Below are 95,538 nucleotides of genomic sequence, written 5' to 3' on the forward strand. Positions count from 1 at the left end.
GAAAGAGGCAGTTCCATAGAGAATTCAGACTTTGAAAAAGTCCGAATTCTCTGGGACTGCCTCTTCTTTTCATGGCAGGGGTTAAAAATCGGTATTAACCGATAATCCCTTTTTTTGATTCGGTATTTGTAAAAAAAGAAGAAGGACTGTATAATGAGAATATAATTTACGAATGGGGGAAGTTATGAAACCACAAAGCATAACAGAGAGGCCAGGCACTGGGAAGATGGAACTGATTCGTAAATGGATGGGAAAATAACAGATTGAAAGAGTAGAAAGAGGGAGCAACAATGAGATTATGCATTGCATTACCTCCATGCAAAGTCTTGTAAGATCACATTGCATGGAGCGGAGTCAGGGTTTACTATGCCGGAGACTTTGACCCGGAGGGGCTTTTAATTGCACAAAAACTGAAACAGTATTACCGGGGAGATTTTATTTTCTGGCATATGACACGTCAGGATTATGAGAAGGCGATGTCGAAAGAAACGATCTCCGAAAGGAGAATAAAAATGTTGGAGAAAATTACGGAACCACGGCTGCTTCCGGCAGTGGAACGAATGAGAGAAGAAAAAAAGGCAGGCTATCAGGAAAAACTGATTGGTTTGTACACAGATTAAAGGCAATAAGGCGCCGGTGCAGAGTTTTGCTCTGTTCCGGCGTCTTATTGTCATGCGGAGTAAATGCCCTGTACGGTGATCTGCCGGAAAAACCGGGAGAGCCCAAGGGTTACGGTTTCTTCCACGCGCTGCGGGATCCTGCGGATCAGAATCTCCCCGAATTCGTGAGGGAAACTTAAGAAATGCTCACGTTTTAGGACGGCTGTTTCTTCCGAATCGACAAACCTTGCCGATATATCCAGACGGGAGCCGCCTCATGTGTGGCACATCATTGGGGTAATCAGGATATTTTTATGATTGGATTTTTTCATATGCTCAATTAACCGTTCGTCAAGATGAAATTTCATGGTGGAATCCTCCTTTGCTTTTTCTGGCATTATTATCTCAGATTTAAATGGAGAGTTCCGTGATGAAGTCACAGAAAGGGCAGAAAGGCCCTCCGGACTTTGCAATGCTGATCCGGAAGGCCTCACATGAAATTAAGAAGATTCTCGCAATTCTTTGATCAGTAGTTTGCGCAGTTCCCGGCGTTTGATTTTCGGGCCGATGAAAATACTCTTTGGCTGTTCGGTTTCGTCAAATCCGGTGATGGTGTAACGGTCGTCCACCACATCAAAGCGGAAGAGACAGCCGCCGGCATCAATGAATCTCTTGGCCCGGCAGATCGTCCCGTAAGTACCGTGGATCAGCTGTTCCAGAAACCAGATCAGATGATTGGGACCGGGGAGTGAAATATCTGTAAGGCCGAGGGAGAGCAGGTTTGGAGTGTCCATCTGTTCGGGTGTGATAGAGTTCCCGCTCAGGTCCGTATGTAACAAGGTCTCCCACCAGGACAGCTCCATATGGCTGTAATGCTCTGCCTGGATTCGGGCGTCAGGATTGACATCCCTGATTTTGGAAACCAGGTCATCCATCTCTTCCGGTGTATCAAAGTTGCGTTTGGAAATGACGATGGTCCCGGCTGCCTTTAACTGATCTTCAAAGATATCCCGGTAGTCCCGCATATAGTGGTCAAAGCAGTTGGCATCCACAATGGTAACGGGACTTAAAAGGGAAATCCGTTCATACTCGATCTGCTGGATATTATGAATGACATTGGACAGTACGCCCACACCGGTCGGCTCTACAATGAGATATTCCGGATCGAGGGTGTTGGCGATGGTCAGGATGGAGGAGGCAAAGTCCGATTTCATGGAACAGCAGATACAGCCTTCTGTCAGTTCCCAGATGTTGATATCCTTCTCCTTATCTAAAAGTGTCTTGTCGATACCCACCTCTCCGTATTCATTTTCCATGACGACAAAATCTCGCTTTGTCTTCTGGGCCATTTCTTTAATAAACGTAGTTTTTCCGGCGCCGAGAAAGCCGGAAACGACAAGTATCTTCATAATATCCTCCGATTTTCTGGTTAGTCTTCGATTTTAACGACTGGTTTGATCAGATCCTTTGGCTTGTCTCTCATAAGGAAGAGTGCCTCTTCCAGATGTTCCCATCCGTCAAATACATGGGATACGAGCGGGTGTACATCCAGTTTGCCTGCGGAAACAAGTGCACCGAGTTTTTCCATGCGGAGACGTCCGCCTGGCATGAGACCGCCGTTGATCTGTTTGTGTCCCATGCCGACACCCCATTCAGCGCGCGGGATATTGACATAGGTGCCGCTTCCAAGATAGTTGACATTACCGATCTTTCCGCCTGGTTTTAATGCTTTGACAGCGGATTCAAACGTTTCACAGCCGCCTCCTGCGACAATGACCTTGTCCACGCCTTTTCCGCCTGTCATGGCGAGAACCTGGTCTTCGATGCTTCCGTCTTTGTAACTGATAAAATCAACAGCGCCGTATCCTCTGGCCGCCTCTACGCAGACAGGTCTTGTGCCGACTGCAATAATGCGGGATGCACCGCGCATATTGGCGCCGGCAACGGACATCAGTCCTACCGGGCCGATTCCGATAACGAGAACCGTGTCACCGAACTGAACGTCGGCAAGTTCGACACCGTGGAATCCGGTCGGAACCATGTCGGAGAGCATACATGCGTCTACCGGATCGATATTGGACGGCAGAAGCGCAAGGTTTCCATCTGCGTCATTGACATGGAAGAATTCAGAGAAGACGCCGTCTTTGAAGTTGGAGAATTTCCATCCTGCCAGCATTCCGCCGGAGTGCATGGAATATCCTGCCTGTGCTTCGAGAGAGTTCCAGTCCGGAGTGATGGCCGGAACCAGAACACGGTCACCTGGTTTGAAATCTTTGACAAGAGAGCCGACTTCTACAACTTCAGCACAGCATTCGTGGCCAAGAATCATGTTGTGGCGTTCTCCGATGGCACCTTCCCACAGCGTATGAACATCAGATGTGCAGATTGCGACAGCAAGTGGTTTACAGATCGCATCAAGCGGCCCGCATTCAGGGCGGTCTTTCTCAATCCAGCCGGATTCACCGATTTTCAGCATTGCATAGCCTTTCATTTTACACTACCTCCTTTTAGTTGAAAATTGATAAGTTAGATCTATCATATCGTGGATGGGACGGAAAAAGTGAAAAAATTTCTTTTCAAATTGTAAAAGTTCTATTAATAACGTGAAAAATATGACAAGTTCTGACGAAAAAGGGAAATAAGAAGAAAGTGTTCTTCGATATCGTTTTCTAAGACAAGAGAAAATAAACTTTCATAAATAAAGTGAAAGAAAATTTACTTACATTTAACTAAAGAATGAAAGAAAACTTTACTTCGGATTGTTATGATTTCTAATGTAAAAAGCGTGAAAGTTTTCAGGAGGAAAAGAGAATGGTTACGAAACAACAGACAGCGACACAGTCGCAGAAACTTATGATTTTTGTTCTTACGATGTCACTTTACGGTCTGGCTACGTTATTTACAGAATTGATTCCGAAATTTCAGGTGGGAATTGTGGAATTTTCCGTAGAATATTTTCTGTTTATTCCGCTGGTTCTTGCGATTCTGTTTGATCCGATGTCAGCTGCACTCGGAGCGGCTACCGGAGAACTGGTATTCAGTGAGATCATGCTGGGACAGTTTGGCGGGCTTGGAGAGCTGGAAAAGTTTATTACAGTCACAATCGGTGTCTATATTGCGGGAAGACTTGTGAGAAATCCGAAAAACCGGACAATGGTAGGAATTGCATCGATGACGGGTGTGATTTTACAGCAGCTTTTGGGAACGATTGTGGATATATTAAAGGTTCAGTTTGCGGTAACGGATTTTGAGGCGGTACCGGGACTCCCGGAAAGTGTATTTGCGACAGAAGGTTTTGCATGCTTAAATGATATCCTGTTTTCAGGAATCCTGTTCTGCCTGCTTCCGACGATATTCCTTGTGCCAAGACTTTATGGGAAAATCGAGCCGCTTCTTGGCATGCAGCCGAGGACAGAGGAAACAGCTCTGGGAGCAATCAATGCAAAAGTAGTGATCGGCGCGCTGGTGGCATTTGCGGCGGCGATCGGAGCGGAAATGCTGGCAGAGAGCGGCACTTCGATCATTGACTGGGAAGCAAGCTGGGCAGAGAGCGGTACCGCAGTGGCGGCAGGCATGGTTGTGGCAGCGGCACTTGCGGTTGTGATGCTTCTTGTGATGAAGAAAAAGGCGGAAGCGACAGATAACAAACTGGAAAATGCATAAGTATAAAAGGAAGCAGAAAAGACAGATATGAACAGTATTGAAATCAAACACTTGACATTTGCTTATCCGGGAGCGGAGAAAAATACATTAAATGATGTAAACCTGGAAATTGAAAAGGGAGATTTTGCAGCGATTGTCGGTAACAATGGCTGCGGGAAATCGACATTATGCAAGACAATGAACGGGCTGATTCCACACTTTATCACCGGAACGTATTCCGGAAGTGTGGAGGCAGACGGGGTAAAGGTTCAGGATTCAGACATCGGAACTCTGGCAAGAAAAGTGGGATATGTCTATCAGGATTTCGAAAATCAGATCGTCCGGCCGACTGTGCTGGACGATGCTTCCTATGCCTGCATGAATTATGCCATGCCGGATTATAAAGAGCGGGGAATGAAAGCACTGGCGCAGTGCGGGCTGGAAGGTAGAGAAAATGAGTATATCTGGCAGCTTTCCGGAGGGCAGACCCATCTGCTTGCACTGGCGGGCGTAGTATCTCTGGAACCGGAAGTACTGATTCTGGACGAACCGATTGCACAGCTGGATCCTCATCATGCGGATCTGATTTATCAGATCTTAAAAAATCTGAATGAGAAGTATGGAAAAACAATTATTGTGATTGAACATCATACCGAGTATATTGCGGAGTACTGTAAACATGTGATTCTGATGAAAGATGGGCATATGGAATGGAAGAAGCCGACAAAAGAAGCGTTATGCCGGGTAGAAGAACTCCAGTCCTGCAACATTTTTCCGCCTCAGGTGACACTGGCAGCCTACGAGATGGTCAAAAAACAGGTCATTCCAAAGCCGGACATGCTGCCGTCCAGCATGGAAGATGGAATCCGGCTTCTGGGAGGTCTTGTATGCCAAAGAAGAGGTGATCGTGAAGGTGCTGTTATATCCGAAACTGAGACGATGGTGCAGTTTCGGGACGTTTCTGTCTCCTACCGGGCAGTGAAAGGCAAGGCAGCTCAAGTGTTTGGCGGACTGAATCTGGAAATTCACAGAGGGGAGAAGATCGCCCTGATTGGTTCCAACGGTGCCGGAAAGTCTACAATGATGAAAATGATGACCGGTCTTATAAAGCCGGCAAAAGGTGAGGTCCTCTTAAAGGGGAAATCCATCAAGGATACGAAGCCGGAACAGCTTTCCAGGTATGTATCTTTGGTGTACCAGAATCCGGAAGATATGTTTATCAAAGACTCCATTGAGTCAGATGTGGCGTTCGCCATGAAAGTCCGGAATGAATCGGACTGGGAAGAGAGGACGAAAGCACTTCTCGAGCGGTTCCGGCTCACGGAATTCAAGGACCGGGACGGACGGCTTTTATCCGGCGGACAGATGAGAAGGGCATCACTTGCCATCGGAATTGCCCTCAATCCTGAGATTCTGCTTCTGGATGAGCCGACGGCCAATCTGGATATTGCGACGAGAAAAGAGATTATGCGCACACTGAATGATATAAAAGAAATCACAGAGACAGTGATGATAGCGACGCACGATATGCAGCTTGTATGCGAGTGGGCGGAACGGATCATTGTTCTGTGTCAGGGAGAAGTCATTGCGGACGGAACGAGAGATGAGATTTTCGGGGATATGGAAGTCGTAAAAAAATCCGGAATCCGACCACCGGAGATTTTTACCCTTGGACAGGAGATTCAGTCGGACGCATTCTGTTACACAGTGGATGAATTTGTACAGGGATTTGGAGGAAACTAAGATGAGTGGAATGATGAAAAAGATGTCCGAGAACATTCTGGATAAGTTTTCCATGGATTTTCTGCGGAATCAGGTTCTGAAAAATGCGTATGGAAATGATGATACATTGATTGCAAAGACGGATCCGAGAGTGCTGCTCGTCTGGTATCTGTTTTTTGCTGTTGTACCATGGTTTATGAATGATCTGGTATTTCTGCTTGGATGCTTTCTCCTGGTGGCAGTGACCACGATCATGGCACGCGTGGCAGGACTGGTGCTGGTTTTATTCGGTCTCGGAGTGTTTTCGCAGACAGGATATCTGTTTGTTGTCTCGCTTCTTTTTGGAGGCAATACGGAGACAATTGTGCCGCTGCTTGTACTGACATTAAAGGTGGCAACAGTCTCACTGGCCTCGATTACCGTATTTTCCGGTCTGGATCCGGACCGTCTGTCGAATGGGCTGATGTGGTATGGATGCCCGGAAAAGCTGTCCTTTTCCATTTCTTATGCATACCGGATGCTGCCGATGCTGATGGAGGAGTTTCAGAATGTGCTACTTTCTTACCGGTTGAGGGGAAACGCACCGGACAGCAAAGGCGTGATGGGAAAGATCCGTTATCTGATTTACCAGGTGAAGGTCATTATCCATTCCTTTTATCCGCTTATGCTTAATACGGCAAAACGGTCCAGAACTACAGTGGAAGCCCTGGAGATCAAAGGGTACCGCTATGCGGCGGTGAACAAAGAAATAAAGAAGATGAAATTATCTTCCTTAAAGGTGACGTACAATGACATGCTGTTCGCAGCGGTTTCGTTTTTGTGGATCGCGGTCGTTGTACTGGTTATGGTAATGATATAGGAGGCGCACATGTATCTTGATTTTCACACCCACGGAAAACTGGCAAAAAAACTGCCGTTTTCTACGGTATACACTGACTGGCTGTTTGGAGAGGCAAAGGACGCAGGACTGAATGCACTTTGCCTGACTGAACATTTTAACACCTTACAGTTTGATGAACTTTACGGCTATCTGATGAAAACATGCCGGAGGGACGGGGATACGCTCGTTACGGAAGGCGGGCTCCGGATTTTTGCCGGAATGGAGACAGATATTGCAGAAGGTGGTCATATTTTATCAATCGGGACGCCGGAGAATATTCTGGAACTGAACCGGAGACTGGAACCGAATAAGGAGAAAGGATCCTTTCTCACATTCGAAAAACTGATGAATTTGTTTGAGAAATATCCTATAATAGTAGGAGCAGGGCATCCGTTCCGGGAGGGAGGACATATTCCGGAACTTCCGATGGAACAGCTTGGCCGTTTCCATTTTCTGGATCTTAACGGGAAGGATGTTGCGCAGGACCGGAAAGGTACCGAGGAAAAGACATACCGGCTCGGGAACAAGCTAGGGATCCCGGTGGTAAGCGGAAGCGACACCCATCAGGCAGTTCAGTACGGATGCATTCGGACAAAATTTGAAAAAGAAATCATTACAGTAAGCGATCTTTATGCAGAGATGAAAAAAGGAGCGTATGAGATTCTCATATCTGACAATGCTTCTTTCAAGGTCCGGACAGCAGGAATTTTGAAGAAAGCACTGAAAGAAATCGATGCCCTTGGCGGAAATTATGTGAACGTGCTGGTGGAAAAGCAGGCGTAATGTTTTCGGACAGAGCACATCGAGCGGTTAGGAGAGACAGGGAAATGGAAATGATATTTGAAAAAGCTGTTGAGATTGTAAAGAAAAACGGGGCGGAGCTCACCGGAAGAGACGGGGCAGACACCATCCGGGAAAAAGGACGGACCGACTATGTAACAGAAGTGGACATCCGGGTACAACGGCAGATTTTTGCGGAGTTAAAAGAACTGGATCCAACAGCTCAGCTTCTTGGAGAAGAGAAAGAGAATGAGGGAATCGACCGGAAGGGGAGCATCTGGATTCTGGATCCGGTGGACGGGACAACGAACCTGATCCATGATTTTCAGCACAGCACCATTTCTCTTGCTTATGCCAAAGGAGGAAAAATTCTGTTTGGAGTCGTCTATGATCCATTTCATGAAGAATGCTTTACTGCGGAACTCGGGAAAGGCGCATTTTTGAATGGAAAGCCGATTCAGGTAAGCAAAAAAGAACAGCTTGGCGACTGCCTGACTGCCATAGGCACCTCACCAGGATGCCGGGAACACGCGGACGAAAATTTTGCCAGAATGAGGCGCATCTATGATCAGTGCCAGGATATACGAAGAATCGGGAGCGCGGCACTGGAACTTTCCTATGTGGCATGCGGGCGTCTGGATGGATTTTATGAAGAGAACCTGAAAATCTGGGACTACGCGGCCGGAAGCCTTCTGGTCACAGAAGCAGGTGGAACGACAGTCATAGAGGGACCGGATACCATGGCATGCACACCAAAAATCCGGGAAGAATTTCAGAAACTACTTAAGATTACGGAGGAAGAAAGATGGAATGGCTGATGCCGGATGAGGACAGCAAGTATACAAAATCAGATTTAAAAATTATGGACTTTATCGAGAACTATACGGATGAATTCCTTTTTATGAGTATCGGACAGCTTGCAAAACGGCTGGACATGTCCGAAGCGACCATCTCCAGATTTGCAAGACATATCGGCTATACCGATTTTAAAGAAATGAAAAACCATGTGGCTGCCCGCAAAGTAGGAAAAGGACCGGCCAGAAAAATCGCAGGCACCCTGATGAAAATTCAGGGATTTGACATCCGCAAATGGTTTACCTACCAGCAGGAATGCCTTGAACGGACTCAGAATCAGATTGATATCGGTGAAATGGATAAAGCACTCACTGCAATCCAGAAAGCCAGACGAATCTATATCCACGCCAAAAACGCATCTGCATCTGCCGGACAACTGCTGTTTTTCCGGCTTCGCAGACTTGGATTTGATGTGACCATGGTGCCATCCGGCGGTTCCGAAGTGATCGAAGGAATCGCACACGCAGGCGAAGGCGACCTCGTTATCATCTTCAGTTACTCCAAAGTATCCACAGAAGGAAGGATCATCCTGGACTACGCACAGACCGCAGGCTACCAGACACTTGCCTTCACAAGCAGACTCTACGCACCAAGCGACCAGCGGGCAGACATCAACATTTACGTATACCGGGGAGAAAAAGAAGAATACCACTCCATGACCACCGCCGTTGCCATGATCGACGCCATGGTACTAGCCCTCTCCGAACGCATGGCATCCCAGTCCGCCGAACGCCTCGGCAAAGTACAAAATCTCAAGAAACTCTATCGGAAAGATAGGGATTAACACCATTGGGGACGTGTTCCGATGCATCGGAACACGTCCCCGTTTCACACTGATCTGGAAAATCTGCCTACAGAACCGGAAATAAGAAAGAAAATCATAGACAGAATGTAGATTGTATGGTTTTTTCTCCTGTGATAAGATAAAGGAGACGAGCATGCAGGGACAAGGAGAAAAGAGATGATAAAAGTAATAGCAGCGGATATGGACGGAACGCTTTTAAATTCCGGACATACGATTTCAGAGCAGACTTATCAGACAATACAGGATGTTCAACAGGGTGGAATCCGTTTTATGATCGCAACAGGACGGGATTATCCATCGGCATCCGATACATTAAAAAATTTTCCGCTGGACTGTGACTGGGTGACGGGAAGTGGCGCGGAGATCCGAAACCGGGATGGAGAGCTTCTTCAGACGATACCTATGGATACGAAGTGCTTTGAACAGATCGTTTCCTGTGTGGAGAAGTTTCCGGCGTATATCCGTTTCTGCACGACGGGAAAGGATATTGTCCTGACAGAGGAAGAAGATCTGGAGCAGAGGCTTTTGGAAGAATCCAGGTTGTTTTTCCCGGGAAATACGGATGAAGAAATCCTTGAATCGGATCAGTTTCAGCAGCTGCTGAGGCGTATGTGCCGAATCGGGAGCCTGGAGGAGCTCTGGGAGATGAAGATTCCGATTTATAAAGTGTTTATCAACGCAAAGACCGGGGAAATCATTCAGGAGATCTGGAAAGAGATGGAAAAGATTCCGGGAATCGCGGTTGCATCTTCCTTTTTTAACAATCTGGAGCTGACGGATAAGAAGGCACAAAAAGGGCATGCGATCTCAAGATATATGGAAAAGCTGGGGTACCGGAAAGAAGAAGTGATGGTACTTGGAGACAGTCTGAATGATCTGTCCATGTTTCAGGCCGGATTCGGCGCGGCAGTAGCGATGGGAAATGCCCATGAAAAGATACTGGAAGCGGCAGGTTACATTACAAAAACCAATGATGAGGACGGTGCGGCCTTTGCAATGCGCCTTGCATTGGAAAACCGGCTGGATGAGATAAAAAAGTAAATAGAAAAGAACAGAAACTGACGGGAAGACCTGTCAGTTTTTTGTTTTCTTCCATACTCTGGCTGTGGTATCATAGATAGCATAGGGAGGGAAATTTGATGATGCATGAGAAGGATTACACAAAAGAAAACGCAAAAACAATCGACCAGTGGGTAGAGGAAGGCTGGATCTGGGGCATACCGATTTCCCACAAGGTATATGAAAAGGCCGTAAACGGAGAATGGGAGATGGTGCTGACACCGACAAAGCCGGTTCCAAAATCCTGGTTTCCGGAGTTGAAAGGTAAGAAGATTCTGGGGCTTGCTTCCGGAGGAGGGCAGCAGATGCCGATTTTTGCGGCGCTTGGCGGGATCTGTACCGTGCTGGACTATTCGGACCGGCAGCTTGCAAGTGAAGAGATGGTGGTAAAAAGGGAAGGGTACGACATTGAGATTGTCAAAGCGGATATGACTAAGACCTTTCCGTTTGCGGATGAGACCTTTGACCTGATTTTCCATCCGGTTTCCAACTGCTATGTGGAAGAAGTCCTGCCGGTATGGAAAGAATGTTACCGTGTGTTGAAAAAGGGCGGGATTCTTCTTGCCGGCGTGGATAACGGAATCAATTATATCTTTGATGAGACCGAGACACGTCTGGTTCATGGACTTCCGTACAATCCGTTGAAAGACAGGAACCTGTATGAGGAAGCGATGAAAAGCGGTGACGGGATTCAGTTTTCTCATACGGTGGAGGAGCAGATCGGCGGGCTTCTAAAGGCTGGATTTTGTCTTACCCATCTTTATGAAGACACGAATGGAGAAGGGAATCTTCATGAGCATGGAATCCCGACATTTTTGGCAGTGCGTGCAGAGAAAGAGACGTAAAAGCAATAGACAGGAGTGAAAGGCATGGCAGAAATTTTATTGCTGGAAGATGAGGAAAGTGTCAATCGTGGGATTGAGTTCACATTAAAAAAAGAAGGGTATGAGGTGGATAGTGCCAGAACGATCAAAGAGGCCTGGGAGATGTTCTTGAAAGACGAGCCGGGTCTGATGATCTGTGATGTGAATCTGCCGGATGGCAACAGTCTGGATCTGATCCGGCGGATCAGAAAAGACAGCATGACGCATGTGATCTGCCTGACCGCGATGGATACGGAGATGGATCAGGTGATGGGATACGAGGCAGGGGCGGATGATTACGTCACAAAACCGCTCAGCCTGTCGGTGCTTGTCCTGAAAGTGAACGCCTTTTTTAAACGGCATCAGAAAGCGCCGGCAGATGAAATCGAATCCGGGGAACTCGTCTTTTCCATGTCCAGGATGTGCGCAAAAAAGGGGGACGGGGAAGTCTCGTTTACAAAAAATGAGTGGAAGATGCTGAAACTTTTTCTGGAACATCCAAGACAGATCCTGTCAAAGGGACAGATTCTGGATCAGCTCTTTGATGTGGATGGTGAATTCGTAGATGAAAATACAGTGGCAGTCAATATCAGAAGGCTTCGTGAAAAGATTGAGCCGGATATTTCACATCCTCAGTATATCCGGAATGTCCGGGGGCTGGGATACATCTGGGACCAGGACTGCCAGAAAAGGCAGGGGAACAGGTCATGAAAAAAGAGACAAGGCGGTGTATTACAGAACTGGTTCTCGGATTTCTTGTGACGGCCGCCGTGACAGCAATGATTTTGTTCTGGCAGTATGAGACATATCAGGAAAATCTGGCTTCCAGGGCAAGACTGCTTTTGGCGGAAAATCCAGCGGAAGAGGTGTTTCAGATTCTGAAAGAGGACGGGGATCTGAATACAGAAGAAGTGCAGGATATTCTCGGAGACTACGGATATGAGCATGTCAGGGACAGTCTGGAAGGGCAACGTTTTCTGAGAAACTGCGGATGGACGGCAGGCGGTGCAGTGGCTCTTTATCTTGGCTATGCGGCTGTTGTTTTCTATGAAAAACACAGACATAAAAAGGAAATGGAAGAACAGAGCAAAAAGGCGGCAGACGGGATTGCGAGAATCCGGGAGGGTGATTACCGGCAGGATCTTATGGACTGGTATGAAGAGGAAGAAAGTGAAGACCGGATTCTGGATGAGCTGGATTCTCTCGGAAACTACGTGGAAATGATGGAAGCACAGGCACAGCAGGAGAAGCAGGAGACGAAGACGCTGGTCACCGATATTTCCCATCAGCTGAAGACACCGGTGGCGGCGCTCAATTCCTGCTTTGAAGTGCTGAAAAATGAGGACCTGACAAAGGACGAACGCCGGGAGTTTGAGGGCAGACTGGAAGAACAGATGCAAAGCCTGGGACAGCTGGTGGAAGCGCTTGTAAATATTTCCCGGATGGAGACCGGAATGATTGAGTTGAAGCTTACAGAGGGCAGAATCTTTGATGTGATTCTGGAAGCGGTCAACCGTGTATGGGTAAAGGCTCAGAAAAAGGAGATTGAAATCGAGATGGAGGCGGAAGACAAGCTGGAAGATCTTATTCTTCCGCTCGACTCCAAATGGCTGTGTGAGGCGCTGATTAATCTGCTGGATAACGCGGTAAAATACAGTCCGCCGGGGACAACCGTGACGATCCACGCAGCCAGAATGGCATCCTTTTTAAGAATAGAGATCCAGGATCAGGGAATCGGAATTGCCAGAGAAAACTATCACAAAGTCTTTCAGAGATTTTACCGGGGGGATGAAAAGGAAGTTCAAAAGGAGGAAGGTTCCGGTGTGGGGCTTTACCTTGCCCGGAAGATCATTGAAGGCCATCACGGCACCATTTCTCTGGATGGAAAGAAGATGAAAAAAGAGAAAGGATCCGTGTTTGTAGTGCAGATTCCATATCGGTAGAAGAGAAGTCTTACAAAACTGTAAGGCTTTTTTTCTGTTTCTGCAAGGGAAATGAAAGACAGGCGCGGTAAGATAGATGACAGAACAGGAAAATGACAGCAGAAAGGAATCAGATGATATGGATAAAATTTTAAGAACAGAAAATTTATGTAAATATTATGGAAGCGGCGAAAACGAAGTAAGAGCGGTGCAGAATGCCAACATTGACATCCAGAAAGGAGAATTTGTCGCGATTGTCGGAAAATCCGGTTCCGGAAAAAGCACGCTGCTTCATATGCTGGGCGGGCTTGACACCCCGACAAGCGGGAAAGTACTTATCCGTGGGAAAGACATTTTCTCGTACAAAGAAGACGCTCTTGCAGTCTTTCGGAGAAGAAAAATAGGTTTTATTTTCCAGTCGTTTAACCTGGTTTCCTCCATTAATGTGTGGGAAAATATTGTGCTCCCGATCGGACTGGACGGACGCAAAGCGGATGAAGCATTTGTCATGGATATTGTAAAGACGCTGGGACTGGAAAAGAAGCTTCACAATCTTCCAAATACACTTTCCGGAGGTCAGCAGCAAAGAGTTGCCATCGCAAGGGCGCTTGCTTCCCGCCCGGATATCCTTTTTGCCGATGAGCCGACGGGAAATCTGGATTCCCGGACAAGTGACGAGGTCATAGCACTTCTGAAAATGTCCGTGGAAAAATACGGACAGACACTGGTTATGATTACACACGACGAAGACATTGCCCAGATCGCGGACCGGATTCTCGTGATTGAGGACGGAAAGGTGGAAGAGTTAAGATGAAAATGATCACAAAACTTGCACTGAGTAACAATAAAAAGAATAAGACAAGAAGCATTCTTATTATGCTTTCCATCTTCCTTACCACGGTACTGCTTTCAGCAATCGCCACGTTCGGGTACGGCCAGATCAAATTTCAGAGTGCAAACGCAGAAGAATTTTATGGTTCCTATTACGGCTCCTACGCCGGAGTAACCGAAGATCAGATCGGCGAGATGGAAAAGCGGAGCGAATTTGACCGGATCGGAAGAGCGGCAACTATTGGAACTATTGAAAACGCGAGAAGCATTTCCATGGTCTGGATGGATAATGAGACCAGGGATCTGGCTAATCTTGACAGGCAGCTTCAGGAAGGGGCCTTCCCGGAACAGGAAAATGAAATTGCGGGGCAGAAGGCCATGTTTGAGCGGATCGGCTATCCGGATGTGAAAGTGGGAGACAAGGTGAACATCCGGTTCCGGAGAAATACTCACGAGACCTATCAGGAAAAAGAGTTTCTTGTAAGCGGCATCATGAGCCAGACGGTGAAAGAGCAGGAAAATCAGTCTTATACGGCCTACGTCTCCAAAGCCTGCTATGAATCCCTCTATGCACCGGAAGAACGGGCATATACGATTTATTTCAGCCTGTCCGATTCCGTGGATGTAAATTCCTCCACTCTGGAGATGACCATCAAAGACCTGGCGGAGGAATGTGGGATCAATCCGGAATATGCCTTTGACAATATGTATTATTCTATGTGGGTTCTGGATCCGGGTATGGAAATGATTGTCGGCTGCATCGTTGTGGCACTGATTGTAGTATTCTTTGCAGTCATGGTCATTTACAACATTTTTCAGGTAGGACTGATTCAGAAGATTCAGGAATACGGAAAAATCAAGGCGCTTGGCGCAACGAAAAAACAGATGAAAAAACTGGTATTCCGGGAAGGAATGCTGCTTACCATAATCAGTATTCCGGCAGGACTGATTGTCGGAACCACCGTTTCCATTGGCTTTATGAACAGCTGGCTCTCTCAGAGCACAACCTTAGGAAACCAGGATGTGGTACAGGTTAATATGGTATCGATTCCATTACTTCTCCTCTGTGCGGCAGCATCAGCCATTGCGGTATGGGCGGCATTGAAACGTCCGATGAAAGTGATTTCCAGGATTTCGCCGGTGGAGGCAATCCGTTTCCAGGGCAGTCAGAAGAAAAACAAAGGACTTCGCAGGGGCAGAAAACAGATGGGCGTGCGCCAGTTGACCCAGGCTAATATGTCCATGAACCGGAAGCGGACCATCACCACAATTATTTCCATGGGACTTTCCTGTGTCCTCTTTGTAGTGGCAGCCAACTTTACCGGAAATGTCAGCACCAGATATGACGCAAGAAAACAGGTACCGTACGGACAGTTCCAGATCGACCTTACCTACAGCAAGGCTGATACGGCCTATCCGGAAAACAATCTGGACGCCATCTTAAAAGCCAACCCTCTGGATGAGGAACTGGTGGAACAGATCAGGAAAATCGATGCCGTTACAGATATCAAGATCCGCTACATGATGTACGCTTATGATCAGAACGGCAATCTTCAGTCCATCGGCGTTCTGAACAAAGAACAGTTCGATGACGAAGAATACCAGGGGTCATTAAAAGGAGAAGTTGACTACGAAACCGCAGCGAAAAACGGAGACATCCTTTACGGCTGGTCTTATTTCATCGAAGAGAGCGGTTATGATCTCGGCGATACCGTCACCATGACTATGGGAGACGCAGGCGGCGAAGCCAGGTTCCAGGGAACAATGACAGGAGCCTTCGGTAGCAGCAATTACGACTGGATTATCACAGATGAAGCCTATGATCAGCTGGGACTTTCCGGAAAAAGCATCGGTACCATCTGGGTAGACTGCCGCCCGCAGGACTGCACAGACGTACAAAACCAGCTGGAAGACCTGCTCACGGATAAACAGCATTACGAATTCAGCACCTATCAGGGCGCACTGGAGACATCCGAAAGTAGCCTCGGCATGTTCGAGACACTTGCCTACGGCTTCCTCCTCCTCGTCGGACTGATCGCATTCATGAATATGGCAAATACCATAATCATCAGCATCATCACACGAAAACGAGAACTCGGCGTCATGCAGGCACTCGGCATGACAAACAGCCAGATGAACAGCATGCTCAGAAACGAAGGAGTCCTCTTCACCGCCGGAAGTATCCTCGTATCCCTCCTCGTCGGCATGCCGGCAGGATACGCACTTTTCTGCTACGGAAGAGAACATGGATACTTCGGTCTGGATGTGTACCACATCCCGGTCATCGAGATCGCTGCCATGATTATCATCCTCACGGCACTACAGATCTCACTCTCCTTCATCCTGAGCCGAAACATCAAAAAAGAATCCATCGTCGAACGGATTCGCTATCAAGAATAACCTACTGAGATGGTAGGAAATAACACCATTGGGGACGGGTTCCTGTGCATCGGTACACGTCCCCAAGTTTTTATGTTGACGGAAGTGGTGTGTGGAAGATATAGTATGTTTATAGGAGCAACCTGTAATATAGGATATGTATCAAGGAAGGTGAGGAGTGATGGACAGTGGAGAGAAATGAGATTCCGGGGCAGGGGGCCTGCAGGATTGAGAGTGGATTCTGGAACCGGTATATCGGGGTGATACGGAATGGTGTAATTCCGTATCAGTGGGATATTTTGAATGATCGGAGAGAGGATGCCGAGCCCAGTCATGCGATCGACAATTTCCGGATTGCGGCAGGTGAGATGGAGGGGGCGTTTTACGGGCAGGTGTTTCAGGACAGTGATGTGTATAAGTGGCTGGAGGCTGTCGGAAATATTTTAATGCTGGAGCGTGATCCTCATCTGGAGGAGCAGGCGGATTCTCTGATTGATCTGATTGTAAAAGCGCAGGAGCCGGACGGGTATCTGGATACCTATTTTACGATTCGGGAGCCGGACAAAAAGTGGAGTGATCTGCTGGAGTGCCATGAGCTTTATTGTGCGGGGCATATGATCGAGGGAGCGATTGCTTATTATCAGGCAACGGGAAAAGAAAAGATCTACCGGGCGGCCTGTCGTCTTGCGGACTATCTGACGCAAATCTTTGGACAGGAAGAGGGAAAGATGCACGGTTACCCGGGGCATCAGGAGATTGAACTTGCATTGCTGAAGCTGTACGAGGTTTCGGGAGAAGAGCAGTATCTGCGGCTTGCTTCATATTTTCTGGAGACCAGAGGGACGAACCGCTTTTTTGAGGAGGAGTTTGAAAAGCGCGGAAGGACCACTTTCTGGAACGGGGCAAAAATTCCGGAACCCAATGAGAGGTACAATCACTATCCTTATAGCTATTACAATCAGTTTCATGCACCGGTCCGGCAGCAGGAGACGGCGGTTGGCCATGCGGTGCGAGCCATGTATATGTACACGGCGATGGCTGATCTTGCGGCAAAGACGAAGGACCAGGAACTTTACCGGGTCTGCAGAAGGCTGTGGGATGATGTGACTACAAAGCAGATGTATCTGACCGGCGGAATCGGTGCGACTTCGTCCGGAGAAGCGTTTACGCAAGACTACGATCTGCCGAATGATACGAATTATTCCGAGACCTGCGCGTCCATCGGACTGATTTTTTTTGCTCATAGAATGCTGCAGTGCGAAACGGATTCGGTATACGGGGATGTAATGGAGCAGGCTCTGTATAATACTGTGCTTGGCGGAATGAACTATGAAGGGAACCGGTTTTTCTATGTGAATCCGCTGGAAGCGGTTCCGGAGGTAAGCAAGGCAAATCCGGAGCGGCATCATGTCGGGACTCTCCGCAGGAAATGGTTCGCATGTGCCTGTTGTCCGCCGAATCTCGCAAGGCTGATCGGAAGTCTTTGGAAATATATTTATACGGTCGGGGAAAGCCGGGTCAATGTCCAGCTGTATATTGCAGGGACTGCGCATCTGAATACAGGGGGACAGACGCTTTCGGTCATCCAGAAAACAGAGTATCCGAACGATGGCAAGATCAGCTTTACGATTCAGGGTGATGGAGAAAGAGATATTGAATTTGCGCTTCGGATTCCCGGCTGGGCAGAAAACTGGCGCTTTACGATCAATGGAGAAGCGGTGGTGCCGGATCAGGTTGAAAAGGGATATGCTGTGTTTTGCAGGAGTTGGAAACAGGAGACCACGATTCAGGCAGATTTTGAGATGAAAGCACAGTTTGTCGGGGCAAATCCGAAGATCCATTATGATCTTGGCAGGGCGGCCATGACAAGAGGACCACTGGTGTACTGCCTGGAGGAAGCGGACAACGGGCCGCGTCTGGATGAACTGGTGCTGAATACGGAAGCGGGAATCCGGGAGACGGCCCGTCCGGAGTGGAATGGATATGTGGAGCTGGATGCAGATGCTGTCCGGATCAAACTGCCGGAGGGGCAGGACCTTTACATGCCGTATCGTCCGGTGAAGGAAAAAGTCAAAGTCCGGGCTGTCCCGTATTATTTGTGGAACAACCGGGGTGAAGGAGAAATGCAGGTCTGGATGAAAGCAGATTGACAGATAAAGAAAGAGGAGGAATGGGTATGAATCCGTATATTGGACATGATTCGCAGATCTGGAGTGTGGAAGAACACCGCCTTGTAGGCGGAAAAGGAGATGGAATGCGTCTGCTGGAAATCAGCAGCGGGACAGGGGTGCATCTGACGGTGTCGCTGGACCGTGCGGCGGATATTTCCAGACTTCGGTTCCGCGGAATCAATATGGGGTACTTTTCCCCGTGCGGGTATGTGGGACCGGCATATTATGACAGGAGAGAGAATCATTTTCTCAAATCCTTTACAGCAGGATTTTTGACCACATGCGGTCTGGAATCGGCAGGCGTGCCGTGTGAAGACGGCGGGGAACAGGTGCCGATGCACGGTTCGATCGCCAATGTCCCTGCGGAATATTACCGGTGGGAGGAGGAAGACGGCGAGATCGTTGTTCATGCGCAGATGCGGGACGAGGTGATTTTTGGCAGGAAACTGAAGCTGATAAGAGAGATCCGGGTCAGCCTTACGGAAGCTTCGTTTACGATCTGTGACAGGATTGTCAATGAAGGAGACCGGACGGAGCCGATTGAGCTTTTGTACCATATGAATATGGGCTATCCACTCCTGGATGAAGACAGTATTGTGGAAGTATCCTCGGAACAGGTGCGCCCGCGCAATGCCCATGCGGCAGAAGACCTGGAAAACTGGATGCATATGGAGAAACCGCAGGCAGGCTATGAGGAACGCTGTTATTACCATGAATGTAAAAAAGAGGGTCGTGCGTCCATCTGCCAGCCGAAACTTGGAATCGGCCTGGAAATCCGGTTTGATCCGAAGAAACTGGACTGCTTTACCGAGTGGAAAATGATGGGCGTCCGGGATTATGTGCTTGGCCTGGAATGTGGCAACTGTTATCCGGACGGCAGAGATGTCATGAGGAGGGACGGCCGCCTGAAATTTGTGGAACCGGGAGAGACCCTTATCTATCATGTGAAAGTGCGTTTGTTCGAGAAATAGAGAAACCGGGCAGAAAGGATTGTATCCTCCAGACAGAAGTTTTATAATAGACATTACGTGAAAAGGGGGATATACAAATGAGAGGAAAAGAGAAGGTGGACAGATCCGGATATTTATTCAGCAGCCGGGATCTGACGGCTTTGCTGATTCCGCTGGTAATTGAGCAGCTTTTATCCGTACTGGTCGGGATGGCGGACAGCATTATGGTAGCGAATGTAGGAGAAGCGGCGGTTTCCGGGGTGTCGCTGGTGGATAATATCATGGTGCTTCTGATCAACGTGTTTTCTGCTCTTGCAACCGGAGGTGCCGTGGTTGCAGGGCAGTATCTTGGACGAAAAGATAAAGAAAAAGCCAGACAGGCTGCTACACAGCTTATCTGGTTTATTACGATCTGTGCAGTTGTGATTACCGTACTGATTTATCTGTGCAAAAGCTGGATTCTTCATGGAGTGTTTGGAAAGATCGAAGAGGATGTCATGCGGCATGCAGACATTTATCTGATGATTGTGGCGGCATCTGTTCCGTTCATTGCATTATATAACGGCGGTGCGGCTATTTTCCGTACAATGGGGAATTCGGAAGTTTCCATGCGGGTGTCTGTTATTATGAATATTATCAATGTGACAGGTAACGCATGTTTGATTTATGGACTGCACAGGGGAACTGAAGGGGTGGCTGTTCCAACGCTCATATCCAGAATGGTGGCGGCGATACTGATCATTTCTCTGCTGCTTCGTCCGGGTCAGACAATATCCATGGAGAGAAATCTACATTACCGTCCGGACTGGCAGATGATCAGGAACATTTTGAAGGTCGGAATTCCGAATGGACTGGAAAACAGTATGTTTCAGCTTGGAAAGATCATTGTATTGAGCCTTGTTTCTACATTTGGTACATATGCAATTGCGGCCAATGCGGTTTCCAATACTATTGCTTCTTTTCAGGTTCTTCCGGGAATGGCCATCGCACTGGGAGTGACGACGGTTATTGCCAGATGTGTGGGTGCCGGAGATTATGAGCAGGTTAAATACTACACAAAGAAACTTATGATCATTACATATTTGAGCATGATTGTAACCAATACGATTATTCTGTTTGTACTGCCGTGGATTTTAAAAGCGTATCATTTGTCGAAGCTTACGGCATCCACAACGACACAGATTGTCGGATTCTATGCAATATGCAGTGTACTGATCTGGCCGCTGGCATTTACAACACCGGCTGTATTCCGGGCAGCAGGAGATGCAAGGATGTGTATGGTTATTTCTGTGGTTTCCATGTGGATTTTCCGGATTATTTTCAGCTATATTCTGGGACAGTATTTTGGAATGGGTGTATTTGGCGTCTGGGTTGCCATGATTATCGACTGGGTTGCCCGCTCTGTCTGTTTTCTGCTCCGCTTTAAAAGCGGAAAATGGAAGCATGAAGCAATTGTCTCCTGAAAAAGAAGAAAATCAGGAACCGGGAGCTGCCTGCTGCTTCCGGTATTCTCTTGGCGACATGTGAAAGCGCTCCTTAAAGGCACGGTTGAATGTGCGCAGACTGGTGAAACCGGCATTCATGGCAAGTTCAGTAACCGGAAGCGAGGTGTTCTTCAACAGCCCAAGTGCACAGTTCAGACGAAGGTCATTTAAATACTGGTTAAAGTTTGTATGAAAAACGGAGGAAAAGACACGGGAAAGCGCAAACTGGCTGTAACCAAGATCTTTGGCCATCCGGGACAAAGAGAGCTCTTCTGTAAAATGTCCTGCCATGTAGGAGACGGCATCAAATACAATGTCCTGCCCTGTCAAATCCTTTTTGGGCTGTAGAGAGAAAAGCGAAAGTGTCCGGGAAAGGATGATCTGGGTGTAGGACTGACAAAGCACTGAAGTCCAGGCAGGGGTTCCAAGATTCAGAAGAGACTGCAGGGCATACGTAATGTCCGGATGGACGTCTGCCGCAGACAGGACAGGATATTCAGGAACAAAGTTTTGAAGATGATCTGAGAATGGACCCGAAAGCGAAGGGGCGGCAAGCAGATAAACTGCCTGACAGAACGCGCTGTCAAAGACCTGATAGTGGTGGATCTGCTCAGGAAATACAATTCCGAAATCGCCGGTATTCATATGGAAAAGCTCTGTACCGATGCCAAGTTCCAGCGTACCACTGGTAACAAAAATGCATTCCAGTGACCGGTGAAGGTGGGGAGGAACATGGACAGAAGTCTTTTTCTCAATTTCCATACTGGATTCTTTCAGTTCATAAAAAAAGTGCATATACATATCCCTCCTGCAAAATCTGGCCGGTTTCTCCATATATTTGACAAGAATTATAGCGAAAATTAAGCTACAATGCAATCAAAATTAAAAGGAGGTGCCGGAAATGCTTAGAAAATGGAGTGCATTTTTAAGAGAGTCTTTCGAGACATGCATGGAGCAGATCTACACAAGAGATCTTTTCTAACAGATGGCGGGAAGGACAATGAAAGACAAAAGAAAAAGGCGGTTGCCGTGATCCGGTCAGGAATCAGACCGGTTACGGCAGCCGCCTTTCATCATGTTTCAGTTTTTCTTACAGGGAGCTGTTATGCTCTCTCTTCGCTCCATTTCAGGAAGTTTCCTGTATTTGCATCAATTTCGAATTCATACTCGGTCTGCTGGTAGATGATATCTCCTTCGTAGATATATTTTCCATCATCATGTTCCAGCTCCATGCGCAGATCCTGCTCGGTTGCGCCCGGAACCCGTTCCAAAGCTGCGGCTTTTGCGTCCGCTTCACTGATCTGAACATTCGGAGTCTGGGTAGTTCCGGTATTGCTCTGGGTATTGTTCTGAGTATTATTCTGGGTGTTATCCTGGGTGCTGTTCTGGGTGTCATCCTGTGACTGAGCCGTGTCTGTATTGCCGGCAGTGTCTGTGCCGCTTTGAATCTGACTGCGTCCGTTTCCTGTAGTTTCCGTATCGTAACTCAGGATGTCGCCGTTTTCTGCGTTGATTTCATAATCATATTCGGTATCACCGGAACTGAACTTGATTTCATAAGTGGTTCTTCCGTCGTCCCGTTCCTTAGAAGACTGGAATCTGGAAATATCAGATTCAGCTACGCCTGCATTTTCCAGAGCGATCTCTTTTGCCTTTGCTTCTCCGATATCATTTCCTCCTCCGCATCCGGCCGCCAGACCGAGAAGTGTAAGGGTAACTGCTGCTGTAACAATCATTCTTTTTTTCATAATAAATCTCCTTTCTATAATGTCCCTCTGGTTTTTCGGGGTGTTTCTTTTGTTGTTAATGAAAGTATAGTACCCAAAGATTAAAGGAACATTAAAGAAAATGAGAAATTTAATTTTTTTCTTCCGGAAGCAGGAAGGTAAGGGCAGTACCTTTGCCAAGGGTACTTTCGGCGGTGATCGTACCGCCATGTGCCTCGACAATCCATTTCACCATGGAAAGTCCAAGTCCGGAATGACCGGATGCGCTCCGGGAGGTGTCTGCCCGGTAAAACCGTTCCCAGATGTGGGGCAGATCTTCTTTGGAAATGCCGATGCCGTCATCTTCTACGGAGCCGGCGATAAATCCGTTCTGCCGGAAACAGGAGACGAAAATGTGTCCGCCTTCTCTTCCATAATAAATAGCATTGGAAATCAGATTGACAAGCATCCGGATATAAAAGGTTTCGTCTGCGGAAGCATACAGTTCCGGCTCAATCTGTGTGCTGATTGTAATCTGTTTTTCTTCAGCCAGAATTGACTGTTCTTCGCAGACCATCTCGGTGAGTTCGCTGAGATTGAGTGATTCCATCTGAAGCTGCTGTCTTCCCTGATCTGCCCTTGAGAGCAGCAGAAGCTGGGAAATAATCTGAGCCATATTCCGCGCCTTTTTTTCGATCAGTTCAATCTGCTGACGGTGTTCACCGTTCAGGGTTTCGTCGGCAAGTGCCGCGTCACACTGGGCCAGAATCACGGTAATCGGAGTACGAAGCTCATGGGAAACATCAGAAGTAAACTGCTGTTCCCTCCGGAAGGCATGTTCAATCCGGTCAAGCAGCTGGTCAAATGTATCGGCAAGCTGATAAATTTCATCGGTTCCATTTCCAAGCTCGACGCGTCGGGAAAGATCCTGGTTTGTCTGAATTTCCTGTACCGTATCCGTGATCCTGCGGACAGGGCGGAGCGTCCTTCGCGTAAAGAGATATCCGATCACTGCAGTCAACACAACCAGAAGCGGAAGCACAATCATGGCGAAACGGAGCGTGATCCGGAAACTGGATTCCGCCTCTGTGACAGAGGAAATTCCGCGGATATAGACGAGTCCATAGCCGGAAATCCGGTGGGCAAGGTCAAACACGTACCACTGACGGCCGGAATCGGAAAGTGTCTGGAGCTGTCCGTCGGAAAAATCCGGCTTCAGATCAAATCCGTAGGGAATCCGTCCATACAGAAGCTCTCCGGTCTCCGTATAAAGGGACAAATACACACCGCCGTCCAGATCATAGAAATCCGAATCCAGATCAAAAGAACCGTCTTCCCATTCGACATCCTCCATGCTTTCCTGCACCTGCTTTTTCAGTGTATTCTGCGTAGAAGCAAGAATCTCCTGATTGCTCAGGGAGAACAAAATCGCAAGAGCCGCGCAGGTCAGAAGTGTCATGAAAAAGGAATACAGTAATGTTACTTTTAATTTTAAAGATAATCGTTTCATGATACCACCTTCAGGACGTATCCGGCGCCCCGTACTGTATGAATCAGTTTCGGCTCGTACCCGTCATCGATTTTGCGGCGGAGATAGCGGATATAGACATCGATAACATTGGAACCGCCGGTATAGTCATAATTCCAGATATGCTGTTCCAGCTTGTCGCGGGACAGCACGATTCCTTCATTCTGCATCATGTAGCGGAGCAGGGAGAACTCTTTCCCGGAGAGACGGATTTCCGTATCCCCGCGGAATACCTGATGGGTATCCAGAAGGATCTTCAGATCTGCAGTCTGAAGACAGCTGGATGGAGTCTCGGCAGGTTTGCGTAGCAGTACCCGGATTCGTGCAAGCAGCTCCTCAAAGGCAAATGGTTTGACAAGATAATCGTTCGCTCCGGCGTCAAGACCTGCCACGCGGTCTTCGATGCTGTCTTTTGCAGTCAGAAGAAGAACCGGAACGGTACAGCCTCGCTGACGGATTTTCTTTAAGACACTTAAGCCGTCGAGTACCGGCATCATAATATCCAGGACCAGGGCATCATATTCGGCGCCGGCCATATATTCCAGCACTTCCCGGCCGTTTTTACAGGAATCCACGCTGTAGTGTTCGGCCTTCAGACGTGAAGTAAGAATCTGATTCAGATCCTTTTCGTCTTCTGCAATTAATATACGCACATGCATCACCCTCCTTTGATACTTTCCAGTATAAATCAGATCCGAAAAGAAAGAAACAAAAACTTGACACCGGATGATAATCGAAGTATGATGGTATAGGAAATCGGTAGGTGAGGTTACCACAGGGATCTGGGACACCTAAGATTGCTGCCGCTAAATTGTGGAGACACAATGCGCTGGTCAACAGGTTATGTCGGCGATAAGGCATAACCTAACGCAGTTTTTATGCCCTGTGATACTAAAGCTTGTACGTAAGAAAGGACAGGATCAGGTATCTCCGGTTTTTGCCGGAGATTTTTTTGTTTCACAGGAAATTTCTTCCCTGTAAAACAAAATGTTCCACGGAATGAACAGTAACGTCCGATAAAAGAAAGGCAGGTGAGGTGCAATGGATGCTGGAGGCAGTTATGACTCGTATTGTTACATGGAAAAATTCATAAAAGAAAGTAGGGATTGCTATGAACAGACAGATTTTAACAGACCTCTTGAAGAAAAAAGAGTTCAAGGCAGTCAGAAGTATTCTGGAGGTCATGAATACCGTAGACATTGCAGCTCTTCTTGCCGAGCTGGAAGATAAGGAAATGATTCTGGCGTTCCGCCTGATTGAAAAAGCAAAAGCGGCGGAAGTATTTGCGGAGATGAGCAGCTCCATGCAGACTTATCTGGTGGAAATGTTTACGGAAAAAGAGCTGAAAGACTTGATTGACGAGCTTTACATGGACGACACGGTCGATCTGCTGGAGGAGCTGCCGGCCAATCTGGTGACGCGGATCCTGGAGCAGGTCGATAAAGAAAGACGTGCGCAGATCAATACGATTCTGAATTATCCGGAGGACAGTGCGGGCAGCATCATGACGACGGAGTATGTGGATCTGCGCCGGACGACGACGGTCAAAGAGGCCATGGACCATATCAAAAAGACCGGGATTCACAAGGAAACGATTTATACCTGTTATGTGCTGGAAAACAGAAGGCTTGTCGGGATTGTTTCAGCCAAGGATCTGATGACAATGGACGATGACATGACGATGGAAGAACTGATGGAGACAGAGATTATTTCCGTCACAACCCACACCGACCAGGAGGAAGCAGTGCATCTGCTTTCCAAATACGACCTTCTGGCACTTCCGGTTCTGGACCAGCAGGGGTATATGGTTGGAATCGTGACGGTTGATGACGCAATGGATGTCCTCGTCGATGAGACGACAGAAGATATGGAAATCATGAATGCATTAAGCCCGAGTGAACAGCCATATTTTGAAACAGGCGTGATCAAACACGCAAGAAACCGGATCGGATGGCTTCTGGTGCTGATGCTTTCCGCGACGCTGACACAGACGATCATCGCGCACTATCAGGAAGCATTTACTGCCGTTCCGCTTCTCGTTTCCTTCATCCCGATGCTGACGGACACCGGCGGAAACTGCGGCTCCCAGAGCTCGACGCTGATTATCCGCGGTATTGCCCTTGACGAGATTCATTTTAAAGATATTTTCAAGGTGATTTTCAAAGAGTTCCGGGTGGCCATTCTTGTGGGAGCGGCTCTTGCGGTAGTCAACGGAATTTATATGGTGATCCGTTACCATGATCCGATGCTGGCACTTCTTGTATCGATCTCACTTGTTGCGACAATTCTGATCGCGAAGCTGATCGGATGTGTGCTTCCGCTTGTCGCAAAGAAGCTGCGCCTGGATCCGGCCATCATGGCGGCGCCGCTGATCACAACGATCGTGGACGTCTGCTCTATCATGGTATACTTTCAGGTGGCAACACACCTGTTACATCTTGTTTAGAAAAAAGCATAAAGAATAAAAAAACAGGAAGAGTTCCGGCCTGGAAACTCTTCCTGTTTTTTACTCTTTATTCAGTTTCTTTTTCCGGTATTTCACACACTCGGTCAAAAGATATTCGATCTGCCCGTTCATGGAACGGAAATCATCTTCTGCCCATTGGGCGATTTCGTTATAAAGGCTCTGGGAGAGCCTTAAAGGGACCTGTTTTTTGGCTTTTCCCTTTTCAGTCGTATTTTTCTCCAAAATGTGTCCCACCTTTTCCTGATTTTAATAGATGGTACCGCTGTTTACGATCGGCTGCGCGTCCTTGTTGCCGCACAGTACGACAAGAAGATTGCTGACCATGGCGGCTTTGCGTTCTTCGTCAAGCTCTACAATATCATTTTCATTCAGCTTATCCAGAGCCATCTGCACCATGCCGACTGCACCTTCCACGATCTTCTGGCGTGCGTCAATGATGGCTGCGGCCTGCTGCCTCTGAAGCATGGCGGACGCGATCTCCGGTGCGTAAGCCAGATGGGTGATACGCACGTCAATGATCTGGATACCGGCATCTTTTACCTTTTCCTGAAGCTCCAGCTGCATGATATCCGCAATCTCCTGGCTGCTGCCGCGCAGAGACTTTTCGTCACCCTTTTCGCTTGTGTCGTAAGGATACATGCGGGCCGTATTCCGGATGATGGCATCGCACTGGATGGAGAGGTAGTTTTTATAATTCTCCACGTTGATGACAGCCTGCGTCGGATTTACAACCTTCCAGATGACAATGGCGCCGATCTCCACCGGATTTCCCAGTTCGTCATTGACTTTCTGCTTTGCATTGTCGAGAGTCATTGTCTTAAGAGAAATCTTTTTCGCGGCAGGCGTTACGGAAGTACGTCCGCCGGCTGAAACGGTAAAACCGGCTTTGTTTCCTGTCGGGTTGATTGCCGAGCAGAAAGGGTTTACCCAGTAGTAGCCGGACTTTTTGATCGTGCCGTAGTATTTACCAAAGAGTGCAAATACAAGGGCTTCGTTCGGATTGAGAATCTTCAGTCCGCAGTACAAAATGATGGCAACAACGAAAAGGATGATGCCAAGCGTCACGAGAACACCGCAAAGTCCGCCGGATACCCGGTCCATGCTGTAAAAAACGGGTCCTGCGATAAAAAGAGCGGTACCTGCTATCAGTACTACGGTACTGACAAACAACATGAGAAAACCGTTCAATGCGTGAATAATCCGTTCCTCCTGGATCAGGGATTCTTTTGCCTCCATAACTCTTCCTCCTTCATTCAAACATGAGTTAAAGTGATATTATTTTGATATCATAATAGATCTTAAAACAGGTCTTGTCAAGGGAAATCCGAATTGAAAATGAGAAAAAACAGAAGTATAATAAAGATAGAAATCTTTGATCAGAAAATCCGCTGGTGTAAAGGAAAAGAGGTGTTCGTATGAGAGCAGTAAGAAGGGAAAAAGTGGAGGCTATGAGTCCGGTCTGCATTTATACGGCAGGCGACAGAATCGAGGCCGAGATGCTTTTGGAGGCACTTCAGAGAAACGGCATTCAGGGATTCCGCGAGGCCAGAGGGGCCGGAGGAGTTATGGATGTGTATACGGGGAATTCGATCTTCGGAGAGAAGATCTATGTAGATGGACGGGATACGGAGCAGGCAGGAGTAATTATCGAATCGATTCTTGCGGAATCTGAGATAGATGTGGAGCCGGAAGATGAAATTTCAGATCAGGAGGTCAAAAATCCTAGATGGCTTCAGGTCAGTGTAGGGATTCTTCTGATTCTTTTGACTGCGGGAATTCTTGTAAGCATCATTCTGTAGACATCAAAGGGAAGGCGGTATCGTTTCCGGCCGGATTTTGTCGAGCGTTCGGAAGGGATACCGCTTTTTTAATGCGGCGCTTTGTGATAAACTGTACAGTAGAAATAGATAACTGACGACAAATACGCCTGAGAACAGGAGGAAAAACATGAGATTTAATACACAAAAATACAGACAGCTGGAATTGTTTATTAAGACAGAACCTGGGAAGACAGGCAGACTTCATATGATTTCCGGAAGCGCGCGCAAGATGTTCCGGATTGACCAGTACAGAAAGTGGATGCGGATCGCTGTCAACCAGGGAACAACCTATGAGATGACGCCCGAGGACTGCGAGATTTCCTACGCGTATTTAAGCGGATGTGAAAATATCATGGAGCGGGGAATCTGCCTGATCCAGGACGGCAGATTTTACGGTAAAAGCCAGTGGGCAGGATGGTACGATACGCCGGTGCGAAATCAGTTTCATCTCTCACCACTGAAGGGATGGATGAATGATCCGAACGGCTTTTGCTTTTATCACGGATACTATCATCTGTTTTACCAGTTTCATCCATTCTCGGAAGAGTGGGACAATATGTACTGGGGACATGCAGTCAGCCAGGATCTGATTCACTGGGTACACCTCCCGGTGTGCATGGAGCCGCAGCAGGAGATTCTGAATCATCCGGAACTTGTGGGAGGAGCGTTTTCGGGGACTGCGCTGATTGATGATGAGCAGAAAATGAGGCTGTTCTTTACAAGACATATCGGAAAGCGGAAAGAACCGCAGAATATGAGGGAATACCAGGTCATGACGGAAAGCTGGGACGGAATTTCGTGGGAACGGGAGAGCCGGATTATCGATGGACCGGAAGATGAGGAAATCCAGGATTTCCGGGATCCGAAAGTATTTTTTGAAGATGGCGAATACAAGATGATCATCGGCACACGGACAAAGGAACACCCGGCGGTTGCGCTTTATAAGTCCTACAATCTTGTGCAGTGGACGTACTGTCAGGAGATCTTCGAGGAAAAGCAGGAGGAAGGATGTTTTCCTCTGGAATGCCCGGATCTTTACAAACTGGACAATCAGTGGGTGCTGACAGCCGGATACTGCGGCAATGTGGACGAGCACGGAAGGAAAAACGGGACCTATTACCATATCGGAGAATGGTATCAGGATCAGTTCCATGCGGAGACGAAGGGACTATATGATTTCGGCGCGGATTTTTATGCCGTGCAGACACTTGAAACCGAGATCGGGAGAGTTGCCATCGGCTGGATCAGCGATGTTGCAAAGGAACATGTCAAATCAGTAAATGGAGCCTGCGGAAGCATGAGTATTCCGAGGGTGCTCCATGTCAAGGATGGAAGGCTGTACCAGAATCCGGTTCAGGGAATTTATCAGCTGATCCGTTACCCGGTCTATGAAGGATGTGACGAGAATGTGGAACTTTCCGGAATCGAAGGGAACACCTACTATGTCAGACTGGAACTGGAACATTCGGCGGATTTCCGCATGACGCTTTATAAATGGAAGGACCGCAAGCTCTATCTGGAGCAGAAAGACGGACAGTGCCGTTTCCGGACTGTCGGGGAAGGAGCGAAAAATATTCTCTATCCTGCGGACATTGATCAGGTGACAGTGGTGGAAGTTTTTGTGGACCGGAATGTCTGCGAGGTATTTTTAAATGAAGGGCAGGCGGCAGGAGCGAAGAAGTTTTATCAGCAGTCCGAGATGGGGAACTTTGAGTTCCACGTACAGGAAAAGGGTGCGGTGAAATCCCTGCTTGTAGAAAAGATGGAAGGAATATGGTAAGAGAAGATGAGAATAAAAGCAGTACTCTTTGATATGGACGGTGTTCTGATTGATACGGAAAAATACCTGACCCGGTTCTGGAGACAGGCGGCAGAAGAAGCCGGGCTTTTGCTGACAGAAGAGGATTCTTATCAGTTCCGCAGTTTTGCCAGCAGGTACGCTGCCCCATGGTTCGCAAAGACGTATGGTGAGCAGTACGATTATTGGGCTATCCGGGAGCGGAGAAAAGAGCTGATGAGCGAGCATCTGAGAGCAAATGGAATCGAGAAGAAGGGCGGTGTGGACGAAGTGCTCTGCGGGCTTCGGGAAGCCGGATATCAGACTGCCGTTGTGACGGCAACGGACGAAGAGCGGACGAGAAGCTATTTAAGTGAAATTGGAATTCTGGATCTGTTTGACGACATCGTCTGTGCTACTATGGTAGAGCGCGGCAAGCCGTTTCCGGATGTGTATGAATATGCATGCAGGAAGATCGGAAGAAAACCGGAAGAATGTGCGGCGGTGGAGGATTCGCCAAACGGCGTTCGTGCGGCATCCGGCGCCGGCTGCTGTGTCATTATGGTGCCGGATCTGACACAGCCGGATGAGGAGCTTTTTTCGCTCATTGACCGGAAGGCAGACACACTTTGTGACATTCCGCAGATTATCCTGGAATGGAACAAAGAGGAAGAGTAAAGTCAGAAACTGGAGGAATACAGATGGGAACATTTCGGATTATCAAAGGAGATATTACAAAATGCAGAGCGGATGCCATCGTCAATGCGGCGAATCCATCGCTGCTTGGAGGAGGCGGAGTGGACGGCGCCATCCACCGGGCAGCGGGACCGGACCTTCTGGAAGAGTGCCGTACTCTCAATGGATGCAGGCCCGGTGAAGCGAAGATCACAAAAGGCTACCGCCTTCCGGCGGACTATGTCATTCACACACCGGGGCCGGTATACCGTGGCGGAAACTGTGGAGAGGAACAGATTCTGGCCTCCTGTTACCGGAACAGTTTAAAGCTTGCAGCCTGCTATGAACGGAATACTGTAGCCTTCCCGTCCATCAGTACCGGAATCTACGGATACCCGGTTTCCCTTGCGGCAAAGACGGCTGTCAGGGAGATTCTTACATTTCTTCATACCCAGAGCACGGTCCGGGAAGTGGTGATGGTATGCTTTGATGAAGAAACAAAGAAGGCCTACGAAGAGGCATATCAGGAAATCGGACAGGCCGAATTTGTGATCCGGAAAGCCAAAGAAACGGATCTTGCGGATATTCAGAAACTGATGGAAACAACCGTTGCTCATATGGAGAATCCGGACTGGTTTTACGAAGACGGGAAAGAATTTCTGGAAGTGTGTGTAAAGGAAGAAGAGAACGCCGGATTTGCAGTCATTGCAAGGACTAAGCAGGAGGGAATTCCTGCAGGATGTTTTCTTGTGGAGATCCCGGGGGATGTCCCGTACAACCTTGGCAATGATCTGGGATTTTCAAAAGAACAGCTGCTTTTGTCGGCGCATATGGATACGGCAGCTGTGGATCCTCTTTACCGCGGGCATCATCTGCAGGACAGGATGATGGAAGTCTGCGAAGAGGAAATGAAGAAACGGGGCATGCGTTATCTGCTGGCGACCGTTCATCCGGACAACCCGTACAGCCTTTCCAATGTGCAGAAGCGGGGTTACGGAATCCGGGCGACGAAAGAAAAATACGGCAGATCGCTTCGCCATATTCTTTGTAAGGAAATATAAGCCATGGGACAGACAGCTCCCATGGCTTTATTTTCATGAGAGGAAATCCTCTTTCACACTCCTTTTTGCGATAGAGATAAATTTTTTCAAGGGTGGGTTATCCACTCCTTTTTTATAGAAAATTCCGTAGGATAAAGGATCCGTGCCGGCGAGAGGAATGTAGCACAGCTGTTCATCCGGGAATCGGGACTGCGGAAGGATGCAGTATCCATATCCGGTACGGACCAGTGTCAGAGCTGCCTGATAATTATCACAGAAGTAAACCGATTCGGGCGGCAGATAACCGGTGATGCGGTTCTGATATTCCAAGGCGCCGGCAGGAAGCGCATAGGAGTTGCAGAAAACAAGGCGTTCTGAAAGAAGATCCTGTTCGTAAACTTCCTTTTTTCCGGCATAGGCATGACCGCGCGGAAATACGCAGCAAAGCGGGATATGGAGCAGTTCATCGTAAACGACGTTTCCTTTTAAAGGGATGTCGCTTTGGAATCCGATCAGAAGATCAAGCTCTCCCTGATAAAACAGATTCAGAAGCGAGCGGTGTGAGATGATTCTCAGAAACGGATGAAACGCAGGCATCTCCTTTAAGCAGGAATCGAGAATGCCGTTTAGAAAATCAAGGTGGGCCTCGCTTCCACACCCGATGGAGACCACCTGCATGGCAGCAGCGGTGTGGTGCTGAATTTTGGCGGTAGCGTATTTCAGTCGTTCTATGATCTGCTTTGCATCGTCAAGAAAGCTGATTCCGGCAGGGGTGAGGCGGACAGTCCTTGTGGTCCGGTGCAGCAGTTTGGTATCCAGTTCCTCTTCCAGAGCATGAATCTGGCGGGAGACTGCGGACTGGGTAATATTGAGAGATTCAGCGGCTCTTGCAAAGTTCAGGTTTTCCGCCACCTGGACAAATGTTTTCAGCTGTTGTGTATTCATGGTTCCGTTCCTTTCTATTATTGCGTTTGTAGCATTAATGATACCATTTTTTCATTTTTCATTCAAGGAAATTTGTGATTTAATAAATAGGAGACAGTTCGGAAGCTGACAAAAAGCATCCGGTACTGGAAAAATTAAAAATAAGGTAAAAGAGTAAATGGACAGGAGGTTTTTACAGTGAGAAAAGTATTACAACAGCTGGGAAAGTATAAACGGGATACCTTTCTGTGTATTGGACTGACCGCTCTCGAAGTAATTATGGAAATACTCATGCCCTTTGTTACGGCCATTATTATTGACAGAGGACTGGAGCAGTCGAATCTTTCCGTCGTATATCGTTATGGTGCCCTGATGATTGTCATGGCATTTCTGAGCCTGATCTTTGGAGCGATGGCAGGAAAAAATGCTGCAAGCGCCGCATCCGGTCTGTCCGCAAATCTGCGGGAGGCAATCTATGCCAATATTCAGACCTTTTCCTTTTCCAATATTGACAAATTCAGTGTGCCTGGACTTGTTACACGTATGACAACGGATATTACCAACGTGCAGAATGCCTACATGATGGTGATCCGCGTGGCAGTCCGGGCACCGTTAAACCTGATTTTCAGTTTTACCATGTGTATGATTATTAACCGGAGACTCAGCGGCATGTTCCTGATTGCGGTTGTGTTCCTTGTGGTTGTAATTGGATCGATCATGGTCATCACTCTGAAAATTTTCCGTCAGGTTTTCCGCCGGTATGATGATTTGAACGCGAGTGTACAGGAGAATGTCACTGCAATCCGTGTGGTAAAAGCATTTGTACGTGAAGACTATGAAAATAAAAAATTTGCAAAAGCATCCAGGATTCTCTACGATCTATCCGTTAAGGCAGAAGGACTTCTGGCATTCAATAACCCGGCCATGATGGTTGCGGTTTACTTCTGCATTATTTCCGTCTCCTGGTTCGGCGCGCAGTTTATTGTGGAAGGATCACTGACAACAGGAGATCTGACCAGCCTGTTCAGTTATATCATGTCGCTTCTGATGAGCCTGATGATGCTGTCCATGGTAGTGGTTATGATCAGTATGTCCATGGCAAGTATCCGCCGTATCAGTGAAGTGCTCGATGAAAAGCCGGACCTGACAGATCCGGAGAATCCGGTGATGAAAGTTGAGGACGGCCGGATTGATTTTAACCATGTGAACTTTTCCTATAAACATGGAAGCGGTAAAAATGCTCTTTCTGATATTGATCTTCACATTAAAAGCGGTGAGACAGTTGGTGTAATCGGAGGAACCGGTTCCGGGAAAAGCAGCCTTGTCAATCTGATCTGCCGGCTCTATGACGTGGATGAAGGCTCTGTCTGTGTAGGCGGCGTGGATGTCCGAAAATATGATACCGAAGTGCTTCGGAATCAGGTTTCCGTTGTGCTTCAGAAAAATACCCTGTTCTCGGGAACGATTCTGGATAACCTAAGATGGGGAAATCCGGATGCCACAGAGGAAGAGTGTATTGAGGCATGCAAAGCAGCGTGCGCGGATGAATTTATTGACCGGATGCCGGGAGGATATGAAACCCGGATCGAGCGGGGAGGAGCCAACGTTTCCGGAGGACAGAAGCAGCGTCTGTGTATTGCGCGTGCACTTTTGAAAAAACCGAAAGTACTGATCCTTGATGATTCTACCAGCGCGGTAGATACGGCGACCGATGCAAACATCCGGGCAGCCTTTGCAAAGAAGATTCCGGGAACAACAAAGATTATTATTGCACAGCGTGTTTCCAGTGTGGAGTCCGCAGACAGGATTCTTGTTCTGGATGAAGGAAAGATCGATGCGTTCGATACACATGAAAACCTGCTGAAACACAATGCAATTTATCAGGAAATTTACAACTCGCAGCTGGAAGGCAGCGGCGACTTTGACCAGCCGGCATAATCAGAAAGGAGGAAACAGTGTTATGAGCGAAAAGATCAATGAAAAACCATCAGGATCCAGAGTAAATACAGCCGTCAGGCTGATCAACAGGGTCATTCGATATATGCTTCATTATTACAAAATTCCGTTTTTGATTGTAGTTATCTGCATTTTGATTACTGCCATCGCAACTGTTGTAGGGGCGACATTCCCCCAGACGTTGATTGATGATCACATTACACCAATGCTCGAAAGCGGCTCCAGGGATTTCAGCAGTCTGGCTTCAGACCTGATTCGTCTGGTATGCATAATGGCAACGGGAGTTATCACGGCATTTACCTATAACAGGATCATGGTCAATGTCAGCCAGGGAACGATGCGGCATTTAAGAGATGATCTGTTCCGCAGGATGGAGTCTCTGCCGATCAAATATTTCGACACCCATGCACATGGCGATATCATGTCGGTCTATACCAATGACGTGGATACATTGAGACAGCTTTTAAGCCAGAGTATTCCGCAGATTATCAACTCCGTGATATCCATGATTGCAACATTGATTACAATGATTATTTTAAATCCGGCGCTTACCGTTATTTCCATCTTGACAGCATGTATCATGCTGCTTGTAACAGCCAACTTTTCCAAACTGTCCGGAAAATATTATGTCCGCCAGCAGATCGATCTTGGTGCAGTGGATGGATTCATCGAAGAAATGCTGGACGGGCAGAAGGTTGTGAAGGTGTTCTGCCATGAACAGGAAGCGATGGCGGATTTTCACAAAGTCAATGAACGGCTTCGTGACAGTACAAACAAGGCGAACCGTTATGCCAACCTGCTCATGCCGATTAACGCCAATATCGGGTGGATCAGCTATGCGCTGGTGGCTATTGTAGGAGCAATCCTCGGGATCAACGGGCTGGCAGGAGTTACCATCGGTACTGTTGTTACCTTTGTGGGACTGAACCGAAGCTTTACCAACCCGATTACCCAGGTAAGCCAGCAGATCAACTTCGTGGTCAATGCGGCAGCCGGAGCACAGCGTGTCTTTGAACTGATGGATCAGGAGCCGGAGAAGGACGAAGGATATGTGGAACTGGTCAATGCCGAAGAGGATGAGAACGGCAATCTGATTGAATCCCCGGTGCGGACCAATATCTGGGCGTGGAAACATCCGCATAAGGCGGAGGGCACCATTACATACCGCAGACTGGAAGGCGGCGTTGTATTGGATGATGTCGATTTCGGATATAACGAAGACAAGATTGTCCTGCACAATATCAGTCTCTATGCAAAACCGGGACAGAAGATTGCGTTTGTCGGCGCGACGGGTGCAGGAAAAACGACGATTACAAACCTGATCAACCGGTTCTACGATATTGCGGACGGGAAAATCCGGTATGATGACATCAATATTAACAAAATCAAAAAGCAGGATCTGAGAAGATCTCTTGGTATGGTCCTTCAGGATACCCATTTGTTTACCGGTACGGTAATGGAAAATATCCGGTACGGAAAACTTGACGCCACGGACGAAGAATGTATCAAGGCGGCAGAACTTGCGAATGCGGACGGATTTATCCGGCGGCTGCCTGACGGCTATAATACCATGCTGACGGGAGACGGATCCAACTTAAGCCAGGGACAGCGGCAGCTTCTCGCTATTGCCCGGGCGGCAGTTGCGGATCCGCCGGCACTGATTCTTGATGAGGCGACTTCATCTATCGATACCCGTACCGAGAAACTCGTACAGGCCGGAATGGATGCCCTCATGAAAGGACGGACCACCTTTGTCATTGCCCACCGCCTGTCTACAGTCAAGAATTCAGACTGCATTATGGTTATGGAACAGGGGCGTATCATTGAACGAGGCACCCACGATGACCTTATCGAGGCAAAAGGAAAATATTATCAACTCTATACAGGAAACTTTGCTTCCTAGAGACACATCTCTTTTCAGACAAAGCTCCGCCCGGCGGGATTCCTTCTCCCGCAGGCGGAGCTTTTGTGTGTGAGAAATGATTGCCTGGGATGAAAGATTGGATTACAATAAAAGGAGAAGAAAAAAGAAAGCGGTGAAGACAACATGAGCAACAGATTTGAAAATGTAAAAAAGAATTTTGGATTCGGATGCATGCGCCTTCCAATGAACGGCGAAGAAGTAGATCAGCAGGAATTTACCAGGATGGTAGACACCTTCCTGGAGGCCGGATTCAATTATTTTGACACGGCCAGAGGCTACTTAAAAGGAAAAAGCGAGACAGCCATCCGGGAATGCCTTGTAAAACGGTACCCAAGAGAAAGCTTTATTTTGACAGACAAACTGACAGAACCATACTTCGAGACAGAAGAAGATATCCGCCCATTCTTTGAAAGCCAGCTGGAAGCGTGCGGCGTGTCCTACTTCGATTTCTACCTGATGCACGCACAGAACGCAGAAAATTATAAAAAATTCCAGAAATGCCACGCCTATGAAACAGCTCAGAGATTAAAAGAAGAAGGAAAAGTCCGCCACGTCGGAATCTCCTTCCACGACAGCGCCGAAGTACTGGATCGCATTCTCACAGATCACCCGGAGCTGGAAGTCGTACAGCTCCAGTTCAACTATGCAGACTATCTTGATGAAGAAGTACAGAGCAAAGCCTGCTATGACGTCTGCCGGAAACACGGAAAGCCGGTCATCGTCATGGAACCGGTCAAAGGAGGAAAACTCATCCGCCTGCCGAAAAAAGCACAGGACACACTCGACGCACTCCACGGCGGAACAAACGCAAGCTACGCCATCCGCTTCGCTGCAAGCTTTGACAATGTCATGATGGTACTCTCCGGCATGAGCGACATGGAACAGATGAACGATAACTTAAGCTTCATGACCCGGTTTCAGCCACTCACACCCGAAGAACAGGACGCAGTCAAAACGGCAGCAGAGATCTTCAACGCACAGAAAATGATCTCCTGCACCACATGCCGGTACTGCACCGACGGATGCCCAAAACAGATCCCGATCCCGGAAATCTTCAACTGCGTCAACGACAAAATTCAGTACGAAAACGAAAAAAGCAAAGAAGACTACCAGACCATCACAAAAGAAAAAGGAAAAGCATCCGCCTGCATCCAGTGCGGCAAATGCGAAAAAGCCTGCCCACAACACCTCCAGATCCGCCAACTCCTCAAAGACGCAGCCCAGATGTTTGAATAATTTTGGGGACGTGTTCCGATTCACCGGAACACGTCCCCAAAATACAAAAAATGCCTTCCAGCCCAGTAAAATCAAGGGCTAGAGGGCTTTTTCTTAAAATTTTCATTGGGGACAGGTTCTGAAACGCCGGAACACGTCCCCAAAACGCAAAAAACACCCGCCAGCCCAGTAAAATCAAGGGCTGGCGGGCATTTTCATGAAAAATTCATTGGGGACAGGTTCCGAAGCATCGGAACACGTCCCCGATGACGTAGAGGATACCGTCGTCGTCGTTTGAGAGTGTGATGAAGTCGGCGGCTTCTTTGACGGCGGGCTGTGCGTTTGCCATGGCAACGCCGAGTCCTGCGGACTGGATCATGGTGATGTCGTTGTAGCCGTCTCCGCAGCAAATCATCTGGTCGGTGGTCAGTCCGATGCTTGCGAGGAGTTTCGCAAGGGAGTGTGCCTTATCGATGTTCTGCGGCATGATTTCGAGGAAGAACGGGTCGGAGCAGTAGATGTTGAGCAGTCCGTGAAAGTGCGGGATGAGCTTGTCTTTTACACGGGCGATTTCATCTGGTTCTCCTGTGATGAGGAATTTGTTGTTGTCTGCCTCGATATGTTCGGTAAATGGTTCGATATGGCGGACCGGGAGCCCGTTGATCCGGGATTCCAGTTCGGTGTACTGGTTCGTGTGGAGCCCGGACAGTATGGCCTTCTCGGAATATCCTACAATGTCGACATCAAAGTGTCTGACGATTTCAAACAGAGGTGCAGCAATGTTTTTTGGAAGGTGTCTGTTGTAGATGATCTCCCGGCTCCGGCAGTCGGTGATGCGTCCGCCGTTGAAGGAGAGAATGTAGCTTCCAAAGCGTTCCAGCTGCAGTTCTTTTGCAAGGGGAAGGACGCCGGTTGTTGGGCGTCCGCTTGCAAGGACTACTTTGATTCCGTTTTCCTGTATCCGGATCAATGCCTTTTTGGTCTGAGGTGTGATCTCCTTTTTGGAATTGGTCAATGTGCCGTCAAGATCCAGGGCGAGGATCTGGTAATCCATCATAATGTTTCTCCTTTTTCCGTGCTGTTGCCTGTGTGGCAGTATCCATTACAGCCGAATTCTTTTAATGTTTCCACAATCTGAGAGAATTTCATGGAATTGGAAGCTTTTACAAGGACGGTATCCCCCTTTTGAAATAAAGAAGAGACGTCGTTTAAAAAGCGTTCTTTGTCCGGATAGTAGAGTACGGTATTGCCGGAGGCAATATTTTTGGCACCTTGATACATGTGTTCGGCCAGAGGTCCGATGCAGATGATCTGGTCGATGCCTTTGCGGGCAGCGTATTCTCCGGTTTCAAAATGAAGGCGGTCTTCGTCTTTGCCTAATTCTTTCATGTCCCCCATAACCGCGGTGCGGCGTCCCAAAGCCATGGCGAGGACATCGAGGGATGCCCGCATGGATGCCGGATTGGCATTGTAGCAGTCATCCAGAATGGTCAGAGTATCGGTCTCAATCTGGTGATTCCGTCCGGATACCGGCTGGAGAGCCCGGATACCGGATTCGATTTCCTCGGCTGAGAGTCCGAAGAGACGGCCGATGTAAGCTCCTGCGAGAGCGTTGTAGACCATGTGTTTTCCTGGAATCGGGATGTCGGCCTGAATCGTTGCCTCCGGGGAATCGCCGCATGCCGGAAGCTGGATTGTGCAGAGTGTTCCCTTGAGTCCTCTGTTTTCAATGTGGGATGCGAAAACCGGAGCGGCAGAATCGATGCCGAAAAATACCGGTTTCTGCCCGCGCACATCAGAGACCGTGCGCAGCATATCATCATCTCCATTTAAAACAACACAGAACTCATCCTGCAGGTGATCGAACATTTCAGTCTTGGCTTTGAGGATTCCCTCACGGGAACCGAGACTTTCCAGATGTGCGTATCCGATATTGGTGATGACACAGACATCCGGCCTTGCAATATCCGCCAGACGGTGCATTTCTCCGAAATGGTCGATTCCCATTTCGAGAACCGCGATTTCATCTTCTTCGGTCAGCCGGAAAATGGTCAGCGGAAGACCGATCTCATTATTATAATTTCCTTCTGTTTTCAGTACGTGATATTTCTGCGCCAGAACAGAGGCGATCAGCTCTTTGGTGCTGGTCTTGCCGACGCTTCCCGTAATGCCGATCACTTTCAGATTCAGCCGGCTGCGGTAATAGCGGGCCAGATCTTTGAGCGCCTGTTCGGTGGACTCTACAACAATATACGGGTACGGGACGTCTCCCAGGGAATGTTCGGATAAGGAGCACAGTGCTCCTTTCTCCATAACCTGTTCTATAAAATCATGTCCGTCTACGCGCGCACCTTTGATTGGAACGAAGAGAAATCCTTCTTCAATCTTGCGGCTGTCAATCGCCACGCCGGTAATCTCCCGGCTGAGAAGCTCTTCCGGTCCGTAGCAGGTGCCGCCGCAGGCGGAGGCAATAGCTGCCAGTGATAATCCTTTCATATGTGTTCTCCTGTCTTTGGTAATTACCCGCGGTAACGGGCATCCATGGATTTTTCAATCAGCAGTTCGCAGAGATCGCCGAATTCGATTCCGGCCGCTTTTGCTTCTTTTGGAAGAAGGCTTGCGGCTGTCATTCCAGGCAGACTGTTGTATTCCAGACAGTAAATGCTGCCGTCTTCAGTCAGAAGGAAATCGGCACGGGCATACACGTCAAGTTTGAGTGCCTTGAATGCCTTCTCCGCAATATTCTGAATCCGAAGTGCTGTTTCTTCCGGAATCCGGGCAGGGCAGATCTCTTCTGTCATGCCGTCCTGATATTTGTTCGCATAGTCAAACCAGCCGTTTTTCGGACAGATTTCGATGACCGGAAGGGCTTTCCCGTCGATGACGCCGCAGGCGAGTTCTCTTCCTTTAATATACTCTTCAATAATAATCTCATCTTCGTAGCGGAAAGACTCCCGGACAGCCTGGTCAAATTCTTCCTCTGTGTGGGCGAAATAAACGCCGATGCTGGAACCGCCGGAGCATGGTTTTACCACGAGCGGGAGAGAAAGTCCGGTGGAAGCAAGGGAATGATCCGAAGCAGATTTTTTCATCCAGGTTCCCTTTGGAGTCGGAATCTGGTTTGCCTCGAAGATCACCTTCGTAATTTCTTTATCCATGGAAAGGGCGCAGCCAAGGGAACTTGGGCCGGTATAACGGATACCGAGGACATCAAAGGATGCCTGGAGTTTTCCGTTTTCTCCCACGTCTCCGTGAAGTCCCATAAATACGATGTCCGCAAGCCGGCAAAGTTCGATGACATTGGCGCCGAAAAAGCAGTCTGATTTGTCTTCTCTGCATGCCTTTACCGCTTCCAGATCCGGCTCTGTGGAGCGGATTCCGGATGCGATTCCAAGACCTGCGTCCGGTCTTTTGAAGACCGCTTCCAGATCATCCCCGGCATCCGGAAGCCCGAGGAACGGATCCAGAAGAAAAGCGTCGTGGCCTTTCTCACGTAAGGTACGGCAGATCCCTGCACCGGAGCTTAAAGAAACGTCCCGCTCAGTGCTGAGTCCTCCTGCTAATACAATAATTTTCATAATCAAATCCTCCTTATAAATTATCCATACTCATCTGATCGAGCAGTTCCTTCTTCACCTGATACAGCCGGTCAGATAAATCGACATAGACATTGTGCGGGTAGAAGAGACGCTTTGTCTCATCCCACAGTGTATCTTTTTCCTGGCGGCAGTAGTCCGCAATCTCCATCACGGTCGGAGACTGGTATACGCATTCTCCGTTGATGAAAACCGGAACGAGCATTTCACGCATCGTGTAAGTGCCGCCTTTTAACTTCGTCTTTTTCCATGTTTCGATCGGGTCGAACAGAAGCAGATCGTCATTTTCATCGAAAGTCTCATCTGCAAAACAGATCAGGTCTGCCTTGATCTTGCCGCTTTCCTTCTCGTAGATCCGGTAGATCGTCTTGTTGCCCGGATTGGTAATCTTTTCCGTATTCTCGGACAGCTTGATCTTCGGAACAAACGTGCCGTTTTCATCCTGAATAGCCGCCAGCTTGTAGACGCCGCCAAAGGACGGGCAGTCCTTGGACGTGATCAGGTGAGTGCCCACACCCCAGACGTCGATGGCTGCTCCCTGCTGCTTCAGATCGTGGATCAGATATTCATCCAGATCATTGGAAGCGGAAATCTTCGCCTCCGGGAATCCTGCGTCATCCAGCATCTTACGTGCCTTCTTAGAAAGATATGCAAGGTCGCCGCTGTCAAGACGGATTCCGAAGCTTTTCGACTGGATTCCCTCTTCCCGCATCTCACTGAATACACGGATCGCGTTCGGTACACCGGATTTTAAGGTGTCGTACGTGTCCACAAGCAGAGTACAGGAATTAGGATACATCCGGGCGTACGCCTTAAATGCTTCGTATTCACTTGGAAAACTCATGATCCAGCTGTGGGCATGGGTTCCCATCACCGGAACATCAAACATCTGTCCGGCCAGAACATTGGATGTACCGACGCAGCCGCCGATCATGGCAGCTCTCGCCCCGTAAAGTCCGGCATCCGGCCCCTGGGCACGACGAAGGCCGAACTCCATGATGCCGCCGCCGTTTGCCGCGTAGACAACACGGGCAGTCTTGGTAGCAATCAGAGACTGGTGGTTTACGATATTCAAAATCGCCGTCTCCACCAGCTGGGCCTCCATAATCGGGGCAACGACTTTGATAATCGGTTCTCTTGGGAAAATCACACTTCCTTCTGGAATTGCGTAGATATCACCGCTGAAATGATATCCACTTAAATAATGAAGGAAATCTTCATCAAAAATGTGCAGGCTTCTTAAATAATCCACTGCTTCATACGAAAAATGCAGCCCTTTGATATACTCGATCACCTGATCCAGCCCGGCTGCAATGGAATAGCCATTATTACAAGGGTTGGCACGGTAAAAGACGTCAAATACAACGACTTTGTCGTGATCCTTCTCCTTAAAATATCCCTGCATCATTGTCAGTTCATACAAATCTGTCAATAATGTCAAATTACGTTCCAACATAGGACACACTCCTTTTTTGCCGCACAAAAGAGCGTACGGCCTTTTTTTCAGCATAATACTGGAAACATTATAGCACTCATCCGGGCAAAGGGAAAGAAAAAATCCGCAACTTCAAATTGAAAGCCCCGGGGAACTGGTATATAATAAGCTTAAAAAAAGAACATTTCCAGATGGAAGGAGGAGTCAATATGACCACACGAAAAGTGATAGCAGCAGATATCGAAAGCAGATATGAGGCACCGGGCGCAGAACTGGTTCGTATTGCATGCCAGTTCCAGAGCAGGATTATGTTAAAGAGCGGCGATATGCATATCAACGCAAAGAGCATTATGGGGATGATGGCTTTCCGACCATCAAAGGGAATGGAGATCGAGATCACTGCAGAAGGTGACGACGAAGAAAAGGCAGCTCTGGAGATGGAAGCATTTTTGAAAAATGAATAGAGATACAAAAAAATCAGGGGAGACAGTGACTCATAGGGCCGCTGTCTCCCCTGATTTTTTACCTCATACCATATCCGCGTTTTTCTCAATCGTTTCCTTAATAATCGCTTCAAAATACGGCGCGAGATGTTTTCTTGTCTCCTTGTCCAGATCTTTCGGATATACCGGCTTCCCGTACTCTACGACCACATGAGTCTTCCGGACAAACGGAAGATGGGCTTCAAAAATCTGAGCGGTATTATTCAAACTGATCGGGACAATCGCACATCCCGCCTTTTCCGCAATCTTAAAGGACCCCTCTTTAAAAGGAAGAAGACTTAACTCTTCTCCGGTATTTCTCGTTCCTTCCGGGAAAATACAGATGGAAATCCCGCTCTTTACATAGTCAATCGCCTGAAGAATCGTTTTCATGCCCTGCTTCGGATCTTCGCGGTCCAGAAACAGGCAGTATACATACTTCATCCAGGTGGAGAGAAGAGGAATCTTCTCCATCTCCTTTTTGGCAACATATCCAGTGAGCCGCGGGCATCTGGAATAGGTCAGCAGAATATCGAAATAACTTCTGTGATTTCCCACAAACAGGACCGGCTCATCCGGAATATTCTCAAGTCCGATCACCGTAGCATCTACGCCCGCGATTTTCAGGATACATTTAAAACCCCACTGCACAATCCGCAGGGAAGAAAGATCGCGCATCTGCCGGTTTTTCTTTCCGATCAGCCATTCCACAAAAAAGACCGGTATGGAAAGAATCAGATAGACAACCAGATAAATGACAATACAGATAAAGCGAATCATGGGGATACGCTCCTTTCCATAAAATTTAATAGACAGTATGTCGAAAAAAGACGTACTTACAAAGTAACACTATTATACTATAAAAATGCGCGAAAAGAAATCAAGATTTGGTATTTTTTATGGGAAGTTTGTGTAAGATGATAAAGAGAAACTGCAGGATCGCATGGAATGAGCAAAAAAGCAGGAAATTTCCGAAAAATCATCTTCTCCTGTACTGCAGTCTTCCTGATTTTATGCATGTCCGGATGCTCTGTCACGGACCTGGGAGGAACGAAAAAGCAGGAGCTGGACTTTACGGTCCTGGAAAAGGAAGACATACCGGAGGAATTAAAGACTCAAATCGAAGAGAAAAAGGACGAACCGATGAAGCTGACGTATACGGACCAGGGACAGATGTACCTTGTCAGAGGGTATGGAAAAAAGGAGAGCAGCGGATACAGCATTGAGGTAAAAGAACTTTACGAGACCGAAAACGCCGTCCATATCCGCACGGAGCTGAAAGGACCGGGAGAAAAGGAACAGGTCATCGAAAAACACACATGGCCTTATCTTGTCGTGAAACTGGATTATCAGGACAGACATGTTGTCTTTGAAGAATGAGGAGGTTCCCTATGGAGTTGGTAAAAAAACAGATTATGAAACAATGGAGCGGAAAGCCGGTGACAGACCAGTTTCTGATTGATGAAGACTACAATGTGCCGGACAACAAAAAGGATATCAAAAAAGTCATGCAAAGCGAAGGAACGCTGCGGATCGAGGAAATCCGAAAGGTGGATCATTATGTAAAAATCCATGGAAAGCTGATGTTCAAAATTCTCTATGTCACCGATGAGGCGGATGAAAAGATGGCAGAACTCTCCGGACAGTTCCCGTTTGAAGAGATGGTTTACACAGAAGAGGAACGGGGAGACTGGCTGATCCGAAGCACCAGAACCGATGTGACGGCGGTGATGATCCATTCCAGAAAGCTCAATATCCGGACCATGGCGGAGATGGTGCTGGTTCCGGAAGCCGGAGAGGAAGGCGAATTGACGATAGACGTGGACGGCGTCGACCGGTGCTGTAAGAAAAAGGAGACCCGGAAGATTCTGAAGATGCTGACCTCCATCCGTGATACATACCGGATCAAAGAGGAAATCCACCTTCCGAAAGGGAAAGAAAATATTGCCTCCCTTCTGTGGACGGATATCAAACCGCAACGGCTGGATACGAAACTGATACAGGACGGACTGATCGTGGAAGGGGAGCTGCTTGTTTTTGCCTTTTATGAGACGCCGGATGAGACATTGAACTGGATCGAGGAGCCGGTACGCTTTGAGGGAAGGATCCCTTGTCCGGGAGCGGATGAGACAATGTTCCACCAGATCGACAGTGCTTTTACCGACGAAAACGCGGAAGTGCGGCTGGATGAGGACGGAGAAATGCGGATCATCGGCATTGAGGCATCGCTGGAGGTAAAAGCCTCCGTCTTCGAGGAGGAAGAAGTGGAAATTCTCCAGGATCTGTATTCCTTAAGCTGCAGTCTGACCGCTGAAAAAGAGAAGGCGGAATATGAGCAGATGGTGATGCAGAACCACCTGAAATGCAGCGTCAGCGAGACCCTTTCCCTGCCGGAACTCAAAGACAATATTTTTCAGATCTGCCATACGTCGGGTAGCCTTGAAATTGTCCGGACGGAAGCGAAAGAAGAAGGAATTCAGGTAGAAGGAATCCTCCACATCGGATTTTTGTATGTCAAGCCGGATGATGATATTCCGTTTGACACCTGGCAGGGCATGGTCCCGTTTTCCTGTATGCTGGAATGCAATGAAATGTATCCGGATATCCGCTGTTCCTTAAACGGCTGCATCGAACAGCTGACAGTCAACCTTCTGGGACAGGGGAAAGCGGAGATTAAGGCTGCCGTCTGCTTCCGGGCGCTGGTAAGGAAACCGGTGGAAATCGAAAATATCAAAGGCATTACCATGGAAGAACGCTCGATGGAAGAACTGGCAAAGAGACCGGGTATTGTAGGGTATGCAGTCAAAGACGGAGATGATCTGTTCTCCCTTGCCAAGCGGTTCGGAACGACCGAAGAGAGCATCTGTGAGGTCAATGGAATCGAGAAGGAAAAAGGACTGCGTCCAGGTGAGAGGATATTGATTTTTAAGGAAAATTTGAGTATACTATAAGAAAATGTATACAAAATACATATTGTCCGTTTCTTCTATATATATAGAATCTTTTATAAGATCCAGAACAGGAAGAAAAGGGCAGGAGAGAAAAGAGGATAAACTAAGGAGAGATTGGATGGAACGAATTCAGTTAAAAGCACTTGGAAAGATTAATCTGGGGCTCGATGTACTTGGAAGAAGAGAAAACGGATATCACGATGTCAGGATGATCATGCAGACCGTCTACCTGTATGATGAGGTCACGCTGGAAAAGCGGAAAGAGCCTGGCATTACCGTTGCATCCAATCTCGTTTTTTTGCCGACGGATGAAAGCAACATTGCGTTTCGTGCAGCAAAGATTCTGCTGGATGAATTTGGAGAAAAGCACGGAGTTTCCATCACGTTGAAAAAGCACATTCCGGTGGCGGCAGGGATGGCAGGCGGAAGCGCGGACGCCGCCGCCGTGCTCTTCGGGATGAACCGGCTTTTCGGATGGAAATTAAGTGAAAAAGAACTGATGGAGCGCGGGGTCACACTTGGCGCGGATGTCCCGTACTGTATCATGCGGGGAACGGCTCTGGCAGAAGGAATCGGGGAAAAGCTTACCCGCCTTCCGGCCATGCCAAAATGCCACGTTCTCATTGCAAAACCGCCCATCAGCGTCTCCACAAAGATGGTCTACGAAAAGCTGGATTCTTCTGCCATCGTGGATCATCCGGACATTGACGGAATCATCGAAGGACTTCGGGCAAAAGACGTCACCCGTGTGGCCGGCTCGATGGGAAATGTCCTGGAGAGTGTGACAGAGAAACAGTACCCGGTGATCACGCAGATCAAAGAAGAGATGCTTCGCGGCGGAGCCATGAACGCCATGATGAGCGGAAGTGGACCTACCGTATTCGGCCTGTTCAGGGAACGCAGTATGGCAAAGAAAACAGCGGAACAGATTCGACAGAAGGGATTTGCAAGACAGATTTACACAACAACCATTCACAATGTACGAAAGAACAGGAGGAACGATTGATGGAAGCAGATTTTGGAGCAGAAATGAATGAGTATCTTCCGCTGCGCGACGTGGTGTTCAATACACTCCGCCAGGCGATTTTGAGAGGAGAGTTAAAGCCGGGAGAACGGCTGATGGAAGTCCAGCTTGCGAAAAAGCTGGGCGTGAGCCGTACACCGATCCGTGAGGCGATCCGGAAGCTGGAGCTGGAAGGGCTGGTACTGATGATTCCGCGAAGAGGAGCAGAAGTGGCGGAAATCACGGAGAAAAGCATGCGGGACGTGCTGGAAGTCAGACGGGCGCTGGAAGTGCTTGCGGTCAGCCTGAGCTGCGAGCGGATCACAAAGGAGCAGATTGAAGAGCTCAAAAAGGCGGCGGAAGAGTTTGACCGGTCGCTGACATCTGATGATGTGACAAGGACTGCCGAGGCAGACGTCCACTTCCACGACATCATTTACAACTCTACAGAAAACCAGAGACTGATCCAGCTTCTGAACAATCTGGGAGAGCAGATGTACCGGTACCGGGTGGAATACTTAAAGCACCGGGAATTCCATCCGCAGATTTCAAAAGAGCACAAAGAGCTGATCACCTATCTGGAAGCAGGCGCAAAAGAGCAGGCGGAAGAAAAAATCGGCGTACACATCGACAAGCAGGCAAGAACCGTGCTTGAGACGATCCGCCGGAATAAAAATCCGGAAAAAGCAGAATAAATCAACCAGATCCGGCAATACTCCCGTTAGTAATGGAAACAACGGGAGGGACATGGATCATGGAAAAACGAAGAAATCTCATCATGGCAGCGTTAGCTGTCATGATTTCGCTGATGCTGACTGCGTGTGTCTGGCGCACGGAGACAGTCAGCGCAAAAGTAGAGAAAACACAGGAGCACATGGCAGAGGAAGTGCTGCGCTTCCATGTGCTTGCAAACAGCGACAGCAAAGAGGACCAGAACCTGAAAATGAAAGTAAAGGATACGGTTGTCTCCTGGATGGAAGAAGAGATGGATACAGAAAGCCTTGCACAGACAAAAGCATTTATCCGCTCCCACCTTCCGCAGATCGAAGCACTTGCCGAAGAGACCATCCAGAAGGAAGGATATTCCTATCCGGTCCGGGCATCCCTTGAGTGGACAGCCTTCCCGGAAAAGACCTACGGGGATATCACCTTTCCGGCCGGAACGTATGAAGCGCTCCGGATCCAGATCGGGGAAGCAAAAGGGCACAACTGGTGGTGTGTTCTGTATCCGAGCCTTTGCTTTATCGACAGCGTCCATGCGGTCGTCCCGGAAAAAGGGAAAAAGCAGCTGGAACATGTCCTGACAGAAGAGGAATATGAGATGGTGACAGCGACATCAAAATTCAAAATCAAATGGTTCTTCTTCGGATCATAAAGAAAAAGTACTTCAGGACAAAAGACGAAAGGGAAAAGGAATGACAGAATTTTTAGTAAGACGGTTTGTAAAAAACTACGAACAGACAGAGACGGTTGCGGTGCGGACAGCCTACGGAGTACTGGCAAGTGTGGTGGGTATCCTCTGCAATGTCTTTCTCTTTCTTGTAAAAGGAGCCGTGGGAATTATACTTCACAGTATTTCCGTTACGGCAGACGCATTCAACAATCTTTCCGATGCCGGATCATCGATCATCGGTCTCGTCGGGGTCAAGATGGCGGAAAAGCCCGCCGATGAGGAACATCCCTTCGGGCACGGGCGGATCGAGTATATCGCGGCACTGGTTGTGGCATTTATCGTACTGCAGGTAGGCTTTACCTTCCTGAAAGACGCCGTTGGGAGAATCCGGAATCCGGAGATCCTCAGCTTCAATACCATTTCTGTTGTCATATTGATTCTGTCCATCGGAGTCAAGCTGTGGATGGCGGCGTTTAACCGAAAGCTTGGAAAAAGGATTGATTCTAAAGTCATGATGGCCACGGCAGCCGATGCCATGGGAGATGTGGCAACGACAACGGCGACAATACTTTCTGTATTATTTTTCCGTGTGACAGGCATCAATATCGACGGTTTCGTCGGAATCGGCGTGGCACTCGTTGTCATGTGGGCCGGAATCGGAATCGCAAAAGATACACTGGAACCATTGATCGGGGAAGCGGTCCCGCAGGAAACTTTCGATGAAATCACCAGATTTGTGGAATCTTACGACGGCATTGTCGGGACACACGATCTGCTGGTACATAATTACGGACCGGGACGAAGCATGGCTTCCATTCATGCGGAAGTGCCAAATGACGTGAATATCGAAGTTTCCCACGAGATCATCGACCGGATCGAGCGGGACGCCAGAAAATATCTGGGCATCTATCTTCTGATCCACATGGATCCGATTGAGACAAAAGATCAGGATGTGCTTCAGATCCGGGAAAAGGTGGAACACATTGTGGCCGAGACCGCTCCGGAAGCAAGCATTCATGACTTCCGTATGGTGCCGGGCGAACATCAGATCAATCTGATCTTTGACATGGTGATGCCCCACGGGTATGATAAAGAAGAGGAAAATACACTGCTTCATCTGGTGATGGAGAAAATCCGTCATCTGGACGAGCGGTATCAATGCGTAATTACGATGGAAAAAAGCTATGTGGCAGAATCAAAAGAAAAGTAAAAGAGGGATGATATGTACGAGGTGAAATCAAGAGTACGGCTCAGTGAAGTGTCGGACAACGGATGCATGACACTTCCGGGCATAATCAATTCGTTCCAGGACGCAAGCATCTTTCAGTCGGAGGATCTTGGCGTAGGAACGAAGTATCTCGAAGAACAGAAAAAAGCATGGGTGCTTTCTTCCTGGCAGGTAGAAATCCTGCGCTATCCAAAACTTGGAGAAGAAATCCGGACCTGCACCTGGCCGACCGGATTCCACGGATTCTTCGGTGACCGGAACTTTGTCATGAAGGATCAAAATGGAGAAGTCACGGCGTATGCCAACTCAATCTGGGTTTACATGGATCTGGCATCCGGACGTCCGACCCGGCCTTCCGAAGAGGAGATCAGCCGTTACGGGATGGAAGAGCCGTATCCGATGGAATATGCATCCCGGAAAGTGCCGATGCCGGAAGGAGGAGTCAAAACGTCTCGGATCAAAGTCAGGAAGTATCATATTGACACGAACCATCACGTCAACAACTGCCAGTATGTGCAGATGGCGGTGGAACTTCTGGAAGAAAACGGGATGGAGCCGGACTTTTCCGGCCTGCGGGTAGAATATAAAAAATCAGCAGTTTACGGGGACATTCTTTATCCGTCATACAAGATACAGGACGGCATTTCGACGGTAGCGCTTGGGGATGAGAATGGAAAACCGTATGCGGTTGTGGAGCTAAAGCATAAAGGAGAACAGAACGATGAAATTGGGCGAAAAGCAAGTATTGACGATTGAAAAGCAGGTAGACTTCGGAGTATATCTGGGAACGGAAGAGGAGCATGTCCTTCTTCCGAAAAAACAGGTACCGAAAGGGGCAGAGCTGGGAGATCCTGTGGAAGTCTTTTTATACAAAGATTCCAGAGACCGTCTCATTGCAACGACAAATGAGCCGAAGCTCACCCTCGGAGAACTGGCGGTGCTGGAAGTGATCGATACCGGAAAGAACGGCGCATTCCTCGACTGGGGACTGGAAAAGGATCTCTTCCTTCCATTCAGGGAGCAGACCGGACCGGTGAAAAAGGGCGATCACGTTCTGGTAAGCCTTTACATTGACAAAAGCTCCCGCCTGTGCGCGACCATGAAAGTCTACGAAAAGCTGTCCTGCGATTCCCCGTACCAGAAAGACGATATGGTGGAAGGAATTGTCTACGAACTCAGTGACCGCTTCGGTGTCTTCGTGGCGGTAGACGGAAAATACTCTGCCCTGATCCCGAAACGGGAAGTGTACCATTCCTACCGGGTAGGCGAGACGATCCGTGCCAGAGTATCTGCAGTCAAAGACAACGGAAAACTGGATTTAAGCGTGCGGGAAAAAGCATTCATCCAGATGGATGTAGACGCGGCAAAACTGATGGACTACATGGAAAAACATGGCGGCCGGATTCCATTTACGGATAAGGCGGCGCCGGAAACGATCCGCAAGGAATTTGAGATGAGCAAAAACGAATTCAAACGGGCGGTGGGACGCCTCTTGAAAGAGAAAAAGATTGAAATCAGGGAAAAGGACATTGTCCTTGCAGGCAAATAAATCATATAAGAAACAAACAGGAAAAAGAAAGGAGAAACGCAGATGAAAGTACAGAACATTACGGACATTGACAAATTTTTTGAAGTAGTGGACAGCTGTAAAGGAAAGGTGGAACTGGTAACAGGAGAGGGTGACAGACTGAATCTCAAATCAAAACTGTCTCAGTATGTATCTCTGGCAAATATCTTTTCCAACGGCGAGATTCCGGAACTGGAAATCATTGCCTATGAAAAGGAAGATATCGACAAACTCGTATCCTTCATGATTAACGGCTAAGAAAACAAAACAGAATCAAAGAAAGCAGGGCGGAAGATCAGATCTTCCGCCTTTTCAACATATTTGGCGAGGACAGAAAAATACCAAAAGGAAAAGGGAGAATTCGAGGACAAAAATGATGATTTCGAGGACAAAAGGGCGAAAATTAGCGAAAAATGTAGTACAATTTCATCAGGACGAAAAGATAGTTAAGCTGAGGGCGCAGGGAGAAAAAATGAAATTTGCCAAAGTAGAAGTCGAAGGAATCAAACTTGCGGTCTCAAAATTTTACAAAACGGATGCACTTCAGTGCAGGAAAATCTTATTAGAGAGTATTCAGTGGCTGAGGGATCGGTATGAGCGTTTGAAAGAGAAAGAAGATCTCAAGAAAGCGCTCTGCCACATGGAAGCGTATGGAGAGCTTGGCTTTTCATACGACGATGTAAAAGATGAGGCGGAAGAGATCTTCGGCCTGCTGGAAGCGGACAAGGAGGTGAGAAAAGAGTTTCGGATACATTTCTGCGAGAAAGTCGTAGTCAGCAAAAGCAGAGTCAACCAGCTACTCGGCAGGTGGAATCCAGCCCGGCATTCCATGCGGATCGGCGATGCGGTGGATGATATCATCCGGAAAGTGACAGAGCAGGAGGAGGGAATCTTCCTCTATCACTGCGGAAGAAAGATTGCCGGAGACGGGGAAGACGGACTGTGGGAGCATACTTTCCGCCTTCAAATACAGGATGGAGAAGCAATTTTCCACGATGTCAATCAGAACCGATATTATCTGCTATTGAAGGAGAAAAAATCACATGTTTAAAATTATTATCGTTGATGATGACAAATGGATGCAGGATATGATCCGGGACAAAATCAAAGAAACGGCGGACGCATTTCTGAACACACAACTTCTGGTTTTCTCATCGGGAGAAGCATTTCTGGAGTATGCGAAGACGCAGGAATACGGAGAGGAAGGGGATATCTTTTTTGTGGACATCGAACTTGGGAACGGGATGACCGGACTTGAATTTGGAAGGCTTCTGCGAAAAACATATCCGAACCGGGGACTTGTGTTCCTGACATCTCATACGGAATTTGCGCTGGAAAGCTATGAGATCGAGGCAGATCAGTATATCCTGAAAGAAACGATGGATGAGCGGCTGCCGCACATCCTGGAAAAACTCATGCGCCGGATGGGAGCAGAAAAAAATGAATATCTAATGCTGAAACGACAGGATGAACCGGAAGAAAAAGAACAAAAAGTCTATTTCCGTGAAATTATTACCGTCCATAAGAAAAAGATGGGAAAATATGCAGAATATGCGACCTTCCACGGGAACTTCAAAGAACGGATTCCTTTAAGCGAATTGATGAAAAAGCTGGACAGTAATGAATTTTTCCTTGCAGATCGAAGTAATATTATCAACCTCCGCAATGTCCAAAGTATCAAGGGCAATACGATCTACATGGAGGAAGGTCATGAACTGGAACTGAACCAGTACCGGATCGATGCAGCGAAGAAAAAGATTGAAGCTTACTGGAGGGAACGGGAATGGGACGACAAATTCATGGAATAGTACTGATTCTGCTTTCCATCTGTGAGGTGTGGATGTGCTATCAGGTCTTATACCGGACGGTATTGGAGAAGGAGCATCTGCGGAAATGGCAGAAGGTGCTGATCTGGGGGAATATCACTGTGTTGGGAATTCTCATGGGAATCAATCGGAAGATTATATTTTTCTCAACGCTCATGTTTGCTTTTAGCATTTTGGTTACTTGGCTATGTGCCTTGGGAGTAGAGCGTAAGAATGTGTTGATAAAATTGCAAATTATTATTTTATATTACACAATCTTTGCTTTGCTAGATTTTTTCTTTGGATTTATAAGTATGGAAGTGATAGGGCAGCGATTTTTTGATGATATTTATAAGTTTTCACAGTCCATTGTACAATGCGTTTTATATTTAATATCAAGAGTATGCATTGCAGTCCTATTAATGAAGTGGGATCATCATGGATGGTACAGAAAGGACGACAGAAATGTGTTGGTATGGCTTTGCATAGGGGGAGTGGCACTGCTACGAATCTATCAAAAGATATTAGGAAATATGGCCCTCGGTTCCATACTTATGAGAGGATGGGCGGCTGCTGTTTCTATGGTATTAGTGGCTGTGTTAACATCAGGCGTTTTTATCGTTTCCTATCGCTTCAAAATGCTGAAAAAAGAAAATGAGATGCTTTTGAACTTGGAAGAAATGTCCAAAAATCATGTAAAGGATTTGGAACAGATGATAGAGAAAAACCGAATCCTGACACACGATATGAAAAATCATCTTATTGTTTTGCAGGAGTATGGGAAAAAGGAGAAATGGGATTTACTCATGTCCTATTTAAATGAGATATCGGATGATCTTTATTGGGTGACAAAAGCCACGTGGACACAAGTGGAAATTTTAGATATGCTTTTGAATCAGAAAAAGATGAAAGCAGAGTCAAAAGGGATTGCTTTTCACATCAAAGCAAGTACAATTGGGGAAGTATCCATTACCGATACGGAAATTTGTTCGCTGTTTGGTAACTTGCTAGATAATGCAATAGAAGCATGCGAAAAGATCCAGTATAAAAAACGATGGATTGAAATCCGTATTATGAGAAAATCTAAAATGCTATACATTACGATCGCCAATAGCATCGAAGAGTTCCCATTAGTACAAGAGGGCAAGTTGATTACCGGAAAAAAGGAAAAGCAGCGGCACGGTTATGGACTCAAAAGTGTGCAGCATGTTGTACGAAAGTATCGTGGCGATTTTGAATATCAGATTTGTGAAAAAGAATTTATTGTAACAATTAAATTTTGGAAATTATAGATAAAGAGGAAAGTAAAATGGGAGAAAAAGACTATCGCTATGTTGCGGGAGATTTAAAAACAGAACTGGATGAAGTGAATAGAATGGAAAAGAAAGAGACAGAAGAAGTACAGGAATTTACAAAGAATTGGGATTCTTTTTTGACGATTATTTGTTGCTAACTATTTTAAGAGCAGGATGTTCATACGAGCATCCTGCTTTTTTGGAGGAAATTATGAAAGATACCTATTTATGGGAAAGAGATTATATACATGATCATGTGATATCAGTCAATGAAGAGAAAGAGAAATACTGGGATCAGCTTTTAGGAGAAACTATGGTGGCAGAACTGCGGAAGCGATATCCAGAATTTCAGGCATATCTAGAAGATTGGATATTTGAAGTAAAAAAAGAAGTTGACATGAGTGCCATGAATAAAGAATATCGGGAATGGACCGAGCCATCCTATGAGATACACAGAAACATAAGGGGGACGAAACTGTTCTTTGCAGAATTTTACCAGCCTTTCTTGATAACAGGGATAGAGGAATTCAAACGTCAGTTAAATACCGGGAAAGAGCAGATCACTTCGGACGTATATGAAGATTTTGGGGATGAACTGGCGGTCCGTCTGCAAAATATGGCACTTCGCACCTTGATTGCGGAAATGCATGGTTACAAGCAAAGGGGAATGCTAAAGGGAGCGGACTCGAAAGAGGAGTATCAGGACTTTTGCCGAATATGTGGAAGGAAAGAGTTTTTCTATTATATCGCAGACACCTATCCGGTATTGAGCCGATGTATCCGGGAGCGTATAGAGTGTCAGATCCAGTACTATGTAAAGGTACTAAAATGGTTCCGGGAAGATTCTGATAAAATCGGGAAACTCTTTTTTGATGGGGAGATTCCCGACAGGATCACAGGGATAGAATCGGGACTATCGGATCTTCATAACGGTGGGAAAGAAGTACTGAAAATATGTCTGGAAAACGGGAAAAAGATACTTTTAAAACCTCGTTCTATGAAGAATGAACAGTTTTTCACAAGGCTTCTGGGGTGGATCAGTGAAAGGACGGATTCAAGCCAGTATCATTATAGAATCCTGTCCTGCCGCGATCATAGCTGGTGTGAAATCGTGGAATATCAAAGCTGTGAATCGGAGCAGGAGATCCGTCAGTATTATAGACGACTGGGAGAACAGCTCTTTCTCTCCTATCTCCTTGGAACGAGTGATATCCATGCGGAAAATCTGATTGCCTGTGGAGCATATCCGGTGATTGTGGATCTGGAAGCATTGGCACGACCGGGGAAAGAGATACAGGCAGAGTCAGCGGAGGATGCAATTTATTCGTGGATCCGGGAATCGGTGATTGGAACAGGAATCCTGCCTTTTTATGTGTGGAACAAAGAGGGAGAGGGAATTGACGGAAGTGCCATTCACAGTCAGAAAGGACAGAAGCTTCCATTTCAGATTCCGGCGGTGGCGGAAGAGGAGACTTCCAACATGTATATCACCTACCGGGAGGGAGTTACTTCCGCAGGAAGGAATCTTGCATGGATGAAAGGAAAAGAGGAAACGATCGCGGCATATGTGGACGATCTTCTTGTCGGATTTTCCGAGGCGTATCAGGCGGTGGAGAAAGAAAAAGGGAGCTTTCAAAGTGTTCTGGAAGAAGGGAAAGGACTTCAAAGCAGGGTTGTTTTGATGCATACGCAGCGGTACGCGATGCTGTTAAACAGTTCCTATCACCCGTCCCTTCTGATGGATGGAGCGGATCGGGAAATCTTCCTGTCTTCCATTGGACGGGGACGATGGAACAGGGAAGAGCGGATTGTCCGGGAAGAAGTCCGGGCATTGCTGCGGGGAGACATCCCATGCTTTTCCAATGGAATGGATGAGAAGAGCTTATATGCCGGAGAGGAGAAGTGTGAGGAAGCCTTTTTTCAAAGGACAGCATACAGCCGGATTCTGGAACGTCTGGGAGGGATCGGTCAATCGGACCGGAATAAGCAGTGTGATCTGATTCGTACATCCATGGAACTAATTCCGGAGAATAAAGAGAATTTTGTGAATCAGATATACGAAGTCAGAGCGGACAATGGATTTGGACGGACGATGGATAAGGAAAGCTTGAATCGGATCATCGCTGCACTGACAGACAGGTTGTGTACCTATGCGATCTGGAATCAGAAGAAGAGCGAGGTGAGCTGGCCTGTCCTTCATTTCGCTTCTTCCGGGAACTATGCGTGGCAGATCCGTCCGATGGGTGTTTACTTTTATGATGGATTAAGCGGGATGCTGCTTCTTACTACCGTGATGCAGGACAAACAGAAATCCGAAAGAATCGAGAGAATCCAGAAAGCGTTAAAGAGACAGTTGTTTCAATATACAGATGAGGGGCTGGAAGACCTGAGGAATCTACAGTCCGGAAATACCGGGGCGTATACAGGGGAAGGTTCCATTGTCTATACCTATTTAAAACTATATCAGCTGACAAAAGAATCGATTTATTTACAGTATGCCAGAAAACATGCGGAAATCGTTTCAAAAATCGTTCCGAAAGATACTTGTGCCGATCTGCTTGGAGGGAAAGCGGGGGCAGCATGGATCTTCCTGCAGATGTTTGAGCAGACGGGAGAAAAGAGATATGTGGGGGAGGCGGAAAAGGCAGTCTGTTCTATGCTTCCACAGGCAGTGAAGATGGATTGCGGAATCGGGTGGAAACCGGAAAGTGGAGAAATTCCGATTGGCGGTACAGCACATGGAAACGCAGGAATTTTGATGCCGGTGCTTGCACTTTGGGAATTTACGAAGAAACAGGAGTATGAAATCCTGGCAGAAGAGATCTGGGAATATGAAGAGAGCCTTTATCGTGAAGAAAGAGGAAACTGGATCGATCGAGGGAAAGATAAGGAAGAAGGAGAAGATACAGTGGCATGGTGTCATGGAGCGGCTGGAATCTTACTCGCGAGGCTGTGGTGCTATCAACGTGTGACGGACAGAACATGGAAGGAAAGGTTGAAAAACGATATTGAAAGAGCGTATCGAAAAACAGAAACATACTGGAAACGCGACAGTTGGAGTCTGTGTCACGGAACAGGCGGGAATCTGTGGATTATGGATATCGCGGATCGGATGCTAGGGAAGGAACAAAAAAACAGGATGGATATAGACGAATTCCGATTACTTCCGCAGGAGAGATTAAATCCGGGGATTATGGGCGGATATGGAGGGATATTACTTTATCTCTTAAAAAATAATCTGAAAATAAAATAACTAAAAAATTAGAGGACAGAAAAAATGAAGTCGAGGACAAAATATTGAAAAAAAAGCACCTGTGAATTAATGTATAACTAACAAAAAGAAGAAAAGGAAGAGACGAGGTGATACCGTATGAAAAAGAAACTTTTATATTTATTTATAGTTATAGCTATCTTGGCCTGCATGTTGCTTATATGGTTATTGAAACCTGCTAAAAGCGAAAAGATAGTACAGGATTTTTTAAAGGAAGCGTTTACAAAATCGGAGAGTAATTCAGAGTTATATCAAAAGTTTCAAGAGTCTTCCGTTGTGATAGGTGAAGGAGTTAAATCGGAAATAGAAAAACAATCTCAAGAAAAGTCAAAGCAGGCAGAGCAAGCTTTTAAAGATACGTATGGAAGATATTTGAATGATGAAGGGATAGAAGATTTTAACAATCAACTATTTGATTATTTTCTCGGTTTGTATAGTAAAGATGAGAAATGGGATGTTAAGGAAATTAAAGTTACAGAAGATAATAATAAATACAAATTCTATGTGTCTTTAGAGATGGATGATGGGGAAACAAAGGTTGAAGGAAGAATGGAGATTATAGATGGGAAAATTGGTAAAATCAGTATAACATGATATCTTAATATATTATTAATGATTTTATTCAACTCATCAAGAATAACGGATACGCAGTTTGTGCGTATCCGTTTTAATATGTAAAATAAAATAATATTTTGAATCCGGAAATTATAGGCGGACATGGATGGGGCTTACTATATCTTCTGGCAAAATAAACTGAAAATAAAAAGAATAGAAATCAAAGGACAGAAAAATAAATTAAATAAAAGAGTATTGAAAAAACAATGTTGATGCATTAAAGTATAACTAACATAACAGAGAAAAAAGAAGGAATGAGATGATGCCGATGTATTTTAAAATTTAATATTTTTTGATAAAAAGGCGTTTTGATAAGTAGGGGGATGGTATGAACAAGCTATTCGGCACCAGAAAGAGGTGAGAAGATTGAAAAAAGAATTTAAAATAAATTACCCGGCGATACTAGTGATCCTTACTGCAGTTGTATATGAGTTTATGTATAAACAAAATTTTTCTTCGCGCTGGCTCAATTTTGCATCAACGATGTCTTCGGTCAGTTTTTCGATCTATCTGTTTTTTGAATGGAAAAAATCACGTCGCCGTTTTGAACTTATATGTTTTATACTTTCTTTAATACCAATATTTATTATTGGAAGTTATGTAATCAGAGTTTTGATGAAACAATAGATGGAAAGGAAATCTGGAAGAACAGTTACTAAGCGACTTACACATGTGAATGATGTAATGTTGTTATATGCGTACGAGATCATCCGGTAAATTACTATTCAATAGGAAGGAGCCTGAAAATGAAGCACCAAACTATAAAGAGAATATTAGTATTCTCCCTGTGTGCAGTCATGATAAGTTTGTCAGGTTGTTCTAAGGGAGAAGAAAAACAAGAGCAAAAAGAGAAAGAAGTAGTAACTACGGTACTGGAAAAATTGTTTACAATTCCAAATCAGAAAATGCAGGATGCCTATGAAGAAGCAACGAAGATGGCAGAGCAGGCTGCTGCTGAGACAACAGAACCGGGTGCATATGGAGTATATGATTTTCAAAAGTTACTGGAAGAAATGTACGGTTCCTATTTTACAGAGGAAGGAATTGAAAGTATACCATACTGGATTTATACGAATTTGAATGTATATGCTGCGGATCGGGATGTGACAGTTACATTTAAAAATGCAGATGTTCAGCCGGAGGGAAGTTCTGAGGGAAATTATTATACATTTATAACTGAATTAGAGTATTCCATTGGCGAGAAAGAAGCAGTGTTCGAACAGAAAGGGACAGCACTGTTTGAAGATGGAAAGATCAAAAATATTTACTTTGCGGATGGGCTGATGGCAGAGATTGAAAATCAACTGTTTATGTAACAGTTGAGATTAAAATTAATGGGATGGAAATATAAACTTTAAGCTGATAATTTGACAGATAATATGATTACATGGAGCGGATTGGAGTTAAAAAGACGGTACACTGGAAAGCGATGTAAACAGACTTGATTAAGAGCCGAATAGTATGAACGGATACGTGAAATTTCTGCGTATCCGTTTTTCATTATATTGTGAAACTTCCATATAATTCAATGATAGATGATGAAAGTTCTTAAAATAAATAATGATGTAAGGAAAATAAAAATTCATGGATAGAAAAGAGAAACTCATGGTCAATTCGTTGATAAAGAATGACAATTTTGATAATGTCAGTAAAGAAGAAAATATATTATACATGAGGAGAAAATCGCATGGAAGAGACGGGATACACAGTCGGTCGTATGCGGCCTGAATGGGGAAAAGGAGGAGCACAGTCTTTGACTTTCGTGGTAACAGAAGATTGTAATCTGCGATGCAAGTATTGCTATGTCACACATAAATCAAAAGGTAAAGTACTAAATTTAGAAACGGCAAAAAAATTCATAGACTATCTTTTGACAAGTCCGGATATTCATCAGTCCGATTCGGCGGTTCTTGATTTTATTGGAGGAGAACCTTTACTGGAAGCAAAGCTGATTGAAGATATCTGTGATTACTTTAAGATCAGAGCATACGAAGAAGGAAGCCGATGGTACTGGAAGTATCGGATTAATATCAGTACGAATGGTGTGAATTATGACTCCGATGAGGTACAGCATTTGATTCAGAAAAATTCAGGGAAAATTTCTATCGGTATCACTATTGACGGAACAAAAGAAAAGCATGACTTGCAGAGAGTTTTTCCAGATGGTTCTGGGTCTTATGATACTATCCATAAAAATTTGAAATTATGGATGAGTCAGTTTGATGCGAGTACAAAAGTGACATTTGCCAGTGAAGATTTAAAGTATTTAAAAGAAAGTATTCTTCACCTTTGGGATGAAGGAATCTATAATGTTTCCGCAAATGTTGTCTATGAAAATGTCTGGCGTGAAGGTGATGATAAAATCTTTGAAGAGCAGCTCAAAGAACTGGCAGACTATATTGTAGAACATGATCTGTATAATAAAGAATACTGTACATTATTTTTAGATCATATTGGAGCGCCGTATGAAAAAGAAGATTTCAACAACACTAGCTGCGGGGCAGGAAAGATGTTGGCGATCAGTCCGGACGGCAATATCTATCCATGTATGAGGTATTATGATTATTCTCTGAATCATCAGCCGGGTTATATTATTGGAAATTTAGAGGACGGAATTGATTTTGATAAAGCAAGAGTATTCTTGTTGGCAATGTACAAATATCAATGTGATGATGAATGTCTGAGTTGTCCGATTGCCAAAGAATGTGAATTTTGCCAGGGATTTAGTTATGATGAATCTGATTCCGGGACAAATTTTCAGAAGGCAAAATATATATGCAAAATGCATAAAGCAAGAGTGAGAGCGAACAACTACTATTTTGCGAAACTGTATCATAAAACAGGTATCAAAAGACAAAACTTCCATTGGAAAAAAGAAAATCAATATAGGAGGTGCGCAGAATATGAGCAGATATGATTCCAAAGTGAGAAAGACTCCGGCAAATAGTCCAGAGCCAAGATTATGTTTTGGATGTAGGGAATCGTGTTTTCTGGTTAGCTGTGAAGGTACATGCAGTCTGAACTGTACTGTATCTACTAGTTCCAGACCGCCAGTACGCAAAGTGATTAAGTAGTATACTTAACAACAGAATTGCCATGTTTACATGGCAATTCTGTTGTTATATACTCAGTGTATAATATAGTTGCAGAGGTGTATGATGTTTAATATAATTATTCTCAAAAATTTTAAAAGTAATTTACATAATTACATTTTATTTTTCATCAGCAATATTGTTGCGGTGGCGGAGATGATCGCTTTCTGGGGCATGAACGACATTGTGACAAAAGCGATTACAGACGATGTGACGGCAGCGGCACTGAAAATGGACTTCAAGATTGCCGCCGGACTCATTACCGTAATCACCATTTTGCTGATGATTTTTTCTATGAAGCACTATATCCAGCTTCGGATGAAAGACTATTCCACCTTTATTATTCTTGGCATGAGGAAACGAACCTCCTATCTCATGATGCTGACTGAATATGTGGCAGGATGTGTGCTTTCCCTGATTCTGGGGATTCTGCTTGGAGTCGGGCTGTTATACGGCATCCAGTACTGGATCTGGGGCGTCTATCCGGAGTTTATCAAGATCACGGCATTTGACTGGAAGATCCTGAGAAATGCCTGCGGTCTGAGCATCGGAATCATGGCACTTGTTTTCGTGGCGCTGATTACATGGATGGACGGCAAGGATATGAGTGCCTTTATGTCGTCCGCAGAGCAGAATGAGAAGCGCCCGGTCAGCGGGCGGTGGCTGCTTCTGGTCGTATTGGGATTGATTCTCCTTGTGATTGGAGAGGATATGTACCAGGGATCGGATTCTATGTATCTGACGTCCCATGCGGTCTTTCCGGCAGGCATGGTGCTGATTGTTGTGTTTGGACTGGCGTGGGTGCTGGAGCGGCTTCGGAAACGAAAAAAATTTTATCTGCGCCATATTTTTCAGCTAAACTAGTTGTACAGTAAATTCCAGAATAATCTGATGATCCTGATCCTACTTCTGGTGATTCACTTTTTTGCACTGACCTATCTGGCAGTGGAGACTGCCGGCCTTCTGCTCCTTGATAAGTACCGGGAGAATTATCCGTATGACAGTGTATGGATTGCAAGGGAAGATGACAGGGAGTATGCAAAAGAACTGGCTGAAAAAAATGACGGCACCGTAACAGAGATTCCGATGCTGCGCGTCACAACCGCTTATGAAGCACAGCAGATCGGCGTGTCCGCCTCCACATATGAAACATTGTCGGGCAAGAACTGCGATCTGAAGGGGCGTGAGATCTTGTTTGGCATGGAGGATGCAGAATTTCAGAAGGAAAAAAACATAACGAACTGGGATGATCATGAGCTATATGAAAACGTGTTTGTAGGAAACTATGATCCGGAATTTAATCTGATCATGCTGAGGAACACAGAGGAAGGAAAGCCGTATCATTACGAATTGACGAAAGCCTTCACTCAGAGTCTCATTGGGCAATATTCTCTGGATCAGTACCATGAAAACATGGTTATTTTTTCCGACGAGTTCTTTGAAGAACGGTGGCAGGAAGTGCGGAAGGACAAGACGGAAGCGTCCGAGCTTTACCTGTTTACTTTCCCGGCGCGGGAAAGAGTGGAAGCGTACAAAGAATTGACTGCCTATAATAAAGAAAACGGGATCAAAAATAAGCATGAAAAAATGATGGAAAACAGTCTGTACAACACGGAGGAGTTTTTGAAGGGGCAGCGGATGCGTGCGGTATTCAGCCTGTCCAGCAAGCTGTTTTTGATGGCGACCCTTCTGCTCAGCGGATTTTTCGTTGTGGCATTGAAGAACCTGTCGGAGATGACATCTTTCAAACGGCGGTATGAGTTCCTGAATTATATGGGAATGAAAGAAAAGGAGCAGCGAAAGAATATCCGGTTTGAGACAAAGATTTTGACAATGATTTCGGCAGGAGCGGCGTTTGTCATGGGTGTGCTGTATGTATGTTCCTATCTGTATCAGCAAAATACCGGAGGAGGCGACGGAGTCGGAACCGAATTCTGGAAGTACTGGGCGGCGATCATGATCGCCTATTTAGTGATAGTATATTTGATCCAACAGTTATTCGGATGGTATGTGATACGCAGATTAAAACGTGAGAGGAGGAAACAGGGGTAATGCATGTACTGGAAGTAAAAGATTTGATTCGGCATTATCAGAAGTCGTCCTTTAAAAAGAGCGAGGATGATATTAAAGTCCTGAAAGGACTGAATTTTACCGTGGAGGAAGGAGAGTTCGTCGGCATCATGGGAAAATCCGGGTGCGGGAAGACGACTCTTCTGAAGGTACTTGGCATGATCGACAAGCAGACGGATGGAGAGGTTTTCTTCATGGAGCAGAATACCACAGATCTTTTCGGGGATAAGCTGGCGGACATCCGAAGGACCAAGATCGGATTTATCTTTCAGGATTTTTATCTGATGGACAGTCTGTCCGTGGAAGAAAATATCATGCTGCCGATGATCCTCGGAAAAGAAAAAGTGGATGTCATGACAAAGGCGGCGAAGAAATACGCAGATCAGTTTGAGATCACCCATCTGCTCAAGAAGAATCCGTATGAACTGTCCGGAGGAGAAAAGCAAAGAGTGGCGATCTGCCGGGCACTCATCAACGACCCGGATCTGGTACTGGCGGATGAACCGACGGGGAACCTGGACTCCAAGTCCGGGAAGATCGTCATCGACGCTCTGAACCGGATCAACCGGGAGTTCGGAAAGACCATTGTCATGGTCACCCATGATCCGCAGATGGCAAGCAACTGCAGCCGAATCATTCTATTGAAGGACGGGGTGATTCTGGATACCCTCAACCGGGGAGACAATCAGGAGAAATTTTATCAGGAGATTATCGGCCGGATGGCAGATCTGTAATATGGGAAAAGATATTTACAAGCAGTTTTTGAAAACGAGGAAAAGTCAATGACTAAAGTTTCGACGGATACGCGATTTATGCGTATCCGTTTTGTAATTGCGTTGTAAAAAATGTCACAAAAATTAATGATAATAGAGTGAGAAGATATTGAAAATGAATAGTCTGAATGTTATTATTTAGACAAATTAGAGACGAAAAAACATTGTAAACATAAACGTGTTTTTGGCAAGAGGTGAGACCGATGGTGAGTAAATCGAGAGGATAAAAAGTTCATACGAGGCCGGGGAAGGCTGGAGGTGAAGGTGTTATGAAGAAGAGATCGAAATATCAGCAAAAGATCTGGTGGTGCCGCCTGATTGTAAGTGTCGTTCAGATTTTACTGTTTTTGTTTTGTCCCATCATACTGAAAGAGGGGAAGACATGCGGCGCGATGGTGATTTTCACTATGATAGTGGATACGGGATTTCAGATCCGGTATATTCTGCTGATGCTCTGCATGGTGCCGGCCCTGCTTTATCTGATCCGTTTTATCCTTATGATCCGTAATAAAAGTCTTGGCATTTTGGAGAAGCTTTCTGCAAAGACGCTGTGCTGGCTGGGAATTTCTATTTTTGTTGTGTCAGTGCTGCCCATTTCTCCGGATGATTTCAGCAAGACGGATATAGCGGGCATGATGCTTGTATACTGCCTGTTTGTTTTCAGCGGGGGAATTGAGTTTTTATACTGCCGGTGTCAGGAAACAATGGAAGACACCGAGGAAGAAGTGATTGCAGCGCGGGAGAAAGAGAAGATCGACAGACAGCACCGGAAGAAGGCGAATTACTTTCCGGGGAAGTACCCGAAGGAATTTTATCAGGTGATCCGTAGGATGTTCCGGTCCAGAATAAAGGTGCAGATGCTGATGATTGCTTCGGAAGCTTTTGCAGCAGCGAGCCTCTTTATCGTCTTTTCCATGTATGGAATCATGAAAGATACCTATGAGATGGAGAGCTCCATTACCGGGGACGGGCTGTATGGTCTGTTCCGGAGTCTTGGGCTGATTCTGATCCTTTTACACCTCGTGATGATGACGATGATGAGTGCCTGGTATATCAAAGAAGCGAAAAAGGATTTCCGTCTGCTTGTTATTCTGGGAATCAGACGGCGGACAGTCTACATGCAGTTTCTGCTGGAATTCTGGACGGGCGTGCTTGTCGCCGCAGTGTTTGGTCTGGGAGCAGGGGCGGCAGGAGCTTCTGCAATGCGGATGGAGCTGCAAAAAGGGATCCCGGGCGGAGCGGTATTTCCGGAAGTCGTTACCGGAAACTATTTTCTCATCGGACTGATTTCTTTCCTGATTCTGATGGGATTGTCGTTGGCTTTTAATCAGGAAAACTTCATTGACCTGGGACAGTCCGTGGACAGAAATGAGGATGTACAGAAGGAAGAACGATTGAGGAAAGGAATCAGTCTTTGGATTGCAGGAGGAGTGTTTCTGGCAGCTCTGGCGGTGGGATGGTATTCGGTCAGAGAATGGGCGGAGAGCAGGTTTATCCATATTTTGACGGTTGTGGCAATGTTCCTTCTGCTTTCCGGCGGAACAGCACTGTGGATGCGGATACGGGAGAGAAAGCATAGATATGATACCGGTCTTTTGAAAAGGAACCTGTTTTATCACAAGTTTGAGAGTAATATAGAGCGTCTGTTTCTTCTGGCAGTGATTCAGTTCCTTGCGCTTGGGATGTTTGCGGCGCCGATGGCGGGGGCATGTATTCCGCAGAAGATTCCGTCCATGTACCCGTATGATATCGTGGTGACGGCATATGAGCCGGAGCTTGAGAAGCTGGAAGTGATTGCGGATAAGTATGAAGCCCGGGTTACGCAGTATCCGATGCTTCGGATGACTTCCATCTACGGGAGCGATAAAATCAAGCCGTGGAGAAGGACAACCAGACCAATTCAGTGGCCGCAGGGACAGCAGATTGCCATTTCGGAAAGCACCTATCAGCAGATGCGGAAGTTTGTGGGAAAAGAGCCGAAAAAGCTTTCACTGCAGGGCGAGGAGCTGCATGTAGTGTATCAGCAGGATCTGTCTGTCAAGGCACATACGATTGACTGGGATACCGGACGTCTGGAAAAGCATTTAAGGTTCGGCCAGCCTCTGGAATATTATAATCCGGATGATTTTCGCAGATTCTTTCCGGTCAGAACCATCGCAGGCGAAGAGCGAGCCAGCCTGACGGGAAGCTTTCATCAGGGAATGCAGGACAATCTGATCGTGTTGACAGATTCGTATTTTCAGGAAAATTATGACCGGATCACGGCGTATAACAGGAAAAACTGGGAGACGCGACAGAAGATGACGAGAGAAGAGTGGCGGATGTACACAGTCCGGCATCCGGAGAATCTTACAGAGGGCCCAACAACACTCTTCTGTATGAATCTGGATGATGCCCTTGTGGATCAGGCAGCGGCGGATCTGGAATATCTGAACGAGGAGCAGGATTTTGACACGGTATGGGACAATAATATCCAGCCGTTTTATGTGAAATCTCAAATGATCGTCAATACAGAGTCGGAAATCTTTTTTACGAGAATGGGGAATGGATTCATTCTGCTGGTACTGATGATTCTCGGAGTCTTTCAGTTCTTTGTAAAAGTCAAGTCGGAAGAAGATAACTGGCGGTGGGAGAATATCTTCCTGAAACGTCTTGGAATGCACGAGAAGGAACGAAAAGCCAAGCTCCGGTATCAGATCCGGATGTTTGTACTCATACCGGTGCTGTCCGGGATCACGGGAGGAGTTATCTTCGCGGCACTGACTGCAAAGGCAAGGCTGTATACCATGCAGGAAACGTTACAGTTCGCGGGATATCTTGGAATGATCTATCTGATCTGGATTCTGGTGTGGGCAGCGGTCTGTCAGGTGATGAACTGGAATATCTGGAAACATGTTGAGAAAGAATAGGGAAAAAGTAAGATGTTGTGCTCCGGACAGGGGTTTCCTGTTCAGAAAGGAGAGATTATGAAAAGAAAGTATATTTATACAATAGTAGCTGCAGCACTTCTGGTTTGTCTTGGTATGTCGGTCGTTTTTCTAAGACCGGACAAGGAGCAACAGCTCGTAAAGGAGTTCCTGGATCAGACATTCACCAAAAGCGAAGAAAATGCAAAGTTGTATCAGGCGGTCATGGATTCACCGTCCGTCATAGGGCTGGGTGTAGATCAACAGACACAGAAAGAAACGGCAGGAAAAGCGCAGCAGGCGTCGGAAGAATTTGAAAAAGCATACAGCACCTATCTGGATTCAAATGGCATGGATGATTTCCAGAATGGACTGTTTGGCTATATGCTGGACTTGTATACGGCAGACGAGACGTGGGAGATTTCTGAAACAGAAATCATGAAAGATAACGACGCTTACAAATTCCGCGTCAGCATGAATGTGGGAGATACGCCGCAGGAAATTCAGGGAAGAGCAGAAGTGATCGATGGAAAGATCGGCAGCCTGGATGTTACAGAGTTATAGGAAATACTGGGGAAACAGCAGCAGGATTTAGCCTGCTGCGGTTGATTTTTGGTATGCAGAATGTATATACTATAATTGAAATTGAGAAATATCCGGGAAGGAGGAAGCATATGTCTCAGGTTTTAAATGAAATATTAAAAAAATACGTGGAAGACGTGCATAAAATTTATGGAGAAAAACTGAGGACTATCATTTTATATGGCTCTTATGCCAGAGGTGATTTTAGACCGGATTCAGATATTGATATTATGATTCTGGTGGATTTATCAGATGATGAGATAAGGCGGAAGGGACATACACTTTCCGACCTGACTTTTGATTATAATTTTGATCATGATTTGGAAATTATGCCCATTGTGAAAAATCGGGATCATTTTAATAAATGGCTCAGGGCATATCCATTCTATAACAATATCAAGAATGAAGGGGTAGAATTATATGCAGCATAATTTAGATGATATTGGCGGAGCCAGAGAATTAGCTATGCATAGAATCAGCGCTGCAAAAATAAGTGCGACGAAAAACAACCGGGAATGCATCCCATAGAATGAGAGGCACCCGGTTGCTTTTTCTTTTATTTATCAGCTTATAAACATCATCGTCTTACGCTTCAAGAGCCCAGCGGGCAACCGCTTTTGCGCGTTCCAGATATTCCGGAGTATCCTGACAGGTAGATGTGGAATTACAGTTTGTAAACACTTCGGTGCGGTAGTCGGAAATGGTACGGCTTACGCTTGGCAGCGTTACGATATTCCGCACGTGGCGTTTCATCTCTTCCGGATCGGAGCCGGAGCAGGTCAGAAAAATACCGACGCGTTTTTTCGGCCCGATTTGATAGGATTTGCAGGCGAAGGTGCAGCAAAGCCGGTTGATGACGGTCATCATCTGTGCGGCCATGCAGTTATAGTAAACCGGTGCCTCAGCGATAATCACATCCGCTTCGTGTGCCAGATGCAGGATATCCATGAAATCATCTTTTTGCACGCATACGCCGGTTTCGGCACAGCCATAGCATGCCCGGCAGAAGCCGATCTGTTTTTCGCGGATATTTACAAGATGAATTTCGGCTCCATTTTTTTCGGCTTCTTCTTTTGCGGCGGCGATCAATGCGTCTCCGTTTCCGCCGGCAGTAGGCGTTGTAGTTAAAAGCAGTATATTTTTCATTATGGTACCTCCTGATAGTTTCTTTTTTCATGATACTACAAAAAAGAAAATGGAGAAGCCATGTGTTGGTTATAAGGATGAAACCGAAAGGTTTCTACTGTAGCCCGACAGAACCTATCTTGTCATCCACCGTCCGTTTGTAAAGTCCGGGATGGCAACCGGCTGTCCGCCCATTGCGATGGACTGTTCGGAGAGGACGCTGATGCACATCCAGGAAGCCGCGTCATAGACGTCGATCGGGCAAGGCCGTCCGTCGCGGATACACTGTGCGAATTCCCGGAAGACGAGGTAGTCCATACCGCCGTGTCCTCCTTTGATTTCGCTCTTCAAGAAGTCTTTCCAGATCGGATGGTCATACTGCTCTTCGTATTCTTTTGCATTTCCCCAGTGTTTGTTCCAGAAGAATTCCTCTTCCAGGGAATACAGTCCGTCCAGGAAGACGGAATCGGTCTTTTCCTCATACATGCCCTTTGTGCCGCAGACTGTGAAATCACGGCTGTAGTAGCGTGGAAGAGAGGTGTCGAGTGTCAGCAGAATCGTCTCCCCTCCGGCACAGGTGATGACGGTATTGACAACATCACCCTGAGCAAACCGGGCGTGAAGCAGGGACTGGTCGCAGTCCGGGTGCCGGCGCACGTATTCATTCATCCCTTTGGAGATGGAAGCGGTGCTTGTCAGAGTGAGCATCCGGTTTCCGTGGTTGATATCAAGGATCCTTGCGATCGGACCGAGTTCGTGAGTCGGATAGTTCTCCGCATTCCGGTTGAGATAATTTCTGAGACGGTAATGGCGGTTTTCTTTTCCGCGGGTAACCTCGCTTCTCAGATCATGCATATAGCCGCCGCGGCAGTGGACGATATCTCCGAATACGCCCTGCTCTTTCATGTTCAGGGCCATCAGCTCCCGGCGTCCGTAACAGCAGTTTTCCATAAACATAAATGGTGTTTTTGTCTCTTCGTAAGTCCGGACAAGCTCCCAGCATTCTTCCAGACTGTATACGCCTCCGACTTCAATTCCTACCGGGATTCCTGCTTTCATTGCCTGGATGGCAGCAGGTACGTGGTGCTCCCAGGAGGTGGCGATAATCAAAGCGTCAATATCTGAGCGTGTCAGAACTTCTGAATAATCCAGCTCAGCAGCAGGACGATGCCCGCAGCGCTCTTCGATCAGGTCCTGTGCCTGTTTGATTCTGTCTTCATAAGCGTCACATACGACAGAAATCTGCATTTCCGGGATATACAAAAGGGTTTCCTTTAAAAGCATATAGCCTCTGCTTCCCAGTCCGACAAGTCCGATCTTTAATGGTTCCATAATCAAGTCCTCCTTCATGAAATCTCATCCACAGCATAGCACAAAGCAAAGAGAGTTACAATAATCACAATTCTCTTTTCGCCCCTGTTTTCCGATGCCTTTTTTTCTGCTATAATAGGTACCGGAAAAGGAGGAACACAATGAGTTTTGTACATTTGCATGTTCATACAGAATATAGTTTGTTAGACGGTTCCAACAAGATCAAGGAGTATGTCGCGCGCGTGAAGGAACTCGGCATGAACAGTGCCGCCATTACGGATCACGGTGTGATGTACGGTGTGATCGATTTTTATAAAGAAGCAAAGAAGGCGGGGATCAATCCGATCCTTGGATGTGAGGTATATGTGGCTCCGGGTTCCCGGTTTGACCGTGAGGCAGGGCACAATGATGACCGGTATTACCACCTTGTCCTTCTGGCGGAAAATGATGAGGGATACCACAACCTGATGAAGATTGTATCGAGAGGGTTTACGGAAGGGTATTACTACAAGCCGCGTGTGGATAAAGAGCTTTTGAGGCAGTACAGCAGCGGGATCATCGCTCTGAGTGCCTGCCTGGCCGGAGAGGTGCAGAAGAATCTGGTGAGGGGTCTTTATGAAGAGGCCAAGAAAGCCGCATACGAGTATCAGGATATTTTCGGAAAAGGGAACTTTTTCCTGGAGCTGCAGGATCACGGGATGGGCGAGCAGCAGACGGCCAACCAGGGACTTCTTCGTCTGTCGGAAGAGACGGGAATTGAGCTGGTAGCTACCAATGACGTCCACTATACGTACGCGGAAGATGAAAAACCGCATGACATCCTGCTCTGTCTTCAGACAGGAAAGAAGCTTTCCGATGAGAACCGGATGCGTTACGAAGGCGGTCAGTATTATGTAAAGAGTGAAGAGGAGATGCGGGGGCTTTTCCCGTATGCCTTGCAGGCACTTGAGAATACGCAGAAGATCGCAGACCGCTGCCATGTGGAGATTGAATTCGGAGTCACCAAACTCCCGAAATACGATGTGCCGGATGGCTATACCTCGTGGGAATATTTGCAGAAGCTCTGTTTTGACGGGCTGGAGGACCGGTATCCGGGAAGTCCCAAGGAACTGGTGGAGCGGCTGAATTATGAGCTGGATACGATTCGCACGATGGGGTATGTGGACTACTTCCTGATCGTGTGGGATTTCATCAAGTATGCACGGGATCATGACATTATGGTGGGACCGGGAAGAGGTTCCGCGGCGGGAAGTATCGTGTCCTACTGTCTTGGAATTACCAACATTGATCCGATCCGGTATAACCTGCTCTTTGAGCGGTTCCTGAATCCGGAGCGTGTCACCATGCCGGATATCGACGTGGACTTCTGCTTCGAGAGAAGGCAGGAGGTCATCGATTATGTAACGAGAAAATACGGAACAGACCGGGTGGTGCAGATTGTTACCTTCGGTACCCTGGCAGCCCGGGGAGTTATCCGGGATGTGGGGCGTGTCATGGATCTTCCGTACGCCTTTGTAGACAGCATTGCAAAGATGATTCCGACCGAGCTGAATATGACGCTTGACCGGGCGCTTACGATGAATCCGGAGCTGAAAAAGCTGTATGATACGGATGAGCAGGTAAGAGAACTGATTGACATGAGCAGGCGTCTGGAAGGTCTTCCGAGACATACGTCCATGCACGCGGCGGGGGTTGTCATCAGTCAGAAGTCCATCGATGAATATGTGCCGCTCTCCCTTGGATCGGACAATTCTCCGGTGACCCAGTTTACCATGACGACGCTGGAAGAGCTCGGACTTCTGAAGATGGACTTCCTTGGGCTTCGGACCCTTACCGTCATTCAGAATGCGGCCAGGCTTGCCCGGCAAAGCACTGGGAAAAAGATCGATATGTCCAGGATCGATTTTGATGACAAGGCAGTCTTTGACTCCCTTTGCAGTGGAAAGACGGACGGCGTGTTCCAGCTGGAAAGCGCAGGGATGAAGAGCTTCATGAAGGAATTAAAGCCGCGGAATCTGGAGGATGTGATCGCGGGGATTTCTCTGTACCGTCCGGGACCGATGGATTTTATCCCGCAGTATGTCAAAGGAAAGAATCATCCGGAACAGATCACCTATGACTGTCCGCAGTTAAAACCGATTCTGGAACCGACCTACGGATGTATCGTCTATCAGGAGCAGGTTATGCAGATCGTGCGGGATCTGGCGGGATACACGCTGGGGCGAAGCGACATTCTGCGGCGTGCCATGTCAAAGAAAAAGGGCGATGTCATGGAGCGGGAGCGCCAGAATTTCGTCTACGGCAATCCGGAGGAAAACGTGCCGGGATGCGTGGCAAACGGCATCGATGAGAAGACAGCCAACAAGATTTACGACGAGATGATTGATTTTGCGAAATATGCCTTCAACAAGTCTCACGCGGCGGCCTATGCGGTCGTTTCTTATGAGACGGCATGGCTGAAATATTATTATCCGGTAGAATTTATGGCGGCGCTGATGACTTCGGTCATCGATAATCCGGGGAAAGTGGCGGAATACATTTATACCTGTAAGGAGATGGGCATAAAACTGCTGCCTCCGGACATCAATAAAGGATACGGCAACTTTTCCGTGGACGGGGGCGATATCCGTTACGGCCTTGCGGCAATCAAAAGTATCGGACGGTCCGTGATCGATGACATTATCCGGGAAAGAGAGGCCGGGGGAGAGTTCAAAAACCTCCGGGATTTCGCGGAGCGGATGTCCGGCAAGGATATCAACAAGCGGACGATTGAAAACTTCATCAAGTCCGGAGCCTTCGACTGTTTCAGCGGAACGAGAAAGCAGCACATGATGGTGTATCTGCAGATCCTTGACCAGATCAATCAGGAGAAGAAATATTCCATGGCAGGACAGATGAGCCTGTTTGATATTGTGGACGAGGACCAGAAAAAGGAATTCGATATTCAGTTCCCGGACGTGGGCGAATACGAAAAGGAGACGATGCTTGCCTTTGAAAAAGAAGTGCTTGGCGTCTATGTCAGCGGTCATCCGCTGGAAGAATACGAGGAGCGGTGGAAGAAAGCGATCACGGCGACGACGCATGATTTCCAGTACGACGATGAGACCGGCCGCACGAAGGTCCGGGACGGGGCAAAAGAAACCATCGGAGGTATGATTACCTCCCGCACCATCAAATATACGAAGACCAATAAGGTGATGGCATTTATTACCATCGAAGATCTGCTTGGCACGGTAGAAGTCGTGATTTTCCCGCGGGATTACGAGAAGAACCAGCAGTATCTGGAGGTGGACCGGAAGGTGTTCGTAAGGGGACGGGTGTCCGAGGAAGATGAAAGTGCCAGCAAGCTGATCTGTGAGACGATTATTCCGTTTGAACAGACAGAAAAACAGCTCTGGATTCAGTATCCGGATAAGGCATCCTTCCTTCAGGAGGAACAGCTTGTCTACTCCATGCTCCATATGAGTGAAGGCAATGAGAAAGTATTCATTTACTGCCAGGCGGAGCGGGCAGTCAAACAGCTCCCGGCGGGACGGAATGTGGAAATCTCAGAAGAACTCATGAGCAGATTGACGAACTATTTTGGCAAAGAGCGGGTAAAAGTGGTAGAAAAGTCAAAGATATAGGAAAGATATTGAAAAACGAAAATAAATAGTTTAGTATATTACGTGGTTAAACTATTCACAGAAAACACATACAGAAATCAGGGAATGACCTAATGGAGGTATAAGAATCATGGCAAAAGAAATCAGGACAATAGGTGTTTTAACGAGTGGTGGAGATGCGCCGGGAATGAACGCGGCGATTCGTGCCGTTGTAAGAACAGCACTTGGAAATGGACTGAAGGTCAGAGGAATCAGAAGAGGATACTCAGGACTTTTAAATGAAGATATTATTGATATGTCCGCGCGCGATGTTTCCGATACGATTCAGCGCGGAGGTACGATTCTCCAGACTGCAAGATGCCAGGAGATGTGCACAGAAGAAGGGCAGCAGAGAGCGGCAGCGATCTGTAAGAAATATGAGATTGACGGACTGATTGTAATCGGAGGAGACGGTTCCTTTAAAGGAGCAAGAGCGCTGTCCAATCTCGGGGTGAATACGATCGGTCTTCCGGGAACGATTGACCTGGATATCGCATGTACAGAGTACACGATCGGATTTGATACCGCGGTGAATACGGCGATGGAAGCCATCGACAAAGTACGTGATACCTCTACATCCCATGAGAGATGCAGTATCGTTGAGGTTATGGGACGTGATGCGGGATACCTTGCGCTGTGGTGCGGTATTGCCAACGGAGCAGAGAGAATCCTGCTTCCGGAAGAGCATGATTATAATGCAGAGAAGATCATCGAAGATATCAAGCTGAACAGAAAACGCGGAAAGAAGCATTACATCATCATCAATGCAGAAGGTGTCGGTAACTCCGTCGGCCTTGCAAAAGAGATTGAAGAGGCAACAGGCATGGAGACAAGAGCGACGATTCTTGGACACATGCAGCGCGGTGGAAGCCCGACAGCAAAAGACCGTGTCTACGCGTCCATCATGGGAGCAAAGGCAGTGGATCTTCTTCTGGAAGGAAAGACAAACCGTGTCGTAGGCTACAAGCACGGCGAATATGTAGACTTTGATATCGACGAAGCACTGGAAATGGAAAAGGGAATTCCGCAGTATCAGTACGATATTGCAAAAGAACTCTCTCTTTAATTTACCTTGGAGAGCCAAAAAGCAGGGGGTATTGCGTACTCCCTGCTTTTTTATACTTGAAAAGCAAAAACAGAAATTGTACAATGATAGGACAGAAGGTAAAAAGGAGATATGGACTGTGAGTAGCAATAAAAAGGCGGCGCCTGTCGGCGTGTTTGATTCCGGAGTGGGAGGACTGACAGTAACAAGAGAGATCATGCGGCAGCTTCCGGACGAAAATATGGTGTATTTCGGGGACACTGCGAGAGTGCCGTACGGAAGCAAATCGAAAGATAATATCATACGTTACAGTCGCCAGATCATACGGTTCCTGCAGACAAAGAATGTCAAGGCTATTGTGATCGCCTGCAATACAGCCAGTGCGCTGGCGCTGGATGTGGTGAAAGAGGAGACCGACATCCCGATTATGGGAGTGATTGTGCCGGGAGCCGCTGCGGCTGTCCGGGCCACCAGAAATAAAAAGATCGGCGTGATCGGAACAGAGGCAACGATCCGGAGCCGGATGTATTCCAAAGTGATGAAGGAGATGCTTCCGGGAGTGGAAGTGATCGGGAAGCCGTGTCCGTTGTTTGTGCCGATTGTGGAGGAAGGGTTTGCAAAGCACAAGATTGCGGAGGAGGTAATCGATTACTATCTGGCATCGATGAAAGAGACGGATATAGACACAATGATTCTTGGATGCACCCATTATCCGCTGTTAAGATCCCGGATCATGAAATATCTGGGAGACGGCATTCAGCTGGTGAATCCTGCTTATGAGACGGCGATGGAGCTGAAGAAGCTTCTCAGGGAGATGGATCTGCTCAATGAAGGGCAAAGCAGCGCAGAAGAGAGCGGTCAGGTCTGTGCCAACGGCTCCTATGAGTTTTACGTAAGCGATACGGCGGACAAATTCAAGCAGTTTGCAAATTCCATCCTTCCTTATGATATCCGCACAACCCAGCGGATCAATATCGAAGAATATTAAACATGACGGGGAATGATTATGGATAGAGAGATATTACTTGGAATTACAGGAATGCAGTGGGAGATGATGGACGATGGAGAACAGAAGACAGAGGATGCCGAAGCAGTGGAAATGCTTACTTCTGCTGATTATTTCTTTAAAAATGGAAAACATTATTTCGTGTATGATGAGACGTCTGGAAGCGGTCGAAAGATTGGAAAAAGCAAGATCAAAATTACGGGAGACCGGATCGTTGAAATCATGAAAGCAGGAGAGATGAGAGGAGGACTGTTCTTTGAGAAGGACAAGCGCACCCTTACCTGTTATGAGACTCCGTACGGTCAGCTTCACTTTGGCGTCTGGACGACCGGTATTGATGTTGATGTAAAAGAGGACGAAATCCTTGCGGAGATCCGCTACCGGATGGAGATGGAAGACAAGCCGATGGCGGACTGCTGCGTCAAAATTCATGCCTGCAGCAAGGGGGAAAAGTCGGCTCAGATGGTGAGAGAGCTGATGGAGCATCAGAAGCAGGATCTCATAAAAGCAGAATAAAGACAGGACAAAGAGTACATTTCATGCTGGATGAAGAGTACTCTTTTTTTCTATTAGAAGTGTTGTCATGACAGAGATGGAAAGGAGCGGGAATATGAGAAAATATGTACTGACTATTTCGGAGCTTGCAAAGCTTCGAAATACGACAAGTGAGACGCTGAGGCATTATGACAGGATCGGGCTGTTAAAACCGGTCTATGTATCGGACGGCGGACACCGGTATTACTCGATCCGGCAGTATGAAAAGCTTGGGACGATTCTGGAACTCAAAGAGATGGGGATGTCGCTGGAGGAGATCAAGGAATATTTCGAGAACCGGAACCTGAGGAAATCCTATGAGATGCTGAAAACGTACCAGCAGCGGTTTGAGGAACGGCTCAAGGAGCAGATCCGGCTCAATGAGATCATGCGGGAAAAGCTGGAGTTCGTCCGGAGTCTGTTCTCCCTTCCGGAAATGGAGACGATTTTCGAGGAGGAGTTTCCGTTACGCCATATGATTACTCTTGGCAGGGAGTCCGGCGACCGGGAAGAGCACGCCATGGCCTTTACGAAGCTGGAAGGGAGCCTGGAAGAGAAGATCCCGATTCTTGCGACGGACCGGATGGGCGTATTTTCGGATCAGAGAATCCTGATTCCAAGCGACGAGATGATTCCGGCTGTCCCGATGGTACTGGTGGATTCGGGAAAAGAAGGAAACAAGTACGTCCGGGAAATCCAGGCGGGAAAGTATGTCTGCATGATGTACAAAAATGGTCTTCTTGAGAAATATCATCCGTCCTTTGAAAAGATCAAACAGTATCTGTATCAGAAGCATTACCGGATCTGCGGACCGATTCTGCAGATCTATATTGTGGATGCGACCCTGACCAACGAAGAAGAGGAAAAGGTTCTGGAGATCCAGATCCCGGTAGAAGAATAGGGAAAACCCTCCCAATCAGGCTGATTTCGACAAAATTTAACAGTACTTTACAAAAACGTGCATTGAAATTTGTGTAACACAAAGATTTAAATTGAACTCGTAAAGGATAATCAGTTTGATTAGAGGAGGAAGAAAATGAAAGTGAGATTTGCAAAAGCGGCTGCAGCAGCTCTCGCGGCAGCAATGTTACTGACAGGATGTGGTTCTTCAGGAAGCACAAACAATGAAAATCTGGATTTAAACAGTATGTCACTGGAAGAGATTGAAGAGAAAGCAAAAGAAGAGGGAGAAGTCAACTCGGTAGGAATGCCGGATGACTGGGCAAACTGGGATGACACCTGGGCAGGCCTCAAGGAGAAATATGGACTGGAGCATACGGACGTGGATCTTTCCTCCGCGGAGGAGCTTTCCATGTTTGAAGCTGAGAAAAACAATGCGACAAAAGATATCGGAGACGTGGGAGAGACCTACGGTGCTGTTGCGGAAGACCAGGGCCTGACACTGAAATATAAGACAAGCTACTGGGATGAGATTCCGGACTGGGCAAAAGACGATGACGGCGACTGGGTCGTTGCATATTACGGAACCATGGGAATCATCACAAACAAGAAACTCGTATCCGATGCACCGACTTCCTTTGCGGATCTTCTGGAAGGAGACTACATGGTTTCCGTTGGAGACGTTGCAAGATCCACAAGAGCACAGTATGCAGTCCTTGCGGCGGCTTATGCAATGGGAGGCGATGAAAACAATATCCAGCCTGGACTTGACTTTTTCAAACAGATTGCAGAGCAGGGAAGACTGGACAAAGGAGAATTTACGCTGAGCAGAATGGAAAAAGGAGAGATCGAAGTTGCGATTGTATGGGATTTCGTAGGAATCGGTTACCGTGAACAGATCAAGGAAAACAATCCGGACGCGGACTTTGAGATCTGTATTCCGGAAGAAGGATCCGTACAGAGCGGATACGCTACCATCATCAATGCCTATACGAAACGTCCGCATGCAGCGGCTCTTACCAGAGAATACATTTTAAGTGATGAAGGACAGCTCAACCTGGCAAAAGGATATGCAAGAACAGTCAGAGATGTAGAACTTCCGGCAGAACTGGAAGAAAAGATGATTCCGGACGAACAGTACCAGAATGTACACATGGTAGAAGATGCGGAAGGATGGCAGAAGACAACGGAAGAACTTCCGACACTTTGGAATGAACAGGTACTTGCCTACGCAAATTAGGAGATGGGATCATGAAAAAATCAAGGAGCAAAACGTATTTACTGGCACTGCTTCCGTTCCTTGTGCTGGTCGGGATGTTTGAGATCGTACCGGTCATCTCGATTATCGTACAGAGCTTCATGCCGTCCGGTTCGGGAGCGGGAGTCACACTGGATAATTACATTCGGGTTTTTAGTGAAAAGCTGTACCAGACAGCAATTATCAACAGCGTGGTGATCGCAGTCTTTTCCTCGCTGATAGGCCTTGTGATCGCGTTTTTCGGCGCGAAAGCGGCCAATGAAAAAGGCGGAAAAATCGGGAGACTCTTCATGAGCCTTCTGAACATGGTCTCCAACTTCTCCGGAGTACCGCTTGCCTTTGCCTACATCATCATGCTTGGAAATACAGGAATCCTGACCCTGATCGGGCAGAAATACGGGATCGGATTCCTGGCGGAATTCCCGCTTTATTCTACAGTGGGGCTGATGATTACCTACATTTATTTCCAGGTTCCCCTTGCAACGCTGCTTCTGATTCCGGTATTTGATTCCGTGAAAAAGGAGTGGAAAGAAGCGGTCGGAATTCTGGGAGGCACACAGAAAACATTCTGGTTCAAAGTCGGAATTCCGGTTATGATGCCGGGAATCCTGGGAACCTTTTCGACACTGTTTGCCAATGCCATTGCGGCTTATGCAACAGCATACGCGCTGGTCATGAACAATGTTTCCATTCTGCCGATCCGGATTTCGGAGCAGTTTGTCGGTGACGTTGTCCAGAATCCACAGCTTGGCGGTGCCCTTGCGGTCGTACTGATGGCGCTGATGGTACTTTCGATTCTTTTAAATGACGGGATTTTGAAGAAGGACAGGAGGAGAAGCAATGGCAGGTAAAAAGAAAAAGACGGGAAGCATGGTTGTGCTTATTATTGTTGCGCTGTACCTTCTGATCCCGCTGGTTTTAACATTTTTATATTCCCTGTTTACGGAATGGATATCCATTCTGCCAAACGGTTTTACCTTGAATGCCTATGTGGAATTATTTCAGGACAGCTATTTTTGGCAGAGTATTGTGCGGACGCTTCTGATTTCGATACTTCCGATCGCGATCTGTACGCTGGTCGTGCTGCTGGCCATGTATGTGGTAGTTGTATACGTGCCGGCGCTTGACAAGGTGATGAAGATGATCTGTACGATCCCGTACGCGATCCAGGGCGTCATCCTCCCGATCAGTGTGCTCGGACTGTACGCAGGAGCGCCGGAACCGTTTTCCAATCGTGTGTTTATGCTGGTATGCACCTATTGTATCGTCGTTCTTCCGTATGTTTATCAGGGAGTGAGAAACAATCTGGACGCAGTGTCCGCTCCGAGGCTTCTGGAAGCGGCGCAGATGCTGGGAGCAGGAAAGTTCTATGCATTCTGGAGGATCATTCTTCCGAATATCACAAATGGAATCATGGTATCCGTCATGCTGGCCATGTCCATCGTGTTTGGAGATTTCGTAATTATCAATACACTGGCAGGAAACTATTTCCCGACCGGACAGATGTACCTGTATTCGGCAATGAGACAGTCCGGACAGAAGGCAAGTGCCGTGATCGTGATTCTGTTTATTATCACGCTGGCAATTTCACTTGTGGGATTTGGTCTGCAGAAAAGCAAGAAAAGGAGATAAGAGAAGATGTCTTACATAGAGTTTCAGAATATCAACAAGTTTTACGGAAAAAACCAGGTATTGAAAGATATCAGCCTGAACATTGAAAAAGGACAGTTTGTGACATTGCTCGGACCTTCCGGATGCGGAAAAAGTACGCTTCTTAGGTGTCTGTCCGGCCTCGAAGAGATCAGCTCCGGCCGGATCATCATGGATGGAAAAGACATTACCAATCTGGAACCAAAAGACAGAAACATCGGAATGGTGTTCCAGCACTACAGCCTCTTTCCGAATATGACAGTAGAGGAAAACATTGCCTTCGGTCTGAAAATGCAGAAGAAAAGCAAAGAAGAAATCAAGGCGAAAGTGGATTCTGCGATTCAGATCGTGGAGCTGGAAGGAAAGGAAAAGGCCTATCCGGAAAATCTTTCCGGAGGACAGCAGCAGAGAGTGGCGCTTGCGAGAAGTATCGTGCAGCAGCCAAAGGTTCTGCTTCTGGATGAGCCGTTAAGCGCCATCGATGCGAAGCTTCGGAAGTCTCTGCAGAACAGCATCAAGCAGATTCACAAGGATCTGGGACTGACCTGTATTTTCGTAACCCATGATCAGGACGAGGCGATGGTAATGTCTGATACGATCCACCTCTTCCACGAGGGACGCATTGAACAGTCCAGCGATCCGATTACCATGTATACATCTCCGGTAAGTCAGTTTGCAGCGGCATTCATCGGTAACTATAATATTCTTTCCCGGGAGCAGTTCACGTCCGTAACCGGAAAGAAGATTGCTTCCGAAAACGGAATCGCAATCCGTCCGGAAACGATTCAGATTGTAACAGATCCGTCGGAAGAGACAGATTATACATTTGACGGTGTAATTATTGATAATACACCAAAAGGAAACGTTTTGCAGTATAATATTAACGTAAATGGTGTTAAAATGAAAGTAGACGTACTCTTCAGGAGTAAGGTACTCTTCGAAAACGGACAGAAACTTCGTCTGTCTGTAGCAGATCACAACTGCATCAGAATTTAGCAGAAAGGAACAAAAACGACTATGAAACATGGAATCGTCAATTCGCTCGAAATCCCGCGTTTTTCAGGGATTCAGACCTTTATGAGAATGGAGAATGACACGGATCTTCAGGATGCGGACTTTGTCGTGGCAGGAATTCCGTTCGATACCTGTGCGACTTACCGTGCAGGGGCCAGATTTGGCCCGGCCGCGGTCAGGGAAATGTCTTCTCTGGCGGCCAAACCGTATAATCCCGTTCTGGAAGTGGATATTTTCGGGGAATGCCGGGGAGTGGACTACGGCGATCTTCCGACGGTGCCGGGGTATGTGGAGGAGACTTTTGACAAGGTGGATGCGCAGATGAGAACACTCTTTGAAAGCGGAGCCGTTCCGATTGTCATCGGAGGAGACCACAGTGTGACGCTGCCGGAACTTCGGGCATGCAAGGATGTACACGGAGAGGTGGCGCTGATTCATTTTGACGCCCACTACGATACGATCAAAGAATACTTCGGAAAACCGTACAGCCACGGTACACCGTTTTACCATGCGGCAAAGGAAGGGCTGGTGGATCCGTCCTGCTCCATTCAGGTAGGAATCAGGGAAGGGCTTTACGGACCGGAGGACGCGCAGAATTCCGCAAATCTCGGGTACGAGTCCATCGATGCTCTTACGATGCACCACATGAGTGCACAGGAGGTCATAGACCGGATCAAAAGCAGGGTTGGCGGAAAGAAAGTGTTCCTGACATTTGATATCGATTTCCTGGATCCGGCATTTGCTCCGGGAACCGGTACACCGGTGCCGGGCGGATTTTCCACCTGGGAGACGCTGGAGATCCTGCATGGCTTAAAAGATCTGGATGTTGTGGGATACGATGTGGTAGAAGTGGCAAACGCATTTGACGGTTCGGGAATCACTGCCATCGCGGCAGCAGGAATCATTCAGGAGTTCATGTCTCATATTGCATGGAGGAAAAAGCATGGAAAAGATCAAAGATAGGATTGGTGAAAATCCGGTCGTAGAAAAGCTTGCACGAGCAGAGGAAACAGCGTGGATCAATCCGAAAAAAGAATGCTGGGATGATGCCGGAGAAACTTTTGATGTCCGGCCGGAAGAGATTGAGGATGCAAGGGCAAGACTGGAGCGGTTTGCACCGCTGATTCTCAGGTATTTCCCGGAGACGAAAGACCGGGGAGGACTCATCGAGTCCCCTCTTGAGGAAATCCCGAAGATGAAGGCGGCGCTGGAAGAAAAGACCGGAAGTGCTGTTGACGGAAGACTGTTTTTAAAGGAAGACAGCCATCTTGCCATTGCAGGTTCCGTCAAGGCAAGGGGCGGGATTTATGAGGTGCTGAAATACGCGGAGGATCTTGCGGTGAAACACGGCCTCTTGAAAGATGGCGACAGCTACGAGGTGCTTGGCGAGGAAGAGAATCGTGCAGTATTCCGGAAGTATACGATTCAGGTGGGATCCACAGGAAATCTGGGGCTCAGCATCGGTATTATCAGTGCAGTTCTCGGATTTCGGGTCATTGTTCATATGTCTGCGGATGCAAAAGAATGGAAGAAACAGCTTCTTCGGAAGTTCGGCGTCGAAGTCAGGGAATATGAGCAGGACTACGGAGAAGCGGTCAGACAGGGAAGGGCGCTCTCGGACCAGGACTCAAACAGCTATTTTGTGGATGATGAAAATTCCAGAACACTCTTCCTTGGATACGCGACAGCAGGAAAACGGCTGAAAGAGCAGCTGGATGAACAGAAGATTGTCGTAGATAAGGAGCATCCGCTCTTTGTCTATATTCCATGCGGAGTCGGCGGAGCGCCGGGCGGCATTACGGCGGGACTCAAATGGGTGTTTGGCGATGCGGTGCATTGTTTCTTCGCGGAGCCGGTGCAGGCTCCTTGTATGCTGCTTGGTATGGCATCCGGACTGCACAATGAGATTGCGGTTCAGGATATCGGACTGACAGGAAAGACCGATGCAGACGGACTTGCGGTAGGACGTCCGTCTGCCTTTGCGGGAAAGATGATGGAACGTGTATTAAGCGGCGAAGTGACAGTGGAAGACCGGAAACTTCTTCAGTATATGAAGCTTTTGATGGATACGGAAGAGATTTTCCTGGAGCCGAGCGCCTGCGCCGGATTTGCAGGTGTGTCAGCGATGGCAGCACAGGAGGAATTTCAGAAGTATGTGAAGGAACACGGGCTGGAGCCGGTGATGGAAAACGCCGTACAGATCGTCTGGGCGACCGGAGGAAGCCTGGTGCCGGAAGAGATGCGCAGGCAGTATCTGGAAGAGGCACGGATCCTGTCACTGAACGTACCGGGATTTACGGAAAGTGGAAACTGGTACAAAGGAAACCTTCACAGCCACACGGTCAATTCTGACGGCCATCTGACACCGGCGGAGTCGGTGAAACTGTTCCGGGAGCACGGGTATCATTTCCTCTGCTTTTCCGAACACGATCGTTATACCGATTACAGGGACGAATTTGACTGTGAGGACTTTATTATCCTTCCGGGGCTTGAGGCCTCTGCCGTGCTCTATGAGTCAGAAGGATCGAAACTCAGACCGAAGGTGCATCACATCCATGGAATTCTCGGCACGAAAGAAATGCAGAAACAGGCCACAAAAGAGCCGTACAAGCATATGGAAATCCATCCGGTGGACAAATATTACGGAGACTGGGATGGAGCGAAAGCAGCGCAGAAACTGGCGGATGAGATGACGTCCAGAGGAATGATCGCGACCTACAATCATCCGATCTGGTCCAGAGTGCGGGAGGAAGAATTCATCCATACAAAAGGAATCTGGGCGCTGGAAATCTATAATTACGGCACGGTAAATGAAAGTGCCACCGGATATGATGAGACATACTGGGATGTCATGCTGCGGGAAGGGAAACAGATCTTTGCCTTTGCATCCGATGACAATCATAATGACGGGATTGTGGAAGACGCCTGCGGCGGATATATCGTTGTAAAGGCAGAGGAACTTTCCCGCGAAGCGATTGTAAAAAACATGCTGGCAGGAAATTATTATTCATCCTCAGGACCGGAAATCTACGACTGGGGAATCCGGGACGGAAAAGCATATGTCAGCTCAAGCCCGGTGTACAGAATCGATTTTATCGCAGGCAACTGTATTAACGACGGGACATCAATTGTATGCAGATCTGTGGACGAGACAGTGGAAAGCGGCGAATATGTCCTTAAAGGACATGAGAAATATGTGAGGGTAAAATGTACTGACCGGTACGGAAAGACTGCATGGAGCAATCCGATTTTCCTTGACCGGGAAAATGCATAGTTTTCCGGAAGGGGAAAGCGAAAGAAGATACCGGAGAGTCCGGAATCATTAATAGAAAAAGAGACAGAAAAAGAGTGCGGATGAAATATTCCGCACTCTTTATGCTGTCTTATTTCTTTTTTGATTTTGATGAATTCTTGGAAGCCTCTTCCCTGGCTGCTTCCTTAGCTCTTGCAAAAAATCCTTTTTTCTTCTTTGGAGCTTCCAGAGGCCCTCTGACACCTCTTACTCCTGTAATATAAATACCGCTCACGGTAGCTTTGACTTCTTTTTTCACAGGAACAAGCGGGTAAACCTTATCATCACACATAAATGTCATGATCTTCGGCCCGACTTTTGCCTTAACGACATAAACCTTGGACCGGCGTAAATATTTCGGCGTGCTTTCCATTACGATAGATGGAAAACCGGCATCTTTCAGCTTCATACGGCCCTTGTCTATGACGAGTATGGAAACTGTCTGAGCCATGGCATCGATCTTCTCCTGCTGTTCCGCCTGCTTCTTCTGAGCGCGCTTTCCAAGAAAATAAAGGACGATCAGAGCGATGACCAGAATAACAAGAATCACGAGTGATACGATAAAAAACGGACTCATCTTAATTACTCTCCTCCAATCTTTTGTTACACATGTTGTATTGTAGCATTGTTTTTGGGGAAGCGCAAGTAGTTTGCAGGCGGGTTGCATCTTTTTTCCCCTGCAAGTATAATAAGAGAGGAATCGAGGAGGAAATAGTATATGGAAATAATATTCGAATTAACAAAAGACGCAGCTCTTTGGATACTGGACAACCTCGTATTCATCAACATCATTTTATCGATCATTATTATTTTCTTTCAAAGACGAAATCCGACAGCGGTCTGGACATGGCTTTTAGTCCTTTACTTTATTCCGATTGTCGGTTTTATCCTGTACCTTGTGGTGGGACAGGACTATAGAAAAAGTAAAATGTTCAAGATGAAAGAGATTGAAGATGAGATCAAGTACGCGGTGAGGCGCCAGGAGGAATCGATCTACCGGAGGAAGCTGAGACTGAAAACCCCGGAGATGGAGCGGTTCCAGAGCCTGATTCTTTATAACCTCAATGCGGCCGAAGCAGTGCTGACAGATAACAATGACATTCGGATTTACACGGACGGCAGGGAGAAATTCGATGCCCTGATCGCAGAAATGAACGGGGCGAAAAATTACATTCATCTGCAGTATTATATTATCCGGAATGACGAACTATGGCAGGAAATTGAAGAAGTATTGACAAGAAAAGTACAGGAAGGTGTTGAAGTCCGGGTGCTTTTTGACAGTATGGGCTGCCGGAAAATGAGGGAACGTTCCTGGAGACGTCTCGAAAAGGCCGGCGTCCAGGTGGCAGAGTTTTTCCCGGCATTTCTGGGTCAGCTGCAGCTGCGCGTCAATTACCGAAACCACAGAAAGATTGCGGTCATTGACGGCAGAGTCGGATTTGTAGGGGGATTTAATATCGGAAGAGAATATCTGGGGCTTGATACGAAGAAATTCGGATACTGGAGAGACACCCATCTTTGTATCGAAGGATCCGCAGTGACATCCCTTGCTGTCCGCTTTGTACTGGACTGGAACTACGCGGCCAAGGAAAATCTTTTCCTTCAGGACCGGCTTTTTGAAATTCCGGAATATGAGAGAGACGGAAGGTCTCTCGTACAGATTGTATCCAGCGGACCGGACTCCAAATACGACAGCGTCCGGGATAACTACTTAAAGATGATTCAGATGGCCGAAAAGTACATCTACATCCAGACCCCGTATTTCATACCGGACCAGCCGATTCTCGACTCCCTAAAAATCGCGGCAAAATCCGGAGTTGATGTAAGGATTATGATCCCGTGCAAACCGGATCACCCGTTTGTCTACTGGGCAACTTACTCCTATCTGGGCGAAATGGCCGCCGCAGGAGCAAGATGCTACACATACCAGAACGGATTTCTCCACGCAAAGACCATGACTGTTGACGGCCTGGTCAGCTGCGTCGGGACCGCCAACATGGACATCCGCAGCTTTCAGCTCAACTTCGAAGTCAACGCCACCATCTACAGCGAAGGAACAGCAAAAAAACTGGAAGACGCATTCGAAAACGACCTCCTCGTCTGCAAAGAGGTGACAGAAGAAACCTACAGACAACGCGGCCTGTCCATCCGCATCAGGGAACAGATCTCCAGACTGTTCTCACCACTTCTGTAGAACTTACGTATTTTTGGGGACGTGTTCCGATGCACAGGTACACGACGTAAATGACAAAAAAATCCCCGAAACCCGCATAAAATAAGGCAAAACTTGAATTATCAGATTTTTTTCATCGGGGACGGGTTCCGGTGCACAGGTACACGTCCCCGATGATGCGAAAGGAGTGGAGGATATTGAAGGAGTTTCTTGAGAATGTGAGAGGTTTGATGCCGCTTGTGCATAATATTACGAACTATGTGACGGTGAATGATGTGGCTAATGTGCTGCTGGCGTGTGGTGGAAGTCCGATCATGTCGGATGAGCCGGAGGATGTGGAGGATATTACTTCAATCTGCGGTGGTCTGAATATTAATATTGGTACGCTGCACAAGACGAGTATTGACGGGATGGTCCGTGCGGGGAAGCGGGCGAATGCGTTATCCCACCCGGTGCTTCTGGATCCGGTGGGGGCGGGAGCGAGTGTGTTCAGGACGAATACGGCGTTGAAGCTGATGGAGGAACTGAAGCTCACTGTGATTCGTGGAAACATCTCGGAGATCAAGACGCTTTATCTTGGGAGCGGAACGACAAAGGGGGTAGACGCGGATATTGCGGATGCCGTGACGGAGGAGAATCTGGAGGAGAGTATCGTTTTTGTCAAATCGTTTGCGAAGAAAGAGGGATGTATCATAGCTGTGACCGGAGCGATTGATCTGGTCACCGATGGAGACAGGTGTTACGTGATTCGCAATGGTCGTCCGGAAATGGGCAAAATCACCGGAACCGGATGCCAGCTTTCGGGTATGATGACGGCATATCTGACAGCGAATCCGGAGCATCCGCTTGATGCGGCGGCAGCGGCAGTCTGTGTGATGGGACTTGCCGGAGAGACGGCGTGGAAGCGGATGGAGGAGGGGGATGGAAATGCCACCTACCGGAACCGGATTATCGATGCTATCTACAATATGACCGGGGAGGACCTGGAGAAAGGAGCTGTTTATGAAGTGCGATAGAAAAGATTTTGTTCTTTATGCGGTGACAGACCGGAGCTGGCTGAACGGTAAGACGCTGACAGAGCAGGTGAGAGAAGCGCTGGAAGGGGGAGCAACCTTTATCCAGTTAAGAGAGAAAAATCTGGATGAGGAGACATTTCTTGAGGAAGCAAAAGAAATTCAGAAATTGTGCCGGGAATATCAGGTGCCGTTTGTCATCAATGATAATGTGAAGATTGCAGAGGAGATTGGTGCGGACGGGGTTCATGTCGGTCAAAAAGACATGGAAGCGGAAGATGTGAGAAAGCGGCTTGGGCCGGACAAGATTATTGGTGTTTCTGCCCAGACGGTGGAGCAGGCAAAAAAAGCGGAGCAGCACGGCGCGGATTACCTTGGAGTGGGAGCTGTGTTCCCGACGGGCTCCAAGGCGGATGCCACGGAGGTAAGCCATGAAGTATTAAAGGAAATCTGCAGGGCGGTCCGGATTCCGGTCATTGCCATCGGAGGTATCAGCAGAAAAAATGTGATGGAGCTGAAAGGCAGCGGTATCTGCGGTGTGGCTGTGATCAGCGCGATTTTTGCAAGCAGGGATATCAGGACAGCGGCGGCAGCGTTAAAAGAGAGTGTGGAAGAGATGATTAAAGAATGATCAAGGGAGTTATTTTTGATGTGGACGGAGTCCTGCTTGATTCGATGCCGGTCTGGGAAGAGATCGGCGAACTTTATCTGAAAAGCCAGGGACGGGAAGGGAAACCGGGGCTTCGGGAAATTTTGTTTCCGATGAGTCTTGAGCAGGCAGCAGACTATCTGATCCGGGAGTATGATCTTCCGAAGACGGCCGTCCGGGTGGTAGAGGAAGTCAACGGGATGATCCGGACATTTTATGCGGAGAAGGCAGAATTAAAGCCGGGAGTCCGGCGGTATCTGGAACAATTCCGGAAAGCGGGGATTCCGATGGCTGTTGCAACTTCGAGCGGAAGAGAAAATGTGGAAGCTGCATTTCGAAGACTTTCGGTGCTGGATCTATTTCAGGATATTTTGACTTGTTCGGAAGTGGGACAGGGGAAAAATCATCCGAAGATCTATCTGGAGGCAGCAGAAAAAATTGGTACAAGACCGGAAGAAACGTGGGTATTTGAAGATACCTGCCATGCACTTCTGACCGCGAAGAGGGCAGGCTTCCGGACGGTGGCGGTTTATGACCGGGCAAGCAGAAAAGATCTGGACACCTTAAAATCCGAGGCGGATATATTTCTGACGGAGTACGGGGATGTGGAATTGTTTTTACAGCAGGCATCTGCTCGGTAATCAGGCGGGAATGCGGCGAAAAAAGAAAGGACGTGTGGAAAATGAGAACAGCATTGACAATTGCGGGAAGTGACTCCAGTGGAGGTGCGGGGATTCAGGCGGATATCAAAACCATGACTGCAAACGGTGTATTCGCCATGAGTGCGGTGACTGCGTTGACTGCACAGAATACGACCGGGGTGAAAGATATCATGGAGGTTTCTCCTGCGTTTTTAAAGGAGCAGCTGGACTGTGTTTTTACTGATATCCGGCCGGACGCGGTAAAGATCGGCATGGTTTCGTCTTCGGAACTGATTCGGGCTATTGCAGACAAACTAAAGGAATACAGGGCTGAAAATATTGTGGTGGATCCGGTGATGGTAGCGACAAGCGGGGCAAGACTGATCAGCGAAGATGCAGTAGAAACCTTAAAGGAATGTCTTCTCCCGGAGGCGGACATCCTGACACCAAACATTCCGGAGGCGGAGGTTCTTTCCGGGATGCGGATCTGCACAGAAGAGGATATGATCTGTGCCGGACAGAAGATCAGTGAAACGTACCATCTGGCTGTACTGGTCAAGGGAGGCCATCAGTTAAATGATGCCAATGACCTGCTATGTCAGGGCGGTGTCTGTCGCTGGTTTTACGGAAAGCGGATCGACAACCCGAACACCCATGGAACCGGGTGCACATTGTCAAGCGCTATTGCCTCCAATCTGGCAAAGGGCTTTTCCATGGAGGAATCGGTGGAATGGGCAAAAACTTACATATCCGGAGCGCTGGGAGCCATGCTGGATCTGGGAAAGGGCAGCGGACCGATGAACCATGCCTTTGACATTCACGGAATGTTTGTCCGGGAAGCAGGAAAAGAGGCTGAATAGAAGCGGGAAAAGGACGGCTTGTCAAGAGAAAGGAAGTATGATATAACTGGAAAGAGATGATAATAAAGGAGACAGGAGTATGAATAATAAAAGGAAACAGGCTCTGGCTGCAGGAGTATGTATGATTGCGGCTGTATCCCTGCTGGCCGGATGCGGACCGAAGGAAATCGAAAATGATTATGTCAAAATTAATGGATATACAGACCTGGAAGTCAGCGAGATCACAGAGACGGAAGTGACCGACGAAACCGTGGATTCCCAGATCGAACAGATCCGGCAGAATTATGCGACCTATACGGAGATTACAGACCGGGCTGCTCAGGAGGGAGATATGGTTACGATCGATTATTCCGGAGCGATTGACGGAGTTGCCTTTGACGGAGGCACGGCATCCGGACAGCAGCTCGAACTTGGAGCGGGCGGATATATTGATGGATTTGAGGATGGAATTGTAGGTCATACAACAGGGGAAACCTTTGATGTCAATACGACATTCCCGGACCCGTACGAGAATAACCCTGATCTGGCCGGAAAAGATGCGGTATTTACAATCACACTGACAAAGATCGAAGAAGTTTCCCTTCCGGAGTTGAATGATGAGTTTGTCACCATGGTGAAGGGCGAAGACACAACAGTTGATGATTATAAGAAAGAAATCAGGGATATCCTGGAAAGTCAGGCCGAGGTACAGGATCAGACACAGAGACAGACGGAGATTGTTGACGCTCTGATGGAGAATGTAGAGCTGAAAGAATATCCGGAGGATAAAGTAGAAGAATATACCAGCCTTATGAAAGAGCAGTACCAGCAGATCGCAACTTCTTTAAATATGGAGTATGCGGATTTTCTGGAGCAGTATATGGGGATGGACGAGGAAGCATTTAATGAAGAGATAGATACACAGGTCAAAGAGTATGTCAAACAGCAGGAAGTGCTGGATCTGATTGCCGGGGAGGAGAACATTACCGTATCCGATGACGAGATTGATGAGTGGGTAGAACAGAATGCGCAGGCACAGCAGATGACAGCGGATGAGCTGAAAGAGCAGTATTCGGAAGATGAACTGAAAGAACAGGCATTAAATGAAAAAGTGATTTCCTGGCTTTGGGATGAAGCAAAAGTGACATCGGAAAGCTCTGATAATGAATAGGAATCCATAAACGCAGAGGCGTATCAGTTATTGGGAGACAGGACTGATACGCCGTTTATATTACGCAGAAAAGAACGAAAATCGAAAGAATCTGTTGCGTAAAGAGGGGAAACATAAGATAATATGAGATAAGGGGATATCTTTATATCTCTTGATTGGGGGATACAACATGAGACGCTGCTTTTATGACAGACAGACGGGAGCGGTCTTTTATGACCTGCAGAGAGGAAAGAGGGAAACAATTGAGGTGGCCATTCTTTCCGGAGGGAAAGTGCGGGTAAAAGCACCGTACCGGATGCCGGAAACAGCCATCCGCAGATTTTTAAAAGAAAAGGCTCCATGGGTCAAAGAGCAGCTGGAAAAGATCGAAAAGAGCCGTAGAGAATGGATGGAAAAACGGTTTCAGGACGGCAGCGTCTTTTATTATCTGGGAGAGCCGTTGAAGCTTTCGATAAAGAAATCAGAAGGTGAGACTGTATGGCAGAGAGACGGACAGCTGCTGATAGATCAGACAGCAGCAACACCTCAGAAGCGGAAAGAGCAGTTGGAAAAATGGTACCGGATCCGGGCAAAAGAAAATATTGAAAGCCGGGTGAAGGTGTTTGCCGCAAAGATCGGGGAGAGCCCGAATAAAGTGACTATCAAGGCACAGAAAACAAGATGGGGCAGCTGCAGCAGCCTTGGAAATTTGAATTTCAACTGGAGGTTGATCATGATGCCGCAGAAGATTATTGACTATGTGGTGGTTCATGAGCTGTGTCACTTGAAGGAGATGAACCATTCCTCGGCTTTCTGGAACCGGGTGGAGGAAATAATGCCGGATTACCGGAACCGCAGGAAATGGCTGAAAAACAATGCATGGAAAGTTGAGTGGGAGCAGATATGAAAGAAAGTTTGAAGTTGGCAGTGGAGAAGGCAAAGAGAGGCGAGAGCGAGGGATTCGGCACGATCTACAGAGAAACCTGTGCGGATGTCTATTTTCGTGCCAGACTGATGATGGGAAACCGTGGCGAAGCCAGAGAACTGGTCCGCCAGATCTACCTTGTCGTGTTCCGGACTATCAGCACGCTCCAGGATCCGGCGAAGATGGAAAAGTGGCTTTATACCGTTCTCTATAAACTCGGGGAGAGAGAATGCCAGAAAAAGAAAGGAATGATTCTGGAGAAAGAAAAGACAGCGCCTTCCTGGGAGGGACAGCGCGCTCCGGAGACGACAGCGGAGCGGCAGCAGATCGTCCGGATTCTGAAATCCAGCTACAAGAAAATAGGAACAGCCGGGAGGCTGGTCTGCCTGGCATACTACTATGAGGGATGGAGCATGGAAGAACTGTCCCGTCTGTGGAAGTGTCCGGCCGAGAAACTGGAGGGAATTCTGGAATATGCAAGGATTGAGCTGGGACTGATGTGTACCCAGGCAGGATATCTGCACGTGGACATTTCTTCAGATATGATGGTCCTGATGTTTGAACTTTTGCGGGAAGACGCGGAAGAAGAAATCCGCCAGGCAAGACTTGGGAAGCTTTATGAAGAGCTGGAAGGAGAGCTTGATATCGAAGATCAGGATGAGCCGGACGAAGAAAAGTCTTTTTTCAGGAAATGGTTCGCCATGATTATCCTTGCAGCAGCGGTGATTATCGGACTTGCCGCAGTTGGAGGGAACTATCTCGGGCAGCTTGTCACCCGCAATGAGACGGAGAAAAACGAAGAGACTGACCAGAACGAAGAAGAGGAAAAGAATACCTGGAGCCTGGCAGACTATAAAGGAAACTGGTGTGACGAGGCGAATGCGGACTCTGAAGTGATGTCGACGGACGGAATCTGCGAGGTGGAAATCAAAAGTGCCACAGACCAGAGAGTTGTATTTGATATCCGGAAAACTTACGGAAGCGACGAGGATTATGTATTCCGGGGAGCGAATGACGTGACCGGCGTTGTTTCTGATAAAACGGCCTCTTTTACCTTTTCGGACGAATATAACAACCGGATGGAAGGAACCATCGAATTCCAGGATGAGGCTCTGAAGGTTGTCGTAAAGAGGGCCTCGGGCGGACAGTCAGAAAGGCTGACAGCGGCAATGGACTGCACGATGAAGCGGGATCAGTACGCTGACAGCAGGACAAGACCTCAGGAAGAAGAGGAAGATGAGGATTATATTTTCCCGGAAAGTGACAGCCGGCTTCTGACAGAAGAAGACTTCGAGGGAAAGACAAAAGCAGAACTGCGTCTTGGACGAAACGAGATTTTTGCAAGACATGGAAGAATCTTCGAAACCGAAGATCTTGACGAATGGTTCTCATCCAAATACTGGTATGAACCGCTCTACACAGCGGATGAATTTTCCCGGAATGTACGGTTGAATTCTTATGAAAGACAGAATGCGAACCTGATTCTGGCGGAAGAGAGAAGAGCCGTGGATTAGACGGGAACGTAGGACAGGACTCCTGCATATGTATGTAAAAAAAGACATATGCAGGAGCTTTTATGGCTGTTTCGATTATGCTGGATGCAGGGCACGGCGGAAGAGATCCGGGTGCTGTTTACAAAGGAAGACAGGAGAAAGATGATGCACTTCAGATGGTACTGGCGGTGGGAGAGATTCTGGAAAACCGGGGAATTGACGTTCAGTATACGCGGACAACAGACATCTACGAGACACCGTATCAGAAGGCGATGAAAGCAAATGAGGCCGGAGTGGATTATTTTATTTCGATCCACCGGAATTCCTACCCGGCGGACAATGCAGTGTCCGGGGTGGAAAGTCTCGTATATGATCTTTCAGGAATCAAATATGAGCTGGCCGAGGATATCAATGACCAGCTGGAGACAATCGGTTTCCGGAATCTGGGAGTGAAGGCAAGACCGAATCTGGTCGTCCTGAAACGGACGAAGATGCCGGCCGTTCTTGTGGAACTGGGATTTATCAATTCCGACACGGATAATCAGATTTTTGATGAGAATTTTGACGCTATTGCTCTGGCAATCGCTGAGGGAATTCTTGATACACTGATGCAGCGCCCGGATATGGACCTGGACAGTGAACCGGAGGAAATGCCGGGGGTGACGCCGGAAACAGAGACGGAGGAAACAGAAGAAGAGGCCCGCTACCACATTCAGGCCGGTGCATTCCGTAATCCGGACAATGCACAAAGGCTGAAGGACGAACTGATTGCAGATGAATTCCCGGCTTTTATCAGCCATGAGGGACCATATTATAAAGTGCTGACAGGAAATTTTGCTTCCGTCGACAAAGCAGCGGATACCGAGCAGGCACTGAAACGGGCCGGATATCAGACGGTGATTGTATCAGAATAAAGACAGATACCGGCACGAAAAAGAAAAGGAGAAATACAGATGGAAGACAGACTGGAATTTCAGGGAAAACTTGGATGGATTCTGGAAGAGGCAAAGCGGCAGGATAACAGGATCCGGAAAGAAGAAATCGAGAAATATTTTGAAGATGACCATTTAAGCGACGAACAGATGGAGCTGGTATACGACTACCTTTTGTCTCAGAAGGTAGCCGTATCAGGATACGAAAGAAAGCATGGGAGAATTCTGACAGAAGAGGAAAGGGAGAAATCCTATTCAGAGGAAGAAAAGCGCTATCTTCGCAATTATCAGATGGAGTTGAGAGAAGTGCAGGGAGAGCAAAAAGGACTTTCCGAATTTCTGGAAAAAGTACTGGGGATCGCGGAATCTGTCCATGACGGGAGCGTTTTTCTCGGGGATTTGGTACAGGAAGGAAATGTCAGCCTGATGCTGGCGCTTCAGGAGACAGAAGACGAAGAAAAGATTCTGGAAGCGGTACAGGAGGGGATCGAGGCATTTCAGGAAGAGCAGAAAGACGTCCATGTCAGAGACCGGAAGATGGTTGAGAAGGTGGACGAGCTGGAAAGACAGATCAAAAAGCTCAAAGAAGAGATGGGCAGAAAGATTACCCTGGAAGAACTTGCCCTTTATACGGACAGGAGCGAGGCGGAAATCCGCTCTGTTTTAAAGCTTGCGGGCGAGGAAGTGAAAGACGAAGAAGAAAACTGACAGATAAACAAAGGGGCTATCGGGAAATAGATAGTCCAAATCAGGGGCAGATGTGACTCATACGAGTCACATCTGCCCCTGAAATTTATCCTCTAAAAAGAGAAAAAGATGGCTAACGACAACCATCTTCCTCTCCGTTCCATGTTATAATGGAACTATGCTAAAACAAGATTATTATAACGATTTTTTTGAAATTGG

86 protein-coding genes, 1 pseudogene and 1 riboswitch are annotated in these 95,538 nt (G+C 47.3%); of the genes and pseudogenes, 70 read left to right on the plus strand and 17 right to left on the minus strand.

Annotated features, from left to right (window positions below; genetic code table 11):
* The first annotated feature begins 338 nt into the window (after positions 1-338).
* A complete protein-coding gene (locus tag H6A32_RS08815) occupies positions 339-620 on the plus strand; it encodes a DUF2399 domain-containing protein (protein WP_346342264.1) in 282 nt (93 codons plus the stop codon).
* Positions 621-1,099: 479 nt separating this feature from the next.
* On the opposite strand, the gene H6A32_RS08820 is transcribed toward H6A32_RS08815, so the two are convergent.
* Entirely contained in the window at positions 1,100-2,008 is a 909-nt protein-coding gene (locus tag H6A32_RS08820; RefSeq protein ID WP_204864158.1) for a GTP-binding protein, read from the minus strand.
* A 20-nt stretch (positions 2,009-2,028) separates the two neighbouring features.
* Complete coding sequence (locus H6A32_RS08825) at positions 2,029-3,090, minus strand: NAD(P)-dependent alcohol dehydrogenase (RefSeq protein ID WP_204864159.1); 1,062 nt, start codon at positions 3,088-3,090, stop codon at positions 2,029-2,031.
* 320 nt (positions 3,091-3,410) lie between these two features.
* Between H6A32_RS08825 and H6A32_RS08830 the strand changes: the two genes are divergently transcribed.
* The 15 genes from H6A32_RS08830 to H6A32_RS08900 all read left to right on the plus strand — a co-directional run bounded on the left by H6A32_RS08830 (position 3,411) and on the right by H6A32_RS08900 (position 20,921).
* Entirely contained in the window at positions 3,411-4,262 is an 852-nt protein-coding gene (locus H6A32_RS08830) for a cell division protein FtsQ (RefSeq protein WP_087167052.1), read from the plus strand.
* Between the two features lie 27 nt (positions 4,263-4,289).
* Complete coding sequence (locus H6A32_RS08835) at positions 4,290-5,984, plus strand: ABC transporter ATP-binding protein (RefSeq protein WP_087167053.1); 1,695 nt, start codon at positions 4,290-4,292, stop codon at positions 5,982-5,984.
* Between the two features lies 1 nt (position 5,985).
* The gene (locus tag H6A32_RS08840) at positions 5,986-6,822 is read left to right on the plus strand and encodes an energy-coupling factor transporter transmembrane component T family protein (protein ID WP_087253608.1); all 837 of its coding nucleotides are present in this window, start codon (positions 5,986-5,988) and stop codon (positions 6,820-6,822) included.
* Between the two features lie 9 nt (positions 6,823-6,831).
* The gene (locus tag H6A32_RS08845) at positions 6,832-7,626 is read left to right on the plus strand and encodes a PHP-associated domain-containing protein (protein ID WP_118636107.1); all 795 of its coding nucleotides are present in this window, start codon (positions 6,832-6,834) and stop codon (positions 7,624-7,626) included.
* A 44-nt stretch (positions 7,627-7,670) separates the two neighbouring features.
* A complete protein-coding gene (locus H6A32_RS08850; RefSeq protein WP_087253613.1) occupies positions 7,671-8,441 on the plus strand; it encodes an inositol monophosphatase family protein in 771 nt (256 codons plus the stop codon).
* Positions 8,429-9,262, plus strand: a complete 834-nt coding sequence (locus H6A32_RS08855; protein WP_087253617.1) for a MurR/RpiR family transcriptional regulator — start codon at positions 8,429-8,431, stop codon at positions 9,260-9,262. The genes H6A32_RS08850 and H6A32_RS08855 overlap by 13 nt, the downstream gene beginning before the upstream one ends.
* A gap of 177 nt (positions 9,263-9,439) precedes the next feature.
* Positions 9,440-10,324, plus strand: a complete 885-nt coding sequence (locus H6A32_RS08860) for an HAD family hydrolase (RefSeq protein WP_204864161.1) — start codon at positions 9,440-9,442, stop codon at positions 10,322-10,324.
* A gap of 98 nt (positions 10,325-10,422) precedes the next feature.
* Entirely contained in the window at positions 10,423-11,187 is a 765-nt protein-coding gene (locus H6A32_RS08865; protein WP_243424887.1) for a class I SAM-dependent methyltransferase, read from the plus strand.
* A gap of 24 nt (positions 11,188-11,211) precedes the next feature.
* Positions 11,212-11,916, plus strand: coding sequence for a response regulator transcription factor (locus H6A32_RS08870; RefSeq protein ID WP_204864162.1), 705 nt, complete (start codon positions 11,212-11,214; stop codon positions 11,914-11,916).
* Positions 11,913-13,148, plus strand: coding sequence for a sensor histidine kinase (locus tag H6A32_RS08875; protein ID WP_204864163.1), 1,236 nt, complete (start codon positions 11,913-11,915; stop codon positions 13,146-13,148). The genes H6A32_RS08870 and H6A32_RS08875 overlap by 4 nt, the downstream gene beginning before the upstream one ends.
* A 118-nt stretch (positions 13,149-13,266) precedes the next feature.
* On the plus strand, positions 13,267-13,941 hold the full coding sequence (locus H6A32_RS08880; RefSeq protein ID WP_204864207.1) for an ABC transporter ATP-binding protein: 675 nt from the start codon (positions 13,267-13,269) through the stop codon (positions 13,939-13,941).
* Positions 13,938-16,358 carry an ABC transporter permease gene (locus H6A32_RS08885; RefSeq protein WP_204864164.1) on the plus strand — a complete coding sequence of 807 codons (2,421 nt, stop codon included), beginning with the start codon at positions 13,938-13,940 and terminating at the stop codon, positions 16,356-16,358. Before H6A32_RS08880 ends, H6A32_RS08885 begins: the two co-directional genes overlap by 4 nt.
* 167 nt (positions 16,359-16,525) lie before the next feature.
* The gene (locus tag H6A32_RS08890) at positions 16,526-18,487 is read left to right on the plus strand and encodes a beta-L-arabinofuranosidase domain-containing protein (protein WP_204864165.1); all 1,962 of its coding nucleotides are present in this window, start codon (positions 16,526-16,528) and stop codon (positions 18,485-18,487) included.
* A 26-nt stretch (positions 18,488-18,513) separates the two neighbouring features.
* Positions 18,514-19,479, plus strand: a complete 966-nt coding sequence (locus H6A32_RS08895) for an aldose 1-epimerase family protein (protein ID WP_204864166.1) — start codon at positions 18,514-18,516, stop codon at positions 19,477-19,479.
* A 77-nt stretch (positions 19,480-19,556) separates the two neighbouring features.
* A complete protein-coding gene (locus H6A32_RS08900) occupies positions 19,557-20,921 on the plus strand; it encodes an MATE family efflux transporter (protein ID WP_087167064.1) in 1,365 nt (454 codons plus the stop codon).
* Positions 20,922-20,933: 12 nt separating this feature from the next.
* Here the strand turns inward: H6A32_RS08900 and H6A32_RS08905 are convergent, their stop codons facing one another.
* The 4 genes from H6A32_RS08905 to H6A32_RS08920 all read right to left on the minus strand — a co-directional run bounded on the left by H6A32_RS08905 (position 20,934) and on the right by H6A32_RS08920 (position 24,829).
* The gene (locus H6A32_RS08905) at positions 20,934-21,737 is read right to left on the minus strand and encodes a helix-turn-helix transcriptional regulator (RefSeq protein WP_204864167.1); all 804 of its coding nucleotides are present in this window, start codon (positions 21,735-21,737) and stop codon (positions 20,934-20,936) included.
* A 308-nt stretch (positions 21,738-22,045) separates the two neighbouring features.
* Complete coding sequence (locus tag H6A32_RS08910; RefSeq protein WP_204864168.1) at positions 22,046-22,690, minus strand: PepSY domain-containing protein; 645 nt, start codon at positions 22,688-22,690, stop codon at positions 22,046-22,048.
* 109 nt (positions 22,691-22,799) lie between these two features.
* Positions 22,800-24,158: a sensor histidine kinase gene (locus H6A32_RS08915; protein WP_204864169.1), complete on the minus strand. Its 1,359-nt coding sequence runs from the start codon at positions 24,156-24,158 to the stop codon at positions 22,800-22,802.
* Positions 24,155-24,829: a response regulator transcription factor gene (locus H6A32_RS08920; protein WP_087253769.1), complete on the minus strand. Its 675-nt coding sequence runs from the start codon at positions 24,827-24,829 to the stop codon at positions 24,155-24,157. The genes H6A32_RS08915 and H6A32_RS08920 overlap by 4 nt, the downstream gene beginning before the upstream one ends.
* Positions 24,830-24,924: 95 nt before the next feature.
* Positions 24,925-25,094, plus strand: a riboswitch (M-box (ykoK) riboswitch).
* A 193-nt stretch (positions 25,095-25,287) separates the two neighbouring features.
* Between H6A32_RS08920 and mgtE the strand changes: the two genes are divergently transcribed.
* Positions 25,288-26,622 (plus strand): magnesium transporter, encoded by a 1,335-nt coding sequence (mgtE, locus tag H6A32_RS08925; protein WP_204864170.1) that lies wholly within the window; start codon positions 25,288-25,290, stop codon positions 26,620-26,622.
* Positions 26,623-26,682: 60 nt separating this feature from the next.
* On the opposite strand, the gene H6A32_RS08930 is transcribed toward mgtE, so the two are convergent.
* The gene (locus tag H6A32_RS08930; protein ID WP_087167070.1) at positions 26,683-26,865 is read right to left on the minus strand and encodes a hypothetical protein; all 183 of its coding nucleotides are present in this window, start codon (positions 26,863-26,865) and stop codon (positions 26,683-26,685) included.
* 24 nt (positions 26,866-26,889) lie between these two features.
* Positions 26,890-27,879 carry an SPFH domain-containing protein gene (locus tag H6A32_RS08935; protein ID WP_087167071.1) on the minus strand — a complete coding sequence of 330 codons (990 nt, stop codon included), beginning with the start codon at positions 27,877-27,879 and terminating at the stop codon, positions 26,890-26,892.
* Positions 27,880-28,058: 179 nt separating this feature from the next.
* Here H6A32_RS08935 and H6A32_RS08940 point away from each other — a divergent pair, with 179 nt between their 5' ends.
* From H6A32_RS08940 to H6A32_RS16370, 5 genes and pseudogenes are all read left to right on the plus strand, one after another.
* Entirely contained in the window at positions 28,059-28,442 is a 384-nt protein-coding gene (locus H6A32_RS08940; RefSeq protein ID WP_204864171.1) for a putative signal transducing protein, read from the plus strand.
* 148 nt (positions 28,443-28,590) lie between these two features.
* Positions 28,591-30,243 (plus strand): glycoside hydrolase family 32 protein, encoded by a 1,653-nt coding sequence (locus tag H6A32_RS08945; protein WP_204864172.1) that lies wholly within the window; start codon positions 28,591-28,593, stop codon positions 30,241-30,243.
* 6 nt (positions 30,244-30,249) lie between these two features.
* Positions 30,250-30,918 (plus strand): HAD family hydrolase, encoded by a 669-nt coding sequence (locus H6A32_RS08950; protein ID WP_204864173.1) that lies wholly within the window; start codon positions 30,250-30,252, stop codon positions 30,916-30,918.
* 23 nt (positions 30,919-30,941) lie between these two features.
* Positions 30,942-31,448: pseudogene (locus H6A32_RS16365) on the plus strand (O-acetyl-ADP-ribose deacetylase); the annotation flags it as partial.
* A gap of 84 nt (positions 31,449-31,532) precedes the next feature.
* Complete coding sequence (locus H6A32_RS16370; RefSeq protein ID WP_243128539.1) at positions 31,533-31,976, plus strand: GNAT family N-acetyltransferase; 444 nt, start codon at positions 31,533-31,535, stop codon at positions 31,974-31,976.
* A gap of 33 nt (positions 31,977-32,009) precedes the next feature.
* On the opposite strand, the gene H6A32_RS08960 is transcribed toward H6A32_RS16370, so the two are convergent.
* Positions 32,010-32,900, minus strand: a complete 891-nt coding sequence (locus H6A32_RS08960) for a LysR family transcriptional regulator (RefSeq protein ID WP_087167076.1) — start codon at positions 32,898-32,900, stop codon at positions 32,010-32,012.
* Between the two features lie 177 nt (positions 32,901-33,077).
* Between H6A32_RS08960 and H6A32_RS08965 the strand changes: the two genes are divergently transcribed.
* The 3 genes from H6A32_RS08965 to H6A32_RS08975 all read left to right on the plus strand — a co-directional run bounded on the left by H6A32_RS08965 (position 33,078) and on the right by H6A32_RS08975 (position 37,995).
* Positions 33,078-34,817 (plus strand): ABC transporter transmembrane domain-containing protein, encoded by a 1,740-nt coding sequence (locus H6A32_RS08965; protein ID WP_204864175.1) that lies wholly within the window; start codon positions 33,078-33,080, stop codon positions 34,815-34,817.
* 22 nt (positions 34,818-34,839) lie between these two features.
* Entirely contained in the window at positions 34,840-36,738 is a 1,899-nt protein-coding gene (locus tag H6A32_RS08970; protein ID WP_204864176.1) for an ABC transporter ATP-binding protein, read from the plus strand.
* 144 nt (positions 36,739-36,882) lie between these two features.
* Entirely contained in the window at positions 36,883-37,995 is a 1,113-nt protein-coding gene (locus H6A32_RS08975) for an aldo/keto reductase (RefSeq protein ID WP_087167079.1), read from the plus strand.
* A 205-nt stretch (positions 37,996-38,200) separates the two neighbouring features.
* Here the strand turns inward: H6A32_RS08975 and H6A32_RS08980 are convergent, their stop codons facing one another.
* The 4 genes from H6A32_RS08980 to H6A32_RS08995 are packed head-to-tail and all read right to left on the minus strand — an operon-like array spanning position 38,201 to position 43,026.
* Positions 38,201-39,031: a Cof-type HAD-IIB family hydrolase gene (locus H6A32_RS08980; RefSeq protein WP_346342261.1), complete on the minus strand. Its 831-nt coding sequence runs from the start codon at positions 39,029-39,031 to the stop codon at positions 38,201-38,203.
* Positions 39,028-40,470 (minus strand): UDP-N-acetylmuramoyl-tripeptide--D-alanyl-D-alanine ligase, encoded by a 1,443-nt coding sequence (locus tag H6A32_RS08985; RefSeq protein WP_204864177.1) that lies wholly within the window; start codon positions 40,468-40,470, stop codon positions 39,028-39,030. The genes H6A32_RS08980 and H6A32_RS08985 overlap by 4 nt, the downstream gene beginning before the upstream one ends.
* A gap of 23 nt (positions 40,471-40,493) precedes the next feature.
* Positions 40,494-41,552: a D-alanine--D-alanine ligase family protein gene (locus H6A32_RS08990; protein WP_204864178.1), complete on the minus strand. Its 1,059-nt coding sequence runs from the start codon at positions 41,550-41,552 to the stop codon at positions 40,494-40,496.
* Positions 41,553-41,565: 13 nt separating this feature from the next.
* Entirely contained in the window at positions 41,566-43,026 is a 1,461-nt protein-coding gene (locus H6A32_RS08995; protein WP_204864179.1) for a nicotinate phosphoribosyltransferase, read from the minus strand.
* Between the two features lie 188 nt (positions 43,027-43,214).
* Between H6A32_RS08995 and H6A32_RS09000 the strand changes: the two genes are divergently transcribed.
* Positions 43,215-43,469 (plus strand): HPr family phosphocarrier protein, encoded by a 255-nt coding sequence (locus tag H6A32_RS09000; RefSeq protein WP_191427699.1) that lies wholly within the window; start codon positions 43,215-43,217, stop codon positions 43,467-43,469.
* A gap of 63 nt (positions 43,470-43,532) precedes the next feature.
* Here the strand turns inward: H6A32_RS09000 and H6A32_RS09005 are convergent, their stop codons facing one another.
* A complete protein-coding gene (locus H6A32_RS09005) occupies positions 43,533-44,267 on the minus strand; it encodes a lysophospholipid acyltransferase family protein (protein ID WP_118636088.1) in 735 nt (244 codons plus the stop codon).
* Positions 44,268-44,435: 168 nt separating this feature from the next.
* Between H6A32_RS09005 and H6A32_RS09010 the strand changes: the two genes are divergently transcribed.
* From H6A32_RS09010 to H6A32_RS09120, 23 genes are all read left to right on the plus strand, one after another.
* Complete coding sequence (locus H6A32_RS09010; RefSeq protein ID WP_087167087.1) at positions 44,436-44,867, plus strand: protease complex subunit PrcB family protein; 432 nt, start codon at positions 44,436-44,438, stop codon at positions 44,865-44,867.
* Positions 44,868-44,878: 11 nt separating this feature from the next.
* Positions 44,879-46,438, plus strand: a complete 1,560-nt coding sequence (locus H6A32_RS09015) for a DUF3794 and LysM peptidoglycan-binding domain-containing protein (RefSeq protein WP_204864180.1) — start codon at positions 44,879-44,881, stop codon at positions 46,436-46,438.
* A gap of 118 nt (positions 46,439-46,556) precedes the next feature.
* The gene (ispE, locus tag H6A32_RS09020) at positions 46,557-47,444 is read left to right on the plus strand and encodes a 4-(cytidine 5'-diphospho)-2-C-methyl-D-erythritol kinase (protein WP_087167089.1); all 888 of its coding nucleotides are present in this window, start codon (positions 46,557-46,559) and stop codon (positions 47,442-47,444) included.
* The gene (locus H6A32_RS09025; RefSeq protein ID WP_087167090.1) at positions 47,444-48,136 is read left to right on the plus strand and encodes a GntR family transcriptional regulator; all 693 of its coding nucleotides are present in this window, start codon (positions 47,444-47,446) and stop codon (positions 48,134-48,136) included. The genes ispE and H6A32_RS09025 overlap by 1 nt, the downstream gene beginning before the upstream one ends.
* A gap of 59 nt (positions 48,137-48,195) precedes the next feature.
* Positions 48,196-48,816 (plus strand): stage II sporulation protein R, encoded by a 621-nt coding sequence (spoIIR, locus tag H6A32_RS09030; protein ID WP_204864181.1) that lies wholly within the window; start codon positions 48,196-48,198, stop codon positions 48,814-48,816.
* Between the two features lie 40 nt (positions 48,817-48,856).
* Positions 48,857-50,044: a cation diffusion facilitator family transporter gene (locus H6A32_RS09035; RefSeq protein ID WP_204864182.1), complete on the plus strand. Its 1,188-nt coding sequence runs from the start codon at positions 48,857-48,859 to the stop codon at positions 50,042-50,044.
* Between the two features lie 12 nt (positions 50,045-50,056).
* Positions 50,057-50,818, plus strand: coding sequence for an acyl-[acyl-carrier-protein] thioesterase (locus H6A32_RS09040; RefSeq protein WP_204864183.1), 762 nt, complete (start codon positions 50,057-50,059; stop codon positions 50,816-50,818).
* Positions 50,784-51,611 carry a CvfB family protein gene (locus tag H6A32_RS09045; RefSeq protein WP_191435513.1) on the plus strand — a complete coding sequence of 276 codons (828 nt, stop codon included), beginning with the start codon at positions 50,784-50,786 and terminating at the stop codon, positions 51,609-51,611. The genes H6A32_RS09040 and H6A32_RS09045 overlap by 35 nt, the downstream gene beginning before the upstream one ends.
* A 42-nt stretch (positions 51,612-51,653) precedes the next feature.
* The gene (locus H6A32_RS09050; RefSeq protein ID WP_087167095.1) at positions 51,654-51,887 is read left to right on the plus strand and encodes a polya polymerase; all 234 of its coding nucleotides are present in this window, start codon (positions 51,654-51,656) and stop codon (positions 51,885-51,887) included.
* Between the two features lie 214 nt (positions 51,888-52,101).
* Positions 52,102-52,680 (plus strand): hypothetical protein, encoded by a 579-nt coding sequence (locus H6A32_RS09055; protein ID WP_204864184.1) that lies wholly within the window; start codon positions 52,102-52,104, stop codon positions 52,678-52,680.
* Positions 52,673-53,437 (plus strand): LytR/AlgR family response regulator transcription factor, encoded by a 765-nt coding sequence (locus tag H6A32_RS09060; protein ID WP_087253714.1) that lies wholly within the window; start codon positions 52,673-52,675, stop codon positions 53,435-53,437. The genes H6A32_RS09055 and H6A32_RS09060 overlap by 8 nt, the downstream gene beginning before the upstream one ends.
* Complete coding sequence (locus tag H6A32_RS09065) at positions 53,413-54,726, plus strand: sensor histidine kinase (protein ID WP_204864185.1); 1,314 nt, start codon at positions 53,413-53,415, stop codon at positions 54,724-54,726. The genes H6A32_RS09060 and H6A32_RS09065 overlap by 25 nt, the downstream gene beginning before the upstream one ends.
* Positions 54,714-54,887: a hypothetical protein gene (locus tag H6A32_RS09070; protein WP_204864186.1), complete on the plus strand. Its 174-nt coding sequence runs from the start codon at positions 54,714-54,716 to the stop codon at positions 54,885-54,887. Before H6A32_RS09065 ends, H6A32_RS09070 begins: the two co-directional genes overlap by 13 nt.
* Positions 54,888-54,940: 53 nt before the next feature.
* A complete protein-coding gene (locus tag H6A32_RS09075) occupies positions 54,941-57,982 on the plus strand; it encodes a type 2 lanthipeptide synthetase LanM family protein (protein ID WP_204864187.1) in 3,042 nt (1,013 codons plus the stop codon).
* A 117-nt stretch (positions 57,983-58,099) separates the two neighbouring features.
* Positions 58,100-58,594, plus strand: a complete 495-nt coding sequence (locus H6A32_RS09080; RefSeq protein ID WP_204864188.1) for a hypothetical protein — start codon at positions 58,100-58,102, stop codon at positions 58,592-58,594.
* Between the two features lie 818 nt (positions 58,595-59,412).
* Entirely contained in the window at positions 59,413-59,931 is a 519-nt protein-coding gene (locus H6A32_RS09085; RefSeq protein WP_204864189.1) for a hypothetical protein, read from the plus strand.
* A 371-nt stretch (positions 59,932-60,302) separates the two neighbouring features.
* Positions 60,303-61,532, plus strand: a complete 1,230-nt coding sequence (locus H6A32_RS09090; RefSeq protein ID WP_204864190.1) for a radical SAM peptide maturase, CXXX-repeat target family — start codon at positions 60,303-60,305, stop codon at positions 61,530-61,532.
* A gap of 241 nt (positions 61,533-61,773) precedes the next feature.
* Positions 61,774-62,571, plus strand: coding sequence for an FtsX-like permease family protein (locus H6A32_RS09095; protein WP_204864191.1), 798 nt, complete (start codon positions 61,774-61,776; stop codon positions 62,569-62,571).
* 27 nt (positions 62,572-62,598) lie between these two features.
* Entirely contained in the window at positions 62,599-63,759 is a 1,161-nt protein-coding gene (locus H6A32_RS09100) for a hypothetical protein (RefSeq protein WP_204864192.1), read from the plus strand.
* A complete protein-coding gene (locus tag H6A32_RS09105; RefSeq protein ID WP_204864193.1) occupies positions 63,759-64,511 on the plus strand; it encodes an ABC transporter ATP-binding protein in 753 nt (250 codons plus the stop codon). Before H6A32_RS09100 ends, H6A32_RS09105 begins: the two co-directional genes overlap by 1 nt.
* A 308-nt stretch (positions 64,512-64,819) precedes the next feature.
* The gene (locus H6A32_RS09110; RefSeq protein WP_204864194.1) at positions 64,820-67,459 is read left to right on the plus strand and encodes an FtsX-like permease family protein; all 2,640 of its coding nucleotides are present in this window, start codon (positions 64,820-64,822) and stop codon (positions 67,457-67,459) included.
* Positions 67,460-67,516: 57 nt separating this feature from the next.
* Complete coding sequence (locus tag H6A32_RS09115; protein ID WP_204864195.1) at positions 67,517-68,020, plus strand: hypothetical protein; 504 nt, start codon at positions 67,517-67,519, stop codon at positions 68,018-68,020.
* 41 nt (positions 68,021-68,061) lie between these two features.
* Positions 68,062-68,469 (plus strand): nucleotidyltransferase domain-containing protein, encoded by a 408-nt coding sequence (locus tag H6A32_RS09120; RefSeq protein ID WP_346342262.1) that lies wholly within the window; start codon positions 68,062-68,064, stop codon positions 68,467-68,469.
* Between the two features lie 154 nt (positions 68,470-68,623).
* Here H6A32_RS09120 and H6A32_RS09125 read toward each other — a convergent pair whose 3' ends face one another.
* On the minus strand, positions 68,624-69,184 hold the full coding sequence (locus H6A32_RS09125; RefSeq protein WP_204864196.1) for a flavodoxin family protein: 561 nt from the start codon (positions 69,182-69,184) through the stop codon (positions 68,624-68,626).
* Between the two features lie 114 nt (positions 69,185-69,298).
* Positions 69,299-70,495, minus strand: a complete 1,197-nt coding sequence (locus H6A32_RS09130) for a Gfo/Idh/MocA family protein (RefSeq protein WP_204864197.1) — start codon at positions 70,493-70,495, stop codon at positions 69,299-69,301.
* A 140-nt stretch (positions 70,496-70,635) separates the two neighbouring features.
* Here H6A32_RS09130 and H6A32_RS09135 point away from each other — a divergent pair, with 140 nt between their 5' ends.
* The 11 genes from H6A32_RS09135 to H6A32_RS16865 all read left to right on the plus strand — a co-directional run bounded on the left by H6A32_RS09135 (position 70,636) and on the right by H6A32_RS16865 (position 84,799).
* Positions 70,636-74,100, plus strand: a complete 3,465-nt coding sequence (locus tag H6A32_RS09135) for a DNA polymerase III subunit alpha (RefSeq protein WP_204864198.1) — start codon at positions 70,636-70,638, stop codon at positions 74,098-74,100.
* Positions 74,101-74,209: 109 nt separating this feature from the next.
* Positions 74,210-75,184, plus strand: a complete 975-nt coding sequence (gene pfkA, locus H6A32_RS09140; protein WP_087167112.1) for a 6-phosphofructokinase — start codon at positions 74,210-74,212, stop codon at positions 75,182-75,184.
* Positions 75,185-75,302: 118 nt separating this feature from the next.
* Positions 75,303-76,151 (plus strand): glutamate racemase, encoded by an 849-nt coding sequence (gene murI, locus H6A32_RS09145; RefSeq protein ID WP_191426427.1) that lies wholly within the window; start codon positions 75,303-75,305, stop codon positions 76,149-76,151.
* Between the two features lie 18 nt (positions 76,152-76,169).
* Positions 76,170-76,685 (plus strand): DUF1934 domain-containing protein, encoded by a 516-nt coding sequence (locus H6A32_RS09150; RefSeq protein WP_158099304.1) that lies wholly within the window; start codon positions 76,170-76,172, stop codon positions 76,683-76,685.
* 94 nt (positions 76,686-76,779) lie between these two features.
* A complete protein-coding gene (locus H6A32_RS09155; RefSeq protein ID WP_204864199.1) occupies positions 76,780-77,604 on the plus strand; it encodes a MerR family transcriptional regulator in 825 nt (274 codons plus the stop codon).
* Positions 77,605-77,739: 135 nt separating this feature from the next.
* On the plus strand, positions 77,740-78,843 hold the full coding sequence (locus H6A32_RS09160) for an ABC transporter substrate-binding protein (RefSeq protein ID WP_204864200.1): 1,104 nt from the start codon (positions 77,740-77,742) through the stop codon (positions 78,841-78,843).
* A gap of 11 nt (positions 78,844-78,854) precedes the next feature.
* Positions 78,855-79,712, plus strand: coding sequence for an ABC transporter permease (locus H6A32_RS09165; protein WP_204864201.1), 858 nt, complete (start codon positions 78,855-78,857; stop codon positions 79,710-79,712).
* Complete coding sequence (locus H6A32_RS09170) at positions 79,702-80,493, plus strand: ABC transporter permease (RefSeq protein WP_087255283.1); 792 nt, start codon at positions 79,702-79,704, stop codon at positions 80,491-80,493. Before H6A32_RS09165 ends, H6A32_RS09170 begins: the two co-directional genes overlap by 11 nt.
* A 6-nt stretch (positions 80,494-80,499) precedes the next feature.
* Entirely contained in the window at positions 80,500-81,507 is a 1,008-nt protein-coding gene (locus tag H6A32_RS09175; RefSeq protein ID WP_087167116.1) for an ABC transporter ATP-binding protein, read from the plus strand.
* 21 nt (positions 81,508-81,528) lie between these two features.
* Entirely contained in the window at positions 81,529-82,488 is a 960-nt protein-coding gene (gene speB, locus H6A32_RS09180) for an agmatinase (RefSeq protein WP_204864202.1), read from the plus strand.
* The gene (locus H6A32_RS16865) at positions 82,469-84,799 is read left to right on the plus strand and encodes a D-serine ammonia-lyase (protein WP_346342263.1); all 2,331 of its coding nucleotides are present in this window, start codon (positions 82,469-82,471) and stop codon (positions 84,797-84,799) included. Before speB ends, H6A32_RS16865 begins: the two co-directional genes overlap by 20 nt.
* A gap of 109 nt (positions 84,800-84,908) precedes the next feature.
* On the opposite strand, the gene H6A32_RS09195 is transcribed toward H6A32_RS16865, so the two are convergent.
* The gene (locus H6A32_RS09195) at positions 84,909-85,394 is read right to left on the minus strand and encodes an ABC transporter ATP-binding protein (RefSeq protein ID WP_087167118.1); all 486 of its coding nucleotides are present in this window, start codon (positions 85,392-85,394) and stop codon (positions 84,909-84,911) included.
* A 141-nt stretch (positions 85,395-85,535) separates the two neighbouring features.
* Between H6A32_RS09195 and cls the strand changes: the two genes are divergently transcribed.
* The 10 genes from cls to H6A32_RS09245 all read left to right on the plus strand — a co-directional run bounded on the left by cls (position 85,536) and on the right by H6A32_RS09245 (position 95,340).
* Positions 85,536-87,011, plus strand: a complete 1,476-nt coding sequence (gene cls / locus H6A32_RS09200; protein ID WP_087167119.1) for a cardiolipin synthase — start codon at positions 85,536-85,538, stop codon at positions 87,009-87,011.
* Between the two features lie 173 nt (positions 87,012-87,184).
* Positions 87,185-88,006 carry a hydroxyethylthiazole kinase gene (gene thiM / locus H6A32_RS09205; protein WP_087167252.1) on the plus strand — a complete coding sequence of 274 codons (822 nt, stop codon included), beginning with the start codon at positions 87,185-87,187 and terminating at the stop codon, positions 88,004-88,006.
* Positions 87,993-88,634, plus strand: a complete 642-nt coding sequence (thiE, locus tag H6A32_RS09210; protein WP_087167120.1) for a thiamine phosphate synthase — start codon at positions 87,993-87,995, stop codon at positions 88,632-88,634. The genes thiM and thiE overlap by 14 nt, the downstream gene beginning before the upstream one ends.
* Positions 88,631-89,293 carry an HAD family hydrolase gene (locus H6A32_RS09215; protein ID WP_087255295.1) on the plus strand — a complete coding sequence of 221 codons (663 nt, stop codon included), beginning with the start codon at positions 88,631-88,633 and terminating at the stop codon, positions 89,291-89,293. Before thiE ends, H6A32_RS09215 begins: the two co-directional genes overlap by 4 nt.
* 41 nt (positions 89,294-89,334) lie before the next feature.
* Positions 89,335-90,153: a bifunctional hydroxymethylpyrimidine kinase/phosphomethylpyrimidine kinase gene (gene thiD / locus H6A32_RS09220; protein ID WP_191436478.1), complete on the plus strand. Its 819-nt coding sequence runs from the start codon at positions 89,335-89,337 to the stop codon at positions 90,151-90,153.
* A 79-nt stretch (positions 90,154-90,232) separates the two neighbouring features.
* Complete coding sequence (gene tig, locus H6A32_RS09225) at positions 90,233-91,303, plus strand: trigger factor (protein ID WP_118635516.1); 1,071 nt, start codon at positions 90,233-90,235, stop codon at positions 91,301-91,303.
* A 169-nt stretch (positions 91,304-91,472) separates the two neighbouring features.
* The gene (locus tag H6A32_RS09230) at positions 91,473-92,189 is read left to right on the plus strand and encodes a M48 family metallopeptidase (protein ID WP_087167124.1); all 717 of its coding nucleotides are present in this window, start codon (positions 91,473-91,475) and stop codon (positions 92,187-92,189) included.
* The gene (locus H6A32_RS09235) at positions 92,186-93,721 is read left to right on the plus strand and encodes a YARHG domain-containing protein (RefSeq protein WP_204864203.1); all 1,536 of its coding nucleotides are present in this window, start codon (positions 92,186-92,188) and stop codon (positions 93,719-93,721) included. Before H6A32_RS09230 ends, H6A32_RS09235 begins: the two co-directional genes overlap by 4 nt.
* Before the next feature lie 62 nt (positions 93,722-93,783).
* On the plus strand, positions 93,784-94,614 hold the full coding sequence (locus H6A32_RS09240; RefSeq protein WP_204864204.1) for an N-acetylmuramoyl-L-alanine amidase: 831 nt from the start codon (positions 93,784-93,786) through the stop codon (positions 94,612-94,614).
* Between the two features lie 39 nt (positions 94,615-94,653).
* Entirely contained in the window at positions 94,654-95,340 is a 687-nt protein-coding gene (locus H6A32_RS09245; protein WP_204864205.1) for an RNA polymerase sigma factor region1.1 domain-containing protein, read from the plus strand.
* Positions 95,341-95,538: the final 198 nt, after the last annotated feature.

Origin of the sequence: Drancourtella massiliensis (assembly GCF_016900655.1) — a bacterium.
In the GTDB taxonomy this organism is placed as follows: Bacteria; Bacillota; Clostridia; order Lachnospirales; family Lachnospiraceae; genus Sellimonas; species Sellimonas catena.

Coding starts and splice junctions, on each gene's coding strand:
- ispE (WP_087167089.1), top strand. CDS start 46,557: ATGGAACGAATTCAGTTAAAAGCACTTGGAAAGATTAATCTGGGGCTC.
- H6A32_RS09085 (WP_204864189.1), top strand. CDS start 59,413: ATGATAAGTTTGTCAGGTTGTTCTAAGGGAGAAGAAAAACAAGAGCAA.
- H6A32_RS09235 (WP_204864203.1), top strand. CDS start 92,186: ATGAAAGAAAGTTTGAAGTTGGCAGTGGAGAAGGCAAAGAGAGGCGAG.
- H6A32_RS09115 (WP_204864195.1), top strand. CDS start 67,517: ATGAAAAGAAAGTATATTTATACAATAGTAGCTGCAGCACTTCTGGTT.
- H6A32_RS09105 (WP_204864193.1), top strand. CDS start 63,759: ATGCATGTACTGGAAGTAAAAGATTTGATTCGGCATTATCAGAAGTCG.
- H6A32_RS08830 (WP_087167052.1), top strand. CDS start 3,411: ATGGTTACGAAACAACAGACAGCGACACAGTCGCAGAAACTTATGATT.
- H6A32_RS09080 (WP_204864188.1), top strand. CDS start 58,100: ATGAAAAAGAAACTTTTATATTTATTTATAGTTATAGCTATCTTGGCC.
- H6A32_RS08820 (WP_204864158.1), bottom strand. CDS start 2,008: ATGAAGATACTTGTCGTTTCCGGCTTTCTCGGCGCCGGAAAAACTACG.
- H6A32_RS09095 (WP_204864191.1), top strand. CDS start 61,774: ATGTTTAATATAATTATTCTCAAAAATTTTAAAAGTAATTTACATAAT.
- H6A32_RS09195 (WP_087167118.1), bottom strand. CDS start 85,394: ATGAGTCCGTTTTTTATCGTATCACTCGTGATTCTTGTTATTCTGGTC.
- H6A32_RS08975 (WP_087167079.1), top strand. CDS start 36,883: ATGAGCAACAGATTTGAAAATGTAAAAAAGAATTTTGGATTCGGATGC.
- H6A32_RS08835 (WP_087167053.1), top strand. CDS start 4,290: ATGAACAGTATTGAAATCAAACACTTGACATTTGCTTATCCGGGAGCG.
- H6A32_RS08850 (WP_087253613.1), top strand. CDS start 7,671: ATGGAAATGATATTTGAAAAAGCTGTTGAGATTGTAAAGAAAAACGGG.
- H6A32_RS08990 (WP_204864178.1), bottom strand. CDS start 41,552: ATGAAAATTATTGTATTAGCAGGAGGACTCAGCACTGAGCGGGACGTT.
- H6A32_RS08900 (WP_087167064.1), top strand. CDS start 19,557: ATGAGAGGAAAAGAGAAGGTGGACAGATCCGGATATTTATTCAGCAGC.
- speB (WP_204864202.1), top strand. CDS start 81,529: ATGAAACATGGAATCGTCAATTCGCTCGAAATCCCGCGTTTTTCAGGG.
- H6A32_RS09155 (WP_204864199.1), top strand. CDS start 76,780: ATGAGAAAATATGTACTGACTATTTCGGAGCTTGCAAAGCTTCGAAAT.
- H6A32_RS08935 (WP_087167071.1), bottom strand. CDS start 27,879: ATGGAGGCAAAAGAATCCCTGATCCAGGAGGAACGGATTATTCACGCA.
- H6A32_RS08885 (WP_204864164.1), top strand. CDS start 13,938: ATGAAAATGATCACAAAACTTGCACTGAGTAACAATAAAAAGAATAAG.
- H6A32_RS09055 (WP_204864184.1), top strand. CDS start 52,102: ATGAAATTTGCCAAAGTAGAAGTCGAAGGAATCAAACTTGCGGTCTCA.
- H6A32_RS09015 (WP_204864180.1), top strand. CDS start 44,879: ATGGAGTTGGTAAAAAAACAGATTATGAAACAATGGAGCGGAAAGCCG.
- H6A32_RS09010 (WP_087167087.1), top strand. CDS start 44,436: ATGAGCAAAAAAGCAGGAAATTTCCGAAAAATCATCTTCTCCTGTACT.
- H6A32_RS09060 (WP_087253714.1), top strand. CDS start 52,673: ATGTTTAAAATTATTATCGTTGATGATGACAAATGGATGCAGGATATG.
- H6A32_RS08895 (WP_204864166.1), top strand. CDS start 18,514: ATGAATCCGTATATTGGACATGATTCGCAGATCTGGAGTGTGGAAGAA.
- H6A32_RS09215 (WP_087255295.1), top strand. CDS start 88,631: ATGATCAAGGGAGTTATTTTTGATGTGGACGGAGTCCTGCTTGATTCG.
- H6A32_RS08875 (WP_204864163.1), top strand. CDS start 11,913: ATGAAAAAAGAGACAAGGCGGTGTATTACAGAACTGGTTCTCGGATTT.
- H6A32_RS08865 (WP_243424887.1), top strand. CDS start 10,423: ATGATGCATGAGAAGGATTACACAAAAGAAAACGCAAAAACAATCGAC.
- H6A32_RS09100 (WP_204864192.1), top strand. CDS start 62,599: ATGATCCTGATCCTACTTCTGGTGATTCACTTTTTTGCACTGACCTAT.
- H6A32_RS08945 (WP_204864172.1), top strand. CDS start 28,591: ATGAGATTTAATACACAAAAATACAGACAGCTGGAATTGTTTATTAAG.
- H6A32_RS08840 (WP_087253608.1), top strand. CDS start 5,986: ATGAGTGGAATGATGAAAAAGATGTCCGAGAACATTCTGGATAAGTTT.
- H6A32_RS09130 (WP_204864197.1), bottom strand. CDS start 70,495: ATGGAACCATTAAAGATCGGACTTGTCGGACTGGGAAGCAGAGGCTAT.
- H6A32_RS09075 (WP_204864187.1), top strand. CDS start 54,941: ATGAAAGATACCTATTTATGGGAAAGAGATTATATACATGATCATGTG.
- H6A32_RS16370 (WP_243128539.1), top strand. CDS start 31,533: ATGGAGAATCCGGACTGGTTTTACGAAGACGGGAAAGAATTTCTGGAA.
- H6A32_RS09160 (WP_204864200.1), top strand. CDS start 77,740: ATGAAAGTGAGATTTGCAAAAGCGGCTGCAGCAGCTCTCGCGGCAGCA.
- H6A32_RS09090 (WP_204864190.1), top strand. CDS start 60,303: ATGGAAGAGACGGGATACACAGTCGGTCGTATGCGGCCTGAATGGGGA.
- H6A32_RS09165 (WP_204864201.1), top strand. CDS start 78,855: ATGAAAAAATCAAGGAGCAAAACGTATTTACTGGCACTGCTTCCGTTC.
- H6A32_RS08950 (WP_204864173.1), top strand. CDS start 30,250: ATGAGAATAAAAGCAGTACTCTTTGATATGGACGGTGTTCTGATTGAT.
- spoIIR (WP_204864181.1), top strand. CDS start 48,196: ATGGAAAAACGAAGAAATCTCATCATGGCAGCGTTAGCTGTCATGATT.
- H6A32_RS09025 (WP_087167090.1), top strand. CDS start 47,444: ATGGAAGCAGATTTTGGAGCAGAAATGAATGAGTATCTTCCGCTGCGC.
- thiD (WP_191436478.1), top strand. CDS start 89,335: ATGAGAACAGCATTGACAATTGCGGGAAGTGACTCCAGTGGAGGTGCG.
- H6A32_RS09150 (WP_158099304.1), top strand. CDS start 76,170: ATGGATAGAGAGATATTACTTGGAATTACAGGAATGCAGTGGGAGATG.
- H6A32_RS09065 (WP_204864185.1), top strand. CDS start 53,413: ATGGGACGACAAATTCATGGAATAGTACTGATTCTGCTTTCCATCTGT.
- H6A32_RS09245 (WP_204864205.1), top strand. CDS start 94,654: ATGGAAGACAGACTGGAATTTCAGGGAAAACTTGGATGGATTCTGGAA.
- pfkA (WP_087167112.1), top strand. CDS start 74,210: ATGGCAAAAGAAATCAGGACAATAGGTGTTTTAACGAGTGGTGGAGAT.
- H6A32_RS08845 (WP_118636107.1), top strand. CDS start 6,832: ATGTATCTTGATTTTCACACCCACGGAAAACTGGCAAAAAAACTGCCG.
- H6A32_RS08860 (WP_204864161.1), top strand. CDS start 9,440: ATGATAAAAGTAATAGCAGCGGATATGGACGGAACGCTTTTAAATTCC.
- tig (WP_118635516.1), top strand. CDS start 90,233: ATGAATAATAAAAGGAAACAGGCTCTGGCTGCAGGAGTATGTATGATT.
- H6A32_RS09240 (WP_204864204.1), top strand. CDS start 93,784: ATGGCTGTTTCGATTATGCTGGATGCAGGGCACGGCGGAAGAGATCCG.
- H6A32_RS08940 (WP_204864171.1), top strand. CDS start 28,059: ATGAGAGCAGTAAGAAGGGAAAAAGTGGAGGCTATGAGTCCGGTCTGC.
- H6A32_RS09170 (WP_087255283.1), top strand. CDS start 79,702: ATGGCAGGTAAAAAGAAAAAGACGGGAAGCATGGTTGTGCTTATTATT.
- H6A32_RS08985 (WP_204864177.1), bottom strand. CDS start 40,470: ATGAAAGGATTATCACTGGCAGCTATTGCCTCCGCCTGCGGCGGCACC.
- H6A32_RS08980 (WP_346342261.1), bottom strand. CDS start 39,031: ATGATGGATTACCAGATCCTCGCCCTGGATCTTGACGGCACATTGACC.
- H6A32_RS09035 (WP_204864182.1), top strand. CDS start 48,857: ATGACAGAATTTTTAGTAAGACGGTTTGTAAAAAACTACGAACAGACA.
- H6A32_RS08915 (WP_204864169.1), bottom strand. CDS start 24,158: ATGAAACGATTATCTTTAAAATTAAAAGTAACATTACTGTATTCCTTT.
- cls (WP_087167119.1), top strand. CDS start 85,536: ATGGAAATAATATTCGAATTAACAAAAGACGCAGCTCTTTGGATACTG.
- H6A32_RS09000 (WP_191427699.1), top strand. CDS start 43,215: ATGACCACACGAAAAGTGATAGCAGCAGATATCGAAAGCAGATATGAG.
- H6A32_RS08910 (WP_204864168.1), bottom strand. CDS start 22,690: ATGAAAAAAAGAATGATTGTTACAGCAGCAGTTACCCTTACACTTCTC.
- H6A32_RS16865 (WP_346342263.1), top strand. CDS start 82,469: ATGGAAAAGATCAAAGATAGGATTGGTGAAAATCCGGTCGTAGAAAAG.
- H6A32_RS09045 (WP_191435513.1), top strand. CDS start 50,784: ATGAAATTGGGCGAAAAGCAAGTATTGACGATTGAAAAGCAGGTAGAC.
- H6A32_RS08855 (WP_087253617.1), top strand. CDS start 8,429: ATGGAATGGCTGATGCCGGATGAGGACAGCAAGTATACAAAATCAGAT.
- H6A32_RS09005 (WP_118636088.1), bottom strand. CDS start 44,267: ATGATTCGCTTTATCTGTATTGTCATTTATCTGGTTGTCTATCTGATT.
- H6A32_RS09125 (WP_204864196.1), bottom strand. CDS start 69,184: ATGAAAAATATACTGCTTTTAACTACAACGCCTACTGCCGGCGGAAAC.
- H6A32_RS09230 (WP_087167124.1), top strand. CDS start 91,473: ATGAGACGCTGCTTTTATGACAGACAGACGGGAGCGGTCTTTTATGAC.
- H6A32_RS08880 (WP_204864207.1), top strand. CDS start 13,267: ATGGATAAAATTTTAAGAACAGAAAATTTATGTAAATATTATGGAAGC.
- H6A32_RS09110 (WP_204864194.1), top strand. CDS start 64,820: ATGAAGAAGAGATCGAAATATCAGCAAAAGATCTGGTGGTGCCGCCTG.
- H6A32_RS09040 (WP_204864183.1), top strand. CDS start 50,057: ATGTACGAGGTGAAATCAAGAGTACGGCTCAGTGAAGTGTCGGACAAC.
- H6A32_RS08995 (WP_204864179.1), bottom strand. CDS start 43,026: ATGTTGGAACGTAATTTGACATTATTGACAGATTTGTATGAACTGACA.
- H6A32_RS09135 (WP_204864198.1), top strand. CDS start 70,636: ATGAGTTTTGTACATTTGCATGTTCATACAGAATATAGTTTGTTAGAC.
- H6A32_RS08870 (WP_204864162.1), top strand. CDS start 11,212: ATGGCAGAAATTTTATTGCTGGAAGATGAGGAAAGTGTCAATCGTGGG.
- H6A32_RS08825 (WP_204864159.1), bottom strand. CDS start 3,090: ATGAAAGGCTATGCAATGCTGAAAATCGGTGAATCCGGCTGGATTGAG.
- H6A32_RS09050 (WP_087167095.1), top strand. CDS start 51,654: ATGAAAGTACAGAACATTACGGACATTGACAAATTTTTTGAAGTAGTG.
- H6A32_RS08970 (WP_204864176.1), top strand. CDS start 34,840: ATGAGCGAAAAGATCAATGAAAAACCATCAGGATCCAGAGTAAATACA.
- H6A32_RS08960 (WP_087167076.1), bottom strand. CDS start 32,900: ATGAATACACAACAGCTGAAAACATTTGTCCAGGTGGCGGAAAACCTG.
- thiE (WP_087167120.1), top strand. CDS start 87,993: ATGAAGTGCGATAGAAAAGATTTTGTTCTTTATGCGGTGACAGACCGG.
- H6A32_RS08905 (WP_204864167.1), bottom strand. CDS start 21,737: ATGCACTTTTTTTATGAACTGAAAGAATCCAGTATGGAAATTGAGAAA.
- H6A32_RS09175 (WP_087167116.1), top strand. CDS start 80,500: ATGTCTTACATAGAGTTTCAGAATATCAACAAGTTTTACGGAAAAAAC.
- mgtE (WP_204864170.1), top strand. CDS start 25,288: ATGAACAGACAGATTTTAACAGACCTCTTGAAGAAAAAAGAGTTCAAG.